Below are 115,343 nucleotides of genomic sequence, written 5' to 3' on the forward strand. Positions count from 1 at the left end.
ACAACCGATCCTACCGGCCATCATAGTCGCCGCTCAACCGGCCATCGTAGTTGTCGCCGCGCACCCGGAGCCACCGAGGTGAGCGTCGGATTGGCGATCACCCGCGCCAGCGACAACCGGGCCTGCAGCTTCGGCGTCAGCATCGTGCGCAGGTTCAGCGAGGGCAGGACATAGTCGAACTTCGAATTATAGGTCTGATAGTAAGTCTCGGCCCCGATCACATAGCCGCCCGACGTGCGATCGATATGGACATAGCGCAAGCCGGCGTCGCCCTTCACGTCCAGCCGGCCGATCGCGCCGTCGAGATCCAGCATCGCATAGCCGGCCATCTGCTTCTGGTGCGTGTCGCGCACGGTCGACAGGGTGATCTCGGGATAGGACAGGCCCAGCCCGGCCCTGGTCGCGGCGAAATCGGTCGGGCCGGCGAGCCAGTCATAGACCGTGTCGCTGCTCGTCCCGTTCAGGAAATGGCTGCCCGGAAGTCCCGAGAAACTGACACCGGCCAGTTCGGTTGCGCTCAGCACGCCGTCGCGATTGCCGTCCGCCTGGGGATAGGCCGCGATGATCGCGGCGGCGGAAGGGTTCTGGGCGCGGCGCAGGCTGGACAGCTTGGTATCCTGGTAACGCGCGCCCACCTTGATCCGCTTGATCCAGTTCCAGCCCGCCTGCCAGGTGACGTCCAGCTTGGCCTCGTCGCTGGTCGTGTCGATTATGTCGATGGTTTCATAGTTGGATTCCAGCCGCCAGTTGCGCGGGTCCATGGGATCGTAGTTCTGCGCCAGAAGGAAGGTCGGCACATCGTTTCCGGCGGCGAAGTCGGTCGTCGCCGAAGTCGACAGGCCAGCCAACGGAATCAGCAGCGGAACGCCCTGAAAGGATTCGCGCCAGCCGGTCGAACGGGTGCCGCGCGCCTCGACCAGCCAGGGGCCACGCTCGAACCTGGCGGCAAGCGAGTAGATTTCCTGCCGCGTGTCGTAGGTTTCCTGGAAATTGCCCGAGCGCAAGGTGGGGCTGGTATACGTCGCCCCGACCACGGTTCCTTCCTCGCCCAGCGTGACGTCCTTCGCCGCATTGCTCAGGATCGCGGTCAGCCGCAGCGCGTCCAGGCGCACCATCGTATCGGTGATGGCGGCATCGAAGCTGAATTCCAGCCCGGGCGCCGGACGGAACTGCACGGCACCGTTGTACCCGTTGCGCACATGATCGAGCCACAACAGGTTGTTCGTCATGCGCAGCGGGCGATAGACATTGCGCTGGTCGGCGCTGTTCGCCACGCCATCGTTGTTGGTGTCGAACTGATTGGCCGTTCCCGCGTTCAGCAATGTCCAGCCGGCGGAATCGAAGCTGTGGGTGCTGCGGATATAGTCGTGGCGCGTGAAGCCCAGCAGCAGGCCCAGGCGATCGTCAGCGGTCTTGGCCGAGATCATGGCCGATGCCTGATAGCCAAGGCGCTCGGCGCGATCATAATAGGAGCCCTGGATGCGCCCCGCCGCCACGAAGCGATCCTGATCGAGCGGCTTCTTCGTCACCAGATTGACGGTGCCGCCCAGCGCCCCTTCGGTCGTATCGGCCGAGGGCGACTTGATCACCTGCATTCCGGCCAGGATCTCGGGATTGAACTCGCCCAGACGACCCGTTCCATCAGAGGTCGGTCCGCCCAGCATCGCGCCGTTGAACTGGATCTGGTTCTGGCTGATGCCACGGATGACGAAGGCGTTTCCCTCTCCCTGCACGCGCGCGATCTGCACGCCGGGAATACGCTGGAGCGTCTCGATCACGTTCTGGTCGGGCAGTTTGCCGATATCTTCGGCCACGACCGCGTCGACGATCCCGCTGGCATTGCGCCGCACCGCCAGCGACTGATCCAGCGATCGCCGGATGCCGGTGACGATGATCTCGTCCTCGGCGGCGCCGAATGCCGGGCGATCGTCCAGCGCCGCCGTCGGCCGGGCGGCGACACGCTTGATGACCAGAGTGCGCCCGTCGTCGCTGACCACGCTCAGGCCCGAGCCTTCGAGCGCGCGGCGAACGGCTTCGCGGGCGGACATCTCGCCGCGAACCGGCGCAATGCGCAGACCGCGAACGTCCTCGGCCGCCGCCACGATCTGCAATCCCGTCGCGGTGCCGAGCGCCTGGATACCCGTCGTCGCCGGTTGCGCGGGAATATCGAACCGGCGATTCTGGGCAAAAGCCGGCTGCACGCAGGCAAAGACAGCCATCGCCGCGACCGTAAGCCGCAGCCCGTTCTTCACATTCATGGAAATATTGTCCCGCTGTTGATCTTGGATATTAGGTAAGATCAACCAAGCGGAGAAATTCCGCCGGTCAGTCGCGGATTTTTTTCATGAAATATTTGTGACAGCTTGCCGGGTCGAGGCCGATCACTTCAAGAGAATGCGATCGTCGGTCTTCTCCACCTCGGCGTCCAGCGCGATCGCCACGGCTTTGGCCAGGCCTTCCGGGTCGCGCGCGCGGAACGTGCCGTAGACCCGGCGCGATCCCAGTTGCGCCGTCGCGATCTCGATCTGGATGTCGTTGTAGCGATTGACTTTCTCGACAGCGGCCGCAAGCGGTTCACCGTCCAGCACGATCATCCCCTGCTGCCAGGCAAGCGATTGCTCGACGTGGATCGGGTCCAGCGAACGCTGCTGCACCTGCCCTTGCTCGACCGTCAGCCGCTGCCCGGCCCGGAGCTGGGCGATCGGCGAAGCCCCGCCCGCCCGCAGCACCACCACGGTTCCTTCGGTCACCACCACCTCCATGCCGTCCTGCAGGGCGCTGACCTGAAAGGCCGTGCCCGTCGCGCGCACGATCATGTCGCCATGATGCACTTCGAAAGGTCTGGCCGGATCATGGGCCACATCGAACCACGCCTGGCCTGTCACCAGGTCGATCGTCCGCCGCGCCGGCTCCATCCTCACGTCGATGGTCGACACAGTGTTCAGCACCGCAGCCGATCCGTCGCTCAGCGCGACATTGCGGATCTCACCGCGCTCGGTCGAGATCCGGTCGGCCATGAATTGGTGATAGACGCCGAGCCCCACGGCCAGGGCAAGGCTGACCGCCAGCGGCGCACCCAGCAAGCGTCGCCGCGACAGGACGAACGATCGCGGCGCGGCCTCGCCATGCGCAGGCACGGGTTCGGCAACCGCCTGCCGATCTTCGGTATGCGCCTTGACCGCCAGCTTGCCGATCGCGACCGCGCGAAGATAGCTGCCGGCGTGGCGCGGATCGGCGGCCCGCCAGGCGGCCAGCGCCGCCCGTTCCTCCGGCGCCAGCCCCAGCAGGCTGCGCCCTGCCCATTCCGCCGCGATGCGATCGATGGCATTGCCGTCCTCGGCGCCGGAGACGATCATGACGCATCCCCATCGCGACTGAAGCGGACCGTCAGAATCTCCATTGCCCGGGCAATCTGCTTTTCCACGACGTTTTCCGAGATGCCGAGCGCTTCGGCCGCCTCTTTTTGCGTATAACCCTTGATCCGGCAGAGATGAAAGATGTCCCTGCACCGTTCCGGCAAGGACAGGATCAGTCTCTGGATCTCATGGCGGCTCCAGACAATCGCTTCCGGTCCCGGCCGGTCATCCCCGATTTGCGAAAGGGCCAGATCGGCCAGATAGTCCATGCGGATTATCTTGGTCCGTCGCAGATGCTGCAGAGCCAGGCTCCGCACCGTCGCCAGGAAATAGCCACGGCCATTCCGAATATGCGACACGCTGTCGAGCGCGGCGATGCGGGCATAGGCTTCCTGGATGATGTCATCGGTTTCGACCGGAAGCCGGGATCGCGTCAGCCAGCGCCGGGCCTCCCTCTCGTGAGGGAGGATTTCAACGGAGACCCATTCGGCAATGGCGTCCGATCGATCATCCGGGTCAGGCAACAACATGCTGCGAGCGGCCGCTAGATCACGCGTGTGACGTTTGGATTACGCAGTCGCCCGATCTTGAGCAGCGGCCACCTCTCGCGATCGACGGGAGGCGCGGGCACGGGCGGATCCGGGGGGGCCGCGAGGTTCGCTTCCGTCTCTGCGGCCCCACCACGCCGGCCACACGCGCGCCTGGGCTTGACCTTGTTCGTTCGAACGAACAAAAGGTGGCGATGCTTCAGGATCGACTCCTCGAAACCGCGATCGCCCAGTTCGGGCAGCATGGCTTCGAGGGCGCGAGCACGCGCGATATCGCCAGTGCCTCGGGCACAGCGATGTCTTCGATCACTTATCATTTCGGCGGCAAGGAAGGGCTTTATCTGGCCGCCGCCGATCATATCGCCCTGCAGATCCGCGAGCAGCTCGGCCCGTTGCACGATCGCGTCGATCGCGCCTTGCCGCTGGCCACGCGCGAGGAGGCGGTCGATCTGCTGCTGATGCTGGCCGATGGCTTTGCCCGCTTGCTGTTGCGCCGCGAATCCGAAGCCTGGTCGCGTTTCATCGGGCGGGAACAGCAGCAGCCTACCGAAGCGTTCGAGCGACTCTACCAGGGGGCGATGAAAGCGATGATCGATACCGTGCTGGCGCTGCTCGCGCGCTGCCGGCCCGATCTGCCCGAGACGGAGCGCCGCGCGATGGCGGTGCTGCTCTATGGCCAGGCGCTGATCCTGCGAGTCGGCCGCGCCTCGGTCTGCCGGATCATGGGCGGCGCCGCGCTGAACCAGGAAGACGAGGCCATGCTGCGGGCGCGCCTTGCCCGCAATGTGCGCTGCATCCTTTCGGAGGACATGGATGGATAGGAAGCGGATCGCGATCGGGCTGGGCGTGCTGGCGCTGGCCATCGCGGCGTTCGTGACGCGCGGCTTCGGCCTGGTCCCGAGCGGCGACGGTGATGCGCTGCGGCTTTACGGCAATGTCGATATCCGCGAGGTGGACATGGCCTTCCGCGTGCCCGGCCGGATCGACACCGTGGTGGTCGAGGAAGGCGACAAGGTGGCGCGCGGCGCGCTGCTGGCGACGATCGACCCCGCGCCGATCGACGCGCGGGCGCAGCAGGCCGAAGCCTCGGTGGCACAGGCCCGCGCCGCGCTGGCCAAGCTGCAAAACGGCAACCGCCCGCAGGACATCGCCCAGGCGCAGGCCCGCGTCGCGGCGGCGCAGGCGGCGGCGGGCAAGGCGCGCGAGGATGTCGAACGACGCCGGCCGCTGGTCGAGCCGGGGGCGATCAGCCGCCAGCTCTGGGAACAGTCGCTGGCCGAGCGTGACAGCGCCGACGCCCGGCTGGCCGAAGCGCGCGAGGCGCTGTCGCTGGCCCGCACCGGCGCGCGGGCCGAGGATATCGCCGCGGCGCAGGCGCAGCTTGAGGCCAGCGAAGCGGCGCGCCGGGGCGTCAGCACGGACCTTGGCGACACGCGTCTGGTCGCCAAGGCGCAGGGCACTGTCGTCACTCGCGCGCGCGAGCCGGGCGCCATGGTCCAGCCGGGCGAGACCGTGCTGACGATCTCGCTCGACCGGCCGCTGCGCGTGCGCGCCTATGTCTCGGAGACCGACCTGTCGCGCATCGCGCCGGGCATGGCGGTGACGGTGCGCGCGGACGGCAATCCCCGCGCCTATCGCGGCACCATCGGCTACATCAGCCCGCGCGCGGAATTCACGCCCAAGTCGGTCGAGACCGAGAACTTGCGCACGGACCTCGTCTATCGCTTGCGCATCACCGTGGAGAACCCCGACAATGCCTTGCGCCAGGGCCAGCCCGTGACCGTTTCGGTGACGGGCGCCAAGCCGGCCAGGGACTGACGCGAGTGGGTGAGCCTGTCGCCACGGCCAGGGGTGTGGTCAAGCGCTTTGGCGGCAAGCACGCCCGCCCCGCGCTCGACCATGTCGACATGACCGTGACCGCCGGCCGCATCACCGGGCTGGTCGGCCCGGACGGCGCGGGCAAGACGACGATGATCCGCCTGCTGGCCGGGCTGATGCGCCCCGATGCGGGCGAGATCGCCATTCTGGGCCGCCAGCCCGCCCAGGCGCTCGACGATCTGGGCTACATGCCGCAGCGCTTCGGCCTTTATGAAGACCTGACCGTAAGGCAGAACCTCGATCTTTACGCCGAAGTGCGCGCGCTGCCGCCCGAAGAGCGCGAGGCGACCTACAAGCGGCTGCTGGAATTCACCGATCTGGCGCGGTTTCAGGAGCGGCTGGCCGGCAAGCTTTCAGGCGGGATGAAGCAGAAGCTGGGCCTTGCCTGCGCGCTGGTGAAGACCCCGCGCCTGCTGCTGCTGGACGAGCCGGGCGTCGGCGTCGATCCGATCTCGCGACGCGAACTGTGGGCCATGGTCGGCGAGCTGGTGAGCGAAGGGATCGGCGTGCTGTGGTCCACCGCCTATCTCGACGAGGCGGAAAAGTGCGACAGCGTCGTCCTGCTGAACGAGGGGCGGCTGCTGTTCAACGGCCCGCCGCACGAGTTGACCGACACGATCGCCGAGCGGGTGATCCGCGTCACCGGCTTCCAGTCGCGCCGCCGCCGCTTCCTGATCCGCGCGCTCGACCGCGCGGACGTGATCGACGGAACGATCCAGGGCCGCTCGGTGCGGCTGCTGCTGCAAGGCGGCGCCCCCGCCCCCGCGCCCGCCGATTTCGCCGATGGCGACGCGCTGGCGATCGAACCGGCCCCGCCGCGCTTCGAGGATGGCTTCATCGAGATTCTCGGCGGCGGCCCCAAGGGCACCAGCGCGCTGGCCGAACGCTATCGCACGATACCCGAAAGCGATGCCCTGGCGATCGAGGCGAAAGGGCTGACCAAGCGCTTCGGCGATTTCGTGGCCGCGCGCGACATGAATTTCGCCATTCCGCGCGGCCAGATCTTCGGCCTGCTGGGGCCCAACGGCGCCGGCAAATCGACCACGTTCAAGATGCTGTGCGGCCTGCTGACCCCCAGCGAGGGCACCGGCTCGGTCGCAGGCAACGACTTGCGGCGGTCGGCCGCCGATGCGCGCGCGGCGCTGGGCTACATGGCGCAGAAGTTCTCGCTCTATGGCGATCTCTCGGTCCGCCAGAACCTCGATTTCTTCGCCGGCGCCTATGGCCTTGGCCGCCACGCGGCGCGCGATGCGATCGCCGCGATGATCGAGATCTTCGAGCTGGGCGACACGCTGGACATGAACGCGGGCACTTTGCCGCTGGGCTTCAAGCAGCGGCTCGCGCTGGCCTGCGCGGTGATGCACGAGCCGCCGGTGCTGTTCCTGGACGAGCCGACCTCGGGCGTCGATCCGGTCGCCCGGCGCGAATTCTGGACGCATATCAACGGCCTGGTCGAAAAGGGCGTGACCGTGCTCGTCACCACCCATTTCATGGACGAGGCCGAATATTGCGACCGGGTGACGCTGATCTACCACGCCGAGCAGATCGCCACCGGCGCGCCCGACGATCTCAAGGCCCGCGCCGCCAGGGCCAGCGGCGCGGCCGATCCCACCATGGAAGACGCCTTCATCGCGCTGATCGAGGAAAGCAACCACCAGGCGCGCGCGGCGGCATGAACCTGCCCGATTTCCGCTTCGACCGCCGCCGTCTGCGCGCGCTGATGACCAAGGAGTTCGCGCAGATCGCGCGCGATCCCTCCACATTCCTGATCGCGCTGGCCATGCCGCTGCTGCTGCTATTCCTGTTCGGCTATGCCGTCTCGCTCGACACCAACCACACCCGGATCGGGCTGGTGGTGGAGGATTCGAGCGCGCCGGCGCTGCGGCTGGCCCAGTCCTATGCCGTATCGACCTATTTCGATGTCACGCCGGGGCGCAATCTGGCGGAGTTGCGCGGCGGGATGGCCGCCGGCAAGCTGCGCGCGATCATCGTCATCCCGCAGGATTTCGGCGCGCGGGTCCATCGCGGCAAAGTGCCGCGCATCCAGGTGATCACCGACGGCTCGCTGCCCAACACCGCCGGCTTCGTGGCCGGCCACGCCCAGGGCGTGTTCCAGAACTGGGCCGCGTCCGAAGGGATCGGGCAGGCACCAGCCGCCGCGCATGTCCCCCGGATCGAGCTGAGCGCGCGCTACTGGTACAATCCGGGGCTGCGCAGCCGCTATTTCCTGGTACCCGGCTCGATCGCGGTGGTGATGACGATGATCGGCACGCTGCTGACCGCGCTGGTCATCGCGCGCGAGTGGGAACGCGGCACGATGGAAGCGATGATGGCGACGCCGATCAGCATGGCCGAATTCATCGCCAGCAAGGTGCTGCCGTATTTCGTGCTGGCGCTCGCTTCGATGGCGCTGTGCACGGTGATCGCCGAGCTTGCCTTCGGCGTGCCGTTCCGGGGCTCGATCCTGGCGCTGCTGGCGATCGCATCGGCCTTCCTGCTGCCCTCGCTTGGGCTGGGGCTGTTCATCTCCTCGGCCACCAAGAACCAGTTCGTCGCCAGCCAGATCGCGCTGCTGGCCGGATTCATGCCGGCGATGCTGCTTTCGGGCTTCATCTTCGAGATTTCCTCGATGCCCTGGCCGATCCAGGCGCTGACCTACATCGTGCCGTCGCGCTATCTGATCCCGGCGCTGCAGACGGTGTTTCTGGCCGGCGATCTCTGGAACCTGATCCTGCCCGACATCGCGATCATGATCGTCTTCGGCTTCGCCTTCTTCGCCATGTCCTTCTTCGTCACCCGCCGGAGCCTGGACTGATGGGCCGGCTGGTGGCGATGATCGTGAAGGAGACCTGGGCGCTGCTGCGCGATCCCAAGTCGCGCATCATCCTGGTGGTGCCGCCGCTGCTGCAACTGTTCATCTTCACGTATGCGACGACGCTGGACGTGCGCAATGTCGATATCGGCATCCTCGATCGCGCGGGCGGGCAACATGCCGGCGAACTGCTCTCGCGCATCGCCGGCAGCCCCAACTTCCGCAAGCTGATCTACCTGCGCTCGATCGACGAGTTGCGCGCCGCGATCGACGACCAGAAAGTCATCGCCGCGATCATCATCGACCAGGATTTCGACCGGGCCATCGAGCATGGTGGCCAGGCGACCATCGGCCTGGTGCTGGACGGGCGGCGATCGAACGCGGCCCAGATCGTCGCCGGCTATCTGGGCGAGATCGTCGCCGGGATGAGCACCGATATCCTGCCCGGCGCGACCGCCGATCCCGATCCGGGCGGGGTGGTGGTGACCAACTGGTACAACCCCAATCTGGACTACATGTGGTTCACGCTGCCCTCGCTGGTGGCGATCATCGTTTCGGTCTCGGGCCTGGCCGTGACCAGCCAGACGGTGGCGCGCGAGCGCGAGCTGGGCACGTTCGACCAGCTCATGGTCTCGCCTCTGCGCGTGCACGAGATCCTGATCGGCAAGATGATCCCGCCGATGATGGTCGGCATCTTCAACGGCGTGCTGTTCGTCATCCTGGCCGGCGCGGTGTTCCATGTGCCGTTCACCGGATCGTTCCTGCTGCTGCTGATGGCGCTGTGCGTCTATCTGCTGGCGCTGGTGGGCATCGGCCTGCTCGTCTCGGCCGCATCGCAGACCCAGCAGCAGGCGTTCCTCGGATCGTTCCTGGTGATGGTGCCGCTGATCCTGCTCTCGGGCTATGCCAGCCCGATCGACAACATGCCCGGCTGGCTCCAGATCGTTACCTATGGCGATCCGCTGAGCTATTTCCTGGTGATCTCGCAAGGCCTGTTCCTGAAAGCCATGCCGGCGGCGGCGGTGTTCCAGCAGGTCTGGCCGCTGGCGGTGATCGCCTGCGTCACGCTGACCGCCGCCGCGTGGCTGTTCCGCGCGCGAATGGAGTGAGTTCCCGATGAGGCCAGCCCTTTCCGCCCTTCTCTCGCTCGCCCTTGTCGGCTGCACGGTCGGGCCCGACTATGCGCCCCCCAAGGCGACGATTTCCGACACCTGGCTGGAGCCCGCCGCGCCCGGCAGCCTCGATCCGCGCTGGTGGGCCAGCTTTGGCGATGCGCAACTGGTCGCGCTGGTCGAGCGGGCGCTCGCCTCCAGCCCCGACTTGCGCGAGGCCGAGGCGCGGCTGGCCGAAGCGCGGGCGGGACGCGACGCGGCGCGCGGCGGCGCCTTGCCGCAAGCCGAGGCAAAGGGATCGGCCACGCACACCGTGCTGAGCGAGAACGGCCAGTTGCCGATCGGCAACCTTCCCGGCTTCGCGCGGAGCTTTCCGCTCTATGACCTGGGCTTCGACGCCAATTGGGAAATCGACTTCTGGGGCCGCAACCGCCGCCAGGTCGAAGTGGCCGATGCCCGCGTCGATGCCGCCCAATGGGGCCAGCGCGACGTGATGGTGATGCTGCTGGCCGAGCTGGCGCGCAACTATGTCGAGCTGCGCCGCGCGCAGGCCGATCTGGCTGCCGCCGACGAGCGCCTGGCCGCGCTGACCGAGCTGGCGCGGCTGACGCGGCTGCGCTTCGCGGCGGGCGAGGCCGATCGCATCGCCGCCGAGGATGCCGAGGGCCAGCGCGCCGCCGCCAGCGCCGCGAAAGCCCGGATCGAGGCCGAGGCCGCCAGCGCTGCCTATGCCATCGCCGTGCTGGTGGGCGAAGCGCCCGAGGCGCTGGTGCCCGGCCTGCGCCAGCCCGCGCCGATTCCCGCCCCGCCCGAGACGATTGCCAATGGCGTGCGCTCCGAACTGCTCGAACGGCGCCCGGACGTGCGCCGCGCCGAGCGCGAGCTGGCCGCCGCAACCGCCGACATCGGCGTCGCCACCGCCGATCTGTTCCCGCGCTTCAGCCTGATCGGCAGCGTGGGCCAGCAGGCGCGATCGGTGAGCGACCTGGCCTCGGGCGACAGCACGCGGCTGGCGATCGGCCCCGGCTTTTCCTGGCCGGTCTTTTCCGGCGGTCGCATCCGCGCGCAGATTCGCGGGGCCGACGCACGCGCCCAAGGCGCCGCCGCGCGCTATGACAAGGCCGTCGTCACCGCGCTGTCGGACAGCGAGAGCGCGGCCAACCGCTTCGCCCAGGCCAGCCTGGCCGCGCGCGATGCCGCCGACGCCGCCGCCCGCGCCGACCGCGCCTATGCGCTCGCCGAAATGCGCACCACGCGCGGCGAGGCCGACCGGCTGACGCTGATGAACGCGCGGATCACCCGCGTGCAGGCGCGCCAGCAGCTTGCCGATGCCAATGGCGCGCGCGCCACGGCGGCGATCGCGCTGTTCAAGGCGCTGGGCGGCGGCTGGCAGCAAACGCCCTGACCGGCATCGGCCGTCAGCCGGGCCTGCGGCTCTGCATCAGCGGCTGGATGCGCGTGCCGAAGGCTTCCACCCCGCCAAGGAAATCGTCGAAGGTCAGCAGCACGCCGCCGGTGTTGGGCACCGTCGCCATCTCGTCCAGCATGGCCGCGACCCGCTCATAGCTGCCGACCAGCGTGCCCATGTTGATGTTCACCGCTCCTTCGGGCGCGGCGAGCTGGCGCACGTTGGTATCGGCGTTCACCGTGTCCTTGGCACCCTGATCGGCCAGCCAGCCGATCGCCTCCAGGTCGATGCCGTCGTTATAGCTCTGCCACTTCGCCATCGCTTCCGCGTCGGTCTCGGCGGCGATGATCATGACCAGGACGAAGACCGAAACCGCGCGCCCGGTCTCGGCGGTGAACCGCGCGAGCCGCGCGTTGTTACCGGCAAAGGCAGTGGGCGTGTTCACCCCCACGCCCAGGCAGAAGGCATAGTCCGCCCACTTGGCCGAAAAGCCCAGGCCCGCGTCGGACGAGCCGGCGCAGATGATCTTCATCTCGCCCGTGGGCCGGGGGCGGACAAGGCAATCGTCCATCCGGTAGTACTCGCCCTTGAAATCGCTGCGCCCCGTCTCCCACAGCTCGCGCAGGATATGGGCATATTCGTCCAGCATCCGGTAGCGGTTGCGGAAGTGATCCTCGCCCGGCCACAGGCCCATCTGGGTATATTCGGGCGGCTGCCAGCCGGTGATGAGGTTCAGCCCGAAGCGGCCATGGCTGATCGAATCGATCGTGTTGCACATCCGCGCGGCAAAGGCGGGCGGGATGATCAGCGTGGGACATGTGGCGAAGATCCCGATCCGCTCGGTCACGGCGGCGAGCCCGGCCATCAGGGTGAAGCTTTCCAGCCCGTATTCCCAGAACTGCGTCTTGCCGCCAAAGCCGCGCAGCTTGATCATCGAGAGCAGGAAATCGAGCCCGTGCTCCTCGGCCTTGAGCGCGATCGCCTTGTTGAGATCAAAGCTGGGCAGGTATTGCGGCGCGTTCTCGCTGATCAGCCAGCCGTTGTTGTTGATGGGGATGAAGACGCCGACTTGCATGGAATGGTCTCCTCGCGAAATGGGCATCAGCCGATATGTGCGATCGAGGCGATCTCGACGAGGCAATCGGGCTTGACGAGATCGGCGCGGATGCAGAAGCGCGCCGGCTTGTCGCCGGGGAAGAACTCGGCATAGACCGCGTTGAAGGCGGCGTAATCGGCGAAATCCTTCAGGAAGATATGGTTCATCGCCACGTCCGCCAGCGTGCCGCCGGCCGCTTCCAGCGTGATCCCGATGGTTTCGAGCACGTGCCGTGTCTGCGCGGCGGCATCGCCGACGTGGAGCACCGCGCCGCCCTCGCCCAGCGCCAGCACGCCCGAGACGTAGATGGCATGGCCCGCTTTCGCGCCGGCTGAATAAGGCGCGATCGGCTGGGGGAACTGCGGCGGGTTGATCGGTTCGAAAGGCACGGCGTTACTCCCGGGACAAGGGGCCGACGGCGCGGCGGAAATCCGCGACCGTGCTGACCCAGCCGAAGAACTTCTCGACATTGTAGAGCGTGGCCTCGCGCGTGAAGTCCGGCCCGAGGTGGTGCGTCGCGTCTTCCAGCAGCACGCCGAAGTATTCGAGGTGGAAACCGTCGCGCAGCGTCGATTCGACGCAGACGTTGCTGGCGATGCCGGCGAAGATCAGCGTACGGATGCCGCGCGCGCGCAGGATCGAATCGAGCTGCGAATTGAAGAACGCCGAATAGCGCGGCTTGTGCACGCGGATATCACCGGGCGCGGGCCTGAGCACATCGACCAGTTCATAGTCCCAACCACCGCGCGCCAGGAAGCGCCCCGCCAGTTCGGGCCGCGCGCGCATGGTCTTGAGCGCGTTCGACTTGTGCCAGTTGGGCGAGGCGGGGGTTCCAGCCTCGACATAGCCGGCATCCCAGCCGTTCTGCAGGAACACGATCGGCATCCCCGCGGCGCGCGCCGCATCCAGCACCTGGCCGATCCGCCCGGCGACTTCGGCCGCCGGCGCGATGTCGAAGCCGGCTTCGTCGACATAGCCGCCCCGGCTGGCATAGGCGTTCTGCATATCGACCACGATCACGGCGGTGCTGCCCGCGCTCAGCCGGATCGGCTCTGGCCGGGCGGCCAGCACGACCGCGCGCGGATCGCTGGCGGGAACGGGATCGACGATCGACTGGTTCACCCGCACACTATTGTGCAGGTGCAGCATGTTGGCAAGCGCGCCACCGATCGGGCGCGCCGGCCCGGTCAGGCCGCCGGGCGGGGGTTGCCGGTGACGATGGCGTTGAAGGCGATCGTCACGCGTTCTTCCGACGACTTGTTGGGATAGACCATGTGATTGAGATAGGCCGGGAAAATCAGCATGAGCCCCGGCACCGGGGTGACGCTCCGGTTCATCTGGAGCATCCGCTTGCCGAACAGCGTGGTCTGCGCCAGCGCCCCGGCGGGATGATAGAATTCGATCGCGCCGCTGCGCGGAATGTCCGACTCGGGCACCGAGACATAGTAGCAGCCCGAAAGGTGCGCGTTGGGATGGGCGTGCGGCGCGTTCATCGCGCCCGGTCCGTTGACGTTGACCCAGCCTTCGTAGATCACTTCGTCACGCGCGGCATCGAATTCGGGCCAATAGCGCCGGATGCTCTGCGCCATCGCCGCGCGGATCATCTCGCAGACCTGCCGCAGCGCCGGCTCGGGCCGGGCGAACAGCGTGGCGTTGGAATGCCAGCCGCCGAAATTGCTGACTTCCAGCCCCTTGCTCACCGTCCGCCACCGCGCGATCTCGGCGACGAGCTGGCGATTGAGCGCGGCCGGATCGGACATCTCGTAACGATCGACCACGCTGGAAAACAGCGCGCTCGACTTCACCTTGCGCAGTTCGATCGCCGGTTCGCCGCTCATCGCCCTCGCCTCCCGTCAGACGGCGCCGGTCAGGCCAGCGCGCCGTGGCAATGCTTGTACTTGTTGCCCGATCCGCAAGGGCACGGCGCGTTGCGGCTGATCGCCAGATCCGCATAGGGATTCTCGCCCGGCGCGCCCGGGTGCGGCGGGCTTCCCGCCAGCGAGCCGAACAGCACCGTTTGCGAGGCCGAACCGTCGCCGTCGCTGGAATCGTCGAAGCCGGTCAGCGGATCGATATGCCCGGTCAGGAAATCGGGCAGCTCGGGCAGGTCGACCGGCTCCGGCATCCGCAACTCGCTGACCGAAAGGATACGCGTCACGTCCTCGCGAATGGTTTCCAGCATCCGTTCGAACAGGCCGAACGCCTCGGTCTTGTATTCGTTGATCGGCGTCTTCTGCGCATAGGCCCGCAGGAACACGACCTGGCGCAACGCGTCGAGCGTCGCGAGGTGTTCCTTCCAGAAGTGATCGAGCCGATCGAGTAGCACGCTCTTTTCCACTTGCCGCCAGATCGCCGGATCGTCCCTGGCCATCTTTTCGTTCATGTGCGCGTCGGCCAGTTCGCGGATGCGTTCCTCGACCAGATCGGGCTCGATCCCGTCCTCCTCGACCCACTGCTCGATGGGCACTTCGATCCCCAGCACATCGAGCGCGCGCGCCTTCAGGCCCGCGACATCCCAGCGCTCGGGATAGGAGCCCGGCGGGCAGGCATCGCCGACCATGGCGTTGACCGTATCGTGCCGCATGTCGACGACCACGTCATCGACCGTCTCGGCATCCATGATGTCGGCGCGCTGCTCGTAGATCACCTTGCGCTGGTCGTTCATCACGTCATCGTATTCGACGACCTGCTTGCGCATCTCGTAATTGCGCGCCTCGACCTTCTTCTGCGCGGTCTCGATCGCTTTCGACAGCCACTTGGAGCCGATCGCCTCGCCGTCCTCGAGGTTCGAGTTCATCATGCGGGCAAACAGCGTGTCCGGCCCGAAGATGCGCAGCAGGTCATCCTCCAGGCAGAGGTAGAACTTGGACAGGCCCGGATCGCCCTGGCGGCCCGAACGGCCGCGCAGCTGGTTGTCGATGCGGCGGCTCTCGTGGCGCTCGGTGCCGATGACGCACAGGCCGCCGGCTTCGAGCACGCGGCGCTTCTCCTCGGCGACCTCGGCCTTGATCCGCTCCACCGCGGCATCGCGCTCGGGCCCCTCGGGCATCTCGGCCAGTTCGCCCTCGATGCGGAATTCGATATTGCCGCCAAGCTGGATGTCGGTGCCGCGCCCGGCCATGTTGGTGGCGATGGTGACGGCCCCGGTGCGGCCCGCCTGCGCGACGATATGCGCTTCCATCTCGTGGAAGCGGGCGTTGAGCACGCTGTGCTGCACGCCTTCCTTCTTGAGATAGTCGGACAGCAGTTCCGACTTCTCGATCGAGACGGTGCCGACCAGCACCGGCTGGCCGATCTCGTTCTTCTCGCGGATCAGCCTGGCGATGGCCTGGAACTTGTCGGTGGTGTTCTTGTAGAACTCGTCTTCCTCGTCGATGCGCTGCACGCCGACATTGGTGGGGATGGTGACGACGTTCATCTTGTAGATATCATAGAATTCCGCCGCCTCGGTCGCGGCAGTGCCGGTCATGCCCGAAAGCTTGGGATACATGCGGAAGTAGTTCTGGAAGGTGATCGAGGCCATCGTCTGGTTCTCGGGCTCGATCTTGACGCCTTCCTTGGCCTCGACCGCCTGGTGCAGCCCGTTCGACCAGCGCCGGCCATCCATCATGCGGCCAGTGAACTCGTCGATGATGACGACCTTGTCGTCCTTGACGATGTAGTCGGTATCGCGCTTGAACATGACCACGGCCTTGAGCGCCTGGTCGAGATGGTGAACCACCTGCGTGTTCTCGACATCGTAGAGATTGGAGCCGACCAGCAGCCCTTCGGCCTCCAGGATCCGTTCCGCCTTCTCGACGCCGTCCTCGGTCAGGACGACGCTCTTGGTCTTCTCGTCGGTCTCATAGTCGGCCGGGGCCAGCCGCTTCACCACGGCATCGACGGCGATGTAGAGGTCGGACTTGTCATCGGTCGGCCCCGAGATGATCAGCGGCGTGCGCGCCTCGTCGATCAGGATCGAATCGACCTCGTCGACGATCGCGAAATTGAACGGGCGCTGCACCATCTGGCTGCGCTCCTGCTTCATGTTGTCGCGCAGGTAATCGAAGCCCAGCTCGTTGTTGGTGCTGTAGGTGATGTCGGCGTTATAGGCTTCGCGGCGCTGGTACTCGTTGAGGTTGGGCACGATCACGCCGACCGTTAGGCCGAGGAAATTGTGGATCTGGCCCATCCAGTCGGCATCGCGCCGCGCGAGGTAATCGTTGACCGTGACGACATGGACGCCCTTGCCTTCGAGCGCGTTGAGGTAAGTCGCCAGCGTCGCCACCAGCGTCTTGCCCTCGCCCGTGCGCATCTCGGCGATCTCGCCGCGATGGAGCACGATGCCGCCGATCATCTGCACGTCGAAATGCCGCATACCCAGCACGCGCCGCGAAGCCTCGCGCACGGTGGCGAAAGCTTCGGGCAGGACATCGTCGAGCGTCTTGCCATCGGCCAGCGCCTCACGGAACTTGACCGTCTGGGCGGCCAGCGCCTCATCGCTCATCGCGGTGAGCGCGGGTTCGAAGGCGTTGATCTGCTGGACGATCTTGTCGAGCGACTTGACGTAACGCTCGTTGGACGAGCCGAAGATGGACTTTACGAGTGCGCCGAGCATGGCGGGAATCCTGTTCTGATAGCGGGTAGGCGGAATCGATGCGCGCCTGCGCGATCGGCGCGGGCAGCATCGCGGGGGATCAGCGGCGCCAGCCTATTCGCGCGCGCGGTCGATTCCGATGAGGACGGCAGGCGCCGGCCGGATCGCGGCGGGCGTGATCGCGCCGGCGGAAACGCGGCGCGCGTGGCGCCAGCCAGCCTCGGGCAGCCGGGCCAAGGCGGCCGGCGCGGCCGCCACCCGGACAGCGGCAACCGCCGCCACCACGCCGATCTGCGCGCTGTCGGCAGGCACGCAAGTGCGCGCCTGCGCAGGTCCGATCTGCGCGGCAAGCCCCGTCAGCAGGGCCAGCAAGGTCAGGAAAAAGCGGCCAGCCATCGGCGCCAGATAAGGGCATGGCGCTTAATAGTCCACTTCCATGACGGCAATTTCCGGCGGCGGCCGGCCAATGCCGCGATTGCCGCCGGAGCGGATCGGGCGCGATCGCATGACCGGCCCGGGCCAAGCCGTCGCGGCGCTTGACCTTGCCTGCCGGAACGCTACGCGCTTTGCGCCATGACCGACGCCGTCTCGCCCCTCGCCTCGCCCTTTCCCGCCATGCCGATGATCGCCGGCGTCACCCCGCGCGTCGCGCGCGCCGGGTACAAGGACTGGGGGCGCTGCGACCTGACTTATGTGGAGCTGGCCGAAGGCACCACTGTTGCCGGCGTGTTCACCCGCAACATCTGCTGCTCGACCGAGGTCGAGCTGGGGCGCGAGAACGTGAAGCGCGGCACGGCGCGCGCGCTGGTGGTCAACGCGGGCAATTCCAACGCCTTCACCGGCTATCGCGGACGCGAGGCGGTGGAGCAGATCGCGGGGCAAGTGGCCGATCACCTCGGCTGTGCCAGGGAAGACGTCTTCGTCTCCTCCACCGGCGTGATCGGCGTGCCGCTGCCCAAGGACAAGGCGCGCGAAGGCGTGGACCAGGCGCTCGCCGCCGAGCCCTGCTCATGGGAAGAGGCCGCGCGCACGATCGCCACCACCGACACGTTCGCCAAAGGGGCGGTGGCCACCGCCGTGGTCGATGGCCGTACGGTGACGCTCGCGGCGATCATCAAGGGCAGCGGCATGATCGCGCCCGACATGGCGACCATGCTCGGCTATATCTTCACCGACGCAGCGGTGGCGCCCGCGTTCCTCCAGCAGTGCCTTTCGGCCGCGAATCTTCAGACCTTCTCGTGCATCACGGTCGACAGCGACACTTCGACCAGCGACACCGTGCTGGCCTTCGCCACCGGCAAGGCGGGCAATGCCCCGCTCGTCTCGTTCGACAGCCCCGGCGCCGATGCCTTCGCCGCCGCGCTGGCCGATGTCTGCCGCCAGCTTGCCCATCTGGTGGTGCGCGATGGCGAAGGCGCGCGCAAGTTCATCGCGATCAGCGTGACCGGCGCGGTTTCGGACGAGAGCGCGCGGCGCATCGGCCTGGCCATCGCCAATTCGCCGCTGGTCAAGACCGCGATCGCCGGCGAGGATGCCAACTGGGGCCGCGTCGTCATGGCGGTGGGCAAGGCGGGCGAACCGGCCGACCGCGACAAGCTCTCGATCGGCTTCGGCGGCATCTGGGCCGCGCGCGATGGCCTGCCTCTGGCCGATTACGACGAGGCGCCCGTCGCCGCGCACCTCAAGGGGCAGGACGTGACCATCGAGGTCGATCTCGGGCTCGGCGAGGGCCGGGCCACCGTGTGGACGTGCGACCTGACGCACGGCTACATCTCGATCAACGCCGATTACCGGAGCTAGGCGGTGGGCTTTTCCGGCGTGACCCCGGCGCTGACCGGCGCGGTCGAGACGATCATGCGCGAGGTGAACCGCGCCGCGATCCTGCCGCACTACCAGTCGCTGAGCTCCGACGAGATCATCAGCAAGGCCGCCGACGACCTTGTCACCGTGGCCGACAAGGAAAGCGAGGCGATGCTGACCGAGCGGCTGCTGGCACTGCTGCCCGAAGCCGTGGTGGTGGGCGAGGAAGCGACTTTCGCCGATGCCGCGCTGCTCGACCAGTTGAGGGACAGGCTGTGCTGGATCGTCGATCCGATCGACGGGACCAACAATTTCGCCGCCGGGACGCCGCCGTTCGGGGTGCTGGTGGCGCTGGCGGACCGGGGCGAGACGATCGGGGGCTGGATTCTCGATTGCCTGACGGGGCGCTTCTGCCACGCGGCGCTGGGCGGCGGCGCCTTCATCGATGGCGAGCCGGTGCGCGCGACCGAAAGCGGCGAGACGCCACCAGTCGGCGCGATCTCGCTGATCTTTTTGGAACAGGCCCAGCGCGAGCGGGTGAAGACACGGATCGCGCCGCATTACCGGCTGGTCGATATCCCGCGCTGCGCCGCCGAGCAGTATCCCCGGCTGGTGCTGGGCACCAATGACATCTCGATCTTCGAACGCACGCTGCCGTGGGATCATGCGGCGGGCGCGCTGCTACTCAACGAGGCGGGCGGCAAGGCCGCGCGGCCCGACGGTTCACCCTATCGGGTCAGCGAGTTCGAGCGGCGCGGCATGATCGGCGCGGCCAGCCCGCGCCTGTGGGACGATCTGGCCGCGCGCATGGCGCGGATGGACCGGGGCTCCGCCTGACGGCGCCCCGACCGGATCACAGTTCGCTTTCAAGCCAGCCCTTGAGCGCGTTCTTCGGCGCGGCGCCCAGCTTTTGCGCCACCGGCTTGCCATCCTTGAACAGCACCATCAGCGGGATCGACTTCACGCCGATCTGCCCCGGCACGTCCGGGTTCGCCATGATGTCCATCTTGGCGATCGTCACCTTGTCCTCCAGTTCCTCGCTGATCTCTTCCAGCGACGGGCCGATCATCTTGCACGGGCCGCACCAGTCCGCCCAGAAATCGACCAGCACGGGCTTGTCGGACTTGAGGACATCATCCTCGAAACTCGCATCGGTGACGGCTTTGGTGGCCATGAACAAAACTCCTCGTATCGGTTGCTGGCAATCTAGGGACAAAACCCCGGCTGGCAATGTCCGCCGGCCATAGGTTTACTGCATCGGGGCCAAGTCCGGCTTGTGGGCGGCCAGCACGTCGGCCGGCACCGCGATCAGCCGGGGCGCGGCGGTGTAGAGCAGCGCGACTTCGATGGCGCGGCCCGGATAGGTCGCTGCCAGCGCGGCGGCATAGGCGGCCATCTGGCGCAGGCTGGCGCGCGGCACTTCCCCGATGCTCGCAGGCGGGCGGCGCGCGGTCTTGAAATCGACCAGCCGGACCCGGTCGGCCGCCACCACCAGCCGGTCGATCGTGCCGGCAACGACGCGTTCGCCCACCACCGCCGCGATCGGCACTTCGGCCAGGCTGCCCGGCGCGAACAGGTCCGCCCAGTCGGGATGGCCGATCACCGCCAGGGCGCCGGCCAGCATGTCCTCGCGTGCGGCCTCGGCGAAATCGGCCGCGTTGCGCGCCAGCCAGGCGCGACCGGCCGCCTCGCGCGCGCCGCCTTCAACCTCGGGCATCCGTTCGAGCAGGCGATGCATCAGCGTGCCGCGCCGCGCCGCCGCCGCGTCGCTGCCGGGCGGCCAGGGCGGATCGGGCGCATCGTCCTCGCCCAGCGCCGAGGGGGCGAGCGGCCGGGGCGGGCGCGGCTCGGCAGCGGGCGCAGTGGCCAGCCAGCGCGGCAACGGCTCAGGCAGTGCCAGTTGGGGGTGGGCCAGTTGGAGGAGGACCGGCTCGGCGGCGGACGGCGCCCGCATCGGTTCGGGCGGCGTTCCCCAGTCAAGCCGGCGGCTCCAGATCGCGTCAGGCACCCAGGCATCGGCGGGAAACAGCGTGGCAAGGCGCGCGTACCAGCTGCTTTCGGGCACTTCGCCCTTGTCGCGCGGCCCCAGCGCGCCGCCGACGAACAGCGCTTCCTCGGCCCGCGTCATCGCCACGTAGAGCAGGCGCCAGTGCTCCTGCTCCTCCTCGCGCGCGATCCGCGCGGCCTCGGCGGCGATGCGGCCGACCTTCTCCTCCTTCGCCAGGGCCGGCAGCGGGATGCGCCGGCCCGGATCGGCGGGATCGGGCAAGGCGATCCCGCGATCGCGCGCATTGCCCGGATCGCCGGTGGCATCGGCCAGAATGACGATCGGCGCCTGCAGGCCCTTGGAACCGTGCACGGTCATCACCCGCACCAGATTGCCGGCGTTCTCCGCCTCGCGCTTCAGCTCGCCCTCGCCCGCGTCGAACCAGGCGAGGAAGCCGGCCAGGCTGGCCGTGCCAGTCGCCACATAAGCGTGCGCCGCGTTGAGCAACTCGTCGATCGGATCATTGGCTTCCACGCCCAGCCGCGCGACAAGCCGGCGCCGGCCCTGCCACGGCCCCACCAGCAGCCAGTGCAGCAATGCCTGCGGCGGCTCGACATCGGCCAGCCGCAGCAATTCGCCCAACCGATCGCGCAAGGCATGGACATCGCCGTGGCGCGACTGGCGCAGATGCTCCCACAGCCGCGTGTCGCGCGGGCGCCAGGCATGTTCGAGCAATTGCTCCTGGCTCCAGCCCACCAGCGGCGAGACCAGCAGGTTGGCGAGGTTGAGATCGTCCAGCGGCTGCGCGGCAAAGCGCAGCGCGGCGACCAGATCCTTGACCGCCAGCGGCGCGCCCAGCCGCAGCCGGTCCACCCCCGCCACCGGCACCCCGGCCGCGTGCAGCCGCGCGACGATCAGCCCGGCCAGCTCCTTGCGCTTGCGCACCAGCACCATGACATCGCCTGGCCCGGCGCGTCGCGCCTCGCCCTTGTGCAGGCGAAACCCCGGCCCTGAGGGATCGGTCCATTGACTGACTTGCCGGGCGATCCGTTCGGCAAGCTGGCGATCGGGCTTCGACAGCCAGCCTTCCTCGCCCTCGTCCGGCTCGTCCCCATCCTCCTCGCTCGCCATGCCGACGGGCTGCCACAGCGCGACATGGCCGGGCCGGTCCTGCCCCACATGCGGCTCTGGCGGCGCATCGAGCCCGAAATTCGCATGGCCGATCGCGGCGATCGCCCGATCGACGAAAGCCAGCACCTCGCCCGCGGTGCGAAAGCTCTGGTCAAGCCCCAGCTCGCGCAAGGCGCGCGGGCGGATATTGCTGCGCAGCCGCTCGACATTGGCCTTGCCGGCGTGGACCAGCTGCTTGACCCGTTCGCCCGCCTGCCGGAAGTATTCCGGGCTGGTGCCCTGAAAGCGGAAGATCGCCTGCTTGTAATCGCCCACGACGAACAGCGTGCGCATCAAATCACCGTGCTGGCCCAGCCCGGCCCAGAATTCCTCGGCGATGGCCAGGATGATGTCCCACTGCGCGGCATTGGTATCCTGCGCCTCGTCCACCAGGATATGATCGAAGCGGCGATCAAGCTTGTAGCGGATCCAGTCGGCCAGGGCAGACTGGCCCAGCAGCGCGGCCGCCTGCCGGATCTGGTCGTCGAAGTCGATCAGCCCCTCGCGCTGCTTCGCCGCTTCCCAGGCCAGTGCGAAAGCGCGGCCCAGGCGCAGCGCGGGAACCAGCCGATCGGCCAGGCCCAGCAGCGCCCCGGCCTCGGCGACCCGGCCGATGCCGGCGATCACGCGCGTGGCATAGTCGGGATAGTCCGGGTCGATCTTTTCCAGCGAGGTGGTGGCGCGCGGATCGCCCTTCTTCGTCAGGAAGACATCGCGCAGGCCGGCAAGCGTCGCCGCGCGGTGGGCGCCGTCGCCGGCCAGCCAGGCGGCGATCGCCTCGGCCGCCTGCTGCCCGGTCTTCGCGCTCCAGCCGCGCTGGGCCGCAAGGCAGCGCCGCAGCGAAGCGACATCGAACGCGGCTTCCTCGCACAATCCGGCAAGGTAGCCCGCGTCGGCATCGGCGGGCAGGCCCAGCAGGCGCATCAGGTTGCGCCGCATGTCGCCGGCCTGCCAGCTTCCCGCGCCGAACCACGCCTCGCGCGCCTCGGCGCAGCGCAGCAGATAGGCCTCGACCGCATCGGGGCCCATGCGCAGCGAGAGATCCTCCACCGCCGCGAGCAGTTGCGGATCGCCCAGCGGATCGCTCTCCGCCTCGACCAGCAAGTCGGCGAGCACTTGCCGCGCCAGCAGCACCCGCTCGCGATCCTCCATCGGCCGGGTGCCGGGGATCAGCCCGGCTTCGCGCGGGAAAGCGGCCAGCAGCCATTGCGAAAAGGCATGGATCGTATCGATCCTGAGGCCGCCACCGGGGCAATCGAGCACGGCGGCGAACAGCGTGCGCGCACGGTTGCGGCTTACCGGATCGGCGGGCGCGCCAATCGCTTCGAGCCGCTGGAACAACTGCGCGTCGGGCAAGCGCACCCATTCGGCCAGCGTGCCGCTGATCCGCGCGGCCATCTCGGTCGCGCCGGCCTTGGTGAAAGTCAGGCACAGGATCTGCGAAGGTTCAACCCCGGGTTGCAGCAAAAGCCGCAGCACGCGCGAGGACAGCACTTGCGTCTTGCCGGTGCCGGCCGAGGCGGAAAGCCAGACGGTTTCCTCAGGGTGCACCGCGGCCATCTGGTTGCCGCGCAGCGGATGGACCGTGCCGCCCCCGCTCATGCCGTGTCCTCCCCGCCGCCAAGGCGCGTGAACCATTCGTCCAGCCGCATGAGCTGGTCGTAATCGGCATAGCTGGGCAATTCGGGATTGAGCCGCGCGGTGAACGGCTCCGTGCCCAGAATCCAGCGGTCGATCGCGTCGCGCAGATAGCGGGCCGTTTCGGGCAGGAAATCCGCGCGCAGCACGCCTTTGCGCCGGCCGCCCGGATCGTCGATCACCGGCTCGGACACATAGCCGAAGCCATCCTTGCCCTTGGCCAGCGACCAGTATTCGAAACCCGTGGGCTCGCCCGTGATCCCGGCGAAGCCGCCTTCGCGCGCGATCAGGCCGACAAGGCCGAGCTGAAGCGCGAAACCCTGCTCCACGCGCCGCGCGGTGGGCGGCATCCCGGTCTTGTAATCGACCACCGCCAGCGTGCCGTCGGCCAGGCGGTCGATCCGGTCCGCCCGGCCGTGGACGCGGATGCCCTGGTGCAGCATCTCGCCCTTGATCTCGGTGGCCAGCACCACCCGCCCCTCGTCCTTCTGGCGCGCGATCTGCGCGTCGATCCAGTCCAGCGCGGACAGCAGGCGCGGCCGCCAGAGCGCGCGCATCAGCGGGTGCGCGCTCATCTCGTCGAGCACTTGCGCGGCGATGCCCGCCAGTTCGCCCTGCGGCTCGCCCGCCTTGTGCCAGCGATCGAGGATCGCGTGGACGGCGGTGCCCTTCCACGCCGCGCTGGGCTCGGCATCGATCGCGTCGAGGCTCTGCAATTGCAGGATCGCGCTGGCATAGAACTGATAGGGATCGCCGCGCAGCCGATCGAGCCCGGTCACGGAAATCGCCACCTTGCGCTGATCGGCATCGGGCATCGGGCGCGGGCGCGGATAAGGCGGCGCGGGCGGCGCGGCGTCGATCAGCCGGGCAAGGCGCGGCGCCTCGCTCTCGCGGTGCTCGTCGCGCTCAAGCCGCTCGCCGAGCATGGCCTTGACCCGCAGCACGAAGCGCGAGGGGATGACCGGGCCGCCCTCGTCGCGCCGCGCCCAGCTCAGCACCACTTCGGGCGCGCCCAGCGCGGCGGCCAGATCGTGCGCGGCCAGGCCGATGCGGAAATCCGCGCCGGGTACTCCCAGCGCGCGCAGCACGGCTGGCGGCAGCAACGCGTCCTGCGCCGGGCTGGCCGGCCAGACGCCTTCGACCAGCCCGCCGCAGATCACCAGATCGGCCCGGCTCATCCGCGCTTCGAGCAGGCCGTAAAGCGCCACGCGCGGATGCCCGCCCCACGGCGGGCGAACCGAGACCCGGTCCATCGCATCGCGCAGCACCGCATGCAGCTCGCGCGGGTCGAGCCGGGTCTGCGCCGAACGCGCCGCCTCGCGCAATTCCTCGACGAAAGCGGCGAGCGCGCGGCCATCGGCCTCGCGCCAGATCGCTTCGCCGCACAGCGCTTCGGCCGCTGTCGCCAGCGCATCGAGCAGCCCGGCCAGCGGCTCATCCTCGCCCAGCGCGAACAGCGGCGCGAGCATGGCGGCGACATCGTCCCACCAGTCGCCCAGTCGGGCCCGTGCGGCGATGGCGCGCAGCGGCGCCAGCCCCGGCCCCGGCCGGGGCCCGCGCAAGGCGAGATCGAGCCGGCGGGCCTGTTCCAGCCAGGCCGGCCGGCGTTCGTCGGCGCGCACGCGCGGATGCGTCAGCAAGGCCACCAGGGGGACAGGCGCGGCCTGCTCGGCGATCGCCTCGGCCAGCAGCAGCAGCAGGCGGCCGGCGGCGGTCTGCGGCAAGGGGCGGCCGGCGGTATCGTCCGCCTCGATCCCCCAGCGGCGCAAGTGCGCCGCCACCCGGCCAGCCAGCCCGCGATCGGGCGTGACCAGCGCGACGCGCCGTTCCGGCACCTCCAGCGCCTCGCGGATCAGCACGGCGATGGCTTGCGCTTCCTCGCCGGGATGGGCGCATTCCATCAGTCGCACGCCCGACAGGCGGCGGCGGTCCGGCGGCAGGTCGACCCAGCGGGCCGAAGCCTCGGGCGGCAGGAACAGGTTCGACAGCGCGCGGCTGCGCTCGGGCGGGGCGGCCGCCAGCCCGGCGCGATGCCACGGCTGCACTTCATCGCGCGCCACGCCCATGCGGTTGAGCAGCAGCTTGAGGTGGTATTGCGGATGCGTCACCGCGTCGCGCGGGCCGAAGGGCGGGCCATCGGGATCCTCCGCCTTGCCCGCCGATCCCAGCGCGTCCCACACCGCCGGTTCCAGCGCGAGGTCCAGATCGGGCAGGATCACCGCGCCGCGCGGCAGCGTGCTGACCACGCGCAGCAGCCGGGCCAGCGCCGGCGAAGCGCTGGTGACGCCGACCGCCACCAGCGGCTGCGGCGGCGGGCTTTCGCGCCAGCGCCGCGCGGCATGTTCGAACAGGCGGTTGCGGCGTTCGGGCGCGTCGATCTCACCGCGTCCGGCCAGTTCCGCGATCCAGTATTGCTGCACCATCAGGAAGGTGCGCGTGGTCTCGCGCCAGTGCCCGGCCAGTTCGCCGACGATGCCGATCACGCGTTCGTCCAGCAGGTCGATCGGCGCGATGTCTTCCACCAGCAGGCGGTCCATCGTGCGGCCGATCTCGAACGCGCGGCGCAGCAGGGCGGCGGTCCCGCCCGCGCCATCGCCTTCGACCTGCCGCACATATTCGGCCAGCCGCAGCCAGCGATGCACCGGATCGGCAGCGGGCGGAATATCGGCCGCGCCCAGCGGATCGAGCAGCAGACCCAGCGCTTCGTCAAGATCAAGATCGCCCACCACCGCCATGCGCGGCAGCAGCATCCCCCCGCTGGCGGCGGCCGGCCCCGAATGGCGCACGAACGCCTCGGTCAGCGTGCGCACCGCGCGGCGGCTGGGCAGCAGCAGGGTCAGCCGGGCCAGGCCCAGATCGGCTTCGGCGTAGCGCGGCACCAGCCCCGCGACCAGGGCATCGGCAAAGCCGCGATGCGCGGCGATCGAATAGACTTGCGGATGCTCCCGCTCAGCCACGCGCCTTCTCGGGGCTTGTCGGGAATGGCGCGCAAAAGCGCATTTGGCGGCGCCGGCCCGCTCCCCCGCCCTCAGGCACGGGTCAGCCAGGCTTCGGTGGGGGCGATCGCCGAAGGCTCGCCCACTTCGAACCACAGGCCGGTATGCGAAACGCCGTAGAGCCGATCTTCCTCGATCGCGCGGTTCCACAGCAGGTTGGTGGAGAACGGCCCCTCGGGCACCTCGCGCACGAGGCGGTGCGAGACGAGCTGGATGCCGGTGAAGATGAACGGCGCGACCCGGCCCGAGCGGCGGCGGCTGACCCGGCCGACCGGATCGAGGTGGAAATCCCCCTTGCCGCGATAGTTCACCGCCCGCGCGTGCGGCACCAGCAGCAGCAGCGCATCCATCCGATCGGCATCCCAGGCGTCGGACAGTTCCTCGAAGACATTGCGCGGCCCGTCCAGCCAGATGTTGTCGCTGTTGAGGCAGAAGAACGGATCGGGCAGCAGCGGCAGCGCCTTGGCCATGCCGCCGCCGGTTTCCAGCAGCAGGTCCCGCTCATCCGAAACGATCACGCTGGGGCCCGTCTCGCGCACGTCCAGATGCCCTTCAAGGGCATCGGCCAGGTAATGGACATTGACCACCGCGTGCGCGACGCCGGCGGCGGCAAGCTGATCGAGGCTGTGATCGATCAGCGACTTGCCGGCCACCCGCACCAGCGGCTTGGGCTGCGTCGCGGTGAGCGGGCGCATCCGCTTGCCGAGCCCGGCCGCGAGCACCATCGCCGTATCGCTGGCGAGCGTCTTGCCGGTCATGCCGCGTAGCTTCCCCCGCCCGCCCGGCGCAAGTCGCCAGGTATGTTGGCATCGAACCACGCGGCCACCGGCGCCAGCGCGGGATGCGCCAGATCGCGTTCGAGCTGGGCCCAGACGCGCGGGATCAGATCGAGATAGCGCGGCTTGCCGTCCCGCCGCCACAGCCGCACGAAGATGCCGACGATCTTGGCGTTGCGCTGCGCGCCCAGCCGCGCGTAATCGGCGGACAGCGTATCGCCGTCCACCCCGGTCGCGCGCCGGTAATGCTCGAACATCGCCGCTTCCAGATCGGGCGAGACATCGCGCCGCGCGTCCTGCAGCAGCGAGACCAGATCGTAGGCCGGATGGCCGACCAGCGCGTCCTGGAAATCGAGCAGGCCCTGCTTGCGCAGCGAGCCCAGCAGCATGATGTTTTCCGCGTGGTAATCGCGCAGCACCGTCACCCCGGGGTGCTGGCGCGGCAGCAGCTCGCCCAGCACTTTCTCCCAGGCGGCGACGAAGCCCGCGCCATCGACGTAAAGCCCCTGGGCCGGACAGTACCATTCGATGAACAGCCGCGCCTCGCGCAGATATTCGCTGATGCCATAGCTGAGGAACGGACCGGGCGGGAGCTGGTGCAGATCGACCAGCGCATCGACGGCGGCGGTATAGATCTCTTCCTCGTCCGCCGGCCACTGGTCCAGATAGTCGCGCATCCGGGCCGGGCCGAAGTCTTCCAGCAGCACCAGCCCGCGTTCGGCATCGTCGGCATAGATCAGCGGCGCGCGCATCCCGTTGGCATCGAGCCAGCGCGCGGCGCGCAGGAACGGGCGCGGGTCCTCGTTGGGCGGCGGCGCATCCATCAGCATCGCGGTTTCCCCGCCCCGGCGGACGCGGAAATAGCGGCGGAACGAGGCATCGCCGGCCAGGGGCTCGATCTCGGCACCACGCCAGCCGGCGGTCGCGAGGAAATTGTCTACGCCTTCGGGCAGAGTCACGGACATGGCATTCGCCCTAGCCAATCCGCCGCACCTTCGACAATGGCGATCCTGCCGCCATCCGCAGATTCCGGCGCGACGGGTGCGAGCGTGATCGAAAGGCAGCCCGGCTCATGCGCGAAGCCGCCAGCGTGATCGGGCCATTCGGCGATCAGCGCCGCGCCCTCGCGGTAATCGTCGAGCCCGATCTCTTCAGCCTCGCGCGGGTCCGACAGGCGGTAGAAATCGGCATGGACCAGCGGCAGGCGCACGACCGGCGGATCGTACAGCTCGATAATGGCGAAGCTGGGCGAAGGCACTTCGCCGCGATGGCCCAGCCCGGCAATGATCGCGCGCGCCAGCGTCGTCTTGCCCGCGCCGAGCCCACCCGACAGCGCGACGACATCACCCCCGCGCAAGGCATCCGCGATTCGCCCGCCGAGCCGCTCCATCGCGGCAAGATCGGGCAGCGCGATCCTCACGGCAATTCCACGATCGCCGCCGTCCCCTGCCCCGGCTCGGACATCAGCCGCAGCGTGCCGCCGTGCGCCTCGATCAGCTGGCGGGCCAGCGGCAGGCCCAGGCCCTGCCGGCGCTCGATGGTCTTGCCATCGGCGCTGACCTTCACGCCGTCGAGCGCGCGGGCCAGCGCGCGCTCATCCATCCCGGCGCCGTTATCCGAAACGACGATCTGCGCGACATCGCCCGTGCCGTGCCGTTCGCGCGTGACCTGCACCAGGATGCGCCCGCCGCGCGGCGTGGCCGAGATGGCGTTGTCGACCAGATGGCCCAGCGCGCGCGCCAGCCGCCGCCGATCGCCTCGGATCGTGCCGACCAGGCCATTGCCCTGCAAGTCCAGCGTCAGCCCGCACTGCCGGATCGGCGCGGCGCGTTCCTCCACCACCGCCTTGACCAGCGGCATCAGCTCGATGTCCTCCAGCGCCAGCGGCAGCAGCCCCGCCTCGCTTTGCGACAGGTCCAGGATGCTTTCGATCTGCTCGCCCAGCCGCGCCGCCGAATTGAGGATCGCCTGGACATAGTCCCTGCCGTTCTCGTCCAGCTCGCAGCCGACGCCGGCCTGGAGCAGCTCGGCGAAACCGCCGATCGAGGTGAGCGGGGTGCGCAGCTCATAGCTCATGTTGGCCAGGAAGCGGGTCTTGACCGCGTCCGCCTCGACCAGCGCGGCATTGCGTTCGCGCAGCGCGGTTTCGGCCTTCTGCGAATCGGTGATGTCGAGGACGATCAGCAGGCCATTGCCATCGGGCAGCGGCACGCCCGCGAATTCGAGCGTGCGCCCATCGGCCAGCGCGACCCGCCCGCCCGTCTCCTTGCGATCGAGCGTGGCGGCGCGCACCGTATCGCCCACGGCCTTGGCCTGGGCCGGGCGGGACAGGCGCGGCCCGATCTTGCCGAGCAGATCCTCGACATGCGGATGGGTGTCGAGGAAATCGCTCTCCAGCCCCCAGTCGGCGGCAAAGCGCCGGTTCCACAGCTGCATCCGCCCGTCCGGCGCGAAGACCGCGACCGATTCGAACAGGCTGTCGAACGTGGCGGTGCGCGTGCGCAGCAGGGTGTCGCGGATCGCCGAGAGGCGAAGCTGCTCGGTGCGGTCCTCCACGATCAGCAACAGCCCGCCATCGGGCACCGGCTGGGCGACGATGCGCAAATGCGTGCCGTCGCCCAGCGGCCAGGCTTCCTCCTGCGTCTCGCTGGCGGCGAACCATTCCGCCTTCTCGCGCCGCCAGGCCGGAAAATCGCGCACTTCGGGCAGCCGCGCGGCATCGCGCATCAGTTCCAGCAAACGCTCGAACGCGGGCGGATCGATCATCGCGGCCGGGCCCAGCTTGAACAGGCGCTGGAACGGCTGGTTGGCGAAAGTCAGGCGCTTCTTCGCGTCGAACTGCGCGACGCCGGCCGAAAGCTGGTCCAGCATCGCGCGCTGCGCTTCGCGGAAGGCGCGGAACGAGCGGCCCAGCTCTTCCATGTCCTCGATGTCGACCGCGTATCCGGCGATGCCCTCGCTGCCCAGCGGCAGGTCATGCACGCGAAAGGCGCGGCGCTGCTTGGCGATGGTCAGGCTGACGATGCGCTCGATCGGCACGTTCTTCGCCGCCGCCTGCAAGGCGACCTGCCGGGCGGTGAGGCCATCGACCGCCTCGACCAGCTCGGTGCCGGCGTCGACCACCGCCTGCGCGTTCTCGCCGCCGACCGCCGCGACATAGGCGGAATTGACCAGTTGCAGCGATCCGTCGGCGCGGCGGAACCACATCGGCATCGGCGCCGCCTCGATCAGCGCGACCAGCGCGCTGAAATCCCCCCGCGCGCGGGCGGCTTCCTCGCGCAGCTTGACCAGCTCGCTCTCGCTGTCGCTGAAATCGAACACCCAGACGAGCGCCGCGCCGCCGGGCGAGACTTGCGGATCGGCCAGGCACCCGCGCAAGGCCAGGCTGCGGGTCGAGCCGCGCGGCGTGGCGACCATGCGGAACGAGGCCGCCGTCTTCTGCGCGCGCAGGACCGCCTGCGTCAGTTCGGCCAGCTTGTCGGCGGGCAGGCCGCGTTCGCCCGCATCCAGCTCGCTGAGATATTGCGGCACCGAATCCAGCCCCAGCCACTGCGCCAGCTTGGGCGAAGCCTCGATCCGCCCGTCGGAGCGGACCAGCAGCGGCAGCGCGGGCGATTCGTCGACCATCCGGCCCAGCCGGCGGGCCGAGCGCAGCGTCGCTTCCGCCCGCTTCTCACGATGGCGGGCGGCCAGGATCGCCCACGCCGCCGCGACCGTCCAGGCGGCCAGCACCAGCGCGACGAGCACGACGACGATACGATCGAATTCCATCGCTTGGGCTATGCGGCGCCAGCCGCGCCATGACAATGGGCTGGAGTCTGTTGAGAAGTCCGGCTTTCACCGGATTGCGGCACCAGCCCGCGCGCCCGCCCGGCCTCCCACGAAAGTATACTTGATGGGAGGCCGGGCGGGGAAGCGGGCTGGGGCCGCAAGAAATGCGCTCTTCCGCGCATTTCCCAACAGACTCCGACAAAGGAGGCCGAGCGCGAGGCCGGCTGGGCCCCCGCCCGACCCGTCTTCGTCAGTAGCGGTAATGCTCGGGCTTGAACGGCCCGGCCTGCGGCACGCCGATATACTCGGCCTGCTTGTGCGAAAGCCTGGTCAGCTTCACGCCCAGCTTTTCCAGATGCAGCGCGGCGACCTTTTCGTCCAGGTGCTTGGGCAGCACGTAGACCCGGTTCTCGTAATCGTCCGACTTGGCGTAAAGCTCGATCTGCGCGAGCACCTGGTTGGTGAAGCTCGACGACATGACGAAGCTGGGGTGGCCGGTGGCGCAGCCCAGGTTCACCAGCCGGCCCTTGGCCAGCACGATGATCTGCTTGCCGTCCGGGAACTCGACCAGATCGGTGCCCGGCTTCACCTCGGTCCACTTGTAGTTGTTCAGCGCCGAGATCTGGATCTCGCTGTCGAAGTGGCCGATGTTGCAAACGATGCTCATCGGCTTCATCGCCTTCATGTGCTCGGCGGTGATGACGTCCTCGTTGCCGGTGGCGGTGACGAAGATGTCGCAGCGCGTCACCGCTTCTTCCATGGTGACGACTTCATAGCCTTCCATCGCCGCCTGCAGCGCGCAGATCGGATCGATCTCTGTCACCATCACGCGCGCGCCGCCCTGCCGCAGCGAGGCGGCCGAGCCCTTGCCGACATCGCCGAAGCCGGCGACGCAGGCCACCTTGCCGGCCAGCATCACGTCGGTCGCGCGGCGGATCGCGTCGACCAGCGATTCGCGGCAGCCATAGAGGTTGTCGAACTTCGACTTGGTGACACTGTCGTTCACGTTGATCGCCGGGAACGGCAGCTTGCCGTCCTTGGCGAGGTGGTAGAGGCGGTGGACGCCGGTGGTGGTCTCTTCCGAGACGCCGCGGATCGCGATCACCGAGCGCGAGAGATAGCCCGGCCGCGCCTTGACGAAGGCCTTGAGCGCGCGCTGGAACTCGATCTCCTCGACATTGGCCGGTTCGGGCATCGCATCGCCCGCTTCGAGCCGGGCGCCCCACAGCGCGAACATCGTCGCGTCGCCGCCATCGTCCAGGATCATGTTGGCGGTATGTTCATCCCCCCAGTCGAAGATGCGGCCGACATAATCCCAGTAATCGGCCAGGCTTTCGCCCTTGATCGCATAGACCGGGATGCCGCGCGCGGCGATGGCGGCGGCGGCGTGGTCCTGCGTGGAAAAGATGTTGCACGTCGCCCAGCGCACTTCGGCGCCGAGTTCGACCAGCGTTTCGATCAGCACCGCGGTCTGGATCGTCATGTGCAGCGATCCGGTTATCCGCGCGCCCTTGAGCGGCTTGGACGCGCCGAATTCCTCGCGCAGCGCCATCAGGCCGGGCATCTCGGTTTCGGCGATGGCGATCTCGGCCCGGCCATATTCGGCAAGGCCGATGTCGGCGACGACATAGTCATGAGTGGTCTGGGGGGCGGTGGCCACGGGCGCTGTCTCCTGAATGGTCTTGCCGGCGCCGCGCGCGCCCGGACATGGGCGTGGACGCGGCGCCTTGGATGCGCCCGTCCCTAGCGTTTCACCATGCGCGAGGCAAATATAAAGAAAGCTTTATATGGCTATCGGGGCAGGCCACCGCGATGCCGCCCCGGCGAGCGGCGATGCAAGAAACTTGCGGCGACGCGCCATTAACCATTCCTCACTGTTGCCCGCGCGCAACAGCTGTCTATATCAGCGCGTCTTGCGATTCACTTGCTGGAAAGGATGCAACCATGACGATCGCCGTGGGCGACAAGCTGCCCGACGTAAAATTGATGAAGGCGACCGAAAACGGCCCCGAGGCCGTGCAATCGGGCGATTACTTCAAGGGCAAGAAAGTGGCCCTGTTCTCGGTGCCGGGCGCCTTCACGCCGACCTGCTCGGCCAAGCACCTGCCCGGCTTCGTCGACAAGGCGGCCGAGCTGAAAGCCAAGGGCATCGACGAGATCGCCTGCACCGCCGTCAACGACGCGTTCGTCATGGGCGCCTGGGGCAAGGCTTCGGGCAGCGATGACGTGACCATGCTGGCCGACGGCAATGGCGATCTGGCCCAGGCGGTCGGCCTCGTCATGGACGGCACCGGCTTTGGCATGGGCAAGCGCGGCCAGCGCTTCTCGATGGTCGTCAACGACGGCACGGTCGAGCAGCTCAATGTCGAGCAGCCCGGCGCGTTCGAGGTCAGCTCGGCCGAATACATGCTCGGCCAGCTCTGAGCCATGGGGCGACCCCGGCCCACGCCGGGGTCGCCCTCATATCGCGTTCAGGCCACGACCACGCGGGCCTGCGCGAGATTGAGCACCCGGCCATAGGGTGTCGCCGCATCCCCTTCGCGCTGTGACGCGACACGCAGCACCGGGAAACGCGTTCCCGCCGTATCGTAGGCATGGCGGGCGGTCAGCGTGACGGTTTCGGCCGGTGCGAATTCGGCGCGCACCGGATAGTCGCCCGCGCCGACGAAATCCCATTCGGCCGAAACCACCTTGCCGGCGCCCGCGGGAACCGTGATCGTCGCGGTGAAGGCCACGGCCTCTCCGGGCGAGACCTCGGCCCGCTCGCCGCCATTGGCCGTGAGGTGGACCACCGGCTGCACGCCGCCGCGCGCGGCCGCGTCATCGGGCACGATCACTTGCGTATCGACCACGCGATAGGCGGTTTCCGATGGCTTCACGCCCTCTTCCACCCAGCACGCCAGATCGCGCAGCGCCTGCTGCAAGGCGCCGCCGAAGCTGGCGACATGCGCGCGTTGCAACGGCGTGAGCGGGTTTTCGTGGTGGGCATGATCGACGAACCAGATCGCGCACATGTCATCGAAGCTGTCGCCAAGCGCGGCCCGGATCCGCCCGCGATACCAGTCCGCCTGCCAGGGGAACGCGTCGATATCCATCAGCGCCGACAGCAGCAGCACCTTGCCGTTGACCTTGCCCGTCAGCATCGCGCCCGCGCTGTTGGTGACGGCGGGCGGGCCGATCAGCACGTCGCGCTGCGGATAGAGCGGCGCGCCGGCCGCATCGCGGAACTGGCTCCAGCCATAGTAGTCGGGCGTCGGCGGAAGCTGATGGCGGTGATAGGTTTCCAGCGCGAGCGCCCAGGAATTGTCGATCCGCACCTTGTCGCCCGGCTTCAGCCCCGCCATCGCGGCCGGATCGACCGTGGCGACCAGGTCGAGCGTCGTGCCCCCGCCATGCGCGATCGGCAGGCTGGCGCCGGCCGAGGCGCCGGAAACGACAGCCAGGTGCGCGTCGTCGTACTTGTGCGCCGAGGCATCGGCCACTTCCACGCGCCACGGCGGCATGGCGCTGACGCTGACCACCGTGGTCTCGACGGCGAACCGGCCTTCGCCGATGCGCGAGGCGGGATCGGTGCCGAGGTATCCGGGCTGCGACCAGAAATCGTCGACATAAGTCGGGTCCATCAGCGGGATCATCCCGGAAACGTTGGCGAAGTAGCCGCTGTCCATGTCGGCCTGGCGATACCAGCCGCGCAGCGGGAAGCCCATCAGCGAGACTTCGCGCAGCGCCGCGGCTTCCTCTTCATTGAGGTCGGCATAAGGATCGCCGCTGCCGCCCACGGCCACCGCGTCGGCGACGCCGGGCAGGCGGTCCCGCTGGCGCAGCACGCGCAGCGCGTGCATCCGCACCGTGAACATGCTGGGAATCGCGTGGTTGCAGCCCGGCACGAACGGCACGAAGCCATCCCACACGCCGTCGGTGAATTCGGCGGCGCCCATCGTCTGGTAAGCGCCGCCGCTGCCGCCGAAGAGATAGCCGTAAGTCCGGTGCTCGCCGAAGATCCGCCCCGCGACGACGCGCGCGAATTTGGCGGCGGCGGCATTGACGCGGTAGGCGGCGATCGCCGGATCGCTGCCGGCGGCGCCGAACAGCCCGCCATTGTTGGTCTGGACATAGGCCGCGCCGCTATCGAGCGTGAAGCCCAGATCGCCCACCGCCACTTCGAACTGGATCGGGAACGGGCCGATATCGGATGATATCGCCATCGGGTAGGTATTGTGGAAGAAGCGCCCCTGGTATTGCGCGGCGGGCGGGAAATAGAACGAAAAGCGCGCGTCGGTGCCCCGGAAGCCGCCGTGGATATAGCGGTGCGGCACGGGCTCGGCACGCTCTTCGTCGATCTCGATGATCGGATCGTGGTAGATGGGATCGACCGAATCGGCCGTAACCCGCACATTGCCGTCCATCATTGCCAGTTCCGTCATCATCGCTCTCCTGTCGTTGGCGGATTATGTTATCGGTCGATAACATCGGCAGCGCGTTGCCTCAAGCGTGCGTCTTCGCCGCGCTTGCCCCGCGCGCGCCGGGCGGTTAGCCTTGGCCGCAAAAGCAGGAGGTTTCATGGCGCGTTCGGTGATCGTCACGGGTGGTTTCGGCATTCTGGGCCAGGCGGTGGCGCAAGCCTTCCTTGCCGCCGGCGACAAGGTGGCGCGAATCGACTTCGCGCCCGAAGCGCACGTCGCGCTGAACGGCGCGCTGGACATCGGCGGGATCGACCTGACCGACACCGAGGCGACCGGCAAGGCCATCGCCCGCGTGGTCGCGGAAAACGGCGGGGTGGACGTGCTGGTCAACGTAGCCGGCGGCTTCACCTGGGAAACGCTGGAAGGCGGGCAGATTTCCTCCTGGGCGAAAATGCAGGCGATCAACCTGATGACCGCCGCGACCATCACGCAGATCGCGCTGCCGCAGATCAAGCAATCCGCCGCCGGCCGCATCGTCAACATCGGCGCCGGCGCGGCGATCAAGGCGGGCATGGGCATGGGCGCCTATGCCGCGTCCAAGTCCGGCGTCCACCGCCTGACCGAAGCGCTGGCCGAGGAACTGGCCGGCACCAGCGTGACGGTCAACGCCATCCTGCCCAGCATCATCGACACCCCGACCAACCGCGCCGACATGCCCGACGCCGATTTCTCGACCTGGGTGAAGCCCGAAGCCATCGCCAGGGTGATCCTGTTCCTGGCATCGGACGACGCGGCCGCGATCACCGGCGCGCTGCTGCCCGTGACGCGAGGAGAAAAGTAGGGTCTTCCGCTGATCGGCAGGGGAATTCGCGCCAACGGTGCCGCGTTCCCCCTCAGGGCAGGCGCACGACGGTGAACCAGAAGCTTTCCACCGACTTGACGATCGACTGAAACGCGTCGAGCCCCACCGGCTTGGTCACATAGCAGTTCGCGCCCAGCTCATAGCTGCGCACGATATCGCTTTCGGCATCCGACGAGGTGAGGATCACCACCGGGATCGTGCGCAGATCGGGATCGCGCTGCATCTCGGCCAGGACGGCCGCGCCATCGAGCCGGGGCAGGTTGAGGTCGAGCAGGATCAGCTCGGGCCGCTTCGCGTTCTCGAACGGCGGCCGGCGGAACAGATAGTCGCAGGCCTCCACGCCGTCCCTGACGATGGCGATATCGAACAGCAGCCTATCCGCCTCCAGCGTCTCCTTGGTCAGATAGGCATCCGCCTCGTTATCCTCGACGATCAGGAGATGGATCGGGCCGGTCATCGCGGGGGCTCCCTAGTTGCGGCCGGCAAGGTGAAGCGGAAGGTCGTGCCCCGGCCCAGTTCGGCATCGACCCAGATCAATCCGCCATGACGTTCGACGATGCGTTTCGCGATGGTCAGGCCAATGCCGCTGCCATCGTACTTGCCGCGTTCGTTCAGCCGCTGGAACATCTGGAAGATGCGATCGGCAAAGCGCATGTCCATGCCGATCCCGTTGTCCGCCACGGAAAACTGCCACAGCCCGCCTTGCGGCACCGCCGCGATGCGGATCACCGGCGGGGCTTCGGCGCGGAACTTGAGCGCATTGCCGACAAGGTTCTGGAACAACTGGCCAAGCTGCACCTCGTCGCCCAGCACCATGGGCAGCGCACCCACGTCCACCGTCGCGCCGCTGGCCCGGATCGCCCGGCCAAGCGAGCGGATCACGTCCTCCACCACGGCCCGGCTGTCGAGCGGCACCAGCGGCTTGCTCTGCGATCCGACGCGCGAATAGCTCAACAGATCGGCGACCAGCCGCTGCATCCGCCGCGCGCCGTCCGAGGCATAGTGGATGTACTTGTCGGCCCGCTCGTCAAGCTGGCCTTCATAGCGCCGGGCCAGCAGTTCGACGTAATTGGCCACCATGCGCAACGGCTCCTGCAAGTCGTGCGAGGCGACATAGGCGAACTGCTCCAGCTCGGCATTGCTGCGGCGCAGCTCGGCGTCGCGCTGCTTTGCCACGGTGATGTCGCGTACGATCGAGGAGGCGCCCGTCACCACGCCGCGATGATCGCGCAGCGGCGCCAGGCTCATCGAAACGTCGATCAGGCCGCCATCGCGGTGCATCCGCCGCGTCACGAACGGCGGGATATATTCGCCCGCGCCCACGCGGCCCAGCAGATCGGCTTCTTCCTCGCGCTGTTCGGGCGGCAGGATCAGGTGGATCGAACGGCCGATCACCTCGTCGGCGGCAAAGCCGAACAGCTGGGTGGCGGCCGCGTTCCAGCTCGTGATCGTGCCGTCGAGCGACTTCGACAGGATCGCGTCGGGCGATGAGGTGACGATCGCGGCCAGCAGCGCGCGGGCCTCGTCGGCCCGGCGGCGGTCGGTGATGTCGATGATCGAAGCGAGCGTGAACAGCCCCTCGCCGGTCTCGAACGGGCTGAGGCCGATCTCGACCGGGAATTCCTCACCATCGCGGCGCAGCGCGAACAGTTCGCGCCCCACGCCCATCGGCCGGGCCGAGGGCGCGGCCATGAACCCGGCGACGAAGCCGGGATGCGCCGCGCGATAGCGTTCGGGCACCAGCATCTCGACCGATCGCCCCAGCAGGGCATCGCGCCCATGGCCGAACAGTTCCTCTGTCTTGCGATTGACCTCGACGATCCGGCCCGCCGCATCGACCGCGACGATGGCCGTGATCGCCGCCTCGACAAGCGCGCGGAAGAAGCTTTCGCGGTGGCCGGCCGTGGGCATGAAGCGATCGTTCACGCCGCCCTGCTCCGGCCCGGCGCGCGCGGACAGGCGCCGGCCGGCGCGGCGGCGGGGCTGTCGATGGTCGGCTGTGGCATCCCCGTCCCTTTCCGCGCCGCGCTATCGCTGGCCGAGATATCGCCGCTCCAGGCATCGCTGGCCAGTGCCAACCTGCGCCGAAATGGGCCCCGCCGCAAAGCCGGCCGCTTCAGGTGACGGTAAAGCCGCCATCGACGCACAGCACCTGGTTGGTGACGAGCCGCGCGGCCGGCGTCGCGAAATAGAGCACGGCCGTGGCGATATCGCGCGGCGTGCAATAGCCGAGCGGCGGCTTGCGATTGCCGGGGCCGATGGGCGGGGGCCCTTCCGCGCCGATCGAACCGGGCGTGCCGACCCCGCCCGGCAGCACGGTGTTGACCGTGATGCCATACCCGGCCAGCTCGAAAGCGGCCGTCGTCGTCATCGCCGCAAGCGCGCCTTTGGAGGCCATGTAGGCCGAAAGCCCCTGGACGAACTGCCCGACCAGTCCCGAAGACGCGCAATTGACGATGCGCCCGCGCCCCTCCGGCCCGGCCTCGGCCTGCGCCGCCATGGCGCGCGCGATCTCGCGGATCAGGAAATAGGGCCCGCGCGCGTTGACCGCGTTGATCCGTTCCCAGTGCGCCGCCGTGCCTTCCAGCAGCATCTCGCGGTGCTGCAACCCGGCGTTGTTGACCAGCGCCCAGGGCACCCCATGCTCGGCGATCACGCGCGCGCAGCCGGCGACGATCGAGGCTTCGTCCATCAGGTCGATCGGCACGAAGCCGATCGCGGCCCCGGCCGCGACTTGCGCCATGGCGCCGGCCTCGTCGCGATCGGCGATCACCACGCGCGCGCCAGCCTTGCTCAGCACTTCGCAGATGCCCACGCCGATGCCGCTGGCCCCGCCGGTGACAAGCGCCACCCGGCCCGAAAGATCGAACAGCCCGCTCATGCCGCAAGGCCCCTGCCGCTGGTCAGCGCCCGCGGGCCCTGGCTTGCCATGTTCATTCCCACTCTCCCCTGTTGTTGTCCGATATGGCCGTTCAGCCGCCGGCGATCGGCAGCCAGACCGCGCTGGCCGCATCGCCGCCATAGCGTACCGTCTCGGTCGCCTTCACATAATCTTCCGGCTTCGCTTCCATGATCGAAGGCACCCAGCTTTGCGGATTGCGGTCATAGAGCGGGAACAGGCTGGACTGGACCTGCACCATGATCCGGTGGCCGGGCTGGAATACGTGATCGACATTGGGCAGCGACCATTCGAACTTGTAGGTCTTGCCCGGTTCCAGCGGCGCCGGCGTGGCGAAGCCATGGACATAGCGGCCCCGGAAGATCTCGATACCGATGCCGAGCTGGTATCCGGCCAGCCTGTCGTCGGCGGTCAGCTCGCGCGGGTAGACGTCGATCAGCTTGACCACGAAATCGCTGTCCTGCCCGGTGGTGGCGGCATGAAGCTCCACCCGGGGGGCGCCCTTGATGTGCACCGGCTTGTCGAGCACGCCGGTCGAATAGCTGAGCACATCGGTGCGATCGCTGACGAAGCGCTGGTCATGCACCAGCCATTCCTTCCACTCGTCGCCCGACATGTGGATCGGGCGCGGCAGCATCGGCACCGGCTTGGCCGGGTCCGAGACATAGCTGTCGCTGCCCGCCGCCGGCACGGCCCAGGCCAGCCCGGCCCCGGCAGCCAGGTAAAGCGGCGTATAGGTGCCATCGGGCCACTTGTCGGAAACCTCCCAGCGGTTCTCGCCGGTCGCGTAAGTCAGCACCGGCGGGGTCTGGCAGGCCGGCGGATCGGTCTTGAGGTGGCAATCGAGGAACGGCTTCATATAGCGTGTGCGGAACTGAAGCCCGGTATCGCCTTCCCACTGCAGCGGGCCGAGCGCGCGCGCCTCGTAATTGACTTGCGAGTGCCGCCATGGCCCGATCACCAGGCTGACCATGTCGTTGTTCGCGTCCTGCGGTTCGAGCGCGCGATAGACCGCCGGCGCGCCATAGCTGTCTTCCTGGTCCCACTGGCCCACCACCAGCATGGTCGGCACGGTCAGCTTGCGGCTGGCCAGCAGCTTGTCGACCGCCTGTTCCTGCCAGTAGGTGTCATAGGCCGGATGCTCCAGCATCTTGCGCGCCACCGGGAACTGCAACAACCCGAACGCCCGGGCATATTCCATCGCGGAACCGGCCGCGAGATAGGCGGTGTAATCATCGCCCGTGCCCCTTGGCACCTCGCCGCCGCCCTTCTGCGCGGTCTGCTCGATCACATAATCGAAGCCGAACGTGCGGAAGGCGCCATTGTGGAACCAGTCGTCGCCCATCCAGCCATCGACCATCGGGCTTTGCGGCACGGCGGCCTTGAGCGCGGGATGCGGATCGATCAGCGCCATCAGCGCGGTGAAGCCCAGATAGGACGATCCGGTGATGCCCACCTTGCCGTTGGTTTCGGGAACGTGCTTCACCAGCCAGTCGATCGTGTCATAGGCATCGGTGGCGTGATCGACCTTCGTGCGGTTGAGCGGGCCGCGCAACGGCCGGTTCATCACGTAGTCGCCTTCGGACCGGCCCAGCCCGCGCACGTCCTGATAGACGCGGATATAGCCGTCATCGACGAATTCCTTGTCCATCACGGGCAGGATTTCCGCGATCCTCTGGCTGCGGTTGCGGCTGGTCGCCTTGTAGGCATCGTAAGGCGTGCGGCTGAGCAGGATCGGCCCGTCCTTCGTGCCCTTGCGGAAGACGATGACGGTGAACAGCTTCGTGCCGTCCCGCATCGGCACCATCACCTCGCGCCGCACGTAATCGGCCTGGGGACGGACCCAGTCGTATTCCTTGACCTGGTCGTTGGTCATGGGGTCGGTAGGCGCGGCGCCGAGCGAGGCGGCCGAAGCGAGCGCGGCCAGGCAGGCCGCGCCAATCAGGAGTCTCCTCATGGCTTCTGCGTGGCGCGCCCCGCGCGCCGGGTCAAGCCGGGGCGGATCGGATCAGGCGGTAATGCCCTTTTCCATCGCACGGGCCAGCACGACCATGAAGCGCCCCGCCTGGTCGGTGAAATGGCGCAGCGGTTCCCAGCCGCCGGCCAGCAACAGCAGATCGGCGCCGCGCTCGTCGTACTTGTGGCTGTTCTCGGTGTGGATGGTCTCGCCCGCCAGCAACGTGAAATAGCGGCCGCAGACGTGGAAGCTGATGTCGCGCACCGCTTCCAGATGCATCTCGATCCGCTCGCGCCGCTCGTTCCACACCGCGCGGTGGCGCAAAAGATCCACGGGGATCGTGCCGTCCAGCTCGCGATTGATGCGCCGCGCCAGGTTGAGGTTGAACGCGGCGGTCACGCCGGCGGCATCGTCGTAAGCGGCGGCCAGCACCGCGCGCGGCTTGATGAGGTCCATGCCGATCAGCAGCAGGCCGTCATCGCCCAGCGTCGCGCGCATCCCGCGCAGCAGGTCCACCCCCGCGCGCGGTTCCATGTTGCCGATCGTCGATCCGGGGAAGAAGCCGAGCAGTTCATGCCCCTGCAACTCGCCCGGGATGGCCACGGGCCGCGTGAAATCGGCCTCGACCGGGAAGATCGGCAAGCGCGGATAGCGCTGGGCCAGCGTTGCGCAGGACCCGCGCAGGAATTCGCCCGAGATATCGATCGGCACGTAAGCGCTCGCCTCGATACCGTCGAGCAGCAGCGGCGTCTTGTTCGCGCTGCCCGCGCCGAATTCCACGACCGCGCGCTGGCGGCCGATCGCCTCGGCGAAAGCGCCGCCCTGCTCGGTCAGGATCTCGATCTCGGCGCGCGTCGGATAGTATTCGGGCAGCGCGGTGATCTCCTCGAACAACTGGCTGCCGCGCAAGTCGTAGAACCAGCGCGCCGGGATCGCCTTGCGCTCTTGCGACAGGCCGGCCAGCACATCGTTGCGGAACGCCATCTGCAACGCGGTGCGGGGAAATTCGAGTTCGTGCCTTCTTGCGACGGAAGCCATGGTCACAGGTCTTTCGCAAGGCGCAGGCCGGTAAATTGCCAGCGCTGGTGAGGATAGAAGAAATTGCGGTAGCTGGCACGCGCGTGGCCGCGCGGGGTCGCGCAGCTCGCGCCCTTGAGAACGAATTGCCCGCTCATGAATTTGCCGTTGTACTCCCCCACCGCGCCATCGGCGGGGCGGAAACGCGGGTAAGGCAAATAGGCGGAGCGGGTCCATTGCCAGCAATCGCCGAACAGGCCGGCAGAACCGGAAGGATGCGCCGCCCCCGCCCCGTCGAGCTGGTTTCCGGCGCTGGAATCCTCGTTGGCGGCCATGGTTTCCCATTCGTGTTCGGTGGGCAAGCGGGCGCCCGCCCATGTCGCGAAGGCGTCCGCCTCGTAATAGGAAATGTGCGCGACCGGGGCGTCGGGATCACGTTCCCGCCATCCGCCAAGCGTGAATTCTTCGCCATCGCGCCAGTATAGCGGCGCTTTGCGGCATTCTTGCTGCACCCAGGTCCATCCGTCCGACAGCCAGAGCGTTGCGGCGCGATATCCGCCCTCTTCGGCGAATTGCGCCCATTCGCGATTGGTCACGAGTCGGTCGGCCAGCGCGAAAGGCTCGATCAGCACGCGGTGGCGCGGGCCTTCGTTGTCGAAGGCGAAGCCCGGGCCGCGATGGCCGATCTCGACGATGCCGCCCGGATGATCGCGCCAGCCCGCCGCGCGCGGCCCCGCGCCGTTGCCAGGCGGGCCGGGCGCATAAACCGGGCCCAGCGGATTGTGCGCGAAGGCGTGCTTCATATCGGTCAGCAGCAGTTCTTGATGCTGCTGCTCGTGCGCCAGCCCCAGTTCGATCAGCGGCGCCAGCTCGGGCCGGTCGAGCAGCGCGTCCATCGCCGCGTCCACCCGCGCGCGATAGTCGCGCACCTCGTCCAGCGTGGGGCGCGAGAGCAGGCCCCGGCTGGCGCGGGTGTGGCGCGGCCCTTCGGCTTCGTAATAGGAATTGAACAGGAACGGCCAGGCCGCGTCATGCAGGCGATAGCCGTCCAGATGATCGCGCAGCAGGAAGGTTTCGAAGAACCAGGTGGTATGCGCCAGATGCCATTTCGCCGGCGAGGCATCGGGCATCGACTGGATGGTGGCATCGGCATCCGAAAGCGGCGCGGCAAGGGCCTCGGTCAAACCGCGGACTTGATGGAACTGCCGCGCTTCAGGCACCCGGTTCCGCTCCCCGTAGAATCGCCAAGACGTCCATGGGCAAGGTAACGCACGAGCGGGGGCGTTGCTCCCCCACCCGCCGAGTTATGCCCAGCGGTGGCTCGATACGGGAAGCCGGCGAAGCGGCGCCGATCCCGCTCGCCCGAAAGCGCGAGCGGGATCGGAAAGGCGTTCAGGCCGCCTGCCTGTGCCGCTCGGTCGCTTCGAGGTTCAGCATGTCCGCCATCATGAACGCCAGCTCGATCGACTGCGCGCCATTGAGGCGCGGGTCGCAATGGGTGTGATAGCGATCGGCCAGCGCCTCGTCGGTGATCGCGATCGCGCCGCCGGTGCACTCGGTCACGTCCTGCCCGGTCATCTCGATATGGATGCCGCCCGCGTGCGTGCCTTCGGCGCGGTGCACCGCGAAGAAGCCGCGCACTTCGGCCAGAATCCGCTCGAACGGCCGCGTCTTGAGGCCGCTGTCGGTCTTGATCACGTTGCCGTGCATCGGATCGCACGACCAGACCACCGGATGGCCCTCGCGCTTCACCGCGCGCACCAGCCGGGGCAGGCCGTCCTCGACCTTGTCGTGGCCGAACCGGGCGATCAGCGTCATGCGGCCCGCCTCGCGGCCGGGATTGAGCGTGTCGAGCATCCGCAGCAGCGCGTCGGGCTCAAGGCTGGGGCCGCACTTCATGCCGATCGGGTTGCCCACGCCGCGCAGGAACTCGACATGCGCCGAACCTTCGAAGCGCGTGCGATCGCCGATCCACAGCATGTGCGCCGAACAGTCATACCAGTCGCCGGTCAGCGAATCGCGGCGCGTCAGCGCCTGCTCGTAAGGCAGCAGCAACGCTTCGTGGCTGGTGTAGAAATCGGTGCCCTGAAGCTGCGGCACGGTGTGCGGATCGACCCCGCAAGCCGCCATGAAGTCCAGCGCCTCGCTGATGCGGTCCGCCATTTCGGAAAAGCGGGCGCCCCACGGGCTGCGGCCGATGTGCTCCATCGTCCACTGGTGCACCTGGCGCAAATTGGCATAGCCGCCGTTGGCGAAAGCGCGCAGCAGGTTCAGCGTCGCGGCCGATTGCGAATAGGCGCGCAGCATCCGCTCGGGATCGTTCGCGCGGGTTTCCGGGTCGAACTCGATGCCGTTGATGATGTCGCCCAGATAGCTGGGCAGCTCCACGCCGCCCACGGTCTCGGTCGGGGCCGAGCGCGGCTTGGCGAACTGGCCGGCCATGCGGCCGACCTTCACCACCGGCTGCTTGCTGGCGAACGTGAGCACCACCGCCATCTGCAGCAGCACGCGGAAGGTATCGCGGATATTGTCCGGGTGGAATTCGGCGAAGCTTTCGGCGCAGTCGCCGCCCTGGAGCAGGAAACCACGGCCCGCCGCCACTTCGGCAAGGTCCGCCTTCAGCGCGCGGGCCTCACCGGCGAAGACCAGCGGCGGGAACTTCGCCAGCGTGGCCTCGACCTCGCCCAGCTTCCCGGCATCGCCGTAGGACGGCAGGTGGCGCGCCTCGTGCGCCTTCCAGCTATCCGGTGTCCAGTTACTCGCCACGTTTCGAACTCCCAATGCCATGGCCGCCCATGCCCCGCGGGCTTGCGGCCTTCACGCAAGGGGCGCCCCATAGCTCCATGCGCACAGGTTTGCAAAGACGGTTTGGCCGATCACCCTGATCGGGGTAATTCCCGAAGGCCAATCCGGCGCTACCGGCGCGCGGCGACCGCCGCGACGCCCTTCTGCTCGGGCACCACTTCCAGCCGCCAGCTGTTGTCCTTGCCCAGATAGCGCGCCGCCAGTTCCTGCATCTTCTCGGGCGAGGTCTGGGTATAGTCGGTCAGGACCGTGCGCACGGTGGAAATGCGCGAGGGATCGCTGGTCGCCCCTTCGATCTGCCCCATGAAGAAGGCGGAGCTGGAGGCGGCGCGCGTCACCTGCTGGCGCAACGGCTCGATCACGCGGGCCAGTTCGTCGGCCGTGGGCGGATCGGTGATCAGATCCTGCGCGATCTCGTCGGCGGTCTGGAAGAACACCGGCACCGCCGAGGGCGAAAGCTGCGCCATCGCGGTGATCGAGCCGCCGGCCTTCAGGTCCACCGGCCAGGTCGAGAAGACGTAAGGCGCATAGCTGACCCCCAGCTTCTCGCGCACCGCGTCCATCAGCCGGTTGGTGAAAAGCTGCGTCAGGATCTCAAGCTGGCGCGATTCCGGGATGCCCACCGATCCGCCGCCGGTCGGCCAGGAAATGATCGCCGCCGCCTGATCGGGATCGCCGCGATGGGTCAGCACCACCGGCGTGTCGGAAGGACGCGGCTCGGCGATCTCGGCCGAGGCGGCGGTCATCGGCGCCGGCTGGCGCGGCTTGAGCGCGCCGAAGGTCTTCTGCAGCGCGGCGATCGCGGCGGTCTTGTCGAAATCGCCGAAGATCTGCACTTCCACCGGGCCGCTGTTCAGCGCCTCGCTCCACACCCGCTTGAAGCCCTCGGTCGTGGTCCGGTCGATCTCGGCCGGAGTCGGCGTTTCGAAGCGCTTGTCCTGCCCGCGCTGGTAGAACTGCAAGTCGCGGTTGAGCACGCCTTGCGGCGAGGTGGCGAAAGCCTCGTACTGGATCTTGGCGGCCGCCTTGGCGCGCAGCACCGGGTTCACGTCCCAGCGCGGCATCGCCAGCTTGGCGGCGAACAGGTAAAGCTGGTCGGCCAGATCGGCCGGCCGCGTTTCGGCCGAGAATTCGAAAGCGGCATCCTTCACGTCGAAATCGAAGCCCAGCTTGCGGCCGGTGGCCACACGGTCCAGCTCTTCCTGGCCCAGCGTCGCCACGCCCGCGCCGACCAGCGCCATCTGGCCCAGCGTCAGGTAAGGCGCGTCCTGCGGCTTGATCTCGCGATAGCCGCCGCCGAAGCGGACTTTCACCATCACCCGGCCCGGCTCTTCCTGCACGGGCCAGAGCAGCACCTTGACGCCGTTGGCGAACTCGACCTGCTCGATATCGAGCAGGCCGGTGCCGGTGATCGCGGCGACGCGCCCCGGCTGGCCGATCGCGGGCAGCCCATCGAACGAGATCGGCGGGCCGGCCAGCCGCACCCGCGTATCGGGCTGCACCGGATCGAGCAGCGCCTGGCGGACGGCGGCATCGGTGGCGGTGCCTTCCTTCTGGGTGATGAACAGCCCGCGCGTGACGGTGCCGGTGAACAGCTCGCGCGTGTGCTGCAGCACGGCGGCGGGGGTGAACAGCGGCTTCGATTCGCGAAAGATGCGCAGCACGTCCTCGGGCCCGGCCACGGTTTCGCGGATATCGAGCGCGTTGACCAGATCGTCGGCCAGCTTGGCGCCCGGCAGCAGGCGGCGCTGTTCGACCGGCACCTGGAAGGCCACTTCCAGCTCGGCGATCTCGCGGTCGATCTCTTCCTGCGTCGGCGGATTGGCCAGCGCATCGGCGATCACCGCGCGCACATCGCGCAGCGCCGCGCGCCAGTCGTCGCCCAGCGGCGTCACCGCCACGAAAGTCGCGTCGGCCGAACGGGCGACATCGTCCTGGTTGACTTGCGCGGTCAGGAAACTGCCGCCCATCCGTGCTTTCGATTCCAGCCGGCGATTGATGATCGCCTGCGCCAGCGCGTCGGTCATCAGCCCCTGGTTATAGACGATGGTATCGTTGACCTGCCGCCACGGGCGCAGGATCGCGTAAGTCATCGAGGCGGGCAGATCGGGCTCGACGATCACCTCGGTCTTGCCTACCGGATTGTTCAGGTCCGCGTCGGCGGGGGCGACCGGATCGCCGAAGCTCGGCGCCGGCGCGGGCTTGCCCGGCACTTTCCAGCCGGAAAACCACTTGCGCACATATTCGGCCAGCACCGCCGGCTCGGCATCGCCGGCGACGATCACCGTCACGTTCGCCGGCCGGTACCAGCGCTGGTAGAAGGCGCGCACCGATTGCGGCGTCGCCGCCTGGAGCGTCTCGACCGTCCCGATGGGCGAGCGTTCGGCCAGCGGCTGGCCAGCATAGAACACTTGCTGCATCGTATCCTGCACGCGCTTGGCCGCCCCGCCGCGCTCACGCATTTCGGCGAGCACGATCGGCAAGTCGGACTTGAGGTTCGACGCGCTCAGCGTCGGCGCCGTGACCATGCCCGAAAGCAGCTTGAAGGTCTCGTCCAGCGAGGCCGGCGTGGCATCGGGCAAGTCGAGCTTGAAAACGGTCTGCGTCGTCGTCGTCTCGGCATTGGTATCGCTGCCGAACGAGGCACCCAGCCGCTGGAACGTGGCGATCGCGGTGCCTTCGGCGATGTATTTCGACTGGCGGAACAGCAGATGTTCCAGGAAATGCGCATAGCCGCGTTCGGCATCGGTCTCGTAAAGCGAGCCGGCATCGACGCGGATGCGGATCGAAACCTGCCCCGGCGGCACGCCGTTGCTGCGCGTGGCATAACGCAATCCGTTGGGCAGTTCGCCGAAGTTCCATTCGCGATCGGGCGGAACGTCGCTGTTCTTGTAAAGCCAGGGAACCGCATCCTGCGCCGGGGCCGTGCCGGCCGAAGCCGCGCGCGATTGCGCGATCGCCGGCTGGATCGGGGTCTGGACAAGAAGGAGGAGGCAGGCGAGCGTGCTGGCGGCGCGCGAAATCTTTTGCATCCGCATCGTATAGGGGGCCATGTCCTTAAGGGCCAGTGAATAGGCGCGCGATTGGCCGCGCCCGTGGCCCGGCGGCGGCCTGGCCGGCGAACCGCGCCGGGCGCGCGCCCTTGACGCACCCCCAACACGGCCTAAATCGTTGGCACCATGTTCATAGAAACCGAAACCACGCCCAACCCCGCCACGCTGAAATTCCTGCCCGGCCGGCAGGTGATGAGCGCGGGCACGCGCGAATTCGCCACGCCCGAGGCGGCCAGCGCTTCGCCCCTGGCCGAAGCCCTGTTCGATCTGGGCGACGTGACCGGCGTGTTCTTCGGCCAGGAATTCATTTCGGTAACGGCCGGGCCCGGTGTCGAATGGCCCGGACTCAAGCCGCAAGTGGTGGCGATCCTGCTCGATCACTTCGCTTCGGGCGCGCCGCTCTTCGCGGGCGGCGATGCCGGCGCGATCGCGGTGCCCGCCGATGAGGAGGCCGAGGGCGACGATCCGGCCGACGCCGATATCGTCGCGCAGATCAAGGATCTGATCGAAACGCGCGTGCGCCCCGCCGTCGCCAACGATGGCGGCGACATCATCTATCGCGGCTTTCGCGAAGGCGTGGTCTACCTGTCGATGCAGGGCGCCTGCTCGGGCTGTCCTTCCTCGACGGCGACGCTCAAGCACGGGATCGAAGGGCTGCTCAAGCACTATGTCCCCGAAGTGACCGAAGTGCGCGCCGCCTGAACCCTGATCCCGGCGGGGGGCCCGGCGCACGGCGATGCGGACACTGGTGATCGACAGCGCGACCGAAGCCTGTTCGGTCGCGCTTCTGGAAGGCGATGATTGCATCGCCGGGGAGTATCGGGTGCTGGGGCGCGGCCATGCCGAACAGCTCGTGCCGATGATCGCTCGCCTGCCCGGCAAGGGACAGGCGGGGCGCATCGCCCTGTCGCTGGGCCCCGGCAGCTTCACCGGCGTGCGCGTGGGCCTGGCGGCGGCGCGCGCGCTGGCCTTCGTCTGGCAGGCCCAGCTTGTCGGCTATCCCACGCTGGCGCTGGTCGCGGCCATGGCGCGCGCGCGCGAAGGCGCGCTGGCGGTCGCCGTCGCGATGACCGGCGGCCACGGCGAATGGTTCGTCCAGGGCTTCGCGGCCGATGGCGCCGAGCCGCGCCCGCTGGCTTCGCTGCGGCCGGACGAAGCCGTGGCGGCGACGCCCGAGGAGATCGTCGCGGGCAGCCAGGCCGAAGCGCTGGTGGCGGCGCGGGGCCATGGCCGGGCGCTGCCCCTCCTGCCCGATGCGCGCTGCTTCGCGCTGCTGCCCGAAACGGCGCTGCTGGCGCGCACGACCCCGCTTTACGGCCGCGCGCCCGACGCGCGCCTGCCCGGTGGCGCCCCGTGATGCCGCCGCGCGACGACATCGACCGTTTGATGGACGTGATGCACGCCGCTTTCGATCCCGCCTTCGGCGAAGCCTGGACGCGCCGCCAGATCGAGGATGCGCTGCTGATCGGCAATTGCCATTATCTGCTGATCAACCCGCAAGGATCGCCGGCCGAACCGGGCGAAGAGACTGCGGGCTTTTCCCTAACCCGCTATGGCTACGAAGAAGAGGAACTGCTGCTTTTCGCGGTGCAGCCAAAGTATCGTCGCCTCGGCTTGGGCCGCATCATGCTCCAGACCGTTTTCGATCGCGCCCGCGAACGCGGCGCGGGGCGAATTATTCTTGAAATGCGTAAGGGAAATCCCGCGCAGTATCTTTACGCCGCCTGCGGATTTCAACCAGTCGGCGAACGGCGAGACTACTACCGCACTCCCGATGGACATCGGATCGATGCGATTACCTTCGCGCACGACTTGGCGAAGTTGGGCTGACTTTGTCGCTGGACATGGCGTCTAGTTGTGGATTGGCAGCACGAATTTCGCAATTGAACTTGTAATCTCCCGTCAATTAGCTACACGCGCGCTTGTGCAAGGCTTGCTCTTGTCACACCCACCCCCCACTGGTCGCAATAAATCACAAATGATTGCACAGAGAAGGCCAAAAAACATGGAAACTATCGAAACCGACATGAGCGAGACCCTGATCACGCTGACGTCGGACATTGTTGCCGCCCATGTCGCCAACAACAGCGTCGCGGTTGAAGACCTCCCCGCCCTGATCACCAATGTTTACGGCGCGCTCGCCGGCCTTGGCAGTGCAGTCGTGGTCGAACAGGAAAAGCCCGAGCCGGCCGTTTCGATCCGTGCTTCGGTCAAGCCTGACTACATCGTCTGTCTTGAGGACGGCAAGAAGCTCAAGATGCTCAAGCGTCACCTCATGACTCACTACAACATGACGCCGGAAGAATACCGCCAGCGCTGGAACCTTCCCGCCGATTATCCCATGGTTGCCCCCAATTACGCCGAGAAGCGTCGCGAACTGGCCAAGAAGATCGGCCTGGGCCGCAAGCCCAACGCGCGGCGCGGCCGCAAGCCGAAGACCGCCGCCTGACCTCACCCGTCATGCGCGCGGTTGTGATTAGAGCCGCGTCCGCCTAAATAGGCGGGTGCGGCTTTTTTCCACCGAAAGGGCAATCGTGCACCAACCCATCGATATCGAAGCCCTTTGCGCGCAACGTGGCTTGCGGATCACCGAACAGCGCCGCGTGATCGCGCGCGTGCTGTCCGAAAGCAACGACCACCCCGATGTCGAAAAGCTGCATGAACGGGCGACGGCGATCGACCCGGGCATCTCGATCGCCACCGTCTACCGCACGGTGCGTCTGTTCGAGGAAGCGGGCATTCTTGACCGGCATGATTTCGGCGATGGCCGCGCGCGCTATGAAGCCGCGCCCGAAGCGCATCACGATCACATGATCGATGTCGAAACCGGCAACGTCATCGAATTCGTCGATCCCGAGCTTGAGGCGCTGCAGCGCCAGATCGCCGAACGGCTGGGCTTCCGCCTGGTCGATCACCGCATGGAGCTGTTCGGCGTGCGCCTCGACCGCGGGGACAGCGAAGGCTGATGTGACCGCCACCGGCACGGTCGCGGCGCCAGGGCTGATCGCGGCGTGGCGCTGGCCACTGGTGGCCTTGCGGCTGGTTGCGCTGCTGTTGACGCTGGGCCTGTGCGTCACGCTCTATTACCTGTGCCAGCCGTTCACCCGGCGTAATTCGGCACCGCGCCTGTTCCTGGGCGCAGTGGCGGTGCTGGCCGGCGTGCGCATGACCATCCGGGGCGAGCGCCCCGGGGGATCGGCGTTCCTGCTGGCCAATCACGTCAGCTGGCTGGACATCCCGGCGCTGGCCGGCGCGACCGGATCGGTGTTCATCGCGCATGACGGGCTGGCCGCGATCGGCCCGCTGCGCTGGCTGTGCTCGCTCAACGAAACCGTTTTCGTCGCCCGGCATGACCGCGCCAGCGTGGCCGCGCAAGTCGGTCAGGTGCGCGCGGCGATCCGCGATCACGGCGCGCTGACGCTGTTTCCCGAAGGCACCACCAGCGACGGCACCGGCCAGCTGGCCTTCAAGTCCTCGCTGCTATCCGCGCTGGTGCCGGTCCCCGAAGGCGTCGCGATCAGGCCGGTGTGGCTGGATTATGGACCCGAGACGGCCGATATCGCCTGGGTCGGCGAGGAGCCGGGCCTCGACAACTTCCTGCGCATCCTCGCGCGGCTCGCGCCGATCCAGCTGACCGTGCATCTGCTGGCGCCGCTGGCCGGCGAAGCGCTGGCCAGCCGCAAGACGATCGCCGCCGCCGCCCAGGCCGCCATCGCCCAGGCCATGGCGGACCAGCGCCGCGGTCAGCGCGTCACGTTGTAGGCAAGCTGGCCATCGTCGAGCTGGAAGCCGACCAGCAGCTCGAACGTCGCGCGCGCCACGGCAGCCTTGACGTCGGGTTCGGACAGCGGATCGATCGCGGCATCGCTGTCGCCGGCCTTGCGCTTGCGCATGATGCGATCGCGCACCTCGGCCGGCAGCGTCGCCGCCGCCCGGTCGATATAGCCGACACCCTGCGCATGGCCTTGCGCCCGGTCCTGCCCGGCGGCGAAATCGATGGTGACGCGGCCGACGCGCTTGCTGGTGACGGTGCTGCCGCCCTGCAGCACGGTGACGAAATAGGGCAGCGTCACCTGGCGCGCCTCGCGCGTGTCGTTGCGCCGCGCCAGCACGTCGAACGACACCGTGGCGGCCACTTTCTCGCCACTGTCGTTGCATTGCGTGCGCACATTGGTCATCACCGCGACCAGGTCGATATTGTCCGCGGTCTTATCTCCCGGGGTGCGGAACAGCGTGACGTCGCCGGTATAGTCCGGGATGCCCACGGCCGGGCAGCGGCTGCGCACGGCAGTGATGCCGACGCTTTCGTCCACCACGATCTCACCCTTGGTGCGGCATCCGCCAAGCCCGACAAGCACCGTGGCGGCGCAAAGGGCAGTTGCGGTCAGGCGGCGTGCATTCATTCTCACATCCTCGGGTCTGCTTGCGCTTGCCCTAGCGAGGCGAGCGGCAAAGCGCTAGAGGCGCGAATATGAATGCGCCCTTTCCCATCGATCCGCGCCCGCTTCGCCTGCTGATCGCCGCGCCGCGCGGCTTCTGCGCCGGGGTGGACCGCGCCATCGAGATCGTCGAACGCGCGATCGTGCGCTATGGCCCGCCGGTCTATGTGCGGCACGAGATCGTGCACAACCGCTTCGTGGTCGATGGGCTGAAAGCCAAGGGCGCGATCTTCGTCGAGACGCTGGACGACGTGCCCGATGGCGTGCCGGTGATCTTCAGCGCGCACGGCGTGCCCAAGTCGGTGCCCGCCGCCGCCACCGCGCGCGGGCTGGAATGGCTGGACGCCACCTGCCCGCTGGTCAGCAAGGTGCACCGCCAGGCCGAACGCCAGATCGAGGCGGGCCGCCACATCCTGTTCATCGGCCATGCCGGCCATCCCGAGGTGATCGGCACGTTCGGGCAGGTGCCCGACGGCAACATGACCCTGATCGAAACCATCGCGGACGTGGCCGCCCTGCCCTTCCCCGCCGATGCCGAGCTTGCCTATCTGTCGCAGACCACGCTTTCGGTCGACGATACCGCCGCGATCATCGCCGCGATCCAGGCCCGCTATCCCAAAGTCACCGCGCCCAAGGCGGAAGACATCTGCTATGCCACCTCGAACCGGCAGGCGGCGGTGAAGGAGATCGCCCCGCTTTGCCAGCTCGTGCTGGTGATCGGCGCGCCCAACAGCTCCAATTCGCTGCGCCTTGTCGAAGTGGCCGAACGGTCCGGCGCGATCGGCCGCATGATCCAGCGCGGCGCCGATATCGACCCGGCCTGGCTGAGCGACGTGACCACGCTGGGCGTCACCGCCGGCGCTTCCGCGCCCGAGGAACTGGTCGAGGAAGTGCTCGCCCGGCTGCGCGGCCTGCGCCCGGTGGAGGCCGAGGAAGTCGTCACCGCGCGCGAGCGGATCACGTTCAAGCTGCCCCGCCAGCTCGTCGGCTGAGGCGCGCGGCTCCATGGCAGTCTATACCAGGCTCGGCGCCGAGGCGCTTTCCGCGATCGTCGCGGAATTCGATATCGGCGCGCTGGTTTCGGCCAAGGGCATCGCCGAGGGCGTGTCCAACAGCAATTGGCTGATCGAGGCGCGAAAGCCGGGCCGCGATGCCACGCGCTATATCCTGACGATGTACGAAAGCCGGGTGGAGACAGGCGACCTGCCGTTCTTCCTGGGCCTGCTCGACCATCTGGCGGCGCGCGGCTGCCCGGTGCCGCGCACGATCCATGACCGCGAGAACCGCGCCTTTCGCCACCACGACGGCAAGGCGCTGGCGCTGATCGAGTTCCTGCCCGGCGTTTCGGTGGACGAGCCCACGCCGGCCCAGGCGCGCGCGGTGGGCGCGGCGCTGGCGCAAGTGCATATCGCCGCCGCCGGCTTCGGGCATGAACGGGCCAATTCGATGGGGCTGGCCGCCTGGCAAGGGCTGCTCTCAGCCTGCGGCGCCGATGGCCTGCGCGCGATCCATCCCGAGCTGGCCGGCATCGTCGAGCGGGAGCTGGCCGTGCTCGCCGCGCGCTGGCCGCGCGATCTGCCGCGCGGGGTGATCCACGCGGACCTGTTCCCCGACAACGTGCTGATGCTGGGCGATGCCGTGACCGGGCTGATCGATTTCTATTTCGCCTGCACCGATATCACCGCCTACGACATCGCGGTGACGCACGCGGCCTGGTGCTTCAGCAACGACGGGACGCGCTTTCGCGCCGATCTGTCGCACGCTTTGCTGACCGGATACGAAGCCGTTCGTCCCATTTCGGGACCGGAGCGGGAGGCGCTGCCCCTGCTGGCCAGAGGCGCCGCGATGCGGTTTTTGGCCACGCGCGCCTATGATTGGCTGAATACGCCGGCTGATGCGCTGGTGACGCCGAAAGATCCGATGGCCTTCGCGCGAAGGCTTGAGTTCTACGCCGACCCCTGCAATTCGGAACTGTTCAGAAAAGCGGATTGAAGTCGGGAAGGGCATTGAAGCAAGTGGAAATCTTCACGGACGGCGCGTGCAAGGGCAATCCGGGTCCGGGTGGCTGGGGCGCGCTGCTGCGCATGGGCAAGCACGAGAAGGAGATGTCCGGCTCCGACCCGGCGACCACCAACAACCGCATGGAGATGACGGCGGTGATCAAGGCGCTGAACGCGCTGATCGAACCGTGCGAAGTCACGCTTTACACCGACAGCCGCTATGTCATCGACGGGATGACCAAGTGGATCCACGGCTGGCAGAAAAAGGGCTGGATCAACGCCAGCAAGCAGCCGGTGCGCAATGCGGACCTGTGGCACGACCTGATCGACGCGGTGCGCCGCCACAAGATCGACTGGCAATGGGTGCGCGGCCACAACGGACATGTCGAGAACGAACGCGTCGACCGGCTGGCGAGCGACGCGGCCGACGCCGTGGCGCGCGCCGGAAGCTGACACGCGCGCCGGAACCGTTCGGCCCCGATTATCTGGCGGTTTATTCGACGGTGGTGTCGACGATCTCGGCGCCGGGGCCGTTCTTCAGGATCGATTCGATCGCGTTCCTGGCGCTGGCCTTGCTGGCATAGCCTTCGGTCCAGAACATCGTTTCGGCGTTATAGCAGAAATAGGCGACATATTCGCCCTTCTTGTTCTGCCGGATTTCGAAGCGGTGCGCCATCTGGGATTCCTCTGCGATCAGGGTCCGAGTCGCGTCACCCGGACGGCGTGGTTAATAGAACCGCGCGCGCCTTATGAAAACCGCCCCGGCGCGTAAGGCACAGGGTCGATCGGCCCCCCGTGCTCGCCCAGCAGCAGCCGCGCGGCCAGTTCGGCGGCGGCGGGCGCGGTCTGGATGCCGAAGCCGCCTTGCCCGGCGAACCAGAAGAAGCGCGGCTCTGCCGGATCGAAGCCGTAGACCGGCAGCCGGTCCGGCGCGAAGCTGCGCAGGCCCGCCCAGCGATGCTCGACCCGTTCGATCGTCCAGTCGACCACTTGCGCGAAACGGTCGATGGCGATGGCGATGTCGATCTCCTCGGCGGCGGCATCGCACGGCGGGCTTGGCGTCTCGTCATGCGGGCTGAGCCAGAGACGGCCCGATTCCGGCTTGAAATAGAACTGCCCGGCAATGTCGAGCACCAGCGGAAGATCGGCCGGCACCGGCGGCGAGACCGAAAGCTGGGCGATCGTGCGGCGATAGGGCGTCACGCCGATGGGTCGCAGGCCGGCCATGCCCGCCACCGGATCGGCCCAGGCACCGGCCGCGTTCACCAGCAGGTCGCAGCCGATCCGCCGGCCATCGCCAAGCGCGAGCGTCCAGCCGCGATCGGTGCGCGCGGCGCCGGCCAGCGCGGCCCGGCAGAAGATCTCGGCGCCCTGCCGCCGGGCCTGGGCCAAATAGTGCTGGTGCAGCCCGGCCACGTCGATGTCGCAGCAGCTCGGCTCGATCACGCCGCAGGTCCAGCCCGGCCGCAGCCCCTGCACCCGCGCCGCGATCCCGGCGCGGTCCAGCGATATGACTTCCACGCCCAGCGCCGCGTATTCGCGCGCGAACGCGGCGACTTCGTCCGCCTGATCGGCGCGGCCCAGCGTGAGCGCGGCGCGCGGCGAGAGCATCCCCAGCGCGCGCAGCATCGGGCCAGAGGCCGTGGTCAGCGGCTGGACGCCCGGCCCACCATAGCTCTCGGTCCAGAACGCGGCGGAGCGGCCGGTGGTGTGGTAGCCGGGCCGGTCCTCGGCCTCCAGCACGGCCACGCGCGCGCGGCCTTGCAGCGCGGCGGCCAGCGAGGCTCCGGCCATGCCGGCGCCGACGATCGCGATATCGAAATGCTGCGTCATCATCCTCAGTCCACGATCGGCGCCATGCGATCGAGAAAGTCCGCGATCGCATCGAGCGCGCGGTCTCGCACCGGATCGGCCTCGCGCAGAATCTCGTGCCGCGCTTCCGCCCCGAAGCTGACGAGCTGCGCGCGCGGCATCCGCTCGGCGGCGCGGCGCGCGGCGCGATAGGAGACCAGGCCATCGGCGCGGGTCGCCAGGATCAGCACCGGCGTCGGGATCGCTTCGAGCACGCCGGGCCGTTCGAGCAGGCGGATCGAGGCGAGCGCCTGCGCGATCCAGCCCCAGCTCGCCGGGCCCATGGCAAGGCCCGGCCGCTGCTCGCGCCACCAGGCTTCGTCGGCATAGCGCGCCTGGTCATGCGTCAGCAGCCGGTCACGCTCCAGCGGCCGCGCGCCGGGCTTTTCGCTGGCCGTCCACGCCGGCCGGCGCGGATCGCCCAGCCCGGCGATCAGCCGCGCCAGCGGATGCAGCAGGCGCGCGGGCGCCCATTGCGGCAAAAGGCCCAGCATCGGCGCGGTCAGCACCACGGCGGCCGGATCGACGCGGCGCTCGGCCAGCGCGCGCAAGGCGATGTGCCCGCCCATCGAATGCGCGACCAGCACGTGCGGGGCCGGCGTGGACGCGCGCCAGTGCGCCCAGAACGCGGCCAGATCCTCCACCCACACCGCGAAATCCGCGACATGGCCCGTTGTCCCGTCAGCCCCCAGCCGGCCCGACAGCGCCTGCCCGCGCCAGTCCATCGCGGTGACGCGCCAGCCCTCGCCATGCCACTGGTCCAGCGTTTCGAGGTATTTCTCGTAGCAGTCGCCGCGCCCCGGCAGGAACAGCAGCGATCCCCGGCCGCCGCCGCGCGGCAGCAGCCAGTCGATCCGGCGGATCGCCTCACCGTCGGCTGCGTGCCAGCGGCTCTCGATCGCGCCCGCCGGGATCGCCCTGCGGTCGAACGGGCCGGTCTCGTCGCGATGGGCCTGGATCACGTGATGAACAACGGGCTCTGGGAGGTGGTTACTGTTTGGTAAGCGATCGTCGGTAGAGCGTTCCCCATCAGGGGGACTCTCGAAGATGCAAGGCGGAATTTTGTCGTACGCATTGCTCGCGGCATTGGCAACCGCGCTCCTGATCGCGGCCTTTACCGACCTCAAACGCCGCCGCATCGGCAACGGGCTGAACCTGGCGATCGCGCTGGGCGCGCCGCTGTTCTGGTTCGCCACCGGCCTTGGCTGGGCCGCCATCGGTTTCCAGATCCTGCTGGCTGGCGTGACGTTCCTGGTCGCCTGCGGGCTGTTCGTGGCCCGGCAGATGGGCGGCGGCGACGTCAAGCTGCTCACCGCGCTGGCGCTGTGGTTCGTGCCCGAAAGCTTCGCGCAGCTGGTCGTCATGATGGCGGTGGTGGGCGGCGGCGCCTCGATCGCCGCGGCCGCCTGCAACATGCGCCGCCAGCCCGGCGAGAGCTTGCGCGATGGCATCGCGATCGTCGCGGCGGCCGCCTGGGTCGTGCTCGCCGCCGCCGTGACCTTCGCGCTGGGCACTGGCCGGCCGATCGTCACCCCGCAAGGGCTCGCCGCGATCGAGCGGCTGATCCCCGATGCCTGGATGGTCTGGCTGCTGGTGGCTGCGGCGCTCGCGATCTTCCTGTTCGGCATGGCGCACATCATGCGCCGGCAGAAATCGCGCCTGCCGATTCCCTATGGCGTGGCGATCACCGTGGCCGCGCTCTGGGTGATGGCCGATCAGTATTTATACGCACCTCCGTTGATGCACGGAGTTGGGTGAACTGGATTTTAACCAATTTGTCCGAGTTTGCGCACTCGAACATGCGGATTTCTAGGGGGCTGGCTTAGCCATGGACAAGAAGAAGCTGCTGCTGCTGATCGTGGCGCTGGTCATCGCGACCGGCGCGGCCTTCGCGGCGCGAACGCTGTGGCTGGGCGCTTCCACACCCGAGGCCGGGGCCGTCGCTACCGTGCCCAAGGGCCCCAAGGTGCTTGTCGCGCAGCGCGCCTTGCCGGTCGGCACGATCATCACGGCCGATTCCGTGGCGTTCCAGGACTGGCCCAAGGAACTCGTCAAGGATGCCTACTTCCTCGATGGCGAGGCCGACATGGCCAAGATGCTGGGCACGGTCGTGCGCTTCCCCATCACCGCCGGCCAGCCGGTGACGCAAGGCGCGCTGGTCGCGCCGGGCGATCGCGGCTTCCTGGCCGCCGCGCTCGGCCCCGGAATGCGCGCGGTGACGATCCCGGTTTCGGCCAAGACGGGCGTTGGCGGCTTCGTGTTTCCGGGCGACCGGGTCGACCTGGTGCTGACGCAGGCAGTTAAGGGCGCCGAAGGCGATGCGCTCAAGACCTCCGAGACGATCCTGCGCAACTTGCGGGTGCTCGCCACCGACCAGTCGACCGAATCCGAGACCGTCGACGGCAAGACCGTGGTCCACGCCTTCCGCACCGTCACGCTGGAAGTGACGCCGCGCATCGCCGAAAAGGTCGCCGTCGCGCAGACCATCGGCACGCTCAGCCTCTCGCTGCGCTCGCTGGCCGACAACCAGGGCCAGTTCGACCAGATCCTCGCCAGCGGCGACGTCAAGCTGCCCGAAGGCGCGAGCAAGGAAGAAGAGGAACAGTTCCTGCGCCAGGCGGCGAACCGCCCGATCGAAGGCGCGACCACGTATGTCACCGGCGGCGACGTCTCGCGCTTCCAGCGCTCCACCCGCCCGATGACCGCCGAACAGGCCGCCGCGCAAGCCGCCACGCGCGCCTTGAGCGCTTATGCCTCGCGCGCCACGATGATGAACCGTGGCGCCTCGGTCAGCGCCGCTCCCGTCCCGACAGGCCCGGTCGTCCGCGTCACGCGCGGCAAGTCGACCACCGACGAGCCGGTGGGGAAGAACTGATGGCAAGGCACGATCCCACGCATTTCATCGCCACGAAGGGCACGAACATGAAATCCCGTCTCATCAGGACAATGCTGGGCGCCGCCTGCTGGGTCGCGCCGCTGGCGGGCCTGGGCGCCGCTCCGGCCGCCGCGCAATCGGTGGTCCGCCCGGCGCAGGATATCTCGCTGTCGATCGGCAACGGCCAGCTCGTCAACGTACCCGGCAGCATGGCCGACGTCTTCGTCGCTAACGATCAGGTCGCCGACGTCCAGGTCAAGTCGGCCAACCAGTTCTACGTCTTCGGCAAGAGCGGGGGCACCACCACGGTCTATGCCAGCAACGGCACCGGCACGGTGATCTGGTCGGCCAACGTCCGCGTCGGCTCGAACCTCGACAGCGTCGACACGATGCTGCGCCTGGCCATGCCCGACGCGCAGATCGGCGTTTCCACGATGGGCACCAACACCTTCCTGCTGACCGGCACCGTCAAGGCGCCCGAAGACGCGGCCGAGGCCGAACGGCTGGTGCAGGCCTATGTCGGCGAAAAGGCCAATGTCATCAGCCGGCTGCGCATGGCGACGCCGCTGCAAGTCAACCTGCAGGTCCGTTTCGCCGAAGTCAGCCGCACGCTGGTGCGCGAGATCGGCTCCAACCTCGTCACGCGCGACCTGACCGGCGGCTTCACCTTCGGCCTGTCGCGCGGGCGCGGCGCCGGCACGATCGGGGCGATCGACACGTCGAAGCTGCCCATGCTCGATGCGTCCTCGCTCTATGGCCTGCCGGCCAAGTCGCTGTCGCTGCCGTTCGACCCGCAGACCGGCAAGTTCATCACCGGCGGCACCAGCTATGCGTTCAACCCGCTCAAGGATGCCACCACGCTGGGCCTTGCCGGCAAGATCGCCGGCGTGGACCTGCTCAGCGCGCTCGACCTGGCCGAAACGGTGGGTCTGGTGACGACGCTGGCACAGCCCAACCTCACCGCGCTCTCGGGCGAGACGGCCGAGTTCCTGGCCGGCGGCGAATATCCGATCCCGATCAGCCAGGGCCTGGGCACCACCGCGATCGAATACAAGAAATATGGTGTCAGCCTGTCCTATGCGCCCACGGTGCTGGCCAACGGGCGCATCTCGCTGCGCGTGCGGCCCGAAGTGTCCGAGCTGTCGAGCGAAGGCGCGGTGACGCTGAACGGCTTCCAGGTCCCGGCGCTGACCATCCGCCGCGCCGAAACCACGATCGAGCTGGGTTCGGGCCAGAGCTTCATGATCGCCGGGCTGATGAGCAACAAGTCGCAGAACACGATCGACAAGACTCCGGGCGCCGGCGACTTGCCGATCCTGGGCTCGCTGTTCCGCTCGACCAGCTACCGCAAGGGCGAGACCGAGCTGGTGATCGTGGTGACGCCGTACCTGGTCAACCCGGTCAACGCCAGCGACATCAAGCTGCCCACCGACGGCTTCAAGGCGCCGAACGAATTGCAGCGCCTGCTGGGCAACATGGAAAGCGACGGCGTATCGGGCCCGCGTGGCGACCGCCCGGCGCCGAGCGCCGCGCCCGCGCAGACTCCGTCCCCCGCGCCCGGGCTGGGCGATGCCGGCGACAGCGGCAAGGCGAAGAAGAAGGGCAAGGCCGCCCGGCAGGCCGAAGCCGCCGATGCCGCGCCCGGTTTCAACCTGAAGTGAGAGAGGCCATGACCATGAAGACTCCCGCCTTCACTCGCCGGGCGACCGGCGCCGCGCTGGCTCTCTCGATCGGGCTGGCGCTCTCGGGCTGCGGCGGAATGCCGTCGAACCGCTCGCTCAACAGCGTGCACGAACCCATCGTCGAACAGACCAACTACACGCTCGATGTCGGCACGGGCGGCGGCGGCCTGCCCTTTCCCGAGCAGCGGCGCCTGGCCGGCTGGTTCGCGGCGATGAACCTCAAGTACGGCGATCGCATCTATATCGACGATCCCGTCGGCAGCAGCGCCACGCGCGGCGCGATCGAAGTGCTGGCGGGCCGTTACGGCATCCTCGTCAGCGACGACGCGCCGGTGACGCCGGGCTTCGTCGCGGCCGGCACCACCCGCGTCATCATCGCGCGCAGCAAGGCCAGCGTGCCGGGCTGCCCCGACTGGTCGGCCAAGTCCGACGTCAACCTGGGCAACGCGACCAGCAGCAATTACGGCTGCGCGACGAACAGCAACCTGGCCGCCATGGTCGCCAATCCCGAACACCTGATCCGGGGCGCCGATACCGGCAGCGACACGCTGGTGATGAGTTCGAACAAGGCCATCCAGAGCTACCGCAAGGCGGACCCCACGTCCGCCGATGGCCTCACGAAAGCCGGAGCCAAGGAGAACTAGTCGATGAACGCCCCCTGGAAATCCGGTATGCCGAGCGGCCGCGACCAGTTCGCCGCCTACCTGTGCGACGAAGCCTCGCTCGACGTCCTGCGTCCGATCGCGATCGAGATGGGCTGGCAGCCCGAGAAGTGCAACAAGGGCGGCCTGCGCAACGCGGTGCAATCGCTCTCGATCACCGCCAGCCCCAACATCCTGATGGTGGACTTGTCCGAAAGCGGCGATCCGCTGAACGATATCAACGCGCTGGCCGAAGTCTGCGAGCCGGGCACGATCGTGGTGGCCGTGGGCCAGGTCAACGACGTGCGCCTCTATCGCGACCTGATCGCCAGCGGCATCCACGATTACCTGCTCAAGCCGCTTTCGCCCGGCCAGGTGCGCGATGCGCTCTCGCAGGCGCAGGCGGTGTTCGCCGCGCCCAAGAACGCGGATGCCGCCACCGCCAAGCAGCACATCTCCACCGCCGTCATCGGGACGCGCGGCGGGGTGGGCGCATCGACGCTGGCGACTTCGCTGGCCTGGCTGTTCAGCGCCGACAGCCGGCTGCCGACCGCGCTGCTCGACCTTGACATCCACTTCGGCACCGGCGCGCTCTCGCTCGACCTCGAGCCCGGCCGCGGCCTGACCGACGCGATCGAGAACCCCAGCCGCATCGACGGCCTGTTCATCGAGCGCGCGATGATCCGCGCCAACGACAACCTGGCGATCCTTTCGGCCGAAGCGCCGATCAACGCCCCGCTGATGACCGATGGCGCCGCCTTCGTGCAGCTTGAGGAGGAATTCCGCCAGGCGTTCGAGATGACCGTCATCGACATGCCGCGCAACATGCTGATCAATTTCCCGCAATTGCTGGGCGATGTGAACGTGGTGGTCATCGTCACCGAGCTGACGCTGGCATCGGCGCGCGATTCGATCCGCATCCTCTCGTGGCTCAAGTCCAACGCGCCGCATGTGAAGACGATCGTGGTGGCCAACAAGGTGCAGCCCGGCGTCGCGGAAATCAGCAAGGCGGATTTCGAAGCCTCGATCGAGGCCAGGATCAACCTTGCCATCCCCTATGACATCAAGGCCGCCAGCAACGCCGCGAAGCTGGGCCAGACTTTCGCCGACGCCAACCGCAGCAGCAAGGCGGGCATCGCCATGCGCGAGCTGGCGCGGCTGGTCATCGGCAGCTTCGATGGCGACGAGGGCGTGCCCGCGGGCAAGCCCTCGCTGCTCGGCAAGTTCGACCTGAAGGCCATGCTGCCCAGGAAGGACAAGGCCAAGGGGGCGGCCGCCGCCGCAACGAGTTAAGGCGCCGGGCCCTCGGGTCCGCGCGCGCAGAGCATACGCCGGGGAAGACGACGCATGACGCCGATGAGCATTCTGCAGATCCTGGTCATGGCGGGCGGCCTGATGGCCCTGATGGTGATCGGCTACACGCTGCTCTCCGGGCCCTCGCCGGCCAAGGAATCGGCGCGCCGGCTGCAATCGGTGCGCTTTCGCCATTCGCAGAACGCGATGGACCGGGTGGAGGCGCAGATGCGCAAGGCCGTGGCCGCGCGCAAGCCGAAGATCCACAACATCGCCGGGTCCAGCTCGCGGATCGACGCGCTGGCGCTGCGGCTGCACCGCACCGGCAAGCCCTGGACGGTGACGCAGTACCTTTACACCTCGTTCGGCATCATGGCGGCGGTGGCGCTGATCGTGTTCCTGAAGTCGGGCGCGCTGATGCTCGGGCTGGTGGTCGGCATCTTCGCGGGCGCGGCCATTCCCCACTTCGTCGTCGGCTATTTCATCGGCAAGCGGGCGAACGCCTTCACCGTCAAGTTCCCCGACGCGATCGAGCTGCTGGTGCGGGGCCTGCGCTCGGGCCTGCCCGTCACCGAGACGCTGGGCGTCGTCGCCAGCGAAGTGCCCGGCCCGGTGGGCGAGGAATTCAAGCTCGTCACCGAACGCATCAAGATCGGCAAGACCATGGAGGATGCGCTGCAGGAAACCGCCGATCGCCTGGCGATGCCCGAATTCAACTTCTTCTGCATCACGCTGGCGATCCAGCGCGAGACCGGCGGCAACCTGGCCGAAACGCTGGCGAACCTGTCCGACGTGCTGCGCAAGCGCGCGCAGATGAAGCTGAAGATCCGGGCGATGAGCTCGGAATCGAAAGCCTCCGCCTATATCGTCGGCGCGCTGCCGTTCATCGTCTTCACGATGATCTGGTGGATCAACCCCGGCTATCTGGCGGGCTTCTTCAGCGAGCCGCGGCTGATCGTGGCGGGCCTGGGCGGGCTGACCTGGATGGGCATCGGCGCCTTCATCATGGCCAAAATGGTCAGCTTCGAGATCTGATCGAGAGAAGACGGGAAAGAGCATGTTGAACGAAGCGCCCGGACCGACCCTTTTCGGCGTCGACGTCATCTTCGTCGGCACGATCCTGATCGGCGTGGCGGCGGCCGCGGTCGTCTTCGCGATCTATGCGGCGATCACCGTGCGCGACCCGATGGCGCGGCGCGTGAAGGCGCTCAACCAGCGCCGCGAACAGCTCAAGGCCGGCATCGCCACCGCCCCGCGCAAGCGCGCCAGCCTGGTGCGCCGCAACGAAACCACCGACAAGATGACCGAGGCGCTTTCGACGCTGAAGGTCCTGCAGGACAGCCAGATCCAGCAGATCCAGCAGAAGCTGGCGCAAGCGGGCATCCGCAAGAAGGAATGGGCCGTCGCGGTGGTGTTCGGCCGCATGGTCCTGCCGATCGTGCTGGGCGCCTTCGCCGCCTTCGTGCTGTACGGGATCAACTACTTTCCCGAATGGACCACGGTGAAGCGGTCCGGCGCGCTGATGATCGCGCTGATCCTGGGCTACAAGGCGCCCGACCTGTTCCTGTCCAACCTCATCTCCAAGCGCACCGACGCGATCCGCAAGGGGCTGCCCGACGCGCTGGACCTGCTGGTCATCTGCGCCGAGGCGGGCCTGACCGTCGATGCCTCGTTCGACCGCGTCGCGCGCGAGCTTGGCCGCGCCTATCCCGAACTGGGCGATGAATTCTCGCTCACCTCGATCGAGCTGTCGTTCCTTACCGAACGGCGCATGGCCTTCGAGAACCTGGCGTACCGCGTGAACCTGGATTCGGTGCGCGGCGTGGTGACGACGATGATCCAGACCGAACGCTATGGCACCCCGCTCGCCTCGGCGCTGCGCGTGCTTTCGGCCGAATTCCGCAACGAGCGCATGATGCGCGCCGAGGAAAAGGCCGCGCGCCTGCCCGCGATCATGACGGTGCCGCTGATCCTGTTCATCCTGCCGGTGCTGTTCATCGTCATCCTGGGCCCGGCGGCCTGCTCGATCTCCGACGCCTTCTCCGGCGGCGGTCCCGGCAACAACGGCAACTGATCATCCGGCGGTATCCGGCGCCGCGACCGGCGCCGGCGGCTTCCTATTCGCGCTCGCCGAACAGCCGCGCGGCGACCGCGTCGAGCCGGGCGATCAGGCGCGGATCGTGGGCATCGGGGGCCGTGATGATCGCGCTGTCGAGCGCCCGGTCGATCGGGCTCGGCTCACGCACGGGCGGCAGGCTGGCGGCGAGCGCGCGCACCGCCTCGCGCGCCAGCGCGGCGTTGGCGTGCATCACCGCGATGATATCGGCCGCCTCGACACCGGCCGCGCCCTCGCGCCAGGCATCCCAGTCCGTGACCATGCCGAGCAGCGCGTAAGGCAGCTCCGCCTCGCGCGCGAGGCGCGCCTCGGGCATCGCGGTCATGCCGATGACGTCCGCGCCCCATGCTCGATAGAGCCGGCTTTCGGCGCGGGTGGAAAACTGCGGCCCGTCGATCGTCAGGTAGCAGCCGGCCGGATAGACCTCGGCCCCCGCCCGCCGCGCCGCCGCGCCGGCCAGCACGGCCAGGCGCGGACATACCGGATCGGCCAGGCCGACATGCGCGACCAGGCCCGGCCCGAAGAAGCTGTTCTCGCGGCCCGAGGTGCGGTCGATGAACTGGTCCACCGCCACGAACGATCCCGGCGCCATGTCCTCGCGCAGCGAGCCGATCGCCGACAGGCCGAGCAGGTCGGTCACGCCGCAGCGCTTGAGCACGTCGATGTTCGCGCGGTAATTGATCGCGGCGGGCGGAATGCGGTGCCCCGCGCCGTGGCGGGCGATGAAGGTGAAGCGCACCCCGCCCAGCCGCCCGGTGGTGACGGGGCCAGAAGGCGCGCCGAACGGGCTGCTCACCGCGATGTCCTGCGCGTCGTCCAGCGCGATGCCGGCGGCCAGGCCCGATCCGCCGATCACGCCGATGTGCCAGGAACGGGGTTTGTCAGCGCGCAAGGATGCCGGCCATGATGATGTCGATGGTGTGCTCGCGGTAGCGGTCACGCAGTTCCTCGGTCAGCGTATCGGTGTCGAAGCAATATTTCATCACCAGCCGCGCCGAAAAGAAGCGGTCCACCGCGCCGGTCACGGTGAAATAGAACAGCTGCGGATCGACCGGGCGGAACACGCCGGCCCTCACCCCGTCACCGATCAGCTGCTCGTAGGCGCGGTAGATCGGCGACAGGTACAGCTCGGCGATGCGCTTGGCCTCGGCATCGTCGCATTCGCGCACCAGCCGCATGGTCAGGCGGTTGAGGTAGGGCACCGCGTAGAAGGTGTCGATCACCTTGGAGATGTGGCGGCGCAGCTTGGCTTCCGGGTTCCAGCCGTCCTTCGCCACCAGCGCGTCGACGCTGGTGACGATGGCCTGCCAGTCGCGGTCGAGCAGCGCCTTGAGCAGCCCGGCCTTGTTGCCGAAGTAATACTTCACCAGCGCCGAATTCAGCCCCGAGCGCAAGCTCAGTTCCGAAAGCGAGATATCGACGATGTCGCCCTCGCGCATGATGGCGCTCGCGGTATCGAGCAGAAGCTCGCGAGCACCCGGAGGCGCGGAAATCTGGGCGACTGGCATCGCGGTTTCGCTTTTTCCCTCAGCGCGGCGGCATACGGATGGCGCCATCGAGGCGCACGTCCTCGCCGTTCATATAGCCGGTTTCGATCATGAACAGCGCCATCTTGGCATATTCCTCGGGCTTGCCCAGCCGCTTGGGGAACGGCACCGAGGCGGCCAGCGCGACTTGCGCCTTTTCGGGCAGCGCCTTCATCAGCGGCGTCTCGAAGATACCGGGCAGGATGGTGTTGACGCGAATGCCCTCGTTCATCAGGTCGCGCGCGATCGGCAGGGTCATGCCCACGACGCCGCCCTTGGAGGCCGAATAGGCGGCCTGGCCGATCTGCCCGTCCTCGGCCGCGACCGAGGCGGTGTTGACGATCGCGCCGCGCTCACCGAACTCGTCGAGCGGATCGAGCGTCAGCATCCCGGCCGCCGACCTGGCGATGCAGCGGAACGTGCCGATCAGGTTCAGTTCGATGATGAACTTGAAGGCGTCCATCGGAAAAGTCCTGATCTCGCCGGTTTCCTTGTCGCGGCTGACCGTCTTGATCGCGTTGGCCGTGCCCGCGCAATTGACCAGGATGCGTTCCTGCCCGTGGGCCGCGCGCGCCTTGGCGAAGGCCGCGTCGACGCTGGCGTCGTCCGTCACGTTGACCTTGCAGAACGTGCCGCCGATCTCCCTGGCGATGGCCTCGCCCTTTTCTTCCTGAAGGTCGAAAATGGCGACTTTCACGCCCTGTTCGGCCAGCGCCCGGGCGGTGGCCGCGCCCAGGCCCGAGGCGGCGCCGGTGACGACGGCGGCGATAGTGCTGTCCAGCTTCATTCAGGTATCCTCCTTCAGGGCGCCGCCGCGACGGGTGGGCTGGCGGCGCCGACGACTGCCGATTTAATCATCCGGTTAGTTGGCCCGGCGACAAGGGTCAATCGTCCAGACGGCCTGTCCGTCATGCGACATCGCCGCCACGGTGCCCCGGCGCGAATCCGGCGCGCGGGTAGCGCGCAGTTGCGCGATTGCAACACATTTTCAACCAAGTGGCATTATCACCCGCTTGGCACTTGCTGTCGCCCGGAATGCAGGCACACTGTCGTCATTCCTAATCGGAACAGAAAGATACGAGCATTTTTGGGGGCGACTGGCGAACACGGCAGAACGGGCGACCGCTGCCGGCACCCATGCCCCCTATTCTGAAACAGGGAACAAGACATTGAAAAACAACCTGACAAGAGCGGCGCTGCGCGGTTCGACCTGCCTCGCGCTCATCGCCCTCGCCCTGCCCGGCGCCGCCTTCGCCCAGACCGCTTCGGACGAGGCATCCGATGACGAGATGATCATCGTCACGGGTTCGCGCATCGCCCGGCCCGAGGTTGACGCGGTCAACCCGGTCGTCGCGATCACCTCGCAGGACATCCTCGATTCCGGTACGACCAACGTTACCGACTATCTCAAGACCCTGCCCGCGCTTGCCGGCTCGCTCAGTTCGTACAACAACAGCGGCGATCGCGCCGGCATCGGCTATACCGGCCTCAACCTGCTCGACTTGCGCAACCTGGGCTATGACCGCACGCTGGTGCTGGTCGACGGCCGGCGCCACGTCGCCGCGGTCGACGGCCTGCAGTCGGTCGACATCAACACCATCCCCAACGACCTGATCGAGCGTGTCGAGGTGCTGACCGGCGGCGCATCGGCGATCTACGGCGCGGACGGCGTTTCGGGCGTGGTCAACTTCATCCAGAAGAAGGATTTCGAAGGCGTCACCGCGCGCGTCCAGGGCGGTATTTCCGACAAGGGCGACGCCGGCCAGCGCCTGTTCGCGCTCACCGCCGGGCACAACTTCGCCGATGGCCGCGGCAATTTCGCCATCGCCTACGAACACGGCGAGGAAGACCGGCTGACCGCGCAGGACCGCAAGCGCTTCCAGGGCACGAACCGGGTGGGCTTCTACCTCAACCCGGATGATACCGAGACCGGCGCCCAGAACAACGACGGGATTCCCGATTACATCCCGCTCAACGACATCCGCTATTTCGACACCTCGCGCGCCGGCGGCATCGACGTCGATTTCGACGGTATGCCCGATTTCTACGGCGCGGAAGGCCTGCCTTACGATCCGGGCCGGTTCATTCCCAGCTTCTACCAGCAGGGCGGCTCGGGTACGCTCGTATCCGACTATGGCAACGACCTGCTGCCGCAGATCCGCCGCGACGTCGTCAACGCGATCGCGCATTTCGATTTCAGCGACGCGCTCACGCTCTACGCCGAAGCGAAGTATGCCAATACCAAGTCCTACTCGGTCGGCCAGCCCAGCTTCGACTATTACCTGTTCATCCCCGAGGACAACCCCTACATTCCAGAGGCGGTTCGTTCGCACATGATTGAAGGGAACGGCGGGGTACTGGTCAATCGCGACAACTTCGACCTGGGCCGGCGCGGCGAGGATATCACCCGCGAAACCATCCGCACCGTGATCGGCGCCAAGGGCGATATCGCGCCCAACCTGTCCTATGACGTGTCCTATGTCTTCGGCCGCGCGAAGATCACCAATCACTATGTCGACGATATCCTGACCGACCGCTTCTATGCGGCGATCGACGCCGTGCGGGGGCCGGACGGCGCGATCACCTGCCGGGTCAATCTCGACCCCACCTGGACGCCGACCCAGCCCAACAACTACACGCGCAGCGAGATCCCGCCGACGACGTTCCAGCCGGGCCAGTGCCTGCCCTTCAACCTGTTCGGCGACGGCGTGGCCTCGCAAGCGGCGATAGACTGGGTCAAGACCGACACGACCGACCGTTCGCGCCTCACCCAGCATGTCGTCAGCGGCGCGATCACCGGCAACACCGGCAGCTATTTCGAGTTGCCGGGCGGCCCGATCGGCTTCGCGCTGGGCGGGGAATACCGCAAGGAATCGAGCAGCTTCATCGCCGATCCGCTGGCGCAGCAGGGGCTGACCTTCACCAACGTGCTGGGCAATACCAAGGGCAATTTCGACGTCTGGGAGGTCTTTGCCGAAGTGAACGTCCCGATCCTGGCGGATCGGCCGTTCTTCAAGCGTCTCGAAATCAACGGCGCGTTCCGCTATTCGGACTATTCGACGATCGGCACGACCAATGCCTGGAAGGTCGGCGGCGACTGGGCCCCGGTGGACGACATCTCCTTCCGCGGCACCTATTCGAAGGCGGTGCGCGCGCCGAACATCAGCGAACTGTTCGGCGCCCAGTCCGAAACCTTCGAGTTCATCAACGATCCCTGCGACGAAGCCTATCTGCAGAACGGCACCCAGTATCGCGTCGACAACTGCGTCGCGCTGCTGAGCGGGCTGGGCGTTGCCGACCCGTCGACCTACAGCGATACGCGCAGCGTCAACATTTCGGGCTTCCAGGGCGGCAACCCGAACATCCGCGAGGAAACCGCCAAGACCTGGACGGCCGGCGTGGTGCTGAAGCCCCGCTTCATCCCCGGCCTGATCGTGACGGCGGACTGGTATGACATCCGCATCAAGAACGCGATCAACACGGTCACGCCCGAAAAGGTCGCCGAACTGTGTGTCGACCAGGCGACGCTCGACAACCAGTACTGCGATGCGATCGTGCGCCAGAACGGGGGCGACAACGCCGGCTTCATCACCAGCTTCAATGTCGGCCCGCTCAACGTCGCCAACTTCAAGACCGCCGGTCTTGACGTGATGATCGATTATCGCCTGCGGACCGACAAGGCGGGCACCTTCACCGTCCACGCCGTCGGCAACTATCTGCACAAGCAGACCTACGTGCCGATCCCCGGCGCCGATCCGGTGAACGATGCCTATTACATCGCCGGCTCGCCCAAGTTCCTGGTGACGACCGATCTGGGCTGGGAAAAGGGCAAGTTCGGCCTCAACTGGCGGATCAACTATGCCTCCAAGCTCTATCGCTACTCGCGCCAGGATACCGCGAACAACCCGGATATCGTCGCGCCCGAGTACCTGAAGCTCAACGAACGCTTCAGCCACGACGTGAGCTTCAATGTCGATGTGAACGACCAGTTCGAGATTTATGGCGGCGTCAACAACGTCTTCAATCAGAAGCCGGATCTGGGCGCGCTCAATACGCCGATCAGCGCGGTGGGCCGCTTCATGTTCATGGGCGCGCGCGTGAAGTTCGCCGATCTGTTCGGCGGCAGCTGACCGGGCGGGCCTGACGGCCTCCTGACGAAACAGAGGGGCGGGTTCACCAGGAACCCGCCCCTCTTTTCATTTCGGCCCGTGCGCTGTCAGCCAACCGTGATGTTGAGCGCGCCGTCGCCTTCATCGACATGCACGGTCGAACCGTCGGGGATCTCGCCGGCGAGCAGCTTCTCGGCCAGCGGGTCCTGCACGTAGCGCTGCACCGCGCGCTTCAGCGGCCGCGCGCCATAGACCGGATCGTAGCCCACCCGGCCCAGCCAGCGCTTGGCCGCGGGCGTGAGATCGAGCACGATCTTGCGGTCCTTGAGCAGCTGCTGCACCCGTCCGACCTGGATATCGACGATCGGCCCCATGTGCTCCTGCCCCAGCCGGTGGAACAGGATGACCTCGTCGAGCCGGTTGAGGAACTCGGGCCGGAAATGCGCCCGCACCACTTCCATGACTTGCGGCTCTACCGCCGACACGTCCTGCCCCTCGTCGAGATTGGCGAGGTACTGGCTGCCGAGGTTGCTGGTCAGGATGATCAGTGTGTTGGTGAAATCCACCACCCGGCCCTGCCCGTCGGTCAGCCGTCCGTCGTCGAGCACCTGGAGCAGCACGTTGAACACGTCCGAGTGCGCCTTTTCCACCTCGTCGAACAGCACCACCTGATAGGGCCGGCGCCGCACCGCCTCGGTCAGCACGCCGCCTTCCTCGTAGCCGACATAGCCCGGAGGCGCACCGATCAGGCGGGCGACCGCGTGCTTTTCCATGAATTCCGACATGTCGATGCGCACCATCGCGGTGTCATCGTCGAACAGGAAGCCCGCCAGCGCCTTGGTCAGCTCGGTCTTGCCGACGCCGGTGGGGCCAAGGAACAGGAACGAGCCCAGCGGCCGGTTCGGGTCCTGCAGGCCCGCCCGCGCCCGCCGCACCGCCTTGGACACCGCCTCGACGGCCTGCGCCTGGCCGATCACTCGCTCGCCGATCACCTGCTCCATCTTGAGCAGCTTGTCGCGCTCACCCTCCAGCATCTTCTCGACCGGCACGCCGGTCCAGCGGCTGACGACGCCGGCGATATCGTCCTCGGTCACTTCCTCGCGCAGCAGCGCATTGGCGGCCTGGGCCTGCGCTTCGGACAACTGCTTTTCCAGCGCGGGGATGGTGCCGTACGACAGCTCGCCCGCGCGGGCGAGATCGCCCGAACGCTGCGCCTGCTCCAGCTCGATGCGCGCCGCGTCGAGCTGTTCCTTGATCTTGCCTTCGGCGGCGATCTTGTCGCGCTCGTTCTGCCAGCGCGTGGTCAGCGCGTTCGACTGGTCCTCAAGGTTGGCCAGTTCCTCGCGCAAGTGGTCGAGCCGGTCGCGCGAGGCCTGATCGGTCTCCTTGGAAAGCGCCATCTCCTCGATCTTGAGCTGGATGATGCGGCGGTCGAGCTTTTCGATCTCCTCGGGCTTGCTTTCCACTTCCATGCGGATGCGGCTCGCCGCCTCGTCCATCAGGTCGATCGCCTTGTCGGGCAGGAAGCGGTTGGTGATGTAGCGGTTGGACAGCGTCGCCGCCGCCACGATCGCGCCGTCGGTGATGCGCACGCCATGGTGCAGCTCGTACTTCTCCTTCAGCCCGCGCAGGATCGAGATCGTGTCCTCCACGGTCGGCTCGTCGACGAAGATCGGCTGGAAGCGCCGCTGCAACGCCGCGTCCTTCTCGACATACTTCTGGTATTCGTCGAGCGTGGTCGCGCCGATGCAGTGCAGTTCGCCGCGCGCCAGCGCCGGCTTGAGCAGGTTGCCCGCGTCCATCGAGCCTTCGGAGGCGCCCGCGCCGATCAGCGTGTGCATCTCGTCGATGAACAGGATGATCTCACCTTGCGCGCCCTTCACTTCATCGAGCACCGACTTCAGCCGTTCCTCGAACTCGCCGCGATACTTCGCGCCCGCGATCAGCGCGCCCATGTCGAGCGCCATCAGACGGCGGTCCTTCAAGCTGTCGGGCACGTCGCCATTGGCGATGCGCAGCGCCAGCCCCTCGGCAATGGCGGTCTTGCCGACGCCGGGATCGCCGATCAGCACCGGGTTGTTCTTGGTGCGGCGCGCCAGGATCTGCACGGTGCGGCGAATCTCCTCGTCGCGGCCGATCACCGGGTCGAGCTTGCCGTCGCGCGCGGCCTGCGTCAGATCGCGCGCATACTTCTTCATCGCCTCATAGCCTTCCTCGGCCGTGGCGGAATCGGCCTTGTGGCCGCCGCGCAGCGCGGTGATCGCCGCTTCCAGCGCCTGCGGCGTCAGATGGGCGGCCTTGAGCGCCTGCCCCGCCGCCGTGGTGGTCGCCAGCGTCAGCGCCAGCAGCAGCCGCTCGACCGTGACGTAGCTGTCGCCAGACTTGGTCGCGGCCTGCTCGGCCTGGTCCAGCAGCCGCACGGCATCGTTGTCCAGCCCCGGCGTCGCCTGCGCGCCGCTGCCCGAGACGGCCGGCACCTTGGCCAGCGCCTTGTCGACTTCGCGCTGCGCGGTCGCGGCATCGCCGCCGGCCCGGCCGATCAGGCCAGAGGCCATGCCCTCGCTATCCTCAAGCAGGGCCTTGAGGATATGTTCGGGGCTGATCCGCTGGTGGTTGAGCCGGATCGCGACGGTCTGCGCCGCCTGGAGAAAGCCCTTGGCCCGGTCGGTGAATTTTTCGAGATTCATGATGTGAAGTTCCTCCTGACCCACGGCATATAATGTTGCATTTATGCAACACAAGCGCAAGCCTGCCCCTTTTCTCCCTTGGAGCCCAATTCGCCCGCCATGGCATTGACCGGGCACAAATTCGCAAGGGAGCGCGCCCTGAGATTGGCGCTGGCAAGGCCGGTTACAAGCCCGGACCGATCAGTGGCCGGACACGGCCGCGCCAGCCATGCGGGCGCGCCGGGCCCCCACGCCAAATCAACAGCGCTGCTCATTGCGGGGCTTGGCGCGCGCGCTCGCATTGCCTAGCGTCCGCCCGCAACCAATTATCGAAGAGGCGAGGAAACGTGGCGAAATTCACACCTGAACAGGCAGCGGACGTTCTGGCGATCAAGCAGGTCATCTACGAATGGGGTGACGAGCTTGACATCAACAACGGCCTGAAAATGGTCGAGACCGACTGCCTGAGCAAGACCGTGCGCTACAATGTCGGCGGCGAATGGCGCGAGGGGCTGGATGCGGTCGCGGCGTTCTATCAGGCGCGCATGGCCGGGCTGAAGGCGGGCGGCGCGGTGCCGGTGATGCGCCACATCATCACCAGCCTGCGCGTCGCCTTCGATGGGCCGGACAAGGCCAGGGTCGGCTATCTGCTGGTGTTCTTCGCCAAGGCCGGCGAACCGCCCTTCACCGACTATTGCGATCCGCTCGCCGTCGCCGACGTGACGATGGAATGCGCGCGCGAGGCCGATGGCGAATGGCGCATCACCCTGTTCGACAGCGGCCAGATCTTCCGCCGGTAACGGCCCGGGCGAGCGCGACCGGGCTCGTGAGCAGGAGCCCGTGGCGAACCGCGTCCAGGGCTGCTAGGAAACGCATTCGTTTCCGCCTGGACCAGCCAAGGATCTGCATGAGCCGCTTTCCGATCACTCTCGCGCTCGCTCTCTCGCTGGCGGCCTGCGCCGCGCAGCCAGCGGCCCAGCTTGCCACCGCCCCGATTGCGGCGCCCGCGCCTGTCGCGGCCGCCGTCACCCCGGCGGCGCTGGTGGGCGAAGTGGACATTCCCTATGAGAAGTTCGTGCTGGCCAACGGGCTGACCACGATCGTCCACACCGATCGCAAGGCTCCCATCGTCGGCGTGACGCTCTACTACCGCGTCGGTTCCAAGCACGAGCCGCGCGGGCGGACGGGTTTCGCCCATCTCTATGAGCACCTGTTCTTCGGCGGATCGGCCAACGTGCCCAACTTCGACGTCCCGCTCGAAGCCGCCGGCTCCACCTCGACCAACGGTTCGACCTGGTTCGACCGCACCAACTATATCGAGACGGTGCCGACCGGCGCGCTCGATCTGGCACTGTTCATGGAAAGCGATCGCATGGGCTTCCTGCTGCCCGCGGTCACGCAGGACAAGCTCGACAAGCAGCGCGGCGTTGTCCAGAACGAGAAGCGGCAGGGCGACAACGAGCCATATGGCCTGATGGAATATGCCGTGAACGACGGCCTGTTCCCGGTCGGCCATCCCTATCGCCACACCACCATCGGCTCGCTGGCCGATCTCGATGCCGCCACGCTCACCGACGTGCGCAAGTGGTTCACCGATCACTACGGCCCGAACAACGTCGTGCTCGCGCTGTCGGGCGATATCGACGCGGCGACGGCGCGGCCGCTGGTGGAAAAGTGGTTCGGCGCGATCCCCAAGGGCCCCGCCGTGCCCAGGGTGGAAGCCGGTCCGGTCACGCTCGCCGCGCCGGTGAAGCGCGAGATGACCGATCAGGTGCCGCTCACCCGCGTGACCCGCAACTGGAGCGGCCCCGGCCTCAACGATGCCGATACACCCGCTCTCCAGGTCGGCCTCTATGTCCTGGGCGGCCTCGCCAGTTCGCGGCTGGACAACGCGCTGGTGCGCGGCCAGCAGCTTGCCGTCGCGGTCACGGCATCGGCGCAGACGCACGAGCAGATAAGCTTCCTCGACGCGACGATGGACGTGAAACCCGGCGTCGAACGGGCGAAAGCCGAAGCCGCCTTCGACAAGGTGATCGCCGATTATTTGCGCGACGGCCCGACCGAGGACGAAGTGCGCCGCGCGGTGATGAGCGCGATCTCGGGCGAGATCGCCGGGCTGGAGCGCGTCGGCGGCTTTTCCGGCAAGGGCGCGACGCTGGCCGAGGGCGAGGTCTATTCGGGCGATCCGGCCCATTACAAGCAGAACCTGGCCGCGATCGCCGCGCTCACGCCCGAGCAGGTGCGCGCGGCATTGCAGCGCTGGCTGTCGCGCCCGGTGCTGGCGGTGGACGTGCTCCCCGGCGAGCGGACCGAGGATGGCGGCAAGATGGGCGGCTGGGGTGACGAGGCCACCGCGCCGGCGCCCAGGCCCGATCCGCACGCCAAGGCCCCTGCCCTGGCCCCCGCGCCCAGGCGCCCGGCCCCGCCGGTCGCGCCGGTTTCCGCGCTGGAATTTCCCGCGATCGAACGCGCGCAGCTGTCCAATGGCATTCCGGTGGCGCTGGCCCGGCGCACGGCGGTGCCGCGCCTGGTCCTGACGCTGGATTTCGACGCGGGCTACGCGGCCGATGCGCTCGATTCGCCGGGCACGCAATCGCTGATGCTGGAAATGCTCGACGAAGGCACCGACACGCGCACCGCCACCGAGATCGCCGAAGCGCAGGAGCGGCTGGGCGCCTCGATCTCGACTGGCGGCGGGGTTGATACCAGCAGCGTGATGCTGACGACGCTATCGGCCAATCTCGCGCCCTCGCTCGATCTGATGGCCGAAGTGGTGCTGCGCCCCGCTTTCCGCGAAGACGATGTCGCGCGCGTGCGCGATCAGCAGCTGGCCGATCTGGCCCAGGTCCAGGCCTCGCCCGGCGCGCTGGCCGCGCGCTCGATATCCACGATCCTCTATGGCACGCATCCTTATGGCCAGCCTTCCGACGGGCTGGGCAACGCCGCCTCGGTCAAGGCGCTGACGCCGGCCGCGCTGCGCGCCGCGCACGACAAATGGCTGCGCCCGGACCTGGCGACGATCACCGTGGTGGGCGACACCACCATGGCCGAGCTGCTGCCCCTGCTCGAAGCCGCGTTCGGCAAGTGGCAGGCGCCGGCCACGCCGAAGCCGGTGAAAGCGATCGACGCGCCGGTGCCCGCGCCCGCCCCGCGCATCGTCCTGCTCGACCGGCCCAATTCGCCGCAATCGGTGGTGGTCGCCGGCAAGGTGCTGCCGCTGACCGGGCTTATGCCGAACACCGAGGCGCTGGGCCTGGCCAACGAAGTGCTGGGCGATGGCTTCCTCTCGCGCCTCAATCTCGATCTGCGGGAGGAAAAGGGCTGGAGCTATGGTGTCCGCAGCCAGATCAGCCGCCCGGTCGGCCCGCGCGAGTTCGCCGTGATCGCACCCGTCCAGTCTGACCGGACGGGCGATGCGATCAAGGCGATCCTGGCGGATATGCGCGCTTTTCCGGCCAAGGCGCCAGTTACCGCGCAAGAGCTTGAACGCGTGACCGAAGGCAACATCCGCGGGCTGCCCAACCAGTTCGAGACCAATGCCGACGTTGCCGGCGCGATCCGCCTGAACGCCCGGCTGGGCCGGCCAGACGACTATTACCAGACCATCCCGGCCCGATACCGCGCGATCGGCAAGGACGCGCTCGAAGCGGCGGCAAGGCAGTACCTGTTGCCGCAAGGGCTGGTCTTCGTCGTCGTCGGCGATCGCAAGGTGGTGGAACCGCAGCTTCGCGGCCTTGGCCTGCCGGTGGAAATCGGCAAGATTGAAGAATAGCCGGACGCCCCGCGCGAAAGCGGGCCCGGTTCATGCCCGAGGAGAGAGAGGCCATGTCCGTCGCCGGAACTTACGAGTGCATCACCAAGACGCCGCTGGGCGACCAGAACGGCCTGTTCACCGTCGTGCCCGGTGAGGGCGACAGCTTCACCGGCAGCATCGCCGGCGATCTGGGCACGATGGCGGTGGAGAACGGCACGATCGCCGGCAACGCGCTGAGCTGGAAAATGAAGATGACCGTGCCGATGCCGATCGACCTGGAATGCACCGCCACTGTCGATGGCGATCGGCTGACGGGCGAAGTGAAAGCCGGCATGTTCGGCACGATGCAGCTTACCGGCATACGCAAGGGCTGATCGGCCAGGGCCGGCTCCGGCCGCTTCCATCGGGAAGCACCGGAGCCGTCTTCGCGGCCGATCAGCGGTGGTCGCTCAGCGTCCTTGCGCGGGCACGCACTCGTTGAACCAGGCGGCGTGCCTGAACTCGTCGAAGCGATAGAACGTGCCGGTCAGCCGCACTTGCCGGCCCGGCTTCTGCTGCAGTGCCCAGACCGACTGGCCCGGCGCCATCAGGCAGCTCAGGTCGGTCTTGAACTTGGCGGCGTTCGGCAGGCGCAGAGCCTCGTTCCACGGATCGGGGATTTTGAAGGCGACGCGATAGTATTCGCCATCGCGGATCACATAATCGATCTCGCCGCTCAGCGTGAACTGCTTGCCGGTGTAGCGCGGCACGATCGCGGCCGAATTGCGTTCGGTATCCTTGGAAATCTGGTGCGAGAATTCCAGCGCGCTGATCGCCACCGGCGCGGCGGCGGCCGGCGCGGCCCTGGCCGCGCGCCCGGCGGCAAGCTTGCCTTCCTTGCCGCCCTTGATCCCGCCCAGCATCAGGCACAGTTCCGATTTCACCGCTTCGGCGGGCGAACTCATCGCGGCGGGCAGCTTCGCCTCGATGCTGACCGTGCCGAAGCCGCCGGCCGAAACCGCGCGCACTTCCAGCGGGAAGGCGCGCGCCTTGCCGCTCATCGGCTGTTCCAGCAGCAGCGAACCGCCCGCCGGCTCGGACGCAAGCACCGTGTAGCCACGCGCCTTGGCCACGCCTTCCATCTGGCGGATCGCCATGTCGGGCGAAAGATCGGCAACGCTTGCCGCCGCGCGAAAGCGCAGGCCGGTAACGGCGTTGCCCGATTTCTGGAAGCTGTCCTCGCAGGCCCCCGCATGGGCGGCGACAGGGATGCAGCCGGCCAGACAGGCCGCGGACAAGATCACACGCTTCACGAATTTCCTCCCGTTAAGCCTCGCCATCGATTCCGCACGGCAAGGCGCCCGAGAAAAGACGGAGTCGGACGGACCAACCCGCAAGCAAGTCAGGATTTTTTTCGAGCAGCGGTGGGAGAACTGGCAAGAATGCCCCCCCCCCCCCCCCAATGACGCCGAATGACGCCGTCAGCGTCAGCCGAGCGCCTTGCGCAGCAGTTCGTTGACCACTTGCGGATTGGCCTTGCCCTGCATGGCCTTCATCGTCTGGCCGACGAAGAAGCCGAACAGCGCTTCCTTGCCGGCCTTGAACTGCGCGACCTTGTCGGCATTGTCGGCCAGCACCTTGGCAACCACGGCCTCGATCGCGCCGGTGTCGGATTCCTGCTTGAGCCCTTCACGCTCGACGATGGCGGCGGCGCCGTCGCCGGTTTCGAGCATCTTTTCCAGCACTTGCTTGGCGATCGAGCCGGAGATCGTGCCATCGCCGATCAGCGCGAGCAATTCCGCGCCTTTTTCGGGCGTTACCGGCGAATTTTCCAGCGCGATGCCAAGTTTGTTGAGTGCGCCGAACAGCTCGGAAATCAGCCAGTTGGCCGCCTGCTTGGCGACATCGGCGGGCGGCTTGCCCTGCGCCTTGGCGGCTTCGCCCAGCAGACGTTCGAACCAGCGCGCGGTCTCGACCTCGGCGGTCAGCACTTGCGCGTTGTAGGGGGAAAGGCCCAGTTCGTTCTCGTAGCGGTGCCGTTTGGCATCAGGCAGTTCGGGCAGGGAGTTGCGGCAATCCTCCAGGAACGCGTCGTCAAGTTCCAGCGGCAACAGGTCGGGATCGGGGAAGTAACGGTAATCGTGCGCGTCTTCCTTCGAACGCATCGAGCGCGTGGTGCCGGTGCCGGGATCGAACAGCCGGGTTTCCTGCACCACCTTGCCGCCGCTCTCGATCAGATCGACCTGGCGGTTCGCCTCATGCTCGATCGTCGCCATGACGAAGCGCACCGAATTGACGTTCTTGGTCTCGGTGCGGGTGCCGAATTCCGCGCCCGACTTGCGCACCGACACATTGACGTCGGCGCGCATCGAGCCTTCCTCCATATTGCCGTCGCATGAGCCGACATAGCGCAGGATCGCCCTGAGCTTGCGCAGGTAAGCCCCTGCTTCAGCGGGAGAACGCATGTCCGGCCGACTGACGATTTCCATCAGCGCCACGCCTGAGCGATTGAGATCGACATAGGACATCGTCGGGTGCTGATCGTGCATCAGCTTGCCCGCGTCCTGCTCGACATGGATACGCTCGATGCCGATGGTCTTGGTCGCCTCGGGGTTCTTCTCGTCCACCGCGATCTCGATCGCGCCCTCGCCCACCAGCGGGTGGTAAAGCTGGCTGATCTGGTAGCCCTGCGGCAGATCGGCATAGAAGTAGTTCTTGCGATCGAAGCGCGACCATTTGTTGATCCGGGCATTGATCGCCATGCCGGTGCGCACCGCCTGGCGGATGCACTCCTTGTTCGGCACCGGCAGCATCCCCGGCATCGCCGCATCGACCAGCGAGACTTGCGCATTCGGCTCCGCCCCGAACGCGGTGGCCGCGCCGGAAAACAGCTTCGACTTCGAAACGACCTGCGCATGGACTTCAAGGCCGATCACGACCTCCCATTCGCCGGTCGCGCCCTGGATGCGATATGTGGATTCGGTCATGGTCGTCACCACCACTTCTCTGGCTTGGCCGCGAATCCGGCCCGCTGCTCGATCGCGAGGCCGGCGTTGAGCACGCCCTGCTCGTCGAACGGGCGGCCGATGATCTGGAGGCCCAGCGGCAGGCCCTCGCGGTTGAGGCCGGCCGGGACCGACATCGCCGGCAGTCCCGCCAGCGAGGCGGGGACGGCGAAGACGTCGTTGAGATACATCGAGAGGGGATCGTCGATATTGTCGCCCAGCGCGAAGGCGGCGCTCGGCGCGGTCGGCGCGAGGATCACGTCGCACTGTTCGAACGCGGCCGTGAAATCGCGGCTGATCAGCGTCCTGACCTTTTGGGCCTGCGTGTAATAGGCATCGTAGAAGCCGGCCGAGAGCACGTAAGTGCCGATCAGGATGCGGCGCTTCACTTCGGCGCCGAAGCCGGCGGCGCGCGTGGCGGCATACATGTCCTGCAGGCCGGCGCCATCGGGCAGATCGCGCAGGCCGTAGCGCACGCCATCATAACGCGCGAGGTTCGAGGACGCCTCGGCCGGGGCGATGATGTAATAGGCCGGCAGCGCATAGCGGGTGTGCGGCAGCGCGATGTCGATCACTCTGGCGCCCGCGTCCTTGAGCCAGGCGATGCCGTCGTCCCACGATTTCGCGACGTCGGCGTCCATCCCGTCCATGCGGTATTCGCGCGGGATGCCCACCGTCTTGCCCGCCAGATCGGCCGACAGCCCGGCTTCCCACGCCGGCACCGGCATGTCGAGGCTGGTCGCGTCCTTGGGATCGAAGCCGGCCATCGCTTCCAGCATGATCGCGCAATCGCGCGTGTCGCGCGCCATTGGCCCCGCCTGATCGAGCGAGCTGGCGAAAGCGACGATGCCCCAGCGCGAGCAGCGCCCATAAGTCGGCTTGATGCCGGTGATGCCGGTGAAGGCGGCCGGCTGGCGGATCGAGCCGCCGGTATCCGTGCCGGTCGCCGCCGGGCAGAGCCGCGCCGAGACCGCCGCCGAGGAACCGCCCGAGGAACCGCCCGGCGCCAGCGGCGCGTTGCCGCCGTCATTGCGCCGCCAGGGCGAGATCACGTTGCCGAAATAGCTGGTCTCGTTCGACGAACCCATCGCGAACTGATCGAGATTGAGCTTGCCCAGCATCCCTGCGCCCGCGTCCCACAGCTTCTGCGAAACGGTCGATTCGTACTGCGGCACGAAGCCTTCCAGGATGTGGCTGGCCGCCGTGGTCTGCACGCCGACGGTGGCGAACAGGTCCTTCATGCCGATCGGCACGCCGCCCATCTTGCCCAGCGCTTCGCCCGCCGCGCGCTTCGCGTCGGTGGCCTTCGCGGCTGCGATCGCCTTGTCCGGCGTCGCCACGATGAACGCGTTCAGCGCGTCCTGCGCGGCGGCGACATTGGCGTTGAATGCCTCGGCCACTTCGGCGGCGGTGAAATCGCCCTTGGCCACGCCATCGCGGATCGCGGCGACGCCCAGTTCGGTAAGTTCAGTCATTCCATGTCACCCTGAACTTGTTTCAGGGTCCATCCCGCCATCAGCGCAAAGGCCGGGACAGCCCCGAAGAGTCCTCGATTGTGGATCCCGGATCGATCGCGGCCGCGCCGCTGTCCGGGATGATCGAGCGAAAATGCCGGCATTTTCACTCGATCACCTTGGGCACGCCGAAGAAGCCATGCTCGGCCGCCGGCGCATTGGCCAGAACCTTGTCGCGGATGCCGCCGCCGGTCAGCGGATCGGCATCGATCACGTCATCGCGCAGGCGCAGGTGATTCTCGATCACGGCGGTCATCGGCTCGACGCCGGCGACATCGACTTCGCCCAACTGTTCGACCCAGGCGAGAATGCCGTTGAGTTCGGGGACCATCGCTTCCAACTCGCCTTCGCCCAGCTTGATGCGGGCCAGGGCTGCGATCCGGGCCACGGTTGCGGTATCGACCGACATGGCTGTTCCTCGATTCGGACGGGCCGCGCGCGCCGGCGCGGCGGGAAAGGGTGAAAGCGGGCAGCTAGCACTCGCCCCCATCGGCTTCAAGCGGCTCGGCTTCAGCCAGCGGGGATGCCGCGCGGCGATCGGGCCGCGCGGGCAGGCCGGCGAATCAGGGTTGCGCGGGCGCTTCGCCCGGCGGCGGCATTTCACCCGGAACGGCACCGGCGGCGCCACCGGCCCCTTGCATCTGCATCTGCTGAAGCTGTTGCATCATGCGTTGCTGCTGCTCGATCTCCTGCCGGCTCTTGAAATCGAGCAACTCGATTTCGAACGTCAGGTCGGTATTTGGCGGAATTTCGCCCATCTGCTTGTCGCCATAGGCCAGCTCGGACGGAATCTCGACCTTGTACTTGCCGCCGCGCTGCATCTGTTCGAGCGCCTTGGTGAAGCCGGGAACCACTTCGGACAGCGGGAAAATCGCCTGCTTGCCCTCGTCGAACACTTTCCCATCGGGCAGCGAGCCCTTGTAGTTGACCAGCGCCACGTCGTCGCGCGTCGGCATGTCGCCCGCGCCAGGCGTAATCGTTTCGACATCGACCGCCGGCGGCAGCGCGGCCCAGGCAATACCGCCCGCCGCAAGCGCAATCGCGGCCACGCCGAGCCACACCTTGGTGAGCGCGCCCTTGGCGATGGGCTGGAGGGGAACGCGGGTGATCTCTGTCATCGCTCTGGTCCTGGTTCGGCTACGCAAAAGGGCGCGGGATTCGTCCGCGCCCTCATGGCTTATCGCGGCCCCGCCTTCAAGCGGGAAGCGGAAAAGGGCCCTGGCGGGGCGCCCATGGCAGCGGCCATCGGCTTACCCGCGGCCAGTGCTTACTTGGCGCCGTCGCGTTCCATCCGCTTGCGCTCCAGCTTGCGGGCGCGGCGGATCGCGGCGGCCTTTTCCCGGGCGCGCTTTTCGGAAGGCTTCTCGTAGTGACGGCGCAGCTTCATCTCGCGGTAGACACCCTCGCGCTGCAGCTTCTTCTTGAGCGCACGAAGGGCCTGATCGACGTTGTTGTCGCGTACGAGAATTTGCATAAACCGAAACACCTCACAAATGACGAAACGAGCACATAACGAAACGGGGGCGCCCGCTTCCATTGCCCGGCGGGACAAACCGCGAAAATAAAAACGCAAAAGGATGCCGCACCCGCAAGGGGCAGCTCCAACGCGCCGCCGCTAGCAAACAGACCGGCGCTTGGCAAGGCAAAACACGGCAAAAGCCGGCCGACCCGCAACCGGCGTGAGATGGGAAATATTTGGCTTGGCGCAAGAGGCGGTCTATGGCCCGGCCCCATGCCCCAACCCTCGTTCCTTGCCGCATCGCTTCTCGTCACGCTTGGCGGTGGCCTTGGCGCATGGCTGCGCTTCCTGGTCGGCCGCGCGTGGATCGCGGCGATCGGGCCGATCCGCGCCAGCGCCTTTCCCTGGAGCACGCTGAGCGTCAACGTGATCGGCAGCCTGGCGATGGGCCTGCTGGTGGGCTGGCTGGCACGCTTCGGCGCGCATGGCGAAGGCACGCGGCTGTTCCTGGCCGTGGGCGTGCTGGGCGGCTTCACCACCTTTTCCTCGTTCAGCATGGAGATCGTCTCGATCGCCGAGCGGGGCCAGATCGGGCTTGCCGCGCTGTATATCGCCATCACGGTGCTGGCCGGCGTGCTCGGGCTGGTCGCGGGCCTGGCCCTGATGCGGAGCGTGGCATGAGCGGCGATCACGCCGGCACGGTCCGGCAATTCACCATCGGCGCCGATGACGACGGCGTGCGGCTGGACCGCTGGTTCAAGCGGCACTTGCCGCAAGTGGGCTTCGCCACCGTATCGCGCTGGGCGCGCACCGGGCAGATCCGGGTCGATGGCAAGCGCGCCGACGTGGCCGATCGCCTCGCCTCCGGGCAAGTGCTGCGCGTGCCGCCGGGCGGCGATGCGCGGATCGGCGGCGGCGCTCCGCGCCCGCGCCGCGAACTGACCGAGGAAGAGCTGGAACTCGCCGATTCGATGGTGCTGGCGCAGGATCGCGCGGCGATCGTGCTGAACAAGCCGCCGGGCCTGGCCACGCAGGGCGGCAGCGGCACCACGCGCCATGTCGACGGGCTGCTCGATGCCTTCGCGGCGGAAGGCCCGCGCCCGCGCCTGGTCCACCGGCTGGACAAGGACACGTCGGGCGTGCTGCTGATCGCCCGCACGCCGGGCAGCGCCGCGTTCTTTTCCAAGCGCTTCTCCGGCCGTTCGGCGCGCAAGATCTATTGGGCGCTGGTGGTGGGCATTCCCGACATCTCCGACGGGATGATCGAGCTGCCGCTGGCCAAGCAGCCCGGCACCGGCGGCGAGAAGATGCATGTGGACGAGGCCGGTGGCCAGCCCGCGCGCACCCGCTATCGCGTGATCGACCGGGCGGGCAACCGCGCCGCCTGGGTGGAACTGCACCCCCTCACCGGCCGCACCCACCAGCTTCGCGTGCATATGGCCGCGATCGGCCATCCGATCGTCGGCGATGGCAAGTACGGCGGTCAGGAAGCCTTCCTGACCGGCTCGATCAGCCGCAAGATGCATCTGCACGCGCGGCGCCTGATCATCGACCATCCCGATGGCGCCCCGCTGGACGTGACCGCGCCGCTGCCCGAGCATTTCGCCGCCAGCATGGAGCAACTGGGCTTCGACGAAGCCGATGGCGAGGCCTTGCCCGAAGCGCCGCCCCCGCCCAGCCGCGAGGATCGCAAGCGCGTCGCCAAGGCGCACGCCAAGCAATATCGCAAGGAACGCCGGGGCGAACGCAAGAAGCGCGCCGCCGCCGAACCCGCGCGCAAGCCCGCCGGCCGGGGCACGAAAGGCGCGAAGCCGGCCAGGCCCGCCGGCCCGGCCAAGGCGACACGCCCGGCCAAGCCCGCGGGGCCGAAAGGCAAGCGGTGAAACTGGCCGTGTTCGATTGCGACGGCACGCTGATCGACGGTCAGGCGAGCATCTGCGAGGCGATGGAAGCCGCCTTTGCGGCGCATGGCCTGCCCCTGCCGCCGCGCAACGAGATCCGCCGCGCGGTCGGCCTCTCGCTGCCGCTGGCGGTGCGCCGCCTGCTGCCCGGAGCCGACGCCGCGGCCCAGCTTGCCGTGACCGAAGCCTACAAGGACGCCTTCCGCGCGGCGCGCGCGGAAGGGCGGCTGTCGCAGGCGCTGTTTCCGGGCATCACCGATCTGTTGCATGAGCTGGCGGGCAGCGGCTGGACGCTGGGCGTGGCCACGGGCATGTCCGATCGCGGGCTGGCGCATTGCCTGGCGAGCAACGGCATCGCCGATCTGTTCGTCACGTTGCAGACCGCCGACCGCCACCCTTCCAAGCCGCATCCGGCGATGCTGGAAGCCGCGCTGGCCGAAGCAGGCGCGCTGCCCGCGCAAGCGGTGATGATCGGCGATACGGCCTATGACATGCGCATGGCGCAAGACGCGGGCGTGCGCGGCATCGGTGTCGACTGGGGCTATCACCACCCGCGCGAACTGGCCGAGGCGGGCGCCGAATTCGTCGCCGAAACCCCCGGCGAGCTGGGAGACTATCTGGCATCATGAGCACGGATCCGGCGCGCAGCCGCTTTTTCGCGATCCAGGCCGTCCGCACCTCGGGCGTGGCGATGGTGGTGATCGGCCTGCTGGTTTCGGACGGCGCGATCCCGCTGCCCGCAGTGGCCGGCCACGTCCTGATCGCGATCGGGCTGGTCGATACCTTCCTGATTCCGGCCGTGCTTGCCCGCAAGTGGAGCAGCCGCGAGTGAAGCGATTCTATCGGGACGTGACCGTTTCGCGCGAGGCGGACGGCTGGTGCGTCATGCTGGACGGGCGCGGCGTGCGCACCGCCGGCGGCAGGCCGCAAGTGGTGCCCGGCGAAGCGCTGGCGCGGGCCATGGCGGCCGAATGGGCCGATCAGGGCGAGGAGATCGACCCGGCGCTGTTCCGCTTTCGCGATCTGGCCGATTTCGCCATCGACGCCGTGGCGCCCGACCTCCAGGGCGCGATCCGCGATCTGCTGCCTTATGCGCAGACCGACACGCTGTGCTACCGGGGCGACGAGGGCGAGGCGCTGCACGCGCGCCAGGTTGCCGTGTGGGAGCCGCTGCTGACCCGGGCCGAACGGCGCTGGGACGTGCGCTTCGTGCGCGTTTCGGGCATTGTCCACCAGCCGCAGCCGGGCGAAACGCTGGCGCGGATGACAGCGGCGCTGGGCGCGCATGACGCTTTCACGCTGGCCGCGCTGCGCATGTTGGCCAGCCTGGCCGCATCGCTGGTGATCGCGCTGGCCGCGATCGCCCCCGATGCCGATGCCGAGGCGCTGTGGGCGGCGGCCAATCTGGAAGAGGACTGGCAGGCCGAGCTGTGGGGCCGCGATGCCGAGGCCGAAGCCCGCCGCCAGACGCGCTTTGCCGCCTTCGCGCTGGCGATCCGCTTCGCCGCGCTGTGCCGGAACGCCTGACGCGCCTTTCAGCCGGCGCCGACGGTCAGGGCGCGACCCAGGCGGCGACTTGCACCGCGACGTCGTTCGCCGCGCGGTTCAGCGCCGGGCCGACCGCCGCCGCTTCGGCCGCGACGCCCGGCACGCGTGCTTCGAAACGCTTGATCCGCGACATACCGTCGCCCGCCTCCAGCACCGCGTCGAAGCGGACGATCACGCTCTGGTCGCGCGCGTCATAGCCCATGTCGAGCAGGCGGCCGCCCAGCGTCTGCGGCTTGCCCGAAACCTCGACATCGCCGCCTTCGACCACCAGCCGCTGGCTTTTCGCGCGCAAGGTTTCGGCCAGCAGCCCGCGAAACTGGCGCGCGGGCTTTTCCACCCACGAGGCATCCTTGAGATAGGCGACGGAGGAGGCATCCACCTGCACCGGCACGCGCAGCACGTCCAGCCGGCGATCGGCGGCCGGATCATAGACCACGATCGCATCCGCAAGCCTGCCGCCGCTTTCGGTGCCGGCATCGGCCCGGTTTTCCGCCGTCAGGCGCAGCAGCAGGTCGGGCGTCTTGCCGCCCAGGCTGACGCAGCCCGCCAGCGTGAGGCAAGCGACCGCGAAAGCAGCGCTTTTCCAGCCGATCGTGCGTGGCATGACGCTTGCGCCTCCCTTTTTCATGGCCGAGTGAATCATGGCCAAGTGAATCATGGCTTGTAGTCCGGCAGCTTCTGCCCCTTGAACAGCGCGCCCGCGCCCTGCTCGTCGATCTTCTCGGTCACGTTGCGCAAGGCCTTGCTGGTCGCGCGCAGATCGCGGATCGCGGCTTCGGCGGCGGGCAGCGTGGTTTCCGAAACCTGTTTCAGCGCCGGCTGCGCGGTGTCGAGCGTGGTGTCGAGCTTGTCCATCGCCTTCTGCGCCGCGGCCAGCGTCTGGCGCAACTGGATGGCAAGCGAGCTGCCCTCATCCCCCAGCAGCGCGTCGGCCTTGCCGGCAACCCCTTCGAAGGCGGCCAGCGTCTGCGTCGCCTGCGCCAGCGATTTCTGCAATTCGGCCATGGTGCCCCGGATCTGCGGGCTGGCGGCGGCCAGATCCTGCGTCACCCGGTCGGTATTGCGCAGGATGCCGGTGATCGACTTGCGGTTGTCTTCCGACAGCAGCAGGTTGAGGTTCTCGGTCAGCGTCGCCAGCCGTTCCAGCAGCAGCGGGGCATTGGCCAGCAGCTCGCCCAATCCGCCGCGCTTGGTTGGGATCACCGGAACGCCCTCGGGGCCCGGCTCGGTCAGCAGCGGCGCGCCCTTGGCCGCGCCTTCCAGCTGGATGTCGGAAACGCCGGTAAAGCTGCCCTGGATCGTCGCGGTGGTGCCGATGGTGATCGGCACTTTCTTGTCCACCTTGATCCGCACGCGCACGAAGCCGGGATCCTTGGGCCACAGCTCAATCACCGAGATCTGGCCCACCGGCACGCCGGCGTAAGCGACTTCCGATCCTTTCGCCAATCCATCGACCGATTGCTTGAAGAAGATATCGTATTGGTTCTGCGCGCCTTCGTTCAGGCGGGCGATCCACACGACGAAGGCGGCAAGCAAGGCCATCAGCAGCAGCGTGATCGCCCCCACCCACACATGATTTGCCCGTGTTTCCATCGCTTCGATCTATGCCCCTGCCTTGTCGGGCTTGTCCATGGCTCCCTCACGCGTGAGCTGCCGGTCCTTCGTTTCCCTGGCCGCGCGCCCGCGCGGGCCATTGAAGTATTCCTGTATCCACGGATGATCGAGCGCGAGCAATTCGGGGATCGTTCCGACCGCGATCACTTGCCTGTCCGCCAGCACTGCCACCCGATCGCAGATTTCGTAAAGCGTATCGAGATCATGCGTAATCAGAAAGACGGTAAGTCCCAGCGTTTCCTTGAGTTCCCGCGTCAGCTTGTCGAACGCGGCGGCGGCGATGGGATCGAGCCCGGCGGTCGGCTCGTCCAGGAACAGCAGCTCGGGATCGAGCGCCAGCGCGCGGGCCAGGCCGGCGCGCTTCCTCATGCCGCCGGAAAGCTCGGAAGGGTACTTGAACGCCGCCTCTTCGGGCAGGCCGGAAAGCTGCACCTTGAAGCGGGCGATCTCCTGGCGCAGCGCGTCGGGAATCTCGGGATTGAACTGCTTGAGCGGCACTTCCACGTTCTCGCCCACGGTCAGCGTCGAAAACAGCGCACCGCCCTGGAACAGCACGCCCCAGCGCGAGCGGATGTCGATCTCGCCCCAGCCCTGCGCCTCGGCCATGGCGTGGCCCAGCACGGTGATCTCCCCGGTCACGGGCCGTTGCAGCCCGATGATCGATCGCATCAGCACCGACTTGCCCGTGCCCGATCCGCCAACCACGCCGAGAATCTCGCCCCGCCGCACCTTCAGCGAGAGGTTTTCGTGCACGACATAGGAACCGAAGGCGTTGGTCAGCCCCTCGACCACGATCGGGAAATCCTCGCTCGCGCTCATGACCAGCCGATCTCGGTGAAGAACACCGCGAAGAAGGCATCGAGCACGATCACGGTGAAGATCGCGGTGACGACGGCCTGCGTGGTGCGCAAGCCCACCTCCTCCGCGTTCGACTTGACCTGCATCCCCTGGTAGCAGCCCGCCAGCGCCACCACGAGCGCGAAGACCGGCGCCTTGACCACGCCCACCCAGACATCGGTCAGCGGCACGACTTCCTGCGTGCGCTGGAGGAAGGTGAAGAACGGGATATCGAGCGCGAAGTTGGAGATGAACGCACCGCCCACGATCGCGATCACCGCCGAATAGAAGCCCAGCAGCGGCAGCATCAGCATCGAGGCGACCACACGCGGCACCACCAGCGTTTCCATCGGCGAGACGCCGATCGTGCGCATGGCATCGACTTCCTCGGTCAGCTTCATCGTGCCGATCTGCGCGGCGAAGGCCGAGCCGGACCGGCCCGCGACCATGATCGCGGTCATCAGGATGCCCAGCTCGCGCATGGCCAGCCGGCCGGTGAGGTTGATCGTGTAGATTTCCGCGCCGAACTGCTGAAGCTGCACCGCGCCCTGCTGGGCAATGACGATGCCGATCAGGAAGCTCATCAGCCCGACGATCCACAGCGAGTTGATGCCGACATACTGCATGTGGTGGACCGTCGCGGTCCACCGGAAGCGCGAGGGATGCCGCACGATCGCGCCGAACGTGACGATCAGCGTGCCCAGGAACGACAGCGAATTGAGGAAGCCGCGCCCCCAGTTGATCATCAGATCGCCCACTTCGGCCAGCGTGCGCACGATCAGGTTCGGCCGGGGTTCGGGCTCGGCATCGGTTTCCGCCACTTTGCCGATCGCCCGCAGCAGCCGGCGCGCCTGCTCGCTCGCGCCGACGATCTCGGCCCCGCGCTCTTCGGCGAAGCGGCGGACCAGCCAGGCGCCGGTGGTGTCGATATCGGTGACGGCGGACAGATCGAGCCGGGCAACGTCCGCGTCGACCGCCGCCAGCCGGGTGTCGATATTGCCCAGCGAATGAACCCGCAACGGCCCGTGCAGCGCAAGTGTCGCGCCGCCGCCGTTCTCACTCGGTCCGAGCGTGTAGTCAGCCCATTCGCGCATTGCAGCATGGTCATGGGCGAAAATGCCCCGTCCGGCAAGGGGTACGCCCGCGCCCGCCGGCAGCGGGCCTTGCACGGGCGGCCTTGCGCGGCCAGTCTTGCGCAGAATGCCGGGCACTGGCAAAGCGCGGCGCCATGACCGAGACCCAAGCCGCACAAAGCGCGCCCGGCACCACGCTGGACAAGACCTTCGATCCCGCCGCGATCGAGGCGCGATGGTACACGTTCTGGGAAACGAACGGGCTGTTCCGGCCCGATCGGCCCGATGCCGTGCCGTTCACCATCGTCAATCCGCCCCCGAACGTGACCGGATCGCTGCATATCGGCCACGCGCTGGACAATACGCTGCAGGATGTCATCATCCGCTACGAACGGCTGCGCGGCAAGGACGCGCTGTGGGTGGTGGGCACCGACCATGCCGGCATCGCCACGCAGATGGTGGTGGAGCGCCAGCTTGAGCAGCATCAGGACAAGCGCACCAATTACACGCGCGAACAGTTCATCGACAAGGTCTGGGAATGGAAGGCCGAAAGCGGCGGCACGATCACGCGCCAGCTCCGCCGGCTGGGCTGCTCGATGGACTGGAGCCTGAATTCTCCGAACAATGACGGGCAGTTCACCATGGACCCGCATTTCACCAGGGCGGTGGTGAAGGTGTTCGTCGATCTCTACAACCAGGGGCTGATCTACCGCGACAAGCGGCTGGTGAACTGGGACCCCAAGCTCAAGACCGCGATTTCGGACCTTGAGGTCGAGACGCGCGAGGTCAACGGCCATTTCTGGCACTTCAAGTATCCGCTGAGCGACGGATCGGGCCATATCACGGTGGCGACCACCCGGCCCGAGACGATGCTGGCCGACATGGCCGTGGCGGTGCATCCCGGCGACGAACGCTATGCCGCGCTCGTCACGCGCGGGGCCACGGTGACACTGCCGATCACGGGCCGCGAGATCCCCATCATCGCCGACGAGCACGCCGACCCCACGCTGGGATCGGGCGCGGTGAAGATCACGCCGGGCCACGATTTCAACGACTTCGAAGTGGGTAAGCGCGCCGGGTTCAAGCCGGCGGACATGCTCAACATGCTCGATGCCGAAGCGAAGGTGGTGCAGACGGCGGACGGGCTGATCCCGGCCGAATTCCTCGGCATGGACCGTTTCGAGGCGCGCAAGCGCGTGGTCGAGATGATGAACGACCTGGGCTTCCTCATCCCCCACATCGACAAGGAAGGCCACGCGCACGAGGCCGAGCCGCGCACGATCCAGACGCCGTTCGGCGACCGCGGCGGCGTGGTGATCGAACCGTGGCTGACCGACCAGTGGTACGTCGATGCCAAGACCCTCGCCGGCCCGCCGATGGAGGCGGTCCGCTCGGGCGCGATCGAGATCGTGCCGAAGACCTGGGAAAAGACCTTCTTCAACTGGATGGAGAACATCCAGCCGTGGTGCGTCAGCCGCCAGTTGTGGTGGGGGCACCGGATTCCGGCTTGGTATGGCGTCGCATTTAAGGCCACCGCAAACCGCGCGACCTCGATCGGAATGAGAGCGTTTGTCGCGGAAACCGAAGCCGAAGCCATTGGTCTTGCGCAAGCGTATCTCGATGAACTTAAGGCGAGCGGTAATCCCATGTTCGCCAATGCAAAAGTTATCGTGGAGGCTGACGGCGTTGACAACGAACCATCTCTAGCCTCGGTCGATCGGTGGACATATCCGCTCACCCGCGACGAGGACGTCCTCGACACCTGGTTCTCCTCCGCGCTCTGGCCGTTCGCCACGCTCGGCTGGCCGGACGAGAGCAAACTGCTGAAGAAGCACTACCCCAACGACCTGCTGATCTCCGGCTTCGACATCCTGTTCTTCTGGGATGCGCGCATGGCGATGCAGGGCATCCACTTCATGCAGGACGTGCCGTGGAAGCGGCTCTACCTGCATGGGCTGGTGCGCGCCGCCGATGGCCAGAAGATGTCGAAATCCAAGGGCAACGTGGTCGATCCGCTGGGCCTGATCGACCAGTACGGCGCCGACGCGCTGCGCTTCTTCATGGCCGCCATGGAAAGCCAGGGCCGCGACGTGAAGATGGACGAGAAGCGGGTCGAGGGATACCGCAACTTCGCCACCAAGCTGTGGAACGCGGCGCGCTTCTGCCAGAGCAATGGCATCGGCGCGAGCACGTCAGTCGCAGCGCCAGCCGCCACCAGCGCGGTCAACAAATGGATCATCGGCGAAGTCGTCGAGACGCTGGCCGAACTCGACAAAGCCATGGCCGACCTGCGCTTCGACGCGGCGGCGAACGCGATCTACCACTTCGTCTGGGACCAGTTCTGCGACTGGTACATCGAACTCATCAAGGGCCAGTTCGATGCCGAGACCAGGGCGGTGGCCGGCTGGGTGCTCGACCAGATCCTGGTCATGCTCCACCCGTTCATGCCGTTCGTCACCGAGGAACTGTGGTCGAAGATGGGCGATCGGCCGGCCCATCCACTGATTACCGCGCAATGGCCCGCGCCAGGCGCGGCGGTCGATGCCGGGGCCAAGGCGGAAGTCGAATGGCTGATCGCGCTGGTCGGCAGCCTGCGCGGCGCCAAGGCGGAACTCGGCATCGCGCCGGGCGCGCGGCTGACCGCCTACCTCGCCGATCCCTCGGACGCGACACGCGCGATCATCGGGCGCAACGGCGCCGCGATCGACCGGCTGGCGCGGCTCGACGCGATCCGCTTCGAAGCCGCCCCGGCGGGCGCGGCGATGCAAGTGGGCGCGGGTGACGCCACGCTGGCGATCCCGCTGGAAGGCGTGATCGACATCGCCGCCGAAAAGAGCCGGCTGGAAAAGGCGAAGGCGGTGTCCGAAAAGGAACGCGATTCGCTGGCCAGGCGGCTGGAAAACCCGGCCTTCGTCGAAAAGGCCAAGCCCGAGGCGGTGGAAAAGGCCCGCGCCGACCATGCGCAGCACGCGGCCGAGGCCGAACGCCTCGCCGCCGCGCTGGCCCGGCTGGGGTGAGCACCGGCGCTCCCGATCCTCCCCGGCGCGGGGAGGATTTCGCGTGCCGCTGACGCTGGCCACCACAGCGCCGGGCGAGCCGGAGATCTTCGCCTCGCTGCAAGGCGAAGGCGTATCGGCCGGGCGGCCCTGCACGTTCATCCGCCTGTCGCGCTGCAATCTGGCTTGCCTGTGGTGCGACACGGCCTACACTTGGCGGTTCGAGGGCGACAACCGGCCGCACCGCGATGGCGAAAGCTTCGCGCGGCAGGCCAACCAGGTCACGCTGGACGAAGCCGATGCCGCCGCGCGGATCGCCCTGCTGGGCCAGCGGCGCCTGGTCATCACCGGCGGCGAGCCCCTGCTGCAAGGCGCCGCGCTGGCCCGCATGATCGGGCACTTGCCGCCGATGCACATCGAGATCGAGACCAACGGCACGGTCGCGCCGCACCCCGCGCTCGATCCGCTGGTGCACCAGTTCAACGTCAGCCCCAAGCTGGCGCACAGCGGCAATCCGGCCGATCTGGCGTTGCCGCCCGAGCGGCTGGCGGCCTGGGCGGCCGATCCGCGCGCCTGGTTCAAGTTCGTGATCGCCGAGCCGGACCATGTCGCCGACGTCATCGCCCTGCAACGCGACCACGCGATTGGCGGCGAGCGCATCTTCCTGATGCCCGAGGGGCGCGACAGCGAGACGTTGCGCACGCGGGGGCGATGGCTGGCGGATATCTGCTCACATCACGGCCTGAATTTCACCGATCGCTTGCACATCCACTTATGGGGCGACACCAGAGGAACATGACCGAAGCCACGCCCCTGCCCGCCCACGCGGCCAGCCCCGAGCCCGAGCCGGCCCGGCGGCCCGCCATGCGCGGCGACCTGACGCAGGGGCCGATCCTGAAGACCTTGCTGCTCTTCTCGATCCCGATGCTGATCTCCAACGTCATCCAGACACTCAACGGCTCGGTCAACGCGATCTGGGTCGGGCGGCTGATCGGCGAAAGCGCGCTGGCGGCCACGGCCAATGCCAACACGGTGATGTTCCTGCTGTTCTCCGCCGTCTTCGGCTTCGGCATGGCGACCACGGTGCGCGTCGGCCATCATTTCGGCGCGGGCGATGTCGCCGCCGCCCGTGGCACGTTCGGCACCGGCCTGGGCTTTTGCACCGGCATCGCGGTCCTGACCGGGGTGGCCGGCTGGTTCTTCGCGCCCGCGCTGCTGCACGCCCTCTCAACCCCGGAGGCGAGCCTGGCCGAAGCGCTGGCCTATCTGCGCGTGATCTTCGTGACGATGCCGTTCGGCACGATCTCGATCATGGTGTCGATGGGGATGCGCGGCACGGGCGATTCGCACACCCCGCTTTACGCCATGATCCTGACGGTGCTGCTCGACGTCGCGCTCAATCCGCTGCTGATCCTGGGCGCGGGGCCGATCCCCTCGCTGGGCATCGCCGGATCGGCGATCGCCACCGCCATCGCCAACTTCATCGGCGCGGCCGCGATGATCGTGGTGATCTACCGCAAGGATCTGGCCTTGCGGCTGCGCGGCGCCGAGCTGGGCTATCTTATCCCGCGCAGCGACGAACTGCGCTACGTCGTCACCAAGGGCATTCCGATGGGCGCGCAGATGCTGCTGATCGCCTCGGCCGGGCTGGTGATGATCGGGCTGGTCAATCGCGAAGGGCTGATCGCCGCCGCCGCTTACGGCACGTCGCTGCAATTGTGGAACTATCTGCAGATGCCGGCGCTGGCCATCGGTTCGGGCGTGAGCGCGATGGTGGCGCAGAACATCGGCGCGGGCAATCACCACCGCGTGGGCACGATCACGACGTATGGCGTCACCAGCAACCTGGTGATGACCGGCCTGCTGGCGCTGCTGCTGGTGGTGTTCGACCGGCCGCTGCTGGCGCTGTTCCTGGGCGGAGAGAGCCCGGCGATCCCGCTGGCCCGGCATATCCAGCTGATCTGCACCTGGTCCTTCGTGCTGACCGGCGCGACGATGATCCTGGTGGGCACGATGCGCGCCTATGGCGTGGTCATCGTGCCGCTGCTGGTGCTGGGCGCATCGCTATATGGCGCGCGGCTGGGCTTCTATGCGCTGGCCTATCCCCGGATCGGCGCCGACGCGGTGTGGTGGGCCTTTCCGGCCGGCTCGATCGTCGCCATGCTGCTGAGCTGGGCCGCCTATGCCTGGACCCGGCGCGAGGGACTATCGCCCGTTCGCGGCGGCGCCTGAAATCGGGGAGCGGGCTGGTGCCGCAACGAAATGCGCTTTTAAACCAACCACCCCTCAGCGGCCTTGCGCGCGCCAGCGCTGGACCGTGCGCAGCACCATTTCCTCCTCGCCGCCGCTGTTCTTCCACAGCGCGCTGAACGAGGGATCTTCCGAAGCCGGGCGCTTGAATTCCTCCAGCTCGTCGAACGAGACGCGGATCGGGATCGAAACGCCCTCGCCGCAGATGATGCACTCCCGGTTCCTCAGCGCCGGAATCGAATCGAGGAAGCCGCGCGCGCCTTCGGGCATGGCCGCGCGCACGAAGGCCTGATCGCGCTCGTTGTTAAGGCGCATGGCGATGATCGTGCCGCATTGCGAAAGCACGCCTTCGGCCAGGTCCGACGGGCGCTGGGTGATCAGGCCCAGCGAAATGCCGTACTTGCGGCCTTCCTTGGCGATGCGCGAGAGCACGCGGCCGACCGAGGAACCATCGGCGTTCTTCTCGTTGGGCACGTAACGGTGCGCTTCCTCGCACACCAGCAGGATCGGCCGGGTCTTTTCCTCGCGCGCCCAGACGGCGAAATCGAACACCAGCCGGCTCAGCACCGCGACCACGGTGGTGGTCACGTCCGAAGGCACGCCCGAAACGTCGATGATCGAGATCGGCCGGCCGCGCGAAGGCAGGCGGAAGATCTTGGCGAGGAATTCGGCCATCGTATCGCCGACCAGCATTCCCGAGAACATGAACTGATAGCGCGGATCGCCCTTCAGTTCGTCGATCTTGTTCTTGATGCGCAAGTAGGGCGCGCTGGTGCGGCCCTTGTCGAGCTTGCCCATCTCGTTGCTGATGATCGTGGTGAGGTCTGACAGCAGATAGGGGATCGGCGCATCGACCGTGATCTTGCCCATCTGCTCGGCCAGCCGGTTGCGCTGGCGCGCTTCCAGCAGGCACTTGGCAAGGATTTCGGCGTCCTCCTGGCGGTCGTTCCCGCGCGAGGTGAGGAAGACCTCGCAATGCTCCTCCAGGTTCATCAGCCAGTAGGGCATCTGCAGGTTGGTGACGTCAAGGATCACGCCTGTGTTGCGGAACGCGGCGCCATATTCGCCGTGCGGATCGATCATCACCACGTGGCCTTCGGTGGAAGCCTCGCAGATACGGTGCAGGATCAGCGCGGCGCTGGTCGATTTGCCCGTGCCGGTCGATCCCAGCAGCGCGAAGTGCTTGCCCAGCAGCGAATCGACGTAAAGGCCCGCGCGGATGTCCTTGGTGGGGTGGACATGGCCGATCTGGATCACCGATCGCCCGTCGCTGGCATAGATCTGGCGCAAGTCCTCGCTCGTCGCCGGATAGACCAGCGCGCCGGGGATCGGATACATCGTCACGCCCCGGCGGAACGCGTGGATCCGGCCGGTCAGCCGCTCCTCCTCGCCCTCGCCAAGGAAATCGACCGAGGCCAGGATGCCGCCCGGCGTGCGCGAATCCTGCTTCTGGCTGCGCACGCTGGCCAACAGCCAGCCATTGCCCACGCGCACCTTGATCTGGCTGCCGACCTGGCCGGACAGCACGACCGAGGGATCGGGATCGGTGGAACATTCGGTCAGCCGCGTGATATCCAGCGCGATCCGGCTGCCAGAGCCGGCGATTTCCAGCACGACACCGATCGGCTCGCGCGCGTTGTCCACTTGCGCCACGCCGCGTTCGGCGCCGAGTTCATCGGCATGAGCCGGACGTGCGTTGTGAAATTCATTCATGCGCAATTCGGACATCAATCACCAGTAAACGCAGCGTCATGGTTTGCATGAGCTAATCATCGTGCGGTTAATTTTGGGCTAAGAGCGGGTGGGGGAGCGGGCCGGTACCGCTTCGAAATGCGCTTTTCCGCGCATTTCCAAACAGACCCCGATGGGCACACCTCCAGACAAACCCTCAGATCAGGGCGAAGATGCGCCCGGCCAGCCAGCCCATCAGGATCGAGAGCGCGACCGCCAGCAGGCCATAAGCCACCGAATTGTTCTCGGCGAAATCGGCGATGGCGCGTTCGATGCCCAGCTTGCGCACTTCCACCGTGCTGCTGGCCGAAGCGACCACCCGCCCCTTGGAGATGGCGAAAGTCTCCGCCGTATACGTGCCGATCGGCACGCGCGAGGGCAGTGCGATGCGCGCCTGGTACAGCACCTGCTCGCTCACCTTCACGCTGCCTTCGTCCTGCCGGTACAGCCCGTTGCGCGTGTTGAGATCGACCAGCCCATCGGCGAAGCGCTGCTGTTCCGCCGGGTCGATCGCGCCGATCGGCGAGAGTTGCAGCCATTTGAGGCCCAGTTCATAGATCGCCGCGGTCTTGTCATCGACGATGCCGGCGATCGGCCGGGTCGAAGCCAGCGCGTAGTACGATGGCGCCGAACGCAGCTCGGTGCTGTCGGCATTGATCCACATGCCGGCGATCTTCTGCTTTTCGCGCAGGATGATGGACTGGGTCGGCCCCTTGAGCACCACGACGATATCGTAATCGTGCGCCGCGCGCGTGCCGTCAGGACTGAGGATCGCGCCGAACAGCAGCAGTTCGGTGCCCGTGAAGCCCTGGCGAAGCTGGACTTCGTGCTGCGAGACTTCGGGCACCAGGATCGGATCGCGCGCGCCCGTCAGCAGCAGCAGGGCGATGATCGCCAGCACCGCCTTCACAGCGGCGCCACCGTGTAGATCTCGTCGGGCTTGTAGCCCAGCCCCAGCGCCAGCCGCAGCGCCACCAGCAGCACGATCACCGCCAGCACCAGCCGCAGCTTCACCGGGCTCGCCTTCTGGGCGAACTGCGCGCCAAGCTGCGCGCCCGTGACCGATCCGAACAGCAGCAGCCCCGCCAGCACGATGTCCACCGCCTTGGTGGTGAGCGCGTGCATCATCGTCGTCGCCATGGTTACGAACAGGATCTGGTAAAGCGAAGTGCCGACCACGACATTGGCGCTCATGCCCAGGATATAGAGCATCGCCGGCACCAGCACGAAGCCGCCGCCAATGCCCATCAGCATGGTCAGGATGCCGGTCGCCACGCCCAGCAGCAGCGGCGCCAGCGGCGAGATGTAGAGCCCCGAACGATAGAAGCGCCAGCGCATCGGCAGGCTGGCGACCAGCGGGTGGTGCCGGCGCTTGCGCGCGGCGATCGGCATGCCGGTGCGCTCGGCCCGGATCGACACGATGCTCTCACGCGCCATCAGCCCGCCGATCGAGCCGAGCAGGACGACGTAGAGGATATTGATCACCGTATCGATCTGGCCAAGCCGTTCGAGCAGGCTGAACAACACCGCGCCGATGGCCGTGCCGATGATGCCGCCCGCGACCATGACCGAGCCCATCTGGAAATCGACCCCGCCGCGCCGGTAATGCGCGAAAACGCCCGAAACGCTGGCCCCCGTCACCTGGCTGGCGGCCGAGGCGGCGGCCACGGTGGGCGGCACGCCATAGAAGATCAGCAAGGGGGTGGTGAGAAAGCCGCCGCCCACCCCGAACATGCCCGAAAGCAGCCCCGTCAGCACGCCGAGGCCGACGATGACCAGTCCGTTCACCGACAGGTTTGCGATCGGAAGATAGACGTCCATCTGGCTGACGTGGCTACCCTACCGCGCCTTGCGTGGAAAGCCGTGTCGCGACCCTTTCCTCAGAAACCGGCCGACACCGTCAGCGCCGGGCCGGAGGCCGGCGCGGCATTGCCGCCCACGCGAATCCGCCAGTCGAGCCCCACCTTGGCCGATCCGGTGCCCCTGATCGGCATTCCCAGCGTCGCGCCGGGCCCGATGTCGAGCCGCGAGGCGCCTTTCTGCGCGCCGGCCCAGGCCCCGGCCCCCAGCCTTGCCTCGGCCGGCCCGATGGTCATGAACGAGCGATCGACGCGCAACTGGCCATCGGCGAACGGCGTCGCATACTTGCCGCCGACATAGCCGCCCTGCCCGTAGAACTCGGCGCGAAAGCCCGATGGCAGCGCGAACGGGGCCAGTTCGGTCACGGCCATGGCGACCGGCTGGACCCGGCGCGATCCGGCCTGCTCGGTCACGCGCGCCTCAAGCGCGGCGACCACCGGAACGGCGGGGAACGGCCGCGCGGCCAGGCCCAGCGCGGCGGAGGTTTCGGCAAGGCCGGCCAGCGTGCTGGTGGTGCGCAGATAGGCGGCCGGGCGATGCGGGTCGTCCGGCGCGAGGCGATAGCGCAGGATGCCGCCCGCCTGGCTGGCGCCATACGTCGCGGGATAGATGCCCGATGCCAGCGCCGTGTCGGACCCGCGCCGCCAGAGCATCCAGGCGTCGATCGACCAGCGATCGGGCCCGGTCCGGGCCAGTCCGGCACGCATCGGGCGGATCGGCGCGGCTTCGGGAAAGGGCGGCGCGCCAGGGCCGCCGGGTGGCGGCGCGGCGGTGCCAGCGACAAGCCCGGGCCATTCACGCGCCGGATCGGCGGCAAAGCGGCTCCAGGCATCGCGCACCACGATTTCGCGCACGATCACGCGCCGTTCGCGCACCGGCCCCGGCACGAAAGCCACCGTAGGCCCCGCCACCGCAATGCCATAGGCCGCGCCGGGAAAGGATTGCGGCCCGAACAGGCGCCCGGCGGCATAGGCCCCGGCGCGGCCGGCACCGGGCCCCACGGCCAGCGCGGTGGGATCGGCTTCGCGCGCGAAGGCATCACCCTGCGCGAAGCCCGGCGGGGCTTCCCAGTTGGCGACGCGCAGGCCGATCCACGCGCCCATCATGATCACCAGCGCGACCAGCGGCCGGCCGCGATAGCCGCGTGCGCCGTTCATGGCGCCAGCCCTTCGCGCGCCAGTCCTTCGCCTGAGCCCCCGGCCGCCGGGTGATCGCGGTGGCGCGTCTTGTCCCAGGCGACGCCGGCGCCGCGCAGTGTGCGCACGTAAGCGAACAGCGCGCGCCGCCCGGCGATGATCGCGATGGTATTGGCCACGATCGTGCGCGGGACCGAACGCAATCCTTCGGCCAGCCCGTATTCGCTGGCAGTGAAGGCCGCGCGCCAGACCATGCGCCAGATCAGGCTGACCAGGCAGACCGTGACCATCAGCGCCAGCACGGGCGAGACCGCGACATGCCCCTGCCAGCCGGCCAGCCGGAACAGCGCGAGCAGCGCCTCGATCACCAGCAGCGCGTAAGCCGTGGCCAGCACCAGCGCCATCAGCGGCCCCCGCCGATCGCGCAGCTTCATCCACAAGTCGATCAGCCCGCCCCGCCAGCCCAGCCGGTCCCAGCCCTGCAGCGCGATGCCGTGGATCCAGCGCGTCTTCTGCCGCACCGATTCGTCGAACCGGGCGGGAAAGAACGCGCGCGTCGCGATCAGCGCGCCGGCCTCGTCGCGGCAGCGGACGAAGCGCGCGCGGGCACCATCGTGCGAGACTTGCAGGCCCAGCTCGTAATCCTCGGTGAGCGATCCGGTGGCGAAGGGTCCGTCTTCCCCTTGCGCGATGCGCTTTCGCGCCAGCAGCGCCATCGTCTCGCGCGAGAAGCCGCAGCCAACGCCGGCCGCCGGCAACCCCGCGCCCAGCGCGTCCCTCACCACCAGCGTCTTGGCGTGCGCTTCGGCGAACTCGTCGGCATAGTGGCCCGCGACCCAGGGCGATGCCGGCTGCGGTTCGGGCCGGACCGGCAGTTGCACGAACTCGACATCGCGCAGCGCCTCGTCGATCGTCGCCAGCGCGCAGGGGTGCACCATGTCTTCCGCGTCGTGCAGGACGATGCTCGCATAGCGGAACCGGCCGCGCGCCTCGTCGGCGCAAAGCGCGGCGTAGAGCCGGTTGAGGCAATCGGCCTTGGTCGTCGGCCCCGATTGCGCGTGGATCACGATGCGCACGCGCGGATCGTCGGCCGCGGCCGCCATGGCCGCCGCGGTCGTCGCCGGATCGTTGGCATAGCAGCCGACATAAAGCGTCCATTCGCGCCGTGGCCAGGCGCGCAGGGTGTGCGCGATCATATGGCCGATCACGTCCGCCTCGTTCCAGGCAGGCACCAGCACGGCGGCGCGGCCGGACAGCGGGCGCGTGCGCGCCGCCCGTGGCACGCGCGGCTCGCGCGTGCGCCCGGTCAGCCGCAAGGCCAGCCAGATCCCGTCGATCACGGTTTCGTCGATCGCGCCGAGCACGAACCAGAAGGCCGCGAAAAGCAGCAGCTCGTGCTCGATCATCTGCAGGGCAATCAGCAATTGCCCCAGCGCTTCATGCGCCCCCACAAAGCCCCCCGCGCGCCCGGATTGCGGCAATGGGAAAAAGCCTATGGGGTTTCGACTTGCCTTGCAACTCGGGAACGGTTGGACGAAAGGGGTGCCATGCCCTCACGCCGTCATTTCGCCAACCGGCTGGCCAGCGCGCTGAACCGGATGCTGGGGGGTGAGGCCGCCGGCGGCATCATCCTGATCGCCGCCGCCGCCGCCGCGATCCTGGCGGCCAATTCACCGCTGCAGCACGACTATCACGACCTGTTCCACGATGCCTGGGGCTGGACGCCGATCGCCCGGCTCGACACGCTGCACTTGTGGATCAACGACGGGCTGATGGCGGTGTTCTTCTTCGTCGTCGGGCTGGAGATCAAGCGCGAGATCCTGGACGGCGAACTGTCCAACGCAAAGCGCCGCCGCCTGCCGGTGATGGCCGCCGCCGCCGGCATGGCCGCGCCCGCGCTGGTCTATCTGCTGGTCGCGGGCAGCAATGGGCCCGTGCAGCGCGGCTGGGCCATCCCGGCCGCGACCGACATCGCCTTTGCCGTGGGCGTGCTGGGCCTCTTGGGCAAGCGCGTGCCCGCTTCGCTGCGGCTGTTCCTGCTGACCGTGGCGATCGTCGATGATCTGGGCGCGGTGGCGATCATCGCGCTGTTCTACACCGCGCAGATCGACCTTGCCTGGGGCATCGCGGCGCTGCTGGTGCTCGCCGCGCTGATCGCGGCGAACCGGCGCGGGGTGCGGAGCTATCCGCTGTTCATCGCGCTGGGCCTGACGCTGTGGTTCTGCGTGCTCAATTCGGGCATCCACGCGACGATCGCCGGCGTCGTCTTCGCCTTTACCATCCCGCTCAGGATCGGCCGGCGGGGCGACAGCATGTTGCTGCGGCTGGAACATGCGCTGGTGCCGTGGAACAGCTTCCTGATCGTGCCGCTGTTCGGCTTTGCCAATGCCGGCGTGGCGCTGGCCGGGATCGGCGTTGACGGCCTGACCGATCCGGTGCCGCTGGGCATCGCGCTCGGCCTGTTCGTCGGCAAGCAGGCCGGCATCTTCGCCGCGCTGGTGATTGCCGATCGCATCGGCTTCGCGCCCCGGCCGGCGGGGACGAGCTGGACGCAGCTTTGGGGCATGGCCGTGCTGTGCGGCATCGGCTTTACCATGAGCCTGTTCATCGGCGCGCTTGCCTTCCCCGCCCACCCGGCGCTGATCGAGGAAGCCAAGCTTGGCGTGCTGATCGGCTCGCTGCTGTCCTCGCTGCTGGGCTATGCGATCCTCAGGCTGGCGAGTTACCGGCCGGCCTGAGCATCGCCGAACTTCTTACCAGCTACCGATGTTGGGCAGGCTCGCCCAGGGCTCCTGTGGCGGCAACTGGCCGTTCTGCAGCAGTTCGACCGAGATCCCGTCGGGCGTGCGGACGAAGGCCATGTGCCCGTCGCGTGGCGGGCGGTTGATCGTCACGCCCGCGGCCATCAGGCGGGCGCAGGTCTCGTAGATATTCTCGACCTGAAAGGCCAGGTGGCCGAAATTGCGCCCGCCGGCATAGTCTTCGGGGTCCCAGTTGTGCGTCAGCTCGACTTCGGCGATGCCTTCCTGCCCCGGCGCGGCCAGGAAGATGAGCGTGAAGCGCCCCTTCTCGTTGTCCATCCGCCGCACTTCGCCAAGGCCGATCAGTTCGAAGAAGCGGATCGTCGCTTCGGGATCGGTCACGCGGATCATGGTGTGGAGATACTTCGTCACTGGCTCGATTCCCTCAACTCATCGCTTGCACAAAACGGTTCATCGCGGGTACAACCCGAAGCAGGCAGATTTCCGCAAAGTTCCAACAGGGAGAACCCGCGATGTCCGATCCTAGCCCGGAAGAGCCTGCCCGCTCCACCTCCTTTTTCGCCGATCCGCTGACGCGCCGCTGGCTGGCGAGCGCGGGCGTGCTGGCCATCGGCATCGTCCTGGGCGGCTATCTGCTGGGCGACGGCCTGTTGCGCGCGCGCGAGGCGGACCGGGCAGTGACCGTGCGGGGCCTGGCCGAGCGCGACGTGACCGCCGACCTGGCCACCTGGACGATCGCCTATTCGGCCAATGCCAGCGACCTCGCCACCGCGCAGGCCGAGGTTGATCACGATACCACCGCGATCCGCGATTTCTTCCGCGAGTTGGGCTTTCCGGCGGATTCGCTGCAGCCGACCGGCGTGAACGTGTCGCAATACACCAATGACGGCGTGCAGACCTTCACCGTGCGCCAGCGCATGAGCCTGCGCACCAACGACATCAAGCGCGCGCAGGACGCGGTGCGGCGCCAGTTTGAACTGGTGCGCCGGGGCGTGATGCTCGAAGACGGATCGGGCATGGCCTATACCTACACCCGGCTCAACGACATCAAGCCCGACATGGTGGCAGCCGCCACCAGGGACGCGCGCGCCGCCGCCGAGCAGTTCGCCAAGGACAGCGGCACGTCGGTGGGCACGATCAAGAGCGCGACGCAGGGCTATTTCTCGATCGACGCGCGCGATGGCGACAGCAATGGCGGCGAATGGGGCGCGTCATCCTCGCCTTACAAGAAGGTGCGCGTGGTCACGACCGTGGACTTCTACTTGCGCTGAGCATCCGGCGGCAAAGCCCGCGCACAAAGGTGCCCTTCCCCAAGTGGCGGAGGGGTATCGCCGCCGGCGGGAACACCCCTCCGTCAGCGCTGCGCGCGGTCGCCTCCCCAACAAGGTGAGGATCGGGCAAGGCCGTGAAACACCTGAACGCCCAGCAAAAGGGCCCGCCCGGACAAACCGGACGGGCCCTTTTTGTCATGCCGTTCCGATCGGAAGGATCAGAAGCTGGCGGTGAGCGTGGCGACCACGGCGTCGTCGGTCAGACCATCGACGCTGGGGCCATCGACGCCGATGTACGAGACGCCGAGCGAGAGCGGGCCGAACAGGGTCGCCGAAGCGCCGATCGACCAGTCGATGCCGCTGTCGTCGGTGCCGCCGGCGAGGATCGCCGGAGCCAGCACGCCGTCGGTGTAGCCAAGGTGCGCCGAAACGGTCAGCGGCGTATTGGGAATGCCGACATCGAGGTTCGAGTAGACATAAAGGTTGTCGTCATCACCCAGCGAGTTCTGGTCCCAGGCGTAAGCCACGCCGACCTTGACCTTGGCCGGGCCGACCGCGCCCGCGATCGAGGCGTAGGGCTCGAAGTAGTTGGCGTCGCCGACATGGCCGCCCGGATAGACGTAGTACAGCAGGCCGGCGTCGACCGTCAGGCCCGAAGCCACTTCGCCGGACCAGCCGCCGAACAGGTCAAGCTCCTGCCCGCCGTAAACGTCGCTGCTGGCGATCGAGGACGACCAGGTGCCGACATAGAAGCCGCTGGCGTGCGTCACCGTGATGCCGCCCTGGATGGCCGGATCGCCGGCCGAGAGCGAGACGCCACGGAAACGGTAATCGGTGGTGAGCGCGACATTGCCGGTCACGGTGATTTCGCTCGCCGGTTCATCGTCGGCCAGGGCAGGCGTTGCGGTGGCGAGGGCCGTAGCGGCAAAAAGCGAGGCGGCCACGAGACCGCGGATGGACGTAAGCATGATGATTTCCCTCACATGTTTTTTTACTGCCTCGTCCCACCTGCAATGCCCCGCTCCGCGCATTCTTTGTTCGCGCGCGATAGTCGGCTGCGACAAAATTGCTGCATTTTCCTGTTGCATTGCACAAGAAAAAAATCCGGCGCGCCGCGAGAGCTGGTCACAGGTGTGGACTTTTTGCCACGCCGCCCGCCTCGTTCATCGCAGGACAATGTCTTGTGGTGCAACCGGAGGGTGACTATACTGCGATGCAGCAAGCTAAACTTATGAACTTACGCAACTTCTTCAGGCGCGAGCAGCCCACGCCGATCGCCGCGATCCCTCCGGGCGAACGCGTCTATGCGATCGGTGACATTCACGGGCGGCTCGACCTGCTGGTGGAGATCGGTCGCGCGATCGACCGCGACGACGCCCGGCGTGGCCCTGCGGACACGACCGTGATCTTCCTGGGTGACCTGATCGATCGCGGACCGGAAAGCGCCACCGTGGTGGCCGCCGCGCGCGAATGGGCCAGGGAACGCAAGGTCCGCTATATCGCCGGCAACCACGAGGAGATGTTCCTTTCCAGCTTCGACAAGCTGGCCGCGTTCCGCAACTTCCTGCGCAATGGCGGCACCGAGACGGTGCTGTCCTATGGCGTTGATCCCGAGGCGTTCATGGCCGCCGACCTGGAACAGGCACAGAAAATGATGTTCGCCGCCGTCCCGCGCGCGGACCTGGCCTTCCTGCGATCGTTCGAGCAGATGATCCTGGTGGGCGATTACCTTTTCGTCCACGCCGGCATCCGGCCCGACGAGCCGCTGGACAAGCAGGCGCCACACGATTGCCGCTGGATTCGCGAGCCGTTCCTCAGCCATCCGGGGCAGCACGGCGTCATGGTGGTGCACGGCCACACCGTGACCGGGGAGCCTGAAGTCCTGGCCAACCGCATCGGCATCGATACCGGCGCCTTCATGAGCGGGTGCCTGACCGCGCTCGGCCTGGAAGGCCGCGACCGCTGGCTGATCCAGACCAGCGAGGACAGCGGCGCGATCGAGACGGTGGCGCGCGCGGCCTGAAAGGTCGTGAACGAAGGGGGATTCGCGCGTGAGCCTTCCCGTCAGGCGGCTTCTGGCCGCTGGCCGTGCCCCGTCCATTTCGTGAAATCCGGCCCGCTTGGGCCCTGAATACGCCGGGGAGCCTGTAAGCCGGGTTCTGTCTTGCGGGCGGTATCCCGAAGGACCGTTCCCGCAAGGGCAGCCATTCCTCTAGGCGGCGCGTTGCCGCGCCGCTCCAGCGACCAACCCGGGCTGCCTGGGTCCGAAACCGACCCGCCTTGCGGCGCGCAGCCCCTATTCGGTCTTGCTCCGGGTGGGGTTTGCCATGCCGCTTCCGTTACCGGTCGCGCGGTGCGCTCTTGCCGCACCCTTTCACCCTTGCCTCGCCCTAACCCGGGACAAGCCCGGGCCGAGCGATCGGCGGTCTGCTTTCTGTGGCACTTTCCCTCGGCTTCCCCGCGCTTGCGCGCAAGTCGCCGGGCGGGCGTTACCCGCCACCCTCGTTTCGTGGAGCCCGGACTTTCCTCGGCATCCATGATGGACGACGCGGCTGCCCGGCTCCCCGGCGAACGGACTATCTAGCACGCCCGATATCGCGCTCCAACAGGAGTTCGAACAGGATGCCACCGATCTCGCCGTCGATCTCGCCGTCGATGATTTCCGGCCGCCAGCGCCGCTGGAAGGCGCGCACCACCGCGCGCCCGTCGGTGATGTCATAGCCGAAACGTTCGAGCGCGAGGTAGAAGGCGCCCGGATTGTCATAGAACAGGTTCATCTTCGCCGGCGGAATCTCCAGCGCCAGGCCCAGTTCGCCCAGCCGCCCCCAGTCAAAATACTCGCCGGGGTCCTGCTTGCGCGCGGGCGCGATGTCCGAATGGCCGACCACGTTGGCGCGCGGGATATCGTGCCGGTCCATCATGTCGGCCAGCAGCGGCAGCAGCGCGTCCATCTGCGGTTCGGGAAAGGGGCGATAGCCGAATTCGTGCCCCGGATTGACCAGCTCGATGCCGATGCTGGCCGAATTGACATCGGTGATCCCGCGCCAATAGGACCGCCCGGCGTGCCAGGCGCGCTTGTCCTCGGGCACCAGATTGGTGACGAGGCCATCCTCGTCGATCATGTAGTGAGCCGAGACTTTCGCCTCGGGATCGCACAGCCGCGCCAGCGCGTCCTCGGCAGTGGGCATTCCGGTATAGTGCAGCACGACCATCGAGACCGGCGCCGCCCGCTCGTTCCAGTTCGGCGATTCGACGACCCGATTGACCAGCCAGCGGTTCATCGTCTTGCCCGTTCCTTCCCGCGTCAGGCTCCGGGGAGCACCGCGCCCAGCACCAGCGCGCCCTCGCCCAGCGCATATTGCAGCTCGCCGCCCAGACTGGCCGCCAGCTGCGCCAGCATCGCGGCCGGCGCGGTGCGGCTGCTCAGCTCGCTTTCGGGCAACGACCCGTCGAGCGCGCGGCCGATATCGCCATCAAAGGCGATGCGCGTGCCGCTGGCGCGCACGACGATCTCGCTGGTGCCCTGCCGCAGTTCCGCAGCCAGTTCCAGCGTGCCGCCGCGCGGCAGCGCGTCGATCCCGATCAGCGCGAAGTTGAGCAGCGTCTTGACCGCGGGTTTGGGCAGCGCGTCGCTCGGCAATGTCCAGGTGACGGCGATCCGCGCATTGTTCGCCACCAGCGCATCGACCAGCACGCGCGCCTCGTTCACCGGCACAAGCTCGCCAAAGCCGCCCGCCGCGCCGAACGCCAGCCGGAAGAACTTGAGCTTGTCGGCCGAGATCCGCGCGCTCTGTTCCAGCAGCTCGAAGCAGCGCTGGCGCATCACCGGGTCTTTCTCGTCGGCCAGCAGCTCCAGCCCGTTGGTCAGCGCGCCGACAGGACTGAGCATGTCGTGGCACAGCCGCGAGCACAGCAGGCTGGCGAGTTCGAGCGAGCTTGTCGTCATGATTGGGCGATTCCGTTCGTCATTTCAGGCATTTTCGCTTGCCGGCCGATGCTCCCCGCTCCCATCGGACGATTCTGTCGGCCAGCCCCTAGCCGTCGTCGAGGCGATAGCAAAGGCGCAAGAAACCATCTTCGCTATCTTGCCAGAAAGCAACCTGCCCGCCGGCGATGATCGCCCAGATGCGCAAATCACCAGTGGAATGTTCGCAATCGGTCGGCGAAGGCACGGGATGGCCCGTGGGGTGCGAATGGTAATAGCCGATCACTTGCGGCCCGCCGCCCCGCGCCGCCTTGTGCGCGGCCAGCAGCGCCGCCGGATCAATCTCGAACCGGATCAGCGGCCGGGGCGAGACATTGCGCGCGGGCATGGCCGAATCGATCCGCCCGCCCGCGCCCAGCAGCAGCCCGCAGCATTCCTCCGGGGCGGTGCCGGCCGCTTCGGCCAACAGTGTTGCGATCGCGCCACTTGTCACTGCGATATCCATGCCCAAATCCTACCGGCAATGGGGCCGAACGAAACCGTTATCGAAGGCGTGACCGGCCAGGACGCCGGGCGCATCGACAAAGTGCTGTCGGACGCATCGGGCCTTTCGCGTGAGCGGATCAAGGCTTTGATAAAAGAAGGGCGCATCGCCATATCGGGCGTGATCGTCGGCCAGGCATCGTTCAAGCCGCCGCCCGGATCGCCTTTCGCCATCTCGGTTCCCCAAGCCGTGCCGGCCGAAGCGCGCGCGCAGGACATTCCGCTGGTCATCGTCCACGAAGACCCCGAGCTGATCATCATCGACAAGCCGGCCGGCCTTGTGGTCCATCCGGCCGCCGGCAATCTGGACGGTACGCTGGTCAACGCCCTGCTGCATCACTGCCGGGGGCAGCTTTCGGGAATCGGCGGCGTGGCCCGGCCAGGCATCGTCCACCGGATCGACAAGGACACCTCGGGGCTGCTCGTGGTCGCCAAGACTGACCGGGCGCACGAAGGGCTGGCCCGGCAGTTCGCCGATCATTCGATCGAACGCTCCTATCGCGCGGTGGTATCCGGGCATCCCCGGCCGGCAGCGGGCCGGATCGAAGGAGCGATCGCCCGGTCGAGCACCAACCGCAAGAAAATGGCCATCGTCACCGATGGCCGGGGCAAGCACGCGGTCACGCATTACCGCACGCTGGAACTTCTCCAGGGTGCCGCGCTGGTCGAATGCCGGCTGGAGACCGGACGCACGCACCAGGTGCGCGTTCACATGTCGTCAATCGGCCATGCGCTATTGGGAGATCCGATCTATGGACGCACTCCTCCGGCGCTCAGGCCCATCCTTCAGCGGCACGATTTTTTTCGCCAGGCGCTCCACGCCGCGGAACTCGGCTTCGTCCATCCCGTTTATCAGGAGAAGGTCCATTTCGTCAGCAAGTTGCCCGTCGACATGAGTCTGCTGATTGACGATTTGCGACACTGAAATCGGAAATATGTGCTATATTAAACAAGTGGCCACAAGGTAAGACGCCTAGCAAGGGTCTTCAACCGTCGGTCGACGATGAAAAGGAAGAAAGACACGTGAGCAACAAGGAACGCAACCTCCCCGCGGTGCCTGCTCTCGGCGGAGAGCAGAGCCTCAACCGCTACCTCTCCGAGATCAAGAAGTTCCCGGTGCTTGCGCCTGAGCAGGAATACATGCTCGCCAAGCGCTACCGGGAGCATGAGGATCCGCAGGCCGCCGCGCAGCTGGTGACGAGCCATCTGCGTCTCGTCGCGAAGATCGCGATGGGCTATCGCGGCTATGGCCTGCCGGTTTCGGAACTGATTTCCGAAGGCAATATCGGCCTGATGCAGGGCGTGAAGAAGTTCGAGCCGGAAAGGGGCTTCCGCCTCGCGACTTATGCGATGTGGTGGATCAAGGCCTCGATCCAGGAATACATCCTGCGCTCGTGGAGCCTGGTCAAGATGGGCACCACGGCCGCGCAGAAGAAGCTGTTCTTCAACCTGCGCCGCATGAAGAAGAGCCTCGACGCCTACGAGGATACCGACCTGCACCCGGAAGACGTCGCCAAGATCGCGACCACGCTGGGCGTGTCGGAGACCGAGGTGGTCAACATGAACCGGCGGATGATGATGGGCGGCGATGCCTCGCTCAACGTCTCGCTGCGCGAGGAAGGCGAAGGCCAGTGGATGGACATCCTTGCCGATGACCGCCCGCTGCAGGACGAAACCGTGGCCGACGCCGAAGAGGCCACCGTGCGCCACGAACTGCTGGTGGAGGCGATGGACAGCCTCAACGAGCGGGAGCGCGACATCCTGACCGAACGCCGGCTGACCGAAGACCCGAAGACGCTGGAAGAACTGAGCCAGGTCTACCACGTCAGCCGCGAACGCGTCCGCCAGATCGAGGTACGCGCTTTCGAGAAGCTGCAAAAGGCGATGAACCGCATCGCCACCGACAAGAAGCTGCTGCCGGCGCTCTGATCCCTCCGCCCCAAGGCACCTGAACCGCAAAGCCGGGCCGTCCGCGAGGATGGCCCGGCTTTTCTTTTGGCGATTATCCCGATTGCAAACCCGGCCATGCCGGCTGGCAAACCCTCCCCCGGCCGGGGGAGGGGAACCGCCGCGAAGCGGTGGTGGAAGGGTGTATCCACGCTGGCGGTCATACCCCTCCGTCAGCGCTGCGCGCTGCCACCTCCCCGGCAAGGGGAGGAATGGGCGAGGGCAAAGCATCCTCTCGGGGACAAGCAATACAATCGCCCTTCCTTTCGCCCCCGTCATAAGCCGCTCCCGCCACGGGTGACGTTGCCGCCGGCGCGGGCTATGGCCCCGGCGTGCACGCGATTCGCCGCCTTCTGGGACGCCATCCCGCCCTCGCCGCCTGTCTGGTGGCCGGCGCGCTGCTTCTGAAGGTGCTGGTGCCGGCCGGCTTCATGCCGGTGGTGCAAAGCGGCACGGTCACGGTCGCGCTATGTTCGTCCGCGGGGGCGGGCGGGATGACTATCACGATCCCGACCCGGCCCGACAACGGCGCGCACGATGGCCAGCACGGCGGCGACCCGCAGCAGGCGACCGATCATCCCTGCGCCTTCGCGCCGCTTTCGGGCCCCGCGCTGGCCTCGGCCGATCCGGCCCTGCTGCTCGCCGCGATCCTGTTCGTCTTCGTCGCCGCGATCTTCCGGCACCCGCTGGTCCTGCCGCGCAGCGGCGCCCAGCTTCGCCCGCCGCTGCGCGGCCCCCCGCTCACCGCCTGATCCTACCGCCACGCCGTGCGCCCCCGCGCCACGGCCCGACGCATATGCACGCCGCCCGGCTCCCGCGCGGGCGGCCGTGCCGATCAGGTGAATATCCCATGTTCAGGACCATGCTCGCGCCCGGCGCGGCACCGCTTGCCCTTGCCGCCGCCCCCATTTTCACCCTCGTTTCCCCGCCCGCCCATGCCGAGAGCGCGGCTTCGGCCGACAGCGAGCGCAAGGCCGTCGACATCCTCGTCGTCGGCCAGCGCGACGCGCCGATCAGCATCGAGCCGCGCGGCCTTTCGGTCAGCCTTGGCGACGAGCAGTTTGCCGGCATCAACGCGCAGAATGTCGAGGATCTGATGAAGTACGCGCCCGACTTCTTCGTGCGCAAGCGCTACGCTGGCGATTCCAACGGCGTGCCCGGCTTTCGCGGCACCCATTCCACCCAGAGCGCGCGCACGCTGGTGATGGTGGACGGCTTCACCGTGTCCAACTTCCTGGGCAACTCGTTCAATTTCTCGCCCAAGTGGGGCGTGGTCGGGCCGGGCGAGGTGCGCCAGTTCGATGTGGTCTACGGCCCTTACGCGGCGCGCTATTCGGGCAATTCGATGGGCGGCATCGTCAACATCACCACCCGCTCACCCGATCGCGCCGAGGCTTTCGCCACCGTGCAGGGGCTGGCCGAGACTTACGATCAGTTCGGCACGCACGAGACCTACCGGGGCTACTCCGCCGAAGCCGGCTTCGGCCTGCGCCAGCGGGAGGGGCCCTGGTCACTGCGCCTGTCAGGCCGCCATTTCCGCAACGACGGGCAGCCGATGAGCTTCTATGGCCTGACACCCGCGAGCGGCCCCGCGCCGGGCACGCCCGTCACCGGCGCGCTGGTCGATCCCGGACAGGCGATCGCCAATGCCCCCGGCCTTGCCGCCAGCCCCATCTTCGCCGCGCAAAGCCCGGCCGCGATCACGCAGGACCAGGCCAAGCTGCGCCTCGGCTATGACGGCGCCTCTGGCGTGATCGGTGAAGCGCTGGTGGCCTATTGGCACAATCGCGACAGCCAGACCGCGCCCGACTGCTATTTGCGCGACACTGCCGGCCAGCGGGTGTGCGAGGGCCGCGTGACGACGCCAGGCGGCACTTATACCGCCAGCGGCGCGAAATGGTCGCGCACCGTGCGCGACGAACTGCTGGCCGGCATCAGGCTCGCCGCCCCGCTCTCGGACACGGCGCGCGCCGAGGCGAACCTTTCGACTTACCAGATCCTGCGATCGGACGGCTTCACCTCGGCCAGCTACGCGGCGGGGCAAGCGGATGGCGCCGGCACGCTGGCGCGCCAGGGGCCGACCGCGTGGTATACCGGCGAGATCATGCTCGCGGCCGATCTTCCCGGCGTGGCGCTGTCGGCGGGCGGCAGCGCCAATCTCTACCGCACCGACCTCATCAACTACACGCTCGCCAACTGGCGCCGCGATGCCGGCAAGGCCTTCGCCTCGCGCACCTATGGCAAGACGCGCGATCTGGCGGTCTGGGCCGAGGCGCGCGTACCGCTCGATCCGGTCACGCTGACGCTGGGCGCCCGCTTCGAGGACTGGCGCGCCTTCGACGGCGGCATCGGCCGGATCGGCACGGGCGGCCGGCCGGTCCAGGCCCGCTATGCGACGCGGCGCGCCACCGCTTTCCAGCCCAAGCTCTCCGCCGAATGGGCGATCGCGCCCGCGACCCTGCTTCAGCTCAGCCTTGCCAAAGCGACGCGCTTTCCCACCGTGGGCGAGCTTTATCAGGGCAGCCTCAATGGCGATGGCAGCTTCAATCCCGACAGCTTCGACCCGAACCTGAAGCCCGAACGATCGACCGATGCCAACCTGCTGCTGGCGCGCGATTTCGGCCCGGTGAAGCTCACCGGATCGGCCTTCTGGCAACGCGTGCGCAACACGATCTTCGCCTTCACCGGATTCAACCAGAACGGCGTGACCACTGCCAGCTTCAAGAACATCGACGTCACGCGGCAATATGGCATCGAGCTGATCGCCGAAGCCCGTGACCTGGGCCTGCCCGGCCTTGACCTTGACGCCAACGCCGCCTGGATCGATTCGATCACCGTGCGCAACGCCAGCGCGCCGGCGGCGCAAGGCGTGCAGTTCCCGCGCATTCCGCGCTGGCGCCTCAATGCGAACTTGCGGTATCGCGTGAGCGAGCCCGTGCTCGTCGCGATCGGGATGCGCTATGCCAGCCGCCCGAACACCGACCTGTTCGGGCTGCAGCGCGGCGACACGTTCGGCTATACCTCGGAACTGTTCGCGCTCGATGCCAAGGTGAACTGGGCCGTGACCGACCGGCTGCGCCTGAGCGCGGGAGTGGATAACATCACCAACAATCGCGCCTGGGTCTATCACCCCTATCCGCAGCGCAGCTTCCTGCTCGAAGCGGGGTGGAGGCTGTGAGCGGCGCGGCAAGCGCGGTGGGGCCGCGCCGCGAAAGTTGGTATCGCGCGGTGTGGCGCTGGCATTTCTATGCCGGGCTGGTCTGCGTGCCGTTCGTCCTGTGGCTCTCGGTCACGGGCGGGCTCTATCTGTTCAAGCCGCAGGTCGAGAGCCTGCTTTACGCGCCCTATCGCGGCGTGGCGGCACCGGGCACGGCGATGCTGCCCCCCGAAACGATCGCCGCACGCGCGGTCGCCGCCGTGCCGGGATCGGTGCTGCACAAATACGTGCTGCCCGAAGCGCCCGGCGACGCGGTGCAAGTGCTGGTCGGCAAGGGCGCGAGGGAGGTGCGTGTCTGGATCCACCCGCGAACCGGCGCGGTGCTGCACCAGGTGCCCGAGGAAGACCGGCTGATGCGCGTCGTCTTCCGCCTGCATGGCGAGCTGCTGGCGGGTGACAAGGGCTCGGCGGTGGTCGAGGCGGCGGCCTGCTGGACGATCGTGATGCTGCTGACCGGGCTGTTCCTGTGGTGGCCGCGCCAGACGGGCGGCAGGCTGGGCGGCGTGCTCTGGCCGCGCCTGACCGGCGGGCGGCGCCTGTTCTGGCGCGATCTGCACGCCGTGACCGGGCTGTGGGTGACGCTGGGCGCGCTGTTCCTGATCGCCTCGGGCCTGCCCTGGGCGAAAAGCTGGGGCGATTACCTGCGGCACGTGCGCGTGGTGACAGGCGCCGTCGCCGGCCGGCAGGACTGGTCCGCCGGTTCCGCCGCCGACGCGCGCGAGCGGGCCCGGGCCGATGCCGGAATGCGCGCGATGATGGCGGACCATGCCGAGCATGGCGGCATGGCGATGGCGCACGAGAGGCCCGCCCCGGCCGCGCTCGATGCGGTGGTGAGCCGCGCCACGGCGCTGCGCTTTGCCGCCCCGGTCGAGGTCAGCCCGCCCACGGGCCCGGGCGCGCCATGGCAGGTGCGCAGCCAGGCCGAGAACCGCCCGCTGCGCGACAGTGCCGAGATCGCCGCCGATGGCACGCTGATCGGCATCGAGCGCTTCGGCCAGCGCCACTGGATCGACCGCGCGGTGGGCTATGGCGTGGCGATCCACGAAGGCGCCTGGTGGGGCCTGGCCAACCAGCTCGTCAATCTTGCCGTGCTGCTGGGGCTCGTCACGCTGTGCGTGTCGAGCATGGTGCTGTGGTGGCGCCGCCGGCCACAGGGGATGCTGGGCGCCCCATCCGCGCTGGCACCCTTGCGGCATAGCCGGGCATTGGTCGGGCTGGTGCTGCTGCTGGCGCTGGCGATGCCGCTGTTCGGGGTGACGCTGGCCATCGCGGTGCTGGCCGAAGCGCTGGGCTCGCGGCTCGCGCCACCGCTGGCGCGCTGGATGGGCTGGCGCCCTCCGCGCGTTTCCCCGCTGGCGTGAGGCCATCGCCTTCGACTAGAAACGGGATCGGTCCAACGGCGGGGGCGAAATGCGATTCATGCGATGGGTGGTGAAAGGGATTGTCTGGTTCGTGGCGATCAGCGTGGGGCTGACGCTGCTCTACCGCTTCGTCCCGCCGCCACTGACCCTGACGATGCTGCTGGACGCCAACGGCATCACCAAGGACTGGACGCCGCTTTCGCGGATAGACCGGAACATGGTTTCGGCCGCGATCGCCGCCGAGGATGGCAAGTTCTGCAGCCACAACGGCTTTGACCAGGAAGCGATCGAGCAGGCGCTGGAACGCAACGCGCGCGGCGGCCGCCTGCGCGGCGGATCGACCATCAGCCAGCAGACCGCCAAGAACGTGTTCCTCTGGCAAGGCGAAGGCTGGACCCGCTATCTGCGCAAGGGGCTGGAAGTGTGGTTCACCTTCCTGATCGAAACGCTGTGGGACAAGCGGCGGATCATGGAAGTCTACCTCAACGTCGCCGAAACCGGCATCGGCACCTACGGCGTCGAGGCCGGGGCACAGCGCTATT

At 67.7% G+C, this 115,343-nt stretch carries 101 protein-coding genes and 1 other RNA gene (1 of these 102 running past the window's edge); 47 read left to right on the plus strand and 55 right to left on the minus strand.

The genetic code is table 11. The annotated features are described in order from the left end of the window. Nucleotides 1-20 precede the first annotated feature (20 nt). The 3 genes from PYV00_RS12715 to PYV00_RS12725 form a co-directional block, all read right to left on the minus strand. Nucleotides 21-2,258: a TonB-dependent receptor gene (locus tag PYV00_RS12715; RefSeq protein WP_275228642.1), complete on the minus strand. Its 2,238-nt coding sequence runs from the start codon at nt 2,256-2,258 to the stop codon at nt 21-23. A gap of 123 nt (nt 2,259-2,381) precedes the next feature. After that, nucleotides 2,382-3,356: a FecR family protein gene (locus tag PYV00_RS12720; RefSeq protein ID WP_275228643.1), complete on the minus strand. Its 975-nt coding sequence runs from the start codon at nt 3,354-3,356 to the stop codon at nt 2,382-2,384. Then, nucleotides 3,353-3,886 carry an RNA polymerase sigma factor gene (locus PYV00_RS12725; protein ID WP_275228644.1) on the minus strand — a complete coding sequence of 178 codons (534 nt, stop codon included), beginning with the start codon at nt 3,884-3,886 and terminating at the stop codon, nt 3,353-3,355. Before PYV00_RS12725 ends, PYV00_RS12720 begins: the two co-directional genes overlap by 4 nt. 212 nt (nt 3,887-4,098) lie before the next feature. On the opposite strand from PYV00_RS12725, the gene PYV00_RS12730 reads away from it, so the two are divergent. The 6 genes from PYV00_RS12730 to PYV00_RS12755 are packed head-to-tail and all read left to right on the plus strand — an operon-like array spanning nt 4,099 to nt 11,111. Beyond that, a complete protein-coding gene (locus PYV00_RS12730; protein WP_275228645.1) occupies nt 4,099-4,725 on the plus strand; it encodes a CerR family C-terminal domain-containing protein in 627 nt (208 codons plus the stop codon). After that, entirely contained in the window at nt 4,718-5,722 is a 1,005-nt protein-coding gene (locus PYV00_RS12735; protein ID WP_275228646.1) for an HlyD family efflux transporter periplasmic adaptor subunit, read from the plus strand. Before PYV00_RS12730 ends, PYV00_RS12735 begins: the two co-directional genes overlap by 8 nt. A gap of 5 nt (nt 5,723-5,727) precedes the next feature. Then, nucleotides 5,728-7,458, plus strand: a complete 1,731-nt coding sequence (locus PYV00_RS12740) for an ATP-binding cassette domain-containing protein (RefSeq protein WP_275228647.1) — start codon at nt 5,728-5,730, stop codon at nt 7,456-7,458. Next, nucleotides 7,455-8,597, plus strand: coding sequence for an ABC transporter permease (locus PYV00_RS12745; RefSeq protein ID WP_275228648.1), 1,143 nt, complete (start codon nt 7,455-7,457; stop codon nt 8,595-8,597). Before PYV00_RS12740 ends, PYV00_RS12745 begins: the two co-directional genes overlap by 4 nt. Further along, on the plus strand, nt 8,597-9,703 hold the full coding sequence (locus tag PYV00_RS12750; protein ID WP_275228649.1) for an ABC transporter permease: 1,107 nt from the start codon (nt 8,597-8,599) through the stop codon (nt 9,701-9,703). The genes PYV00_RS12745 and PYV00_RS12750 overlap by 1 nt, the downstream gene beginning before the upstream one ends. A 7-nt stretch (nt 9,704-9,710) precedes the next feature. Beyond that, nucleotides 9,711-11,111: an efflux transporter outer membrane subunit gene (locus tag PYV00_RS12755; protein WP_275228650.1), complete on the plus strand. Its 1,401-nt coding sequence runs from the start codon at nt 9,711-9,713 to the stop codon at nt 11,109-11,111. 13 nt (nt 11,112-11,124) lie between these two features. Here PYV00_RS12755 and rutA read toward each other — a convergent pair whose 3' ends face one another. The 6 genes from rutA to PYV00_RS12785 form a co-directional block, all read right to left on the minus strand. Next, on the minus strand, nt 11,125-12,189 hold the full coding sequence (gene rutA / locus PYV00_RS12760) for a pyrimidine utilization protein A (protein ID WP_275228651.1): 1,065 nt from the start codon (nt 12,187-12,189) through the stop codon (nt 11,125-11,127). Between the two features lie 26 nt (nt 12,190-12,215). Further along, nucleotides 12,216-12,599 carry a pyrimidine utilization protein C gene (rutC, locus tag PYV00_RS12765; RefSeq protein WP_275228652.1) on the minus strand — a complete coding sequence of 128 codons (384 nt, stop codon included), beginning with the start codon at nt 12,597-12,599 and terminating at the stop codon, nt 12,216-12,218. Between the two features lie 4 nt (nt 12,600-12,603). After that, complete coding sequence (gene rutB / locus PYV00_RS12770; protein WP_275228653.1) at nt 12,604-13,332, minus strand: pyrimidine utilization protein B; 729 nt, start codon at nt 13,330-13,332, stop codon at nt 12,604-12,606. 65 nt (nt 13,333-13,397) lie between these two features. After that, entirely contained in the window at nt 13,398-14,048 is a 651-nt protein-coding gene (locus PYV00_RS12775; protein WP_275228654.1) for a TIGR02466 family protein, read from the minus strand. Nucleotides 14,049-14,077: 29 nt separating this feature from the next. Beyond that, nucleotides 14,078-16,807 carry a preprotein translocase subunit SecA gene (secA, locus tag PYV00_RS12780; protein ID WP_275228655.1) on the minus strand — a complete coding sequence of 910 codons (2,730 nt, stop codon included), beginning with the start codon at nt 16,805-16,807 and terminating at the stop codon, nt 14,078-14,080. Nucleotides 16,808-16,900: 93 nt separating this feature from the next. Then, complete coding sequence (locus tag PYV00_RS12785) at nt 16,901-17,182, minus strand: hypothetical protein (protein WP_275228656.1); 282 nt, start codon at nt 17,180-17,182, stop codon at nt 16,901-16,903. Nucleotides 17,183-17,359: 177 nt separating this feature from the next. On the opposite strand from PYV00_RS12785, the gene argJ reads away from it, so the two are divergent. Beyond that, entirely contained in the window at nt 17,360-18,586 is a 1,227-nt protein-coding gene (gene argJ / locus PYV00_RS12790; RefSeq protein ID WP_275228657.1) for a bifunctional glutamate N-acetyltransferase/amino-acid acetyltransferase ArgJ, read from the plus strand. 54 nt (nt 18,587-18,640) lie between these two features. After that, entirely contained in the window at nt 18,641-19,423 is a 783-nt protein-coding gene (locus PYV00_RS12795; protein ID WP_275228837.1) for an inositol monophosphatase family protein, read from the plus strand. A 16-nt stretch (nt 19,424-19,439) separates the two neighbouring features. Here the strand turns inward: PYV00_RS12795 and trxA are convergent, their stop codons facing one another. From trxA to ahcY, 8 genes are all read right to left on the minus strand, one after another. Further along, a complete protein-coding gene (gene trxA, locus PYV00_RS12800; RefSeq protein WP_275228658.1) occupies nt 19,440-19,760 on the minus strand; it encodes a thioredoxin in 321 nt (106 codons plus the stop codon). A gap of 75 nt (nt 19,761-19,835) precedes the next feature. Then, nucleotides 19,836-23,345 carry a double-strand break repair helicase AddA gene (addA, locus tag PYV00_RS12805; protein ID WP_275228659.1) on the minus strand — a complete coding sequence of 1,170 codons (3,510 nt, stop codon included), beginning with the start codon at nt 23,343-23,345 and terminating at the stop codon, nt 19,836-19,838. Beyond that, on the minus strand, nt 23,342-26,338 hold the full coding sequence (addB, locus tag PYV00_RS12810) for a double-strand break repair protein AddB (RefSeq protein WP_275228660.1): 2,997 nt from the start codon (nt 26,336-26,338) through the stop codon (nt 23,342-23,344). Before addB ends, addA begins: the two co-directional genes overlap by 4 nt. A gap of 71 nt (nt 26,339-26,409) precedes the next feature. Beyond that, a complete protein-coding gene (locus tag PYV00_RS12815; protein WP_275228661.1) occupies nt 26,410-27,135 on the minus strand; it encodes a nucleotidyltransferase family protein in 726 nt (241 codons plus the stop codon). Further along, nucleotides 27,132-28,118 (minus strand): aminoglycoside phosphotransferase family protein, encoded by a 987-nt coding sequence (locus PYV00_RS12820; RefSeq protein WP_275228662.1) that lies wholly within the window; start codon nt 28,116-28,118, stop codon nt 27,132-27,134. The genes PYV00_RS12815 and PYV00_RS12820 overlap by 4 nt, the downstream gene beginning before the upstream one ends. Then, nucleotides 28,109-28,573, minus strand: a complete 465-nt coding sequence (gene tsaE / locus PYV00_RS12825; RefSeq protein ID WP_275228663.1) for a tRNA (adenosine(37)-N6)-threonylcarbamoyltransferase complex ATPase subunit type 1 TsaE — start codon at nt 28,571-28,573, stop codon at nt 28,109-28,111. Before tsaE ends, PYV00_RS12820 begins: the two co-directional genes overlap by 10 nt. Then, entirely contained in the window at nt 28,570-30,924 is a 2,355-nt protein-coding gene (locus PYV00_RS12830) for a sensor histidine kinase (protein WP_275228664.1), read from the minus strand. Before PYV00_RS12830 ends, tsaE begins: the two co-directional genes overlap by 4 nt. A 250-nt stretch (nt 30,925-31,174) precedes the next feature. Continuing rightward, nucleotides 31,175-32,584: an adenosylhomocysteinase gene (gene ahcY / locus PYV00_RS12835; protein WP_275228665.1), complete on the minus strand. Its 1,410-nt coding sequence runs from the start codon at nt 32,582-32,584 to the stop codon at nt 31,175-31,177. 284 nt (nt 32,585-32,868) lie between these two features. Here ahcY and PYV00_RS12840 point away from each other — a divergent pair, with 284 nt between their 5' ends. Next, nucleotides 32,869-33,348: a peroxiredoxin gene (locus PYV00_RS12840; protein WP_275228666.1), complete on the plus strand. Its 480-nt coding sequence runs from the start codon at nt 32,869-32,871 to the stop codon at nt 33,346-33,348. Between the two features lie 47 nt (nt 33,349-33,395). Here the strand turns inward: PYV00_RS12840 and PYV00_RS12845 are convergent, their stop codons facing one another. After that, nucleotides 33,396-35,348 carry a hypothetical protein gene (locus PYV00_RS12845; RefSeq protein WP_275228667.1) on the minus strand — a complete coding sequence of 651 codons (1,953 nt, stop codon included), beginning with the start codon at nt 35,346-35,348 and terminating at the stop codon, nt 33,396-33,398. A gap of 136 nt (nt 35,349-35,484) precedes the next feature. Here PYV00_RS12845 and PYV00_RS12850 point away from each other — a divergent pair, with 136 nt between their 5' ends. Beyond that, the gene (locus tag PYV00_RS12850; protein ID WP_275228668.1) at nt 35,485-36,168 is read left to right on the plus strand and encodes an SDR family NAD(P)-dependent oxidoreductase; all 684 of its coding nucleotides are present in this window, start codon (nt 35,485-35,487) and stop codon (nt 36,166-36,168) included. Between the two features lie 52 nt (nt 36,169-36,220). On the opposite strand, the gene PYV00_RS12855 is transcribed toward PYV00_RS12850, so the two are convergent. The 8 genes from PYV00_RS12855 to PYV00_RS12890 all read right to left on the minus strand — a co-directional run bounded on the left by PYV00_RS12855 (nt 36,221) and on the right by PYV00_RS12890 (nt 47,899). Further along, complete coding sequence (locus PYV00_RS12855) at nt 36,221-36,646, minus strand: response regulator (RefSeq protein ID WP_275228669.1); 426 nt, start codon at nt 36,644-36,646, stop codon at nt 36,221-36,223. Further along, the gene (locus PYV00_RS12860) at nt 36,643-38,115 is read right to left on the minus strand and encodes a sensor histidine kinase (RefSeq protein WP_275228670.1); all 1,473 of its coding nucleotides are present in this window, start codon (nt 38,113-38,115) and stop codon (nt 36,643-36,645) included. Before PYV00_RS12860 ends, PYV00_RS12855 begins: the two co-directional genes overlap by 4 nt. A gap of 190 nt (nt 38,116-38,305) precedes the next feature. After that, entirely contained in the window at nt 38,306-39,070 is a 765-nt protein-coding gene (locus PYV00_RS12865; RefSeq protein ID WP_275228671.1) for an SDR family NAD(P)-dependent oxidoreductase, read from the minus strand. Between the two features lie 91 nt (nt 39,071-39,161). Next, entirely contained in the window at nt 39,162-41,045 is a 1,884-nt protein-coding gene (locus PYV00_RS12870) for a CocE/NonD family hydrolase (RefSeq protein ID WP_275228672.1), read from the minus strand. A 51-nt stretch (nt 41,046-41,096) separates the two neighbouring features. Beyond that, a complete protein-coding gene (egtD, locus tag PYV00_RS12875) occupies nt 41,097-42,083 on the minus strand; it encodes an L-histidine N(alpha)-methyltransferase (protein WP_275228838.1) in 987 nt (328 codons plus the stop codon). Between the two features lie 2 nt (nt 42,084-42,085). Then, nucleotides 42,086-43,282 (minus strand): ergothioneine biosynthesis protein EgtB, encoded by a 1,197-nt coding sequence (gene egtB / locus PYV00_RS12880; RefSeq protein ID WP_428981634.1) that lies wholly within the window; start codon nt 43,280-43,282, stop codon nt 42,086-42,088. 172 nt (nt 43,283-43,454) lie between these two features. Next, nucleotides 43,455-44,828 (minus strand): class II 3-deoxy-7-phosphoheptulonate synthase, encoded by a 1,374-nt coding sequence (locus PYV00_RS12885; protein WP_275228674.1) that lies wholly within the window; start codon nt 44,826-44,828, stop codon nt 43,455-43,457. Between the two features lie 149 nt (nt 44,829-44,977). Further along, entirely contained in the window at nt 44,978-47,899 is a 2,922-nt protein-coding gene (locus PYV00_RS12890) for a M16 family metallopeptidase (RefSeq protein WP_275228675.1), read from the minus strand. Nucleotides 47,900-48,046: 147 nt separating this feature from the next. Between PYV00_RS12890 and PYV00_RS12895 the strand changes: the two genes are divergently transcribed. From PYV00_RS12895 to PYV00_RS12920, 6 genes are all read left to right on the plus strand, one after another. Next, nucleotides 48,047-48,622 (plus strand): NifU family protein, encoded by a 576-nt coding sequence (locus PYV00_RS12895; RefSeq protein ID WP_275228676.1) that lies wholly within the window; start codon nt 48,047-48,049, stop codon nt 48,620-48,622. Nucleotides 48,623-48,656: 34 nt separating this feature from the next. Beyond that, entirely contained in the window at nt 48,657-49,277 is a 621-nt protein-coding gene (gene tsaB, locus PYV00_RS12900) for a tRNA (adenosine(37)-N6)-threonylcarbamoyltransferase complex dimerization subunit type 1 TsaB (protein WP_275228677.1), read from the plus strand. After that, complete coding sequence (locus PYV00_RS12905; RefSeq protein WP_275228678.1) at nt 49,277-49,750, plus strand: GNAT family N-acetyltransferase; 474 nt, start codon at nt 49,277-49,279, stop codon at nt 49,748-49,750. The genes tsaB and PYV00_RS12905 overlap by 1 nt, the downstream gene beginning before the upstream one ends. Before the next feature lie 175 nt (nt 49,751-49,925). After that, nucleotides 49,926-50,369, plus strand: a complete 444-nt coding sequence (locus PYV00_RS12910; protein ID WP_275228679.1) for a MucR family transcriptional regulator — start codon at nt 49,926-49,928, stop codon at nt 50,367-50,369. An 85-nt stretch (nt 50,370-50,454) separates the two neighbouring features. Further along, nucleotides 50,455-50,886 (plus strand): Fur family transcriptional regulator, encoded by a 432-nt coding sequence (locus tag PYV00_RS12915; protein WP_275228680.1) that lies wholly within the window; start codon nt 50,455-50,457, stop codon nt 50,884-50,886. Nucleotide 50,887: 1 nt separating this feature from the next. Continuing rightward, on the plus strand, nt 50,888-51,682 hold the full coding sequence (locus PYV00_RS12920) for a lysophospholipid acyltransferase family protein (protein WP_275228681.1): 795 nt from the start codon (nt 50,888-50,890) through the stop codon (nt 51,680-51,682). Here PYV00_RS12920 and PYV00_RS12925 read toward each other — a convergent pair. Then, entirely contained in the window at nt 51,664-52,323 is a 660-nt protein-coding gene (locus tag PYV00_RS12925) for a hypothetical protein (protein ID WP_275228682.1), read from the minus strand. The genes PYV00_RS12920 and PYV00_RS12925 overlap by 19 nt on opposite strands. 68 nt (nt 52,324-52,391) lie before the next feature. On the opposite strand from PYV00_RS12925, the gene ispH reads away from it, so the two are divergent. The 3 genes from ispH to rnhA are packed head-to-tail and all read left to right on the plus strand — an operon-like array spanning nt 52,392 to nt 54,812. Continuing rightward, on the plus strand, nt 52,392-53,351 hold the full coding sequence (gene ispH / locus PYV00_RS12930) for a 4-hydroxy-3-methylbut-2-enyl diphosphate reductase (protein ID WP_275228683.1): 960 nt from the start codon (nt 52,392-52,394) through the stop codon (nt 53,349-53,351). Between the two features lie 13 nt (nt 53,352-53,364). After that, entirely contained in the window at nt 53,365-54,351 is a 987-nt protein-coding gene (gene thrB / locus PYV00_RS12935) for a homoserine kinase (protein ID WP_275228684.1), read from the plus strand. A gap of 14 nt (nt 54,352-54,365) precedes the next feature. Beyond that, nucleotides 54,366-54,812 (plus strand): ribonuclease HI, encoded by a 447-nt coding sequence (gene rnhA / locus PYV00_RS12940; RefSeq protein ID WP_275228685.1) that lies wholly within the window; start codon nt 54,366-54,368, stop codon nt 54,810-54,812. Nucleotides 54,813-54,852: 40 nt separating this feature from the next. Here rnhA and PYV00_RS12945 read toward each other — a convergent pair whose 3' ends face one another. The 3 genes from PYV00_RS12945 to PYV00_RS12955 form a co-directional block, all read right to left on the minus strand. Beyond that, nucleotides 54,853-55,035 (minus strand): YegP family protein, encoded by a 183-nt coding sequence (locus PYV00_RS12945; RefSeq protein ID WP_275228686.1) that lies wholly within the window; start codon nt 55,033-55,035, stop codon nt 54,853-54,855. 71 nt (nt 55,036-55,106) lie between these two features. After that, entirely contained in the window at nt 55,107-56,192 is a 1,086-nt protein-coding gene (locus PYV00_RS12950) for an NAD(P)/FAD-dependent oxidoreductase (RefSeq protein WP_275228687.1), read from the minus strand. A 5-nt stretch (nt 56,193-56,197) separates the two neighbouring features. Then, nucleotides 56,198-57,172 (minus strand): alpha/beta fold hydrolase, encoded by a 975-nt coding sequence (locus PYV00_RS12955; RefSeq protein ID WP_275228688.1) that lies wholly within the window; start codon nt 57,170-57,172, stop codon nt 56,198-56,200. A 124-nt stretch (nt 57,173-57,296) separates the two neighbouring features. On the opposite strand from PYV00_RS12955, the gene PYV00_RS12960 reads away from it, so the two are divergent. The 7 genes from PYV00_RS12960 to PYV00_RS12990 all read left to right on the plus strand — a co-directional run bounded on the left by PYV00_RS12960 (nt 57,297) and on the right by PYV00_RS12990 (nt 64,775). Further along, nucleotides 57,297-57,968 carry an A24 family peptidase gene (locus PYV00_RS12960; protein ID WP_275228689.1) on the plus strand — a complete coding sequence of 224 codons (672 nt, stop codon included), beginning with the start codon at nt 57,297-57,299 and terminating at the stop codon, nt 57,966-57,968. Between the two features lie 70 nt (nt 57,969-58,038). Beyond that, a complete protein-coding gene (cpaB, locus tag PYV00_RS12965; RefSeq protein ID WP_275228690.1) occupies nt 58,039-59,085 on the plus strand; it encodes a Flp pilus assembly protein CpaB in 1,047 nt (348 codons plus the stop codon). After that, a complete protein-coding gene (locus PYV00_RS12970; RefSeq protein ID WP_275228691.1) occupies nt 59,085-60,746 on the plus strand; it encodes a type II and III secretion system protein family protein in 1,662 nt (553 codons plus the stop codon). Before cpaB ends, PYV00_RS12970 begins: the two co-directional genes overlap by 1 nt. Nucleotides 60,747-60,754: 8 nt before the next feature. Then, nucleotides 60,755-61,411, plus strand: a complete 657-nt coding sequence (locus PYV00_RS12975) for a CpaD family pilus assembly protein (RefSeq protein WP_275228692.1) — start codon at nt 60,755-60,757, stop codon at nt 61,409-61,411. A 3-nt stretch (nt 61,412-61,414) separates the two neighbouring features. Next, entirely contained in the window at nt 61,415-62,701 is a 1,287-nt protein-coding gene (locus PYV00_RS12980) for a pilus assembly protein CpaE (protein ID WP_275228693.1), read from the plus strand. 63 nt (nt 62,702-62,764) lie between these two features. Then, nucleotides 62,765-63,736 carry a type II secretion system F family protein gene (locus tag PYV00_RS12985; RefSeq protein ID WP_275228839.1) on the plus strand — a complete coding sequence of 324 codons (972 nt, stop codon included), beginning with the start codon at nt 62,765-62,767 and terminating at the stop codon, nt 63,734-63,736. Between the two features lie 22 nt (nt 63,737-63,758). Beyond that, a complete protein-coding gene (locus tag PYV00_RS12990; RefSeq protein WP_275228694.1) occupies nt 63,759-64,775 on the plus strand; it encodes a type II secretion system F family protein in 1,017 nt (338 codons plus the stop codon). A 43-nt stretch (nt 64,776-64,818) separates the two neighbouring features. Here PYV00_RS12990 and PYV00_RS12995 read toward each other — a convergent pair whose 3' ends face one another. Genes PYV00_RS12995 through PYV00_RS13005 form a run of 3 tightly spaced genes read right to left on the minus strand, consistent with a single transcriptional unit; the run spans nt 64,819 to nt 67,130 of the window. After that, nucleotides 64,819-65,709, minus strand: coding sequence for an S-methyl-5'-thioadenosine phosphorylase (locus tag PYV00_RS12995; protein WP_275228695.1), 891 nt, complete (start codon nt 65,707-65,709; stop codon nt 64,819-64,821). Further along, complete coding sequence (locus PYV00_RS13000; RefSeq protein WP_275228696.1) at nt 65,699-66,325, minus strand: TetR family transcriptional regulator; 627 nt, start codon at nt 66,323-66,325, stop codon at nt 65,699-65,701. The genes PYV00_RS12995 and PYV00_RS13000 overlap by 11 nt, the downstream gene beginning before the upstream one ends. 19 nt (nt 66,326-66,344) lie before the next feature. Beyond that, a complete protein-coding gene (locus PYV00_RS13005) occupies nt 66,345-67,130 on the minus strand; it encodes an SDR family oxidoreductase (protein WP_275228697.1) in 786 nt (261 codons plus the stop codon). A gap of 382 nt (nt 67,131-67,512) precedes the next feature. Here PYV00_RS13005 and PYV00_RS13010 point away from each other — a divergent pair, with 382 nt between their 5' ends. Beyond that, a complete protein-coding gene (locus PYV00_RS13010) occupies nt 67,513-70,473 on the plus strand; it encodes a TonB-dependent receptor plug domain-containing protein (protein ID WP_275228698.1) in 2,961 nt (986 codons plus the stop codon). An 86-nt stretch (nt 70,474-70,559) separates the two neighbouring features. Here the strand turns inward: PYV00_RS13010 and clpB are convergent, their stop codons facing one another. Next, nucleotides 70,560-73,139 carry an ATP-dependent chaperone ClpB gene (clpB, locus tag PYV00_RS13015; RefSeq protein WP_275228699.1) on the minus strand — a complete coding sequence of 860 codons (2,580 nt, stop codon included), beginning with the start codon at nt 73,137-73,139 and terminating at the stop codon, nt 70,560-70,562. Between the two features lie 326 nt (nt 73,140-73,465). On the opposite strand from clpB, the gene PYV00_RS13020 reads away from it, so the two are divergent. From PYV00_RS13020 to PYV00_RS13030, 3 genes are all read left to right on the plus strand, one after another. Next, entirely contained in the window at nt 73,466-73,918 is a 453-nt protein-coding gene (locus PYV00_RS13020; protein WP_275228700.1) for a nuclear transport factor 2 family protein, read from the plus strand. A 107-nt stretch (nt 73,919-74,025) separates the two neighbouring features. Next, nucleotides 74,026-76,890 (plus strand): M16 family metallopeptidase, encoded by a 2,865-nt coding sequence (locus PYV00_RS13025; protein WP_275228701.1) that lies wholly within the window; start codon nt 74,026-74,028, stop codon nt 76,888-76,890. A 53-nt stretch (nt 76,891-76,943) separates the two neighbouring features. Beyond that, nucleotides 76,944-77,246 carry a hypothetical protein gene (locus tag PYV00_RS13030; protein WP_275228702.1) on the plus strand — a complete coding sequence of 101 codons (303 nt, stop codon included), beginning with the start codon at nt 76,944-76,946 and terminating at the stop codon, nt 77,244-77,246. Between the two features lie 75 nt (nt 77,247-77,321). Here the strand turns inward: PYV00_RS13030 and PYV00_RS13035 are convergent, their stop codons facing one another. The 6 genes from PYV00_RS13035 to rpsU all read right to left on the minus strand — a co-directional run bounded on the left by PYV00_RS13035 (nt 77,322) and on the right by rpsU (nt 82,844). Beyond that, nucleotides 77,322-78,164, minus strand: coding sequence for a hypothetical protein (locus tag PYV00_RS13035; RefSeq protein WP_275228703.1), 843 nt, complete (start codon nt 78,162-78,164; stop codon nt 77,322-77,324). A 174-nt stretch (nt 78,165-78,338) separates the two neighbouring features. Beyond that, nucleotides 78,339-79,838 carry an Asp-tRNA(Asn)/Glu-tRNA(Gln) amidotransferase subunit GatB gene (gatB, locus tag PYV00_RS13040; protein WP_275228704.1) on the minus strand — a complete coding sequence of 500 codons (1,500 nt, stop codon included), beginning with the start codon at nt 79,836-79,838 and terminating at the stop codon, nt 78,339-78,341. 5 nt (nt 79,839-79,843) lie between these two features. Continuing rightward, on the minus strand, nt 79,844-81,331 hold the full coding sequence (gene gatA / locus PYV00_RS13045; RefSeq protein ID WP_275228705.1) for an Asp-tRNA(Asn)/Glu-tRNA(Gln) amidotransferase subunit GatA: 1,488 nt from the start codon (nt 81,329-81,331) through the stop codon (nt 79,844-79,846). Between the two features lie 145 nt (nt 81,332-81,476). Next, nucleotides 81,477-81,779, minus strand: a complete 303-nt coding sequence (gatC, locus tag PYV00_RS13050) for an Asp-tRNA(Asn)/Glu-tRNA(Gln) amidotransferase subunit GatC (protein WP_275228706.1) — start codon at nt 81,777-81,779, stop codon at nt 81,477-81,479. Between the two features lie 154 nt (nt 81,780-81,933). Continuing rightward, nucleotides 81,934-82,488 (minus strand): FKBP-type peptidyl-prolyl cis-trans isomerase, encoded by a 555-nt coding sequence (locus tag PYV00_RS13055; protein WP_275228707.1) that lies wholly within the window; start codon nt 82,486-82,488, stop codon nt 81,934-81,936. A 149-nt stretch (nt 82,489-82,637) separates the two neighbouring features. Next, complete coding sequence (gene rpsU, locus PYV00_RS13060) at nt 82,638-82,844, minus strand: 30S ribosomal protein S21 (RefSeq protein ID WP_275228840.1); 207 nt, start codon at nt 82,842-82,844, stop codon at nt 82,638-82,640. 258 nt (nt 82,845-83,102) lie between these two features. Between rpsU and crcB the strand changes: the two genes are divergently transcribed. The 5 genes from crcB to PYV00_RS13085 are packed head-to-tail and all read left to right on the plus strand — an operon-like array spanning nt 83,103 to nt 86,257. Next, the gene (crcB, locus tag PYV00_RS13065; RefSeq protein ID WP_275228708.1) at nt 83,103-83,510 is read left to right on the plus strand and encodes a fluoride efflux transporter CrcB; all 408 of its coding nucleotides are present in this window, start codon (nt 83,103-83,105) and stop codon (nt 83,508-83,510) included. Then, nucleotides 83,507-84,712, plus strand: coding sequence for an RluA family pseudouridine synthase (locus PYV00_RS13070; protein ID WP_275228709.1), 1,206 nt, complete (start codon nt 83,507-83,509; stop codon nt 84,710-84,712). Before crcB ends, PYV00_RS13070 begins: the two co-directional genes overlap by 4 nt. After that, on the plus strand, nt 84,709-85,359 hold the full coding sequence (locus tag PYV00_RS13075) for an HAD-IA family hydrolase (RefSeq protein WP_275228710.1): 651 nt from the start codon (nt 84,709-84,711) through the stop codon (nt 85,357-85,359). Before PYV00_RS13070 ends, PYV00_RS13075 begins: the two co-directional genes overlap by 4 nt. Beyond that, nucleotides 85,356-85,562 (plus strand): hypothetical protein, encoded by a 207-nt coding sequence (locus PYV00_RS13080; protein ID WP_275228711.1) that lies wholly within the window; start codon nt 85,356-85,358, stop codon nt 85,560-85,562. The genes PYV00_RS13075 and PYV00_RS13080 overlap by 4 nt, the downstream gene beginning before the upstream one ends. After that, nucleotides 85,559-86,257, plus strand: coding sequence for an ATP12 family chaperone protein (locus tag PYV00_RS13085; RefSeq protein ID WP_275228712.1), 699 nt, complete (start codon nt 85,559-85,561; stop codon nt 86,255-86,257). The genes PYV00_RS13080 and PYV00_RS13085 overlap by 4 nt, the downstream gene beginning before the upstream one ends. 25 nt (nt 86,258-86,282) lie before the next feature. On the opposite strand, the gene PYV00_RS13090 is transcribed toward PYV00_RS13085, so the two are convergent. The 4 genes from PYV00_RS13090 to PYV00_RS13105 are packed head-to-tail and all read right to left on the minus strand — an operon-like array spanning nt 86,283 to nt 89,823. Beyond that, on the minus strand, nt 86,283-86,882 hold the full coding sequence (locus PYV00_RS13090) for an ABC-type transport auxiliary lipoprotein family protein (RefSeq protein ID WP_275228713.1): 600 nt from the start codon (nt 86,880-86,882) through the stop codon (nt 86,283-86,285). Between the two features lie 50 nt (nt 86,883-86,932). Beyond that, a complete protein-coding gene (locus tag PYV00_RS13095; protein WP_275228714.1) occupies nt 86,933-87,871 on the minus strand; it encodes an MlaD family protein in 939 nt (312 codons plus the stop codon). 9 nt (nt 87,872-87,880) lie between these two features. Further along, on the minus strand, nt 87,881-88,711 hold the full coding sequence (locus PYV00_RS13100; RefSeq protein ID WP_275228715.1) for an ABC transporter ATP-binding protein: 831 nt from the start codon (nt 88,709-88,711) through the stop codon (nt 87,881-87,883). Beyond that, nucleotides 88,708-89,823, minus strand: coding sequence for an ABC transporter permease (locus tag PYV00_RS13105; protein WP_275228716.1), 1,116 nt, complete (start codon nt 89,821-89,823; stop codon nt 88,708-88,710). Before PYV00_RS13105 ends, PYV00_RS13100 begins: the two co-directional genes overlap by 4 nt. Nucleotides 89,824-89,957: 134 nt before the next feature. On the opposite strand from PYV00_RS13105, the gene PYV00_RS13110 reads away from it, so the two are divergent. The 3 genes from PYV00_RS13110 to PYV00_RS13120 are packed head-to-tail and all read left to right on the plus strand — an operon-like array spanning nt 89,958 to nt 95,030. Beyond that, on the plus strand, nt 89,958-92,819 hold the full coding sequence (locus PYV00_RS13110) for a valine--tRNA ligase (protein ID WP_275228717.1): 2,862 nt from the start codon (nt 89,958-89,960) through the stop codon (nt 92,817-92,819). A gap of 43 nt (nt 92,820-92,862) precedes the next feature. Beyond that, nucleotides 92,863-93,597, plus strand: a complete 735-nt coding sequence (locus PYV00_RS13115) for a 7-carboxy-7-deazaguanine synthase QueE (protein WP_275228718.1) — start codon at nt 92,863-92,865, stop codon at nt 93,595-93,597. Continuing rightward, nucleotides 93,594-95,030, plus strand: coding sequence for an MATE family efflux transporter (locus PYV00_RS13120; RefSeq protein ID WP_275228719.1), 1,437 nt, complete (start codon nt 93,594-93,596; stop codon nt 95,028-95,030). The genes PYV00_RS13115 and PYV00_RS13120 overlap by 4 nt, the downstream gene beginning before the upstream one ends. A 54-nt stretch (nt 95,031-95,084) precedes the next feature. On the opposite strand, the gene PYV00_RS13125 is transcribed toward PYV00_RS13120, so the two are convergent. From PYV00_RS13125 to PYV00_RS13145, 5 genes are all read right to left on the minus strand, one after another. After that, nucleotides 95,085-96,761: an ATP-binding protein gene (locus tag PYV00_RS13125; protein ID WP_428981635.1), complete on the minus strand. Its 1,677-nt coding sequence runs from the start codon at nt 96,759-96,761 to the stop codon at nt 95,085-95,087. Nucleotides 96,762-96,936: 175 nt separating this feature from the next. Then, the gene (locus PYV00_RS13130; protein ID WP_275228721.1) at nt 96,937-97,689 is read right to left on the minus strand and encodes a TIGR02186 family protein; all 753 of its coding nucleotides are present in this window, start codon (nt 97,687-97,689) and stop codon (nt 96,937-96,939) included. Beyond that, entirely contained in the window at nt 97,686-98,600 is a 915-nt protein-coding gene (locus PYV00_RS13135) for a sulfite exporter TauE/SafE family protein (RefSeq protein ID WP_275228722.1), read from the minus strand. The genes PYV00_RS13130 and PYV00_RS13135 overlap by 4 nt, the downstream gene beginning before the upstream one ends. 59 nt (nt 98,601-98,659) lie before the next feature. Next, on the minus strand, nt 98,660-99,796 hold the full coding sequence (locus PYV00_RS13140) for a hypothetical protein (protein ID WP_275228723.1): 1,137 nt from the start codon (nt 99,794-99,796) through the stop codon (nt 98,660-98,662). After that, nucleotides 99,793-101,226, minus strand: a complete 1,434-nt coding sequence (locus tag PYV00_RS13145) for a glycosyl transferase family protein (RefSeq protein WP_342803815.1) — start codon at nt 101,224-101,226, stop codon at nt 99,793-99,795. The genes PYV00_RS13140 and PYV00_RS13145 overlap by 4 nt, the downstream gene beginning before the upstream one ends. A gap of 96 nt (nt 101,227-101,322) precedes the next feature. Between PYV00_RS13145 and nhaA the strand changes: the two genes are divergently transcribed. Next, complete coding sequence (gene nhaA / locus PYV00_RS13150; protein ID WP_275228724.1) at nt 101,323-102,513, plus strand: Na+/H+ antiporter NhaA; 1,191 nt, start codon at nt 101,323-101,325, stop codon at nt 102,511-102,513. Nucleotides 102,514-102,528: 15 nt separating this feature from the next. Here nhaA and PYV00_RS13155 read toward each other — a convergent pair whose 3' ends face one another. Beyond that, nucleotides 102,529-102,948: a VOC family protein gene (locus tag PYV00_RS13155; protein WP_275228726.1), complete on the minus strand. Its 420-nt coding sequence runs from the start codon at nt 102,946-102,948 to the stop codon at nt 102,529-102,531. A 101-nt stretch (nt 102,949-103,049) separates the two neighbouring features. On the opposite strand from PYV00_RS13155, the gene PYV00_RS13160 reads away from it, so the two are divergent. Further along, nucleotides 103,050-103,808 (plus strand): SIMPL domain-containing protein, encoded by a 759-nt coding sequence (locus PYV00_RS13160; RefSeq protein ID WP_275228727.1) that lies wholly within the window; start codon nt 103,050-103,052, stop codon nt 103,806-103,808. A gap of 218 nt (nt 103,809-104,026) precedes the next feature. Here PYV00_RS13160 and PYV00_RS13165 read toward each other — a convergent pair whose 3' ends face one another. Next, nucleotides 104,027-104,776 carry a TorF family putative porin gene (locus PYV00_RS13165; RefSeq protein ID WP_275228728.1) on the minus strand — a complete coding sequence of 250 codons (750 nt, stop codon included), beginning with the start codon at nt 104,774-104,776 and terminating at the stop codon, nt 104,027-104,029. A gap of 263 nt (nt 104,777-105,039) precedes the next feature. On the opposite strand from PYV00_RS13165, the gene PYV00_RS13170 reads away from it, so the two are divergent. Next, nucleotides 105,040-105,831: a metallophosphoesterase family protein gene (locus PYV00_RS13170; RefSeq protein WP_275228729.1), complete on the plus strand. Its 792-nt coding sequence runs from the start codon at nt 105,040-105,042 to the stop codon at nt 105,829-105,831. A 109-nt stretch (nt 105,832-105,940) separates the two neighbouring features. Here the strand turns inward: PYV00_RS13170 and rnpB are convergent. The 4 genes from rnpB to PYV00_RS13190 all read right to left on the minus strand — a co-directional run bounded on the left by rnpB (nt 105,941) and on the right by PYV00_RS13190 (nt 108,238). Beyond that, an RNA gene (gene rnpB / locus PYV00_RS13175) (RNase P RNA component class A) lies at nt 105,941-106,376 on the minus strand. A gap of 8 nt (nt 106,377-106,384) precedes the next feature. Further along, nucleotides 106,385-107,089, minus strand: coding sequence for an N-acetylmuramoyl-L-alanine amidase (locus PYV00_RS13180; protein WP_275228730.1), 705 nt, complete (start codon nt 107,087-107,089; stop codon nt 106,385-106,387). Between the two features lie 23 nt (nt 107,090-107,112). Then, entirely contained in the window at nt 107,113-107,754 is a 642-nt protein-coding gene (locus PYV00_RS13185; RefSeq protein WP_275228731.1) for a histidine phosphotransferase family protein, read from the minus strand. A gap of 88 nt (nt 107,755-107,842) precedes the next feature. Continuing rightward, nucleotides 107,843-108,238, minus strand: coding sequence for a M67 family metallopeptidase (locus PYV00_RS13190; RefSeq protein WP_275228732.1), 396 nt, complete (start codon nt 108,236-108,238; stop codon nt 107,843-107,845). Between the two features lie 18 nt (nt 108,239-108,256). On the opposite strand from PYV00_RS13190, the gene PYV00_RS13195 reads away from it, so the two are divergent. The 6 genes from PYV00_RS13195 to mtgA form a co-directional block, all read left to right on the plus strand. After that, complete coding sequence (locus tag PYV00_RS13195) at nt 108,257-109,201, plus strand: RluA family pseudouridine synthase (RefSeq protein WP_275228733.1); 945 nt, start codon at nt 108,257-108,259, stop codon at nt 109,199-109,201. 98 nt (nt 109,202-109,299) lie between these two features. Continuing rightward, nucleotides 109,300-110,205, plus strand: a complete 906-nt coding sequence (gene rpoH, locus PYV00_RS13200) for an RNA polymerase sigma factor RpoH (RefSeq protein ID WP_275228734.1) — start codon at nt 109,300-109,302, stop codon at nt 110,203-110,205. A gap of 350 nt (nt 110,206-110,555) precedes the next feature. Next, nucleotides 110,556-110,975: a DUF2946 family protein gene (locus tag PYV00_RS13205; protein WP_275228735.1), complete on the plus strand. Its 420-nt coding sequence runs from the start codon at nt 110,556-110,558 to the stop codon at nt 110,973-110,975. Between the two features lie 98 nt (nt 110,976-111,073). After that, nucleotides 111,074-113,401 carry a TonB-dependent receptor gene (locus tag PYV00_RS13210; RefSeq protein WP_275228736.1) on the plus strand — a complete coding sequence of 776 codons (2,328 nt, stop codon included), beginning with the start codon at nt 111,074-111,076 and terminating at the stop codon, nt 113,399-113,401. Next, nucleotides 113,398-114,801: a PepSY-associated TM helix domain-containing protein gene (locus PYV00_RS13215; RefSeq protein ID WP_275228737.1), complete on the plus strand. Its 1,404-nt coding sequence runs from the start codon at nt 113,398-113,400 to the stop codon at nt 114,799-114,801. The genes PYV00_RS13210 and PYV00_RS13215 overlap by 4 nt, the downstream gene beginning before the upstream one ends. 58 nt (nt 114,802-114,859) lie before the next feature. Beyond that, on the plus strand, nt 114,860-115,343 hold the 5' portion of the coding sequence (gene mtgA / locus PYV00_RS13220; protein ID WP_275228842.1) for a monofunctional biosynthetic peptidoglycan transglycosylase. Its footprint extends 182 nt past the window's final position; 484 of the gene's 666 nt are visible here — the first part of the coding sequence; the start codon lies at nt 114,860-114,862; the stop codon falls past the right edge of the window.

The sequence above is a fragment of the Novosphingobium album (ex Liu et al. 2023) genome, from assembly GCF_029076845.1.
Classification (GTDB): Bacteria; Pseudomonadota; Alphaproteobacteria; order Sphingomonadales; family Sphingomonadaceae; genus Novosphingobium.

Coding starts and splice junctions, on each gene's coding strand:
- PYV00_RS12715 (WP_275228642.1), bottom strand. CDS start 2,258: ATGAATGTGAAGAACGGGCTGCGGCTTACGGTCGCGGCGATGGCTGTC.
- PYV00_RS12720 (WP_275228643.1), bottom strand. CDS start 3,356: ATGATCGTCTCCGGCGCCGAGGACGGCAATGCCATCGATCGCATCGCG.
- PYV00_RS12725 (WP_275228644.1), bottom strand. CDS start 3,886: ATGTTGTTGCCTGACCCGGATGATCGATCGGACGCCATTGCCGAATGG.
- PYV00_RS12730 (WP_275228645.1), top strand. CDS start 4,099: ATGCTTCAGGATCGACTCCTCGAAACCGCGATCGCCCAGTTCGGGCAG.
- PYV00_RS12735 (WP_275228646.1), top strand. CDS start 4,718: ATGGATAGGAAGCGGATCGCGATCGGGCTGGGCGTGCTGGCGCTGGCC.
- PYV00_RS12745 (WP_275228648.1), top strand. CDS start 7,455: ATGAACCTGCCCGATTTCCGCTTCGACCGCCGCCGTCTGCGCGCGCTG.
- PYV00_RS12750 (WP_275228649.1), top strand. CDS start 8,597: ATGGGCCGGCTGGTGGCGATGATCGTGAAGGAGACCTGGGCGCTGCTG.
- PYV00_RS12755 (WP_275228650.1), top strand. CDS start 9,711: ATGAGGCCAGCCCTTTCCGCCCTTCTCTCGCTCGCCCTTGTCGGCTGC.
- rutA (WP_275228651.1), bottom strand. CDS start 12,189: ATGCAAGTCGGCGTCTTCATCCCCATCAACAACAACGGCTGGCTGATC.
- PYV00_RS12775 (WP_275228654.1), bottom strand. CDS start 14,048: ATGAGCGGCGAACCGGCGATCGAACTGCGCAAGGTGAAGTCGAGCGCG.
- secA (WP_275228655.1), bottom strand. CDS start 16,807: ATGCTCGGCGCACTCGTAAAGTCCATCTTCGGCTCGTCCAACGAGCGT.
- PYV00_RS12785 (WP_275228656.1), bottom strand. CDS start 17,182: ATGGCTGGCCGCTTTTTCCTGACCTTGCTGGCCCTGCTGACGGGGCTT.
- argJ (WP_275228657.1), top strand. CDS start 17,360: ATGACCGACGCCGTCTCGCCCCTCGCCTCGCCCTTTCCCGCCATGCCG.
- PYV00_RS12795 (WP_275228837.1), top strand. CDS start 18,641: ATGCGCGAGGTGAACCGCGCCGCGATCCTGCCGCACTACCAGTCGCTG.
- trxA (WP_275228658.1), bottom strand. CDS start 19,760: ATGGCCACCAAAGCCGTCACCGATGCGAGTTTCGAGGATGATGTCCTC.
- addA (WP_275228659.1), bottom strand. CDS start 23,345: ATGAGCGGGGGCGGCACGGTCCATCCGCTGCGCGGCAACCAGATGGCC.
- PYV00_RS12815 (WP_275228661.1), bottom strand. CDS start 27,135: ATGACCGGCAAGACGCTCGCCAGCGATACGGCGATGGTGCTCGCGGCC.
- PYV00_RS12820 (WP_275228662.1), bottom strand. CDS start 28,118: ATGTCCGTGACTCTGCCCGAAGGCGTAGACAATTTCCTCGCGACCGCC.
- PYV00_RS12830 (WP_275228664.1), bottom strand. CDS start 30,924: ATGGAATTCGATCGTATCGTCGTCGTGCTCGTCGCGCTGGTGCTGGCC.
- PYV00_RS12840 (WP_275228666.1), top strand. CDS start 32,869: ATGACGATCGCCGTGGGCGACAAGCTGCCCGACGTAAAATTGATGAAG.
- PYV00_RS12845 (WP_275228667.1), bottom strand. CDS start 35,348: ATGACGGAACTGGCAATGATGGACGGCAATGTGCGGGTTACGGCCGAT.
- PYV00_RS12850 (WP_275228668.1), top strand. CDS start 35,485: ATGGCGCGTTCGGTGATCGTCACGGGTGGTTTCGGCATTCTGGGCCAG.
- PYV00_RS12855 (WP_275228669.1), bottom strand. CDS start 36,646: ATGACCGGCCCGATCCATCTCCTGATCGTCGAGGATAACGAGGCGGAT.
- PYV00_RS12865 (WP_275228671.1), bottom strand. CDS start 39,070: ATGAGCGGGCTGTTCGATCTTTCGGGCCGGGTGGCGCTTGTCACCGGC.
- PYV00_RS12870 (WP_275228672.1), bottom strand. CDS start 41,045: ATGAGGAGACTCCTGATTGGCGCGGCCTGCCTGGCCGCGCTCGCTTCG.
- egtD (WP_275228838.1), bottom strand. CDS start 42,083: ATGGCTTCCGTCGCAAGAAGGCACGAACTCGAATTTCCCCGCACCGCG.
- PYV00_RS12890 (WP_275228675.1), bottom strand. CDS start 47,899: ATGCAAAAGATTTCGCGCGCCGCCAGCACGCTCGCCTGCCTCCTCCTT.
- PYV00_RS12895 (WP_275228676.1), top strand. CDS start 48,047: ATGTTCATAGAAACCGAAACCACGCCCAACCCCGCCACGCTGAAATTC.
- tsaB (WP_275228677.1), top strand. CDS start 48,657: ATGCGGACACTGGTGATCGACAGCGCGACCGAAGCCTGTTCGGTCGCG.
- PYV00_RS12905 (WP_275228678.1), top strand. CDS start 49,277: ATGCCGCCGCGCGACGACATCGACCGTTTGATGGACGTGATGCACGCC.
- PYV00_RS12910 (WP_275228679.1), top strand. CDS start 49,926: ATGGAAACTATCGAAACCGACATGAGCGAGACCCTGATCACGCTGACG.
- PYV00_RS12925 (WP_275228682.1), bottom strand. CDS start 52,323: ATGAATGCACGCCGCCTGACCGCAACTGCCCTTTGCGCCGCCACGGTG.
- ispH (WP_275228683.1), top strand. CDS start 52,392: ATGAATGCGCCCTTTCCCATCGATCCGCGCCCGCTTCGCCTGCTGATC.
- thrB (WP_275228684.1), top strand. CDS start 53,365: ATGGCAGTCTATACCAGGCTCGGCGCCGAGGCGCTTTCCGCGATCGTC.
- PYV00_RS12945 (WP_275228686.1), bottom strand. CDS start 55,035: ATGGCGCACCGCTTCGAAATCCGGCAGAACAAGAAGGGCGAATATGTC.
- PYV00_RS12950 (WP_275228687.1), bottom strand. CDS start 56,192: ATGACGCAGCATTTCGATATCGCGATCGTCGGCGCCGGCATGGCCGGA.
- cpaB (WP_275228690.1), top strand. CDS start 58,039: ATGGACAAGAAGAAGCTGCTGCTGCTGATCGTGGCGCTGGTCATCGCG.
- PYV00_RS12970 (WP_275228691.1), top strand. CDS start 59,085: ATGGCAAGGCACGATCCCACGCATTTCATCGCCACGAAGGGCACGAAC.
- PYV00_RS12975 (WP_275228692.1), top strand. CDS start 60,755: ATGACCATGAAGACTCCCGCCTTCACTCGCCGGGCGACCGGCGCCGCG.
- PYV00_RS12980 (WP_275228693.1), top strand. CDS start 61,415: ATGAACGCCCCCTGGAAATCCGGTATGCCGAGCGGCCGCGACCAGTTC.
- PYV00_RS12985 (WP_275228839.1), top strand. CDS start 62,765: ATGAGCATTCTGCAGATCCTGGTCATGGCGGGCGGCCTGATGGCCCTG.
- PYV00_RS12990 (WP_275228694.1), top strand. CDS start 63,759: ATGTTGAACGAAGCGCCCGGACCGACCCTTTTCGGCGTCGACGTCATC.
- PYV00_RS13000 (WP_275228696.1), bottom strand. CDS start 66,325: ATGCCAGTCGCCCAGATTTCCGCGCCTCCGGGTGCTCGCGAGCTTCTG.
- PYV00_RS13005 (WP_275228697.1), bottom strand. CDS start 67,130: ATGAAGCTGGACAGCACTATCGCCGCCGTCGTCACCGGCGCCGCCTCG.
- clpB (WP_275228699.1), bottom strand. CDS start 73,139: ATGAATCTCGAAAAATTCACCGACCGGGCCAAGGGCTTTCTCCAGGCG.
- PYV00_RS13025 (WP_275228701.1), top strand. CDS start 74,026: ATGAGCCGCTTTCCGATCACTCTCGCGCTCGCTCTCTCGCTGGCGGCC.
- PYV00_RS13030 (WP_275228702.1), top strand. CDS start 76,944: ATGTCCGTCGCCGGAACTTACGAGTGCATCACCAAGACGCCGCTGGGC.
- gatB (WP_275228704.1), bottom strand. CDS start 79,838: ATGACCGAATCCACATATCGCATCCAGGGCGCGACCGGCGAATGGGAG.
- gatA (WP_275228705.1), bottom strand. CDS start 81,331: ATGACTGAACTTACCGAACTGGGCGTCGCCGCGATCCGCGATGGCGTG.
- gatC (WP_275228706.1), bottom strand. CDS start 81,779: ATGTCGGTCGATACCGCAACCGTGGCCCGGATCGCAGCCCTGGCCCGC.
- PYV00_RS13055 (WP_275228707.1), bottom strand. CDS start 82,488: ATGACAGAGATCACCCGCGTTCCCCTCCAGCCCATCGCCAAGGGCGCG.
- rpsU (WP_275228840.1), bottom strand. CDS start 82,844: ATGCAAATTCTCGTACGCGACAACAACGTCGATCAGGCCCTTCGTGCG.
- crcB (WP_275228708.1), top strand. CDS start 83,103: ATGCCCCAACCCTCGTTCCTTGCCGCATCGCTTCTCGTCACGCTTGGC.
- PYV00_RS13070 (WP_275228709.1), top strand. CDS start 83,507: ATGAGCGGCGATCACGCCGGCACGGTCCGGCAATTCACCATCGGCGCC.
- PYV00_RS13080 (WP_275228711.1), top strand. CDS start 85,356: ATGAGCACGGATCCGGCGCGCAGCCGCTTTTTCGCGATCCAGGCCGTC.
- PYV00_RS13090 (WP_275228713.1), bottom strand. CDS start 86,882: ATGCCACGCACGATCGGCTGGAAAAGCGCTGCTTTCGCGGTCGCTTGC.
- PYV00_RS13095 (WP_275228714.1), bottom strand. CDS start 87,871: ATGGAAACACGGGCAAATCATGTGTGGGTGGGGGCGATCACGCTGCTG.
- PYV00_RS13100 (WP_275228715.1), bottom strand. CDS start 88,711: ATGAGCGCGAGCGAGGATTTCCCGATCGTGGTCGAGGGGCTGACCAAC.
- PYV00_RS13105 (WP_275228716.1), bottom strand. CDS start 89,823: ATGCGCGAATGGGCTGACTACACGCTCGGACCGAGTGAGAACGGCGGC.
- PYV00_RS13110 (WP_275228717.1), top strand. CDS start 89,958: ATGACCGAGACCCAAGCCGCACAAAGCGCGCCCGGCACCACGCTGGAC.
- PYV00_RS13120 (WP_275228719.1), top strand. CDS start 93,594: ATGACCGAAGCCACGCCCCTGCCCGCCCACGCGGCCAGCCCCGAGCCC.
- PYV00_RS13125 (WP_428981635.1), bottom strand. CDS start 96,761: ATGAATGAATTTCACAACGCACGTCCGGCTCATGCCGATGAACTCGGC.
- PYV00_RS13135 (WP_275228722.1), bottom strand. CDS start 98,600: ATGGACGTCTATCTTCCGATCGCAAACCTGTCGGTGAACGGACTGGTC.
- PYV00_RS13140 (WP_275228723.1), bottom strand. CDS start 99,796: ATGAACGGCGCACGCGGCTATCGCGGCCGGCCGCTGGTCGCGCTGGTG.
- nhaA (WP_275228724.1), top strand. CDS start 101,323: ATGCCCTCACGCCGTCATTTCGCCAACCGGCTGGCCAGCGCGCTGAAC.
- PYV00_RS13160 (WP_275228727.1), top strand. CDS start 103,050: ATGTCCGATCCTAGCCCGGAAGAGCCTGCCCGCTCCACCTCCTTTTTC.
- PYV00_RS13165 (WP_275228728.1), bottom strand. CDS start 104,776: ATGCTTACGTCCATCCGCGGTCTCGTGGCCGCCTCGCTTTTTGCCGCT.
- PYV00_RS13170 (WP_275228729.1), top strand. CDS start 105,040: ATGAACTTACGCAACTTCTTCAGGCGCGAGCAGCCCACGCCGATCGCC.
- PYV00_RS13180 (WP_275228730.1), bottom strand. CDS start 107,089: ATGAACCGCTGGCTGGTCAATCGGGTCGTCGAATCGCCGAACTGGAAC.
- PYV00_RS13185 (WP_275228731.1), bottom strand. CDS start 107,754: ATGACGACAAGCTCGCTCGAACTCGCCAGCCTGCTGTGCTCGCGGCTG.
- PYV00_RS13190 (WP_275228732.1), bottom strand. CDS start 108,238: ATGGATATCGCAGTGACAAGTGGCGCGATCGCAACACTGTTGGCCGAA.
- PYV00_RS13195 (WP_275228733.1), top strand. CDS start 108,257: ATGGGGCCGAACGAAACCGTTATCGAAGGCGTGACCGGCCAGGACGCC.
- PYV00_RS13210 (WP_275228736.1), top strand. CDS start 111,074: ATGTTCAGGACCATGCTCGCGCCCGGCGCGGCACCGCTTGCCCTTGCC.